Genomic DNA, 115,343 nt, shown 5'->3' on the forward strand with positions numbered 1-115,343 from the left:
GAGTCATGGGCTACGGTTGGTATTTACCCGAAATATCCGGATTATTTTTGGCCATGGGTATTTTATCCGGTTTCGCCGCAAAGGAGAATGCCGATAACATTGTAAAACTTTTTATTGCCGGAGTGAAAGATATTCTCTCCGCGGCGTTGGTTGTGGGACTTGCGGGGGGAATTATTATCATCTTACAGGAGGGGCATATCATTGATCCCATTCTTCATTCATTGGCAAATCTCATGAACGAAACGGGGAAGGTACTCTCGTTAGGAGTCATGTATCTCATCCAGACGATGATCAATATCATCATTCCGTCCGGTTCTGCAAAGGCAGCCCTAACCATGCCGATTATGGCACCGTTCTCCGATGTGATCGGGTTATCCCGACAAGCTACCGTTATGGCGTTCCAATTCGGTGACGGCTTTACCAACATGATCACCCCCACTTCCGGGGTTCTGATCGGGGCTTTGGGTATCGCACGTATACCTTATGACGTTTGGGTAAAATTCTTCTGGAAGTTTATCTTATTTTTGATCGTCATCGGGTTTATTTTGCTTATCCCGACCGCCACGATGCAATTGAACGGGTTTTAAAATATACAAAGACTCCACGCGTGACCACATGGCGGATTCTTCACGAATGAAGCCGGCAAGGTTACGAGTATTCCATTGCCTACCCGTTTGTAATTTAAATTACCCTTGTATCCCAACAACGAAACCTTTGTCCCTTTTTCCGGCTTTATACTGTAAAGCATAATCCGGGAAGGCGGATTCGGTTCATCCTCGTCATTCAAGTATATGGCATAAATCTTCCCGTTACTCTTGTGCCTCGTGTAACAAATCTTCGCTTCTTTGTACGGGGCTATCGGTCGGGTTTCGTAAATGGCTTCCCCGTTAATTTTCATCCAAGCCCCGAGCTCTTTCATGATCTTTATTCCTTCCGGCGGAATCTCACCATTACCATCTACTCCCACGTTCAACAGGAAGTTCCCCCCTTTGCTGACAATATCCACAAGGTTATGAACCAACTCACGGGTGGGTTTATATTTGTCTCCCGGTAGATACGACCATTGATTCGCCATGGTCATACAGGTTTCCCACGGGTAATCCCACGGCTTCTCGGGAATCTTCTGTTCCGGGGTACGATAATTCTCGTATTTTCCACCCACCCAACGATCTACCGCAATCAATCCGGGCTGGTACCCCCGAGCCATATCAATAATCTTGTCCAACCTGATATCTTGTCCCCGGTTCTCGGGTGCAACCCAACCACCGTCTAGCCAAAGAATATCCACGGGACCGTATCCGGTCATCAATTCCTTCACTTGATTAAAAGTAAAATTACAGAACTTTTCCCACATCCACGGGTGTTCCTTGATCTTGTAATTCACGTTCCGGTCGCCATGTTGCCATCGTTCCGACCAATAATAAGGACTATTCCAATCCGGTTTCGAGAAATACGCCCCGATCATGAAATCCCGCTCCCCGAAAGCCCGGTATATCTCTTTCAACACATCCGCTTTCTCCGCCGTGTGATAAGGACATTCTTTAGAAGTTATTTTATAATCCGTTTCCCTCGTGTCCCACATACAGAAACCGTCATGATGTTTCGTCGTGAACACGAAATACTTCATTCCCGCTTCCTTTGCCAATTCCGCCCATTTATCCGGATCGAACTTCACCGGGTTAAACGTCTTTTTCAGATCCACGTAATTCCGGTAATACTCGTCATAAGAAATCGTCGTGTCCCGTTGAATCCAATCCACATCTTCCGAACAAATCGTCCACGATTCGCAATATCCTTTCTGACTATACGGTCCCCAGTGCACGAAAAAACCGAACTTCAAATCCTGCCACCGTTCCAATTTTGCTTTCACTGCCGAATCCTGTTCCCAATAATACTCCATTCCCTCGTATTGTGCTTTCGATAAGGTACACCACAGAACGAGTACCACACATAACAATAATCTTCGCATTGTTTCTTTTTTAGCAATTAATATATTTTACACAAACACATACAAAGATAACAAAACAGGAATCATATAAAAACGGAATTGTTCAAAAAAGGATGAAAACTTAGAGTTCATCCTCTTCTGAACAATTTCTCTCAACAAGAACACCAATTTTATTCTAATCTCTCAGACACCAAAGCTCTTAACTTTTCCCCTCTAAGATTCTTGGCTATAATCCGGTTGTTCTCGTCCAGCACCAGAATGGTCGGTACGGCATCGATGTTATACATTTTTACCACATCACCTTGCCAACCTTTCAAATCCGAAAGGTGCAACCATGTCAGACCGTCTTTTTTAATCGCCTCTTCCCATTTGTCTTTTTTCTCGTCCAAAGAAACACTTACCACGACAAGCCCTTTCTCTTTAAAATCGTTGTATAACTTCACCATATTCGGATTCTCCATTCGGCAGGGGCCGCACCACGAAGCCCAAAAATCGATGATTTTCAATTTTCCCTTTACCTCATACAAGGCAATCTCCTTCCCTTCTGGAGTAGGCAACGTAAAATTCGGAGCCACGGCATCTACTTCCACGCCCTCTAACGCCCGAATACGCGCAGCCATCAATTTCCCCGGCCCCGTGTGTTTTGCCTTATCCGATAATCCGGCATAACACATTTTCAATCCGTTCAAAGCCATCCGTTCCATGCCCGCAGTCTGCACATAAGCCGCCAGTACATTGTCTTTATTTCTTTCCACGATAACACCCAAACGTTTTTGAGCGTCTGCCGTTACCTGTTCCAATTTTCCTTTCAACTCGTTCACTGTCCTGAAATGCTTGGCGGCAGAAGCCTCTTCCAATTCCATCTTTACTTTCCGAATCTTTTGATTTTCCTCAGTCACGGCTTCTTGATAGACGTTCAACTCTTTTTGCAACTTTCCTCCCCTAATCACACTCTTTCCAGATTGAAACAATTCCATCTCGTAAGGTGCATCCGTGTCCAAAATAAATACAAAACCACCACCGTAACCAGCCACATAAATCAAAGCTACACGAGGCTCATCCAACTCACCTTCAATCACGAATTTACCACTTACGATATCACCTTGCCCCAAGGTATCCACACGCCCTACCTCTTGTGAAACTACAATCATTTTTCCCTCGGGCATCTCCGGAATTGCTCCGTTAATCGTGAATTTTTTCTTTTCCCCGAAAACAATCCCGGGGAAAAATAAACAACCTAATACAAATAACTTCCACATAATTAATTCAATCTTCTGGTTATCGCCGTGTAAACAACATCTTTAATCACTCCAAACCCCGTAAACACGTGCGAGTCAACATAATCACCTCCCACACTCAATACAACTTCATGCAATTCACCCTGTCCTCCTGCATTTACCACGACACCCAACGTCCTGTAGGGTTCACTTTCATACTGAAAATCCCCCTCCGAATCAGACCTGAATTTCAACCGGGTAATCACATTTCCCGCATCATAAAGTTCCACTTTTTCTTTTGTTACGACATTAAACAAATAAACTTTACTTTCCTCCGTGTATAAAAATTGGTCCATGAATGCAACCGTTGTGGCAAAACATGTATTTCCGTTAAAACCTAACTTACCTAATTTTTCACGAACTACTTTTATCGGGGACTCATCCGCCTTTGCCGATTTACCTCCTTTACTACTAGCTTCTATTTTCAACAAATAACAAGTATCATTCATCACACCTATTGCCGTAGCACCTTCTTCACTGGAATTTACCGAAATTCCTTTACCCAACCACAATATCTCCATATTATGAGTAGCACCTTGTTTATCTACCTCTTGAAGTCCTTCAACAGGAAATGGAGTCAATTTTTCCAGATTATACTCGACAGCCTCTTGAGGATAGATATCTTCACTCACACCAAAATTATAACAACCATTCATTCCATTCAGACGATAGGACATAAATTTTCGATTCACCTTATCCCACACCGTCACGAAACCGGATTGTGACATATAAATCTTATCTATCACATAGTTCTGTACGTTATCCTCTGCCAAACCCGCAAAATAGAATCCACTAGCACCCGAATGATAAAATTTTCCGGCATCATCGACAACAATAGCATTCCTCCACAATACATGGGAAACTCCATACGCCAGATTAGTCGGGTTTAATCCCGGAGCGAATAAATTCCGTGAAGCCTTAGCATCTTCCAAGGCAAAAGGAAGCATAAATGATGCTGAATCAGACTGAACCACGTAAAGACGTTCCATATCTCGAGTATTAGAAACTGATCCCGCAAACATCAATGAATTCGCTTTCTGAAACCGCTCCACATCCCAAGTTTCCCGATAAGCATCCAAAGTAATAATCGCATGCGTGGAATCCGGATCCTCCACCGTGGACAATTTCCGATTGTTTTCCTCTCCATTCAACACGAACCACGCATGTACAAAAGGTAATCTTGTTCCCATCGTAAAATCCCGGTAAGTACTAATTCCGGTTTTTGTATCCGTCAATCGGAACTTAACATTATAACTGGATGATTTCCGAACCGGATAAGTAAGTGTTAATTCCTTCGTGAAGACACTATCCGTAACATTCTCATTACCTTCACGATAACTCACCACCCACAAATACTCCATATTCTCTTCCCCCTCGACCTCACTCTGAGAAAAAACAGGAGAATAAGTAACAGACAACTCCTCTTGAATCGGTTGCCGATAAGTATACCGGTACGAAGTCCCTTCCGTAACAACCTCTGGCACGGGATCGAAGGTAAGCCCTTCGATCGTGTTTATATCCTTGTAATCGTAGTTTCCTTTATCATCATAACATCCACAAAGAAGCCACGTGACAAAACTCAATATAACTATTATTCTCTTCATCATATTCCTATTTTACAAATTCATAGACATTCTTCTTTGCTTACAATACAGGGAACTGCTCGAACGGCAACGGATTATCAAGATGCTCTGTGTTATATTGATCATAAGCATTTCTCAACAACTGATTTAACCTAACCGCATCCCACTCCGCATACCAGTAGACAAAACTTTCATAGTCTGCTGCACTAAGCACCTCCTGCATAAAAGTATGTTTAGCCATAGAATACTCTCCCAATATAGCTAAATGAGGAGGATAATTCCACCACTGTGGAGCCGGCGGTTCCGGGAACGAAAAATCCACCTCTTCGTCCGGGTGTAAAGCCTTATATTCCGCCAATGCTTCATTCAAAGTCTTAAGGTCCTCACTCCAATTAGCATACTGGTTATACAAGGTCTTCAAAATAGTAACCATAAATGCATATTTATCTTCCGTATACTCTCCTACAACATCATCATCCCATTCTCTCGGTTGCGGGTATCGATTAATCAACCGTACACGATATTCATCCTTTTCCGCTACCCCCAGTTCCAAAGAAGGATCCGAATTCTCCACGTCGAACACGATGCTCACGGTAAATTCTTTCCGCACTTTTGGATTCAACACGTACACCTCTACCGTATCCTTTAACTGTCCGGCACGAAACACATATGAAGGTTCAAACTCCAAAAATGAAACTGCCGTTGGATCTTCTCCCTCTCCGACCTTAGCTTTCAATCGAAACTCCCGATCATAATCTGCGGCACGTCCCATCAAATACAAATTCAACTTCACACCTTTTTTTAACAAAGAATCTCCCGAATACTTGGACTCCAAATAATAATCGTTATCACCCGGTCCCCACCGCATCGTATCCGTTACGTACTCTTTCATGAAATCAACCGTAACCCTTAAAGCATTCGTGTCATAATTAAATTGCAGCCCATCTCGCTCCAACGAATAACTGATAATCTCTTTCTCCTGACACGATGCAAAAGAGAGCAACAAAAAACCTATATATAATATATACTTTCTCATAACCAATTCTTTACATTTTTAAATCACTCGGCTTCTCCATAAGTTTTCTCGTCATCCGGAACCGGCAGAACATAAGCAGAAAAGTTCTCCACGGGACAACGATAAAACGTACTCCTATTATGTCTTTTCAAGAAATAAAAATACTGTCCTTCCGCGAAAAACTCCTTCCGGTACTCCTTATCCAACACCTCCAACCGTTGTTCCTCCGTCACATCCGTTCCCAAATTATTACTTCTGGAAATACCCCGAGTAGTTCTCACCGTATTAATATATTGCCCACACTCGGACAAAGCCACAGATTCAGCCAAAATATAATACATCTCGGCTAATCGAATCAAAGGTATTTTTTCTCCATACAACCCCTCACCAAGATATTTGCGACACATCAAAAGATTACTAGCCGTATGATTAAAACCATACCCGGAACGATAACGCATATCATTCAAACCGATTCCCTCGTTAATCTCGAACAATCCGTTTGCATTATTTCCCGTAATATAATACTGCACATCATAAGAGGAACCATTCACCCAGTAATTTTTCAATTTCTCCTCCATATCATACATGGCAAGACCAAAAACGGTCTCTCCATATAAAGAAACATCCTGCTGATTATTCCGAACAAGTTCTAAGCCGGATTTTTCAATCACTTCCCGAGCATACTGTGCAGCCAACTCTTTATTTCCCCGATATAGATATACACGTGCCAACATCGCTTTCACCGCAAACTTATTCATACGATGCTTGCGTTGCCCGATAAAAGGCTCTTCAGCCACATGCTCGTAATTCATCGGATCATTTTTCAACAACTCTTCAGCCGCCTGAAGATCTGCAACAATGCGCTTAACAACTTCATTAGCAGCCATCATAGGAGCGCTCTCCGAATCGAACTTGTCCCGGAAAGGGATACATAACTTCGTGGAATCCAACGAATAAATCGGCCCCCACAAACGCAATATATCGAAATAATGGAAAGCCCGTAACCCAAGAGCCTCACCCTTCATCAAATCTCGATAACCTTCCGTCAAAATAACATCCCCGTTCGTTTCAAGATATTGCAGGAAATTATTGATATTCGCTATCTCGTTATACAATTTCAACCAAATATCGGCTATGGCATTTTTAGAACTTGTAGTCTCACCATACTTGTATATTGCCGCACGCTCCTCATCCGTAACAGCTCCCGGGGCATAATTATCATATCGTTGTACCAATTTCTCTACAAAATCGAATGTCATTTGTCTACCATACGATTTTTCAAGAGTCATCATACTATATAAACCCGTCAATGCACTTTTAAAACCATCCTCCGAAGTAAAGAATTTCTCTGCCTCGATATCCGTTTTGGGGTTCACATCTATCCAATCCTGACAGGACGATAAAAACAATGAAACGGTACAAATTGCAACTACTAATATATTTCTCATCTTGTACTCCTCCACATTTTAATTAAACAATACCGACAAGGACACGTTAAACATCCGGGCAAAAGGATAATCCAACCCCCGCTCCGTCTTGATCGAAGAAATTCGTCCTAAATCCTCCATCGTGGCATTCAATGACACACTTGCTATCCGGCAAGCCTGCAAGAACTTAAAATTCTTCGGGTCAAAACGATAACCAACAGACAAAGATGTAAAGGACAACTCATTACGCTTTTGAACGAAACGACTGCTCATCCCCGTTTGCTGGCTGACAATCGACATTGATTTATAACGGGCATTCCGGTTTTCAGGACTCCAACGACTGGATAACGCTCTACGATCCACATTATACGCCGCACTGGAATTTTCAATTTTATCCACCAACGTTTGATTATACCACCATGCTCCCAGTTCGTAAGTACAAGCTAAAGCAACACTCCAATTCTTATACGTGAACGCGGAAGAAATAGCACCTCTCAATTTCGGTTCCTGATCCCCGACAGCAATCTTATCGAGCGGATCCCAAATATAAGTCTTTTCCCCGTTACGAGTCAAAAACACTTCCTGCCCCGTTGCCGGATCTATTCCCAAGGAAGGAACAACAAACAACTGTGTCGTGGACTTCCCCTCTTCATAAATAGCTTCCGGAGAACCGTCTTTCTTCTCCAGATTCTTTTGATTCATCGCCTTCATCTCATTCGAAATCTTCTTGATCACGTTTCTGTTATGCGAGCCATTTGCGGAAACACTCCATTGAATCTGCCGCTCATAATCCTGAATAGGCATCACGCTGAACTGAATATCATACCCTTCATTCTCAACCGCACCCACGTTCATCGTCTTTGACGCAAAACCGGTTGAAGGCGCTATATTGTAATCCAACAACAACTCATCCGTGTAATTATTATAATACGAGAATGATGCATTCACCCGACTATTCCACAACCCGATCTCGAGAGCCAAACTCCGGTTCTTCGTCGTGGACCATCCCAAATCCGGATTACCTATTCCTTTCAATTGAGCACCTAAAATATCCGAAGAAGGATACGGGAACAACAAATCGTCGTAAGTATAAGTTTCTTTCGCCTGATACGGGGAATAACTTTGAGAACCTGTGACTCCATACGAACCTCGTACAACCAAATTAGATATTAATGTATTCTGAAACCATTTTTCCCGGTGTATATTCCAACGAGCACCGGCAGCCCAGAAAGGAGCCATACCCGTATTCGCTCCGAATTGGGAAGAAAGGTCACCCCGAACACTAAAATCAACAGCAAAGCGCATATCATACATATAACTCACTTGTCCTATCAAACCTACTGTACGGGAAGTTGATTCGGAACCTCTTACCCGATCATCCATCTCGTAAGCGAACAAAAAGTCAGTCATATTATCATTCGGGAAACCGAATGCTTGTAAATTGACACTGTTATTCTTTGATTCATCCACATTCCAACGCGCAAACAAACTCAACAAATGCTTATCCTTCGTGTAATTATAATTCACGGAAGCATTCACACTCCACGCCACATTATCTCCCGTATTCTTCTCGTACGAACCTTTTTTAGTTAGGTCCTCCTGCGGGATAAAATCAGTATGATTCATCGATTTAAACTTTTCCATACGGGAAATACCTTTTGTTATGGAAGCTCCCATCGACACACGGAAATTTTCCTGTATAGCACACTCTATCGTGAAATTATCCACCACATTAAAATTCTCTGTAAAATCCTTGTATTTAAACAAAGTATTATACAACGGATTTACCACTGTCACGGTTCCACCTCCCTCTCCCGGCAATATCTTTTGATCCAAGAAACTCGTGTATCTTCCGTTCTCATCCGTCTTCCGGTAATAAGGATTCAATCTTGTGTACAGACTAAACGAACCGTACGGAGAATTATCACCCCTCACGTTCGACAATGTTAATTGGTTTTGAATATTCCATTTTTTCCGACGGTATTGAAGTGACAATCCTAACCCCATAGTATTTCGGCCCGATTCCTTCATCACACCCGGCTCTCTCGAATAATTCAAGCTCAAATTATACCTCAATGCCTCGTCACCACCTTCCATGGATAGCGTATGGCGATGTGTTACAGCTGTACGCAAAGGTTCCGATAACCAATACGTGTCTACTCCTCTCTGAATTTCTGCCTTATAATAATTATAATAATTCAATTGACTCGTGGTCGTGAACACCCCGGCCTGTCGCTCGTATTCCAATTTCTCTTTCGCGTTCATCAAATTATAATCCGATAAATCAGGAACGGATATACCCATATTCATGCTATATGATATATTCAACGCACCCGGAAGCGGCTTCTTCGTTTCCACGACAACCACACCATTTGAAGCCTTGGAACCATAAATAGCGGTAGCTGCCGCATCCTTCAAAATTGTGATCGACTCCACCCGCTCCGGATCAAGATCCACTATACGCTGCAATGTAGTTTCAAAACCGTCCAACACGAAAAGCGGCATATTCGGGCGTTGTGAATAATCACCCATCATCATCTCCATACTATTCGCATCCACTCCCCCGTTACCCAATTGCACATCTCCCCGTAAACGGAACTCCGGCATTGCATTCGGGTTCGACCCTGCCCGATTATTTTCCAAAATACGGAAACTGGGATCAAACACTTGAAGCGCCTTTAACAAATTATTCGGACTAAGTTTCTTCAACTCGCTTCCCTTTACCGTCACGTAACCACCCGAGAAACTCTCCACCTTACGAGGAGCCATACCCGTCACCACAACATCCTCCAGTTCTGTCTGCTTCTCGGTCAACTTAATCACCACGTTCTCCATATTTCCCGTCACCGGAACAATTTCCTCCTCGTATCCCACGAAAGACACCAACAAAGCAGAAGTCCCCTCCGGCACCTCAATAAAAAACTTCCCGTCAATATCCGTCACAACACCCATTGCTTTGTTTTCCTTGAGAATAATACTCGCCCCGGGCAACGTCTCTTTCGTTGCCGCATCTATTACCGTCCCTCGAATCTTAAAAACGACCACCCCTTGTGCGGACTTCTTGTATTTCAAAACCACTACCCGGTTCATTTGGTATTCCACCTCAACCGACTGATCGCCTAACACAAGCAATAACACGTAGTCCAACGTCCTATCTTTCACATCGAAAGAAACACGCTTATCAACATCAATCTGTGAATGATTATAAAAGAATCTCACCTTCGCCGCCGAAGCCAACGTGTCCAACACCTGATTCAACTTCATATCCTTCACGTTCATAGTAATCTTCGTGTTTTTATACTCTTGTTCCTGTCCAAAAACATTCTGCATAGAGAACAATACACATAAAAAAACACAACAAACCAATTTAATAATTAAATCTCTACAGATCCACTTCTTTTTTTGCATAGTTTTGTATTGTTTTTAGTTTAGAGGCTTTAAATTAAAATCTATTCTAGAGGGGAATATAGTGCGAATATATTTCCCTCTATATTTTAAGCCTATTGCATCACTTGATTCAATATTTTCTTGTACTCTTTTTCCTTATTATACTTCTTCAAATAATCTTTCACCAACTTCTCGACCATATCAAAATCCTTATTTGCTGCCACCGCATCATATAAGAACACGAAAAGCGCCGTATCCCTCAACGCACCCTCGTAAAAAGCTGCCAAATCCTTGTATTGCTCCTCAATAGAAGTCGGTGCCTTATACTCTTTGCCTGCGGCACGGGCTTCCCGTTCTCTCACGTAATCTTTATAAGGCGACAACATACACATGTAAGCCCTATTTCTCAATGAAGCTTTATCATTACGCAACTTATACTCTTTCAATACACTCCAATAATCGGCAGTCATACAATCCTCCAATTTCTTCTTGTGCACTTCTGCACTAGCGTAAGGATAAGTAATCAGATTAGTCAACAGCGTACCCTCGATACTCGATAATACCATATTATACATCTCTGGCGTAATCTCACCCTTTACCTTATCCAAAATAGCTTTTTCATCCTTCAACTCCTGCACGGTAGCCTCGTGAAACTTCTTGGCATCAACTTGTGTCACCAGCATCGCCGGAATATTCGTCTTGTAACGCCGTTCACGCTGTAACATCTCTTTCTCGTATACCTTCGTGTTCACCGCCACTGCCGCTGGAGTTCCCGAGAATTCCACTTTATCATAACTCCGCCCTTTATAAGTAACCTTCAAATGAATAGAATCTCCCGGTTGCAAAAACACCTCGATAAAAGTATTCAGCTTCAATGTAGTAATATCATCCAAATCCACCGTGAATTCCATCAACTGTCCGTCCTTGTACGGAAACTCCATATTAATCCCATCCTTCTCAAGAAAATCAAAATGTAATTTATCTCCCTGATAACCGTATATTTCCGCACTCACTACCGTGGGACGCCCTTTCGCGTTACACGTCCAAGAGAACAACCCACATAAAAATACCGTCAACAACAAATACCTCATACCCTATTATTTATTTAAAACTTCCTTTACCTTCTTAATCAATTCTTCACCTCTAAGATCCAACGCAATAACTTTACCTTGCGGATCAATCAATACGGTATAAGGCACTGCCGTCACGTTACACAATTTCACGGGAGGCGTTCCCCACGATTTCAAATCACTCACTTGAATCCACTTCATTTTATTTTTCTCTACCGCATTTAGCCAAGCATCTCTCTTTTGATCCAAAGATACCCCCACGATTTCAAAATTCTTTCCCTTACACTCCTTGTAAAGTTTCACCACGTTAGGCATTTCCCTCATACATGGTCCACACCACGATGCCCAAAAATCAATCAACACGTATTTCCCTCTCAAGCTACTCAATTTAAATAAATTACCATCCTTATCAGGCAATTTGAAATCCGGCATATCACTTCCCACCTTAAACTCAGCCAATCGAATATATTCATCCAACTGTTTCGTGTAAGGATGCTCGTTCAAACTCGGATCGACCAAGGCTCTCAACTTCTTTAATTCATCCAAAGAAACATTCGCCCGCATCTCCCAAAAAATCATAAAAGGAGCTATTGCCTGATCGGAATAACGTTTTACCAATTCTTCCTGCAACTCCAAATTTCTTCTATTATGAAAATCCGTACGGGCCTTAAAATCTCTGGCCCTCGCCTCATCCGATTGGTTCCGGTTCAGCAACATATCAACACGGGCAGCCCGACTAACACTATCCATATGAAACTTTTGCGTTGCCCTATAAGCACTAAAAATCTCATTATTCGGCGTACCAACCACATCTGAATTCAAAAAAAACTGCGAATTAGCTTTCACGCGAACCGTTCCTCTTTCCACCCAAACAGGAGTAATCGGACTCAAACACTCCGGATCACCACTCTTAACGAAATACATCCTCGGAACGCCACAATCTTTAACGACAAACGTGTATTGATTATCAACGACATCACAACTATCCACAACCCACGACTCCCCATTAATCTCCTTCTCTTCCACCAAATACACCTTCTTACCCTTATAAACTCCATCCAATACACCGCGAATCACGCAATCCTCGCTTATCGTTTCACTCTGCCCGAAAAGCCCGACAAACGACATTATCAAACATCCTAATACTAAAATCCTTTTCATACAAATTGCTTTAACTTCAAATTAAACATGATAAAAATCACCTAACGTATAATTTATTACCCTCCATTCTACACGATAAAGAGGACGTCTCCCCCAATCGCTGAACAAAAGCATCAAAACTTTCTTCTTTATTCACCACGCCCGTGAATATCGACTCTCCCACACTCCCTTCCAGCACAATCTCCACCGCGTACCAACGCTCCAATATCCGGGCTACATCAGCCAATTTCTTTCCCCGGAACACGTACTGCCCGTCTTTCCAAGCAATGAAATCTCCCGCATCCACCACAGCCATCTCCACGTAATTCCTTTCGCGATCATAACGCAACTGGTCATCCGGTTTCAACTCGTAACACCGCTCCCCCGCGTAAGCTTCCACTTTCCCGCTAACCAAAGTCACTTCCACGAGCCTATCCCCTTTATACGCGTTGACATTAAAAGACGTACCAAGAACCTTAACACGTACCCCGTCCATTTCCACGAAGAAAGGATGACACTCGTCCCTAGCCACTTCAAAATACATCTCGCCCGAGGCATATACCACCCGTTCGTCGCCACCGAAAGCCACCGGGTAGCGCAACTTGGAACCGGCATTCAACCACACCTTTGTTCCATCCGCCAAAGTGAAACTATAATCACACAAAACCGGAGTTTCCAATGTATTATACACCGTTTCCCCTTTCACCGAATCGGGAACACAATACTCCAAACCACCCGCTTCGTTCTCCCGCACCTGTATCCCTTGCACCTCATCCAAAAGAATACCTTCCCCGTACAATACCATCTCCTGCCCGTTAGAAAGGGTCAACGTGGGAACTCTCCGCCCCGTTACCGCCACTTCTACCCGTTGGTTCTCCTTCGGCATCATCTCTCCCTCTTCCCGGTTAAAATAGAACAAAGCCACCCCTAAAGGCAACAGTAACATCGCCGCATATCGCACCATTCGTCTTACTCTCCGCCTCCGGTCGCCCAAAACTTTCCTCCTCCGCACGAAAAAATCAAAGGCCGTCTGCACGTCAGCTTCCCGGTATTGCCTAATCTTTTCCCGTGCCACCACGTCCGAATAAATTCGGTCAAACAGCATCTTGTTATGCCCCGACGCCCTCTTCCAAGAATCCAACTTCGCTTGCTCATCCCGCATGCTCTTCCCTGCCAAACTCTTGGATATCAATCTTGATATTTCAAATAATATCTCTTTCTTTGAATCCATAATCTATACTTTATCAATAGACACAAACAGCATTTTCCTGTCCATTCATATATAAAACGCACATCCTTTCCAAAAGGGGGGATGAAAAATAAAAAATAATATACGATTTTATTCGTAACGAACGTTACAACCAAATCAAACTAACCAGACAAATCAAATCAGCATCTTTCAAACGAGAAATCAATTTTCTCTTCCCGTTACTTTTATATTCTTTCACGGTATCCACCGAAATCTCCATCTTTTCAGCTATCTCCGCGATCTTCAACCCTTCAAGAGTCAACATCATTACCATTTTGCATTGAGGCGGTAATGTATCGACGGCAGCCATCAGACGGGCATACACATCCTCCTCCAACACCTTATCCCAAAAGTGTTCTACATCTGTTTGCGAAGACAAAACTTCCTTGTGATATTTATCCCGCACCTTTTGTTTCCTGAAATGGCTGATACATTTATTTTTCAGAGAACTGTACAGGAAATATTTAACCTCGCTCTCCGTTCTAAATTTGTACCCGCTTTCCAACAACGAAATAAACACATCTTGAACCAAGTCCTCCGCCACATCATTATCTTTCACGTAATAATTCGCCAGAGCTTTCAACGCCACGTAATAAATTCGATACAAGTGTTGATAAGCCCGGTTATCTTTCCGTGCCAGCAAATCCAATAATTCCTCTTGATTCAATGCATCATCTCCCATTGACAAAGATAAAAGAGGAAGCGTCCCAAAAACCTCATGGAACGCTTCCCGCTATAATAACTTGAAAATTAATTTTCTTCCGTGTAAGACTCAAGCGGGTCACAAGTACACATCAAGTTACGGTCACCGTAACCGTCGTCTACACGACCTACTTGCGGCCAGAACTTGTTCTCTGCCACCCAAGCCAGCGGGTAAGCCGCTTTGCTACGCAGGTAAGCGTGCGACCATTCATCGGCGGTCAACACCTTGTGCGTGTGAGGTGCGTTCTTCAAAACGTTATCCGTCTTGTCAGCCTTGCCCTCGCCCACTTCAATCATCTCTTCACGAATCGTGGTCAATGCCGCGATAAAGCGATCCAGTTCTTCTTTCGGCTCGCTCTCGGTAGGCTCAACCATCAACGTCCCGTGAACAGGGAATGACAAAGTAGGAGCGTGGAACCCGAAGTCCATCAAACGTTTCGCGATATCCAACTCGGAAATACCATACTCTTTGTTGAACATGTTGCAATCCCAAATCATCTCGTGCCCTACACGACCTTGCTTTCCTTTATACAAAATCTTGAAGCCCAACTTCTCGAAAGAAGAAGCTAGATAATTGGCGTTCAAGATAGCCATCTTCGTCACCATCTCCAACCCCTCGGCACCCAACATCAGCAAGTAACCGTAAGTCACGGGCAACATTCCCACCGAACCGTAAGGAGCGGCAGCAACAGCATGGATACCTTCCTCGCCTCCGGTCTTCACCATCGTGTGCGACGGCAAGAATTTCACCAGATGAGGAGCCACGCAAATAGGACCTACACCGGGACCGCCACCGCCGTGAGGCATAGCAAACGTCTTGTGTAAGTTCAAGTGACACACGTCAGCACCAATCGTACCGGGGTTCGTCAAACCGCATTGCCCGTTCATGTTAGCCCCGTCCATGTAGAACAAACCGCCATTCTCGTGAATAATATCCGCCAACTCTTTGATCGACTCCTCGAAAATACCGTGAGTCGACGGGTAAGTAATCATAGCACCCACCAAATTATCACGATGCTCGATAGCCTTCTTGCGGAAATCCTCCACGTCAATATTACCCTCCGGGTCTGTAGCCGTCACGATAATCTTGAAACCCGCCATCGTGCTTGACGCAGGATTAGTTCCGTGCGCGGAAGAGGGAATCAAAATCACGTTCCGATGCCCTTCCCCTCTGGCGATATGATATTGGCGAATCACCATCAACCCCGTGTACTCACCCGCTGCACCGGAATTAGGCTGCAAACTGCATCCTGCAAAACCGGTCACCTTACACAACATATCCTCCGTTTCACGTATCATCTGTTGATACCCCTCTGCTTGAGAAAGCGGAACAAACGGGTGTAAACCGCCAAACTCCGGCCAACTGATAGGCAACATCTCCACTGCCGCATTCAACTTCATCGTGCAAGAACCCAATGAGATCATGGAAGTAGCCAAAGAGATATCCCTTCTCTCCAGATTCTTCATGTAACGCATCATCGCGGTTTCCGAGTGATAAATATTAAACACGGATTGCGTCAAAATCTCATCCTCACGCAACATCGCCGGTTCCAACACCGTGCGGTCGTCAATAAACTCGACACGCTCGGCTGTCTTCCCTGCCGCCTTGGCAAAGATACCGATCAACGTGTTGATTTCCTCCTCGTTGATTTTCTCGTCAGTAGACAGACCGACCACTTTTCCGCACCCGCAATCACAATAGAACAAGTTTATTTCCTGCTCCAAAGCGGCATCGCGCACCGCCTCTTGAGTTACACCTTCCGGCAACTCGAAACGAAGCGTATCGAAGAATTTCTCCACTTTCAGCTTGTAACCCAACTTCTGGATTTCTTCTGCCAGAGTCACTGCCGCCGAGTGAATATGACGAGCGATACGCTCCAATCCTTCACGCCCGTGGTAAGCGGCATAGAATCCCGCCATCGTGGCGTTCAACGCCTTGGCAGTACAGATATTGGAAGAAGCCTTCTCCCGTTTGATATGTTGTTCGCGAGTCTGCAAAGCCAGACGCAAAGCATGATTTCCCTGTGCATCGATCGTCACGCCGATAATACGCCCCACGATATTACGCTTGTACTCCTCTTTCGTCGCCATGTAAGCGGCATGAGGGCCACCGTAAGACATCGGGATACCGAAACGCTGGGTAGTACCCACTGCCACGTCAGCACCCCATTCTCCCGGGGCGGTCAGCAACACGAGGCTCATCATGTCAGCGACAGCAGTCACCAACGCCCCGTTAGCGTGCGCACGATCGGCAAAAGCCTTATAATCCCGTACTTCCCCGTTAGCGGCAGGGTATTGCACGATAGCACCGAATACATCCGGTGTAAATTCAAAAGTATCATAGTCACCGTAAACCAACTCGATTCCTTGCGGCGCAGAACGAGTAACCAACACGTCCTTCGTCTGCGGGAACACTTGGTTATCCACGAACAATTTATTCGCCCCGGCTTTCTTCATCTCCTTGCTACGCAAACCATACATCATGGTCATAGCCTCGGCAGTAGCTGTAGCCTCGTCCAGCAACGAGCAGTTGGCAATCTCCATCCCGGTCAACTCGACCACCATCGTCTGGAAATTCAACAACGCCTCAAGACGTCCTTGGGAAACCTCCGCTTGATAGGGAGTGTATGACGTGTACCATGCCGGATTTTCCAAAATATTCCGTTGAATCACGGCAGGTGTAATCGTGTCGTAATACCCTTGCCCGATAAACGTCCTGTACAATTTATTTTTTGAAGCTACCGCTTTGATACGAGAGAAAAACTCGAACTCGGTAAGAGGAGCCGGTAAATCCAGCGGATTCTTCAACCGGATTGATTCGGGTACGGTTTGCTCTATCAACTCGTCAAGAGAACTGACACCCACCACCTTGAGCATATCCTCGATATCCTCTGGACGCGGCCCAATGTGTCTCCACAAAAATTTGTCTGTTGCCATCTATTTATTCCTAATTATTAATGATTTATACTCTAAACCATCGTTTCGTCAACGATTGTGTAAAAATAGACATAATTCCGCTTAATACCAAAAAACGAATAAAAAGTTACAGTTTATAATACAGCCTCACAATTCCGCCGTGGCGAAATTCGCGGCGGCGAAAATAATGACATTACAGAGAACCCTATGAAATTTTACAATCGAGAAAAAGAATTGGAATTACTTGCCCGAACAAGGGAAATTGCTTTCAACAATCATTCACAGATGACAGCAATAACCGGACGCAGACGAATCGGGAAAACAAAACTTATATTGAAAAGTTGCGAGGGCACCCCCACGGTTTATCTTTTCGTGAGCAGAAACAATGAAGCGGCACTGTGCCAACAATTCGCGCAAACCGCAAGTAAATCCTTAGACACATTCATCCCTGCTGAAATATCCTCTTTCGTGGGGTTGTTCGAGATGCTCATGAACTTGGGGAAAAATCTATCTTTCAACCTTGTAATAGACGAGTTTCAAGAGTTTTTTTACATCAACCCTGCCATCTACAGCGGAATGCAAGATGTTTGGGATAGGTACAAAGACACAACACGTGTAAACTTCATAGCAAGCGGTTCGGTTTATACTCTAATGCACCGTATATTCATGGAATACCACGAACCGTTATACGGTCGCTGCGACAACATTGTCAAATTAAAATCATTTACTCCCTCTATCATCAAAAAGATTCTGGCAGACTACAACCCGAAATACACTAACGACGACCTGCTAGCTTTATACACTTTTACCGGGGGAGTTCCCAAATATATTGAAATCCTACTTGACAAAGGATGCTACACGATAAACGATATGGTCGACTGTCTTCTTCAAGAAAACTCGATATTCCTTGAAGAGGGGAATATATTGCTAATCCAAGAGTTCGGCAAAAAATATGGAAATTATTACGCCATTCTTTCCGCCATCGCCTCAGGCAGAAACACTTCGGCGGAAATATCCGAATCCATCGGCAACACAAGCGCAGGTGGTTTATTACAACGTCTTGAAGAAGATTACGAGGTAATAGCAAAAAAACGCCCGATTCTATCCAAGGAAGGTTCGCAGACCGTTCGTTACGAGATTTCGGATAATTTCTTACGGTTTTGGTTTCGTTATATCGTAAAATATCAAAGCTATATACAATCCGGGCTTTTAAATGATCCCGCTGGGATCGTCAAAAATGATTACCCCACTTATTCCGGGATCATGCTGGAAAAATACTTCAGGGAGCAACTCATAGAGAAACAATTATATAGCAATATCGGTTCATGGTGGGAAGCATCCAAAGGAAAAGACAAAGAACAGCATAAAATTGATATCGTGGCAATTTACGCCTATGAAAAAAAAGTACTCGTTGCCGAGGTAAAACGTCAACGCAAGAATTTCAAACCCGAACTATTTCAAGAAAAAGTCGAAGCGATTCGTACAAAACTATTCTTCAATTACGAGACAGAAACAGCTTGCTTCACGTTAGATGATATGTAAAAAGCGGAGAACTTTCATTCTCCGCTTTTTCGCGGGTGGAAGACCGGGTTCGAACCGGCGACCTTCGGAACCACAATCCGACGCTCTAACCAACTGAGCTACATCCACCATTTTGCTTTTGCGCTGCAAAGATAGAACAACTTTCGTTTCTCGCAAAGAAAAAGCTACAAAAATTTTACCGTCGGAACTTAATTTTTCCCGTCTCGATCTCCCGGGCGGCGTAGCACAGCTGCTCGTACCACTCCTCCCCGTATTTCGTGATCAAGGCATCTTTCAGGAACACGTACACCGGAACTCCCTCTCGCTCACCTTTTAACCTTGCACATGCACATATCGACCATTGATCGTAATTCATCGCCTCGTAATTCTGGTACTGCTTCACCCGTATCGGGTACAAGTGACACGAGATTGGTTTCCGGAAACTGCTCTCGCCCCGACTCCACGACTTCTCGATAGCACACCAGCAACTTCCGCCCTCCTCTATCGCGTAGGCACATTCTCGTCCCCCGATAAGCGGAGTCACCAAATCGCCCTCGACATCAATCGTCGAGAAACCTTGCTCCTCCACGGCGGCAAGCCCTTCCGGCTTCATGTACGGGCGAATCTTCTCGTAATTCTCCCGAATCCGCTCCGCTTCCCTCTCTTCCAATGGAGCCCCGGAATCCCCTTCCACGCAACAAGCTCCTTTGCATACTGCCAAATCACAACAAAACTTCTTCTCGAAAATATCGAGGCTTATAATCGTATTCCCTATCTGTATCATGTGCTAATTGAAAATTGAAAATGCAAAATTGAAAATGTTTTTTCAAAGTTACAATAATCTCACCCTTATTTCTCTCGTGTTTAAGCAGAGTTTAGTTAAATAACATGTATTATTATTTTATATTCTTTATACTTACCTTATACCATCTCCTATTCAACTCCCATTCATCTCCTATTCAAAACCTATTTTAAAGGTATAAAAATAGTATTTTAATTGAAATTGAATAAAATTTAATAAGACGAAAATACATCGTATTATCTATTTCAAAAACAATAAAATAATGAAACACACCCGAAACTCTCCTCGAAAAAAGGAGAAAAAACACCCTATCGGTCAACGTACCGACTGAAAATAAACAAGGGAGGCAGTCAACACATACGCTAACTTACCTCCCCTTCCACTAGTTGCAAAAATGGAATTCGATATACTTAAACTAATAAGGATTTACCCGTCATTTCCTTAGGCTGGGGAAGTCCCATGATAGCCAGCACGGTGGGTGCAACATCTGCCAACACTCCATCCCGCAAATGGTCGCATTTCGAATCGGTCACCCAGATGCACGGCACGGGGTTCAGCGAGTGTGCCGTGTTGGGCGTCCCGTCCTCGTTCACGGCATTGTCGGCATTCCCGTGGTCGGCAATGATAAGCACGTCGTAGCCGTTGGCACGGGCGGCGGCGACTGTTTTTCCCACGCATTCATCCACCGTGGCAACAGCTTTTTGTATTGCCTCGTACACACCCGTGTGTCCCACCATGTCGCCGTTAGCGTAATTCAAACAAATGAAATCAACCTCTCCTTGGTTTAACACCTCCACGATCTTCTCCGTCACGGCAGGAGCGGACATCTCGGGTTGCAGGTCATAAGTCGCCACTTTTGGAGAAGGCACCAGAATACGGGATTCTCCCTCGAAAGGTTCCTCCCGCCCGCCATTGAGGAAGAAGGTCACGTGCGCGTATTTCTCCGTTTCGGCGATGCGCAATTGCTTCAACCCTTGGGCGGATATATATTCCCCGATCGTGTTCACCACGTTGTCTTTATCGAAAAGGATATGCAATCCCTTGAATTTAGCATCGTAAGGAGTCATCGTGCAATAATGCAACGGCAGGGTTTTCATACCGTATTCCGGCATATCTTCCTGAGTCAACACGATAGTCAACTCCTTTGCCCGGTCGTTGCGGAAGTTAAAGAAGATCACGGCATCCCCCTCTTGTATCGTGCCTAACGGTTTACCCGCCTCGTCAACGCACACGATCGGTTTCACGAACTCGTCGGTTACGCCCGCGTCATAGGATGCCTGCATGGCTGCCACGGGATCGGTTGCCGGGGTTCCCACGCCTTTCACGATCAAATCGTAAGCCTCTTTCACGCGTTCCCAACGTTTGTCCCTGTCCATGGCGTAATAGCGCCCGATGATAGAAGCGATTCGCCCGCCGGATTGTTTCGTGTGATTCTCCAATTCCTCGATAAAACCTTTCCCGCTCTTGGGATCGGTGTCGCGTCCGTCCATAAAACAATGAACGAAAGTCTTCTCCACCCCGAACTCTTTTGCCAAATCACAAAGGGCAAAAAGGTGATCTAAAGAGCTATGCACGCCCCCATTGGATACCAAACCCATGAAATGCATCTGCTTCCCGTGCTCGCGAGCGTAAGTGAACGCTTTCACGATCTCCGGATTTTGAGCTATCGAATGGTCACGGCAAGCCCGGTTGATTTTCACCAAGTCTTGATAGACAACCCGTCCCGCACCGATATTCAAATGCCCCACCTCGGAATTTCCCATTTGCCCGTCCGGCAAACCTACATTTTCTCCGCTCGTGTAAAGTAACGAACGAGGATTCCGGCTCGCCAATCCCGTGATATTCGGCGTGGGAGTACTCCCGATAGCGTCTGAATGGTCGTGCTTACCAATACCCCAACCATCCAATATCATCAATAATACTTTTTTCATATCTATTTTATTTATTCTTGTTTTCAACTTCTAAACGGAGAGCAAAGTTAAATGATAATATTCAGTTTATCGCCTTATTTTCAGGGAAAATCAACGAAAACGTTTGTCATGACAAAAAAAATAATCGATATTTTTATAGTACTATGTATTGCATAATACTATTTTTTATTTATATCTTTGCCATGCAAAACTAAACAAATCAAGATATGAATATCGAGAACACGCAGGCTCAAATGAGAAAAGGGATTCTGGAGTATTGTATCTTGCTGATAATCTCGCAAAGGGACGCTTACGTTCCGGACATCATCAGCAGGTTGAAATCCTCCCGGATGATCGTTGTCGAAGGCACGATCTATCCCTTGTTGACCCGTTTAAAAAACACGGGTTTGCTTTCATATCGCTGGGAAGAATCACAACAAGGTCCACCCCGCAAGTATTACAGCATCACGGAAAAAGGACGGGAATTTCTCAAAGAACTGGAAAACTCTTGGAATGAACTGACCTCCGCCGTGGACAGTATCAAGGAAAACCCTAACAACTAAATTTAAAATCATGAAAAAGACCTATACAATCAATCTAAGCGGAAAGATTTTCCACATTGATGATGATGCTCTGGATAAATTGCAAACATACATCAACACGCTCAAGACGCATTACTCCCGCGAAGAGGACGGCAACGAGATCATGGAAGATATCGAGAACCGCATCGGGGAATTGTTCGCGGAATACCTGAAAGGACAATACCGGGAAGTGGTTACCATCGACGACGTGGAACAAGTGATTGCCACCATGGGCGCCCCGAATGATATCATAGATGAAGACGAAGAACCACAAAAGCCCGCAACACCAAAGCAAACCAAAAAACTATACCGTGATCCGGACAATCGCGTGTTCGGGGGTGTTGCCGGGGGAATGGCAGCTTACTGGGGTATATCGCCCCTGCTGCTTCGGGTATGTTTTATCATCATGACGTTCTATTACGGGATATTCTTTATCGTGTACATTATCCTGTGGATTGCCGTGCCCAAGGCAAAAACATCCAAGCAAAAACTGGAAATGAAAGGAGAGGACATCAATGTTTCCAATATAGAGCGTTCTATCAAGGAAGAATATCAAGAAGTCAAACACGGCAAAGGTGCCAAATACGCTAACCGTGTCGGCGAAGGCTTCTCGGACGCGATGCTCATCGTGGGGAAGGTGCTCGCTATCATCATCGGGATAGGACTTTTTTGCGGGGGTATATTTTTCTTGTTTTGCCTGCTCTCCGCCTTGTTCTTACCTCATTGGTTCCCGTGGGGAGAAAGTTACATGGGAATAACTTACGCGCTCTCGCCCACCAGTCTTATACTGGGCAAAATCGGCATACTTTTCCTTTTTGGAATTCCTATAATCATGATCATTTTCACGGCGATCAAATTGTTGTTCTCCTTCAAGAGCAACAACAAGGCGATCGCCTTTTCTGCCCTAGGCTTATGGCTTGCCAGCCTGACATTGCTTATTATCGTCGCCATCAGCGAGGGGACGACATGGACTCCCCGCACGAATACTTACGAGGAAACTATCCAACCGGGCAAATGTGAAACGCTCACGATTCAAGTGGATAAACGACATATCGTACCTAAGGACTTCTACCGGAACAGAGGAGTGCTTCAACTGCACGAGGGTAATTTGTTCTCTCCCTACTTTGCCATCCGCCCCTCGCACGGCAACACGGCAAGTATTGTCATCCGGTACTCCACGCACGAGAACAACCCGCAAAAGGAAAACATTACTTTCGATTACAAGTACACCAACGACACGTTACGATTCGACAATTACGCCCAATTGAACAGTAAATGGAGAGCGCAGAACGTGGATATCACGGTTTATCTCCCCGAGGGTACAAAAATACGGTTCACCCCGGAAGCGGTGAATCATTTAAGCAAGCGTAGACACGCGGCTTACCCTTTATATTCTGAACTAAACGACCATAAATCATTATTCATCATGCAAGACGGAGAGATTAGACCTCTCCTGTAAAAAGAAGCGGCAGACCTTTATCCCTTTGGTCTGCCGCTCTATTTTTATTTCTTACTGTCAATATCTTTCAACAACTCTTCCACCGCTTTCTTCAACTGCTCGTCTTCACCCTTGATAATCTTTTCCGGTGAATTGGCAATCTTCACGTCCGGTTCCAATTGTTGGTTCTCGAGATAACTTCCGTCAGGGAGACGATAGCCCACGATAGGGATACCGAAATACAGCGTGGGGTCTTGCAGAAATTCCCATGACACGCTGGTCATCGTTCCGGGAACAGGCATTCCCACTACGCGTCCCAAGCCTTGATGCTTGTACACCCAAGGCGTGCCGTGCGCGTTCGAGTAATTCGCCTCGCAAGTCAGCATGATTGACGGTTTGTTCCAACGACGGCTCGGCATGTCACAAGCCTCCCGACCGCGAACCACTTGCGTGAAATATTTCTTACCGCTGAACAGGATTTCGATATCCTCGTGCAGGCGTCCGCCCCCGTTAAAGCGCGTATCTATGACAATACCTTCCCGGTCATTGTATTTACCGAGGATATCGGAATACACGGAACGGAAACTCGGGTCGTCCATGCTGGAAATATGCACGTACCCCAACCGTCCGCCGGAAAGGCGCTCCACGTCGGCAGCCCGCAGTTTCACCCAACGCCTATAAAGTAAAGCGTTGAGAGTGGATTTATTAATCGGGATAACAATCTCATCCCAACGGGTTTTCGTCACGGGGTCATAGACTGACACCAACGTACGCTTGCCCGACTTGTTATTCAGCAAAGGATAATAATCCTCGCCCGCTTTCACTTCCTCGCCGTCTATTTTCTCTATAATCATCCCGGCTTTCACCTTGGAACGGGCGTTGTCGAAAGGTCCTTTCTCTATCACCTCGTCAATCAGCAAGCCGTCTTTCCTGTAATCCGTGCTCAAGAACAATCCCAGTTCTGCCGTGGCATCACCCTCCAAACGGGCAAAATAACCGGAACCCGTGTGCGACACGTTCAACTCTCCCAACAATTCGCTCAACATTTCCGAGAAATCGTAGTTGTTATTAATATACGGTAAAAACTTCTCGTACTCCTTCGTCATTTTCGCCCAATCCACGCCGTGCATATCCTTCACGTAAAAACGCTTTGCCTCTTGAAGGCGTACCCGGTTGAACATATACGCCCGCTCTGCCGCCAAGTCCATTTTCATCTCGGCAACGTAAGAAACAGGCGTCCTCTTCTCGGAAGCCAGATTGATTTTTTGCATTCCCCGGCTACCCAACAAGAACAAGTCTTTGCCGTCCTTATCCGTTTCGAGGGAAGCCCAACCGCTGTTCAACTTGTGCATGACACGCGTACTTCTTGCCCGCAGGTCGCTCACCCACAAATCATATCCGCCCTCGAAAGACGACATATAATACAATTTGTCCCCCGCTTTGTTCAAAATAGCATCACCCAGAGAGGATGAATTCGGTGTCAACCGCATCACCCGGTCTTCAATGCCTTTCAGCTCCACGACAATATCTTTCTTCTCTTTTTTGTCTGCTTTGGCATCCTCCTTTTTATCCTCTTTCTTCTCTTTCGCCCCGGCTGCCGCCAACAACTTCTCCTCCTCTTTCATCAACTCGTAACTCTCTTTGTTCAAGCGGAATTTATCGTAAGCCTCCTGATTCATGAAGACAATCATCACATCCTGCAACGAACCCCATGAAGCGTGATTACGCATCCCGTAACGCTCGCTGGCAAAAAGGATGGCATTCCCGTCCAGCACCCATCGGGGATTACTGTCAAAATAACCGCTATTCGTCAAGTTAATCGTTTCGCCACTCCCGTCCGCTTTCACGATAGCGATATCACTATACGGGTCATGCCGGTTACCGATAATCTCCACGGCAAACCATTTGCCGTCGGGCGACCACGTGTAAGTGAAACCGTCACCCGTGCGGTACTGGTATTTATCGTCCGCAACTTGTCTGACCTTCTTGGTCTTCACGTCCATCACCATCAGTTTCGTACGGTCTTCGATAAACGCCAATTCTTTGCCGTCCGGGGAGAATTGCGGGGCAAAACGCTCTTTTGTAGAAGCGGGCAACAAGGCCTCTTCCTCTATCAACGTCGCGTTGGGGAAATTAGCTTCCCCGTCACGGGCTATCTTGGCAGTGTAGATATTCCAGACTCCATCCCGTTCGCTGGCATAAGCTATCGTCCGGTTGTCCGGGGCGAAACTCAACCATTTCTCCTGCTCCGGGGTATCCGTGACCTGCTTGGTGGTCGTGTAATCGGACGAAGTCACGAACACGTTGCCCCGGATAATCATCGCCACCTGTTTCCCGTCCGGGGATACCGCCGCGCTTGTCGCACCTGAGGTAAAGCGCAAAGAAGCAACATTATTCTTTCCCTCGTCACCGATAATATCGACTTTCACTTTCTTGGGATTTCCTTGAACATCCTTCACGTATATCTCGCCGTCGTACCCGAAACAAAGACGACCGTTGTCGGCAATACTCAGGAAACGAACCGGATGCGTTTTAAAAGATGTCACCGCTTTCACATCGGCAGGATTAGCCAGAGGGAAAGAATACACGTTGAAAGAACCACCCCTTTCGCTCAGGAAGTAGACGGTTTGCCGGTCGGGGGACAAGACGGGGGAACGGTCTTCACCCGCCCGTTCTATCAGCCGCATATGTTTACCGCTCTTTATATCATAACGATAAATATCCCGGGTAATCGAAGAGGTATGGTGTTTCCGCCATTCATTCTCTCCGCCTTTGCAATCGTGGTACAAGAACATATCACCGGATTTAGAGAAACAGACCGCTTCCGCCGGGGTTGCCAATACTTGACGGGGACGCCCCCCTTCAACCGGAATGGCATATAGCTCTGTCAACGAGCCACTGGGGAACAGGGCACTTTGTGCCGGGTCTTGAAGTTGCGCCCCGTAAACAATCTCTTTCCCGTCGGGGGTAAAAGTATAAGGTATCTCGCGCGAGGAATTAGTCGTAACCCGATGAGCCTCTCCACCGCGGGCAGGCATCACGAAAATATCGAAATTCCCGAAACGGTCGCTCGTGAAGGCTATCTGCTTCCCGTCAGGCGACCAAACGGGATGGGATTCATGTGCCGGATGAGTGGTCAACTGTCTAGCCTCCCCGCCATCCGAGGACACGACGTAAATATCCCCTTTGTAACTAAACACAATCTGCTTCCCGTCAGGCGAAATCTTCGGGTAACGCATCCAAAGCGGTCCCGCCTGTACAATGAAGCCTGCTAATAAAAAAGTAATGGTCAATACGAATTTATTCATCCTTCATCTATTTTGATTTAAACTTATCTTAATGGATTGATTCGGGTGTCTTTCAACCACGAGAAATGAGCGAAGTCCGCCCCTTGGATAATCGCCAAACCTTTGCCGCTCTCACGGGAATAACAATCCTTTATCTTTGCCAATATATCGTCGCCCTCCTGCCACTTGACTTCATCCCGGATAAAATCGGCTACAATCATTCCCCCGTAAAACTCAAGACACGGTATTTCTTTTATTTCTCCCCCGGTGTCCACGACATCCGTGACCTGCCCCTCTTCCAACACCACGTACCCGTTACGCGTTAATTCAAAACCGGGTAACAATATATAATTAGCTGCTATCTTTCTGAGATTCATCTTTTCATCTTCTTGCATTCGGTCTTTCCCGTTTGGGCAAATTGGCTTTGGAAGCCGCCTTCATCATCTCTTCTCTCTGCTTGTATTCCTCTTCCAATTGTTTCTTTTTGTTGTCCCCCACGTACACCCGGTTCAAGCGGGTTTTCGTCACCCAACCGTCAATTTCCTTGGTTTTTACTTTCGCGTTTTTAACATCCTTGGTATCTACAATCTTCACAACCAATTTATTGTACATGGAATCCTTCACGTAGTGTTCCCATTTATATTCCCGACTCCGGATAGTATCATACGTGGAAACAGGGACATCCATCACTTTCAGCGTATCGTTACCGGCAGAAAGAAAATAAGATTCTATCTTGGCACTTCTGCCCTGCACGCGCTTATTCCATTTTAATGTCGTGAAGAAATGATACATGCCGGGGACAATACTATCCACCTCAATCAATATGAATTGATTCCGTTTATCGAAATGCACCGTGTCCGCTTCCACTACCCGCTCCCCGTAAACGATTGAATCTTTCTTGGGCGCCCCGACACGGGTGGAGTCCAGTCGTAGAGTATCGGCAACAATCATCGTGTAGCCCGGGAATAAATTCACCGTGTCATTTTTGGTGAACTGGCTCAACAAGCGCATCTTCTGAGTCTGCCGCCGACTAAGTGTGTCTATGACTGCATCGTATATCCTGTTGAATTCCGTGGAATTTCTCGTGTAATAATTCAGACAGGAATCGAAATCCGCACGGGTAATCCCGTATTTCTTGAACAAATCGTTATAGTACAAATAATTATCTTTCTCATTACGACGTTCGAATTTGGCAACTTCCAGCGCCCCGTCTGCCATGTGCATATCTATCAACAGAGCCGTAAACTGATTTTTATTTAACGCTACCTCTTTCGAACAGGCGATTACAGAAACGGCAATCATGAATACCCATACAATATGCTTCATATCTCTCTTTATTTTTAGCATTTTCGTCTTAATTTTTCCCGTACCATTTTGTTTAGTTTCGAAGAGAAGAGAAATTCGTTCAGCGCCTTGTTATCAGAGTACATAATGTTCTCGTTTGTACCTTCCCATTCCTTATGTCCCTCGTGGATAAACAAGACTTTCTCCCCGATCTCGAATACCGAGTTCATATCATGTGTGTTGATTACAGTTGTCATATTATACTCGTGCGTGATTTCCGATAACAGGTTATCAATCACTATCGATGTCAATGGGTCTAACCCGGAATTAGGCTCGTCACAGAACAAGTACTTCGGCTGCAACACGATAGCTCTAGCTATGGCAACCCGTTTCTTCATACCACCGCTAATCTCTGCCGGGTACAAATTTTCCACGTTCTCCAAATTCACGCGCTTCAAACAAAATATAGCACGCTCGATTTTTTCCTTTTCCGACATCGCAGAGAACAGATTCAGCGGGAACTTCACGTTTTCCAACACGGTTAGCGAGTCAAACAATGCCCCTCCTTGAAACACAACTCCCAACTCTTTCCGGATTTCTTTCAACTGTTTGGAATTCATCACCGTGATATCCCGATTGTCATACAGAATCCTCCCGGCATCAATAGTATGCAGCCCAATCAGAGATTTCAACAAGACCGTCTTCCCCGAACCGCTCTTCCCGATGATCATATTCACCTTACCCGGCTCGAACACGGCACTGATATCCGACAATACCTCTTTTTTATCAAATGATTTACATACTCCTTCCGCCTGTATCATTACAACAATATTTTGGTTAATATCACGTTCACAAGCAAGATGGCGATACTACTATCTACTACCGCTTTCGTGCTTGCCTTACCGACTTCCAAGGCTCCGCCTTGCACGCTATACCCGTAAAATGCCGGTATAGAAGTAAATATCACGGCGAAGAACAACGTTTTAATAATGGAATAAGTCACGTAATAAGGATTAAACGAGAAATGCAGCCCGTGGATATAGTCATCGTAATTGACAACCCCGGTAGCGATACCCGAAGCGATACCCCCGATAATCCCGATAAAAACACTGAATATATAAAGTATCGGATTCACCACCAATGCCGCCGCGATTTTAGGTCCCACGAGATAAGACACGGTATTCACTCCCATCACTTCCAGTGCCTCTATCTGTTCCGTGATCTTCATACTCCCGATCTCGGAAGCGATATTACTCCCGATCTTTCCCGCTAGTATCAAACTCACGATCGTGGAGGAAAACTCCAGTAACAAAGTTTCCCGCGTCAAGTATCCAATCAAGTAACGGGGAAGCAAAGGACTGGACATATTGTAGGCCGTCTGCAATGTCAACACGACCCCGATAAAAAAAGAAATAATAGCGACCAACACGATTGAATTCAGTCCCAGTTTTTCCAACTCGTTGACTAATTCCTTCAGGTACACCCTCTTCTTTTCGGGCTTGGTAAAAATTCGCCCCATAAATAATATGTACTCCCCTATCCTATTTAAAGCTTTCATCGGCATTAACTCCTTATATAAGACCCTCCTGAACCTCCTTCTTCAAATTTTATCGTAAAAATAGAAATTATTCACGGATTTATTACTAATTTCGACAACAATAAGATGAAATTTAATTTTAAACTTATAACTAGAAATGAACAAGAACTCGTATTGCGTTATTATGGCCGGAGGATTGGGAAAACGCTTTTGGCCCGTGAGTACCAAGGCTTGCCCGAAACAATTTTGTGACATTCTGAACGTTGGGAAAAGCTTCCTTCGCCAAACATTCGAACGAGCAAACCAGATCTTTGATACCCAAAACATCTTCATCGTAACGGGTGTAGCCTATGAAGACCTGACCAAAGAACAGATCCCGGAGATTCCAACCGAAAATATCCTCAAAGAACCGTTTGGTAAAAATACTGCCCCGTGTATCGCTTACGCTGCCTACCGGATAGCCCGTATTAACCCGAACGCCAATATGGTTGTTGTCCCTTCCGACCATTTTATCAGTAATGACCTCGTGTATATTGATAATATCCAGAAAGGACTCTCCTTTATCGAGCAATTCGGGGGCTTACTTACAATCGGTATCAAACCCACCAGACCGGAAACCGGATACGGTTACATTCAGATCAAGAAAAACAAATTCTCCGAATTCATTTCCAAAGTAAAGACCTTCACCGAGAAACCGGATATCGAACTTGCAAAAGTCTTTTTGGAATCCGGGGACTTCCTGTGGAATGCCGGAATATTCGTGTGGAAAGTAAAAGATATTATCGGGGAATTTAAAACTTACTTGGAAGACATTTACCTGCTGTTCGAGCAAGAATACAAGAACGCAGAGAATCCGGATTCACAAGAGAACATATCACATATTTACAGCCAGTGCCGGAATATTTCCATCGACTTCGGCATCATGGAAAAATCTTCGAAAGTATATGTTATGAAAGGGGAATTCGGTTGGTCTGACGTGGGAACATGGCATTCGTTCCACGAAATCAGCCCGAAAGACGAAAACGATAACGTATCCAATAGTGAACACGTGCTATTCACGGATTCCAAAGGGTGTATCGTTAATGTCCCCCGCGACAAGAAAGTGATTATCGAAGGCATCGAGAATATTATCATTGCCGAAAACAAAGACGTACTCATGATTTGTCATCGGGAGCATGAAGACAATATCCGGCATTTTGATGATATGCTGAAACATACAAAAAAGGAGCTTTAGAAAAGCTCCTTTTTTATATCTGTACTTTATACGGTTACTTTCACTTCTTCAATCCGCGCACTCTTTACGCTCAATATCTCGTACACGGCATTTTCAATCTCTATTTGTTCTCCTTCTTCAGGAATATCCTCGTTATAATACAGGATCAATCCGGCTAACGTTTCGTATTCCTCGTCTTCCGGCAGTTCCAAATCATACTTTTCATTCAAGTAATCCACTTCCAAACGACCGGAAAAGATAAATTCATTCGGACTTAATTGCTCTTCTTTCAAATTCAAACGATCGTGTTCATCCTCTATCTCCCCGAAAATTTCTTCCATGATATCCTCTATCGTCACCATTCCGGCTGTAATCCCAAATTCATCCACGACCACGGCTACACTTTTCTGCTCCTTCGTGAAAAGATTCAACAATCTCAATGCCGACATGGTTTCGGGCACGATCAGGATCTTACTCACCGCTTTCTTCACGGTCTCCGGGTGATGAAACAGTGCCGAGGAATGCACGTAACCAATCACGTTATCAATAGAATCCCGATAAATCAATATCCGGGAAAGCCCTGTTTCCACGAATCGGTTCCGCAACTCGTCCAGACTGCAGTCTATGGGCAGAGCCACGATATCCGGACGCGGCACGATACATTCCCGTAACTTGATTTCCGAGAAATCCAAGGCGTTACGGAACAACTTGATATCATGTTCATCCTCGTTCTCCACGCCGGCAGTTTCCCCCTCCTCTATCAGGTTATTCAAGTCTATCTTGCCGAAAGCACGATTCTCCTCTTTCGCCAATTTACGCCCCGTGAATATCCGCAACAACAGTCCCCCGAACCATACCGAGAAATAAGAAATCGGGAAAAACAGGATATAAAAGATAAATACAGGTATTGCAAAAATACGAAGAAACAAATTCGGACGCAACCGGAACACCGCTTTAGGCAAAAACTCGCCCGATACCAACATAATTAAAGTAGAGATTAAGGTTACCAGTATCAATCTCAATCCCAATGAAATACCATAACTTTCCAAACGAGGATCAAGGTAATCGGACATAAAAATACCATACACGACCATTACCACGTTATTACCCACCAGTATCGTGGTAATATACATTCCTGAATTGGATATAAAAAGGTCTATCACCTTCTGCGTGATACCCTTATTCGATTTATCAATCTCTATAAGCAACTTATTGGATGCCATGAATGCAATCTCCATTCCAGAGAAGAAAGCAGACAACACCAGACAAATTAATATAGCTACTAATACTGACATTTAAGGCTGTTGTTTTTCTACAATTACCCCGGTCACTTTATTAAAGACCGGATTCCGTAACGATTGGTCGGACTTGAATCCGTTGTTTCCCTCGATAATATTCTCGTCCGCCGTTAAGCGGGAATAGCGATCGGAGTAAACGATCTCCTTCTTCATATCCCAATAAAGAAGCTCCGTTTCCAACTTCTCACCCTTATCATTAATCACGACAACATCATCACGCAATTCCCACAGCATCTCCTCTTCCAATTTCTTCGCGTATTTCGAAGTGATGGAACCGATCATCGTTCCGTCTTTCTCGTACAACTCGGCATGAATCCCTTTCGGGAATTCATCATATTTCTTGTTTTCCTCGTTATACTTGTTATAAAGCGGTGTCGTTACCCGATATTTCAGTCGTGCGGAATCGGAATAAAACAATTCCATGTTTTCCCCTGACATTTCGGGTAATCCCGCCCGTGTATTGATAGCGTTGACCTCCTTGATGTCCGTTTTGCACGAGAAAAGCATTACCGCCCCAAAAGCAAGGGCGGTAATGCTTCTTATCATTATTCCTAAAGCACGATATCGAAATATCATATATTATTCTTTAAATCTAGCTGTCGTTGTTTCATTAATCCAACCACCGACTTTAACAGTTGCACCTGACGTGATAGAACGGAAGAATGCATCTTCTTTCGACGGGAAGTAAACAGAATACTTGGAAATAAACTCATTCGCCTTTTCTGCAACTGAAGGATCAACTTGTTTTGCCTTAGTAAATTTATCTACGGCAGCCCAGAATACAGTACGTTTCTCAAATTCATCTCCCTCGTAACTGTTGCTGGCAGAAGCATAAGCCAAACCGATAGTCAGATAAGCCTGTCCCAAGTTCGGATTACTCTTCAAAGCTGCCAAAGCATATTTCTTTGCTTGCTGGTAATCTCTTTTGGTAGATAGATGCACCTGAGCCAGATTCAAATTATAATCGGCACGATCCGTTTCGTTATCTGTTTTGTCAATTGCTTCTTTCAAGTATTGTTCGAATTTGGGAATATCATTCTTACGATAAAACATAATAGCCAAACCGTAAGCAGCTTCAGCACTCGGCTCCTTGTGATAAATACTTTCCGCGATAGTAGCGTACAACGGTAAATCCGTACAATCTTGCTTTTTCAGCAATTTGTAAATATCTTTCAATACACTCAGACTATCTTTGTTTGCCTCGTACTTTTTAACCAACAAGTCGTTTAAAGTCATGCAGTCTGCCAATCCGGAATCAATAAACATGGCTTCCAGATTTGCCTTACATACCAGATAATCATCACAGCCTTTTTCTCCCGAACTGGCTTGCTTATCCACGAAATCGGCAAAATCAATATACAAGTTGATAAAATCATCCTTTGTCAGTTGATTTTCCTTGGCTAATGCACACGCTACTTGAAATGTCATGTGAACTTGCATAGGAGGAACATCCTTTTCCAACTCGTATGACTTCATCATATTATGGAAAGCATCTTTAATCATGTTTATGTCGCCATTAGCATACTTGAATTGGGCCATACCTTTTTTCCCCAATACAATTCCTTCCTTATTGTTGGGATTATTCTTCATGTATTGGTTACGGCGATCAAAAACCATCATCAAAGTATCCACGTATTCCTTCTTCTTGGTCTTTCTAATCATATACTCCATGATCACCTCACCGCGTACGTAAGTATTCAACTGAAATGCCGGAGCATTCAAAAACACGTATCTCCAAGGGGCTAAAGCCTCCTCGTAATTTTTCTGTTTAAAATATTCAGTGTAAAGAGAGGCATTCAAAATGGTATTCGCGCTATCCAGCCCAAATTTAGACTCCAACGTTTGCGCCTTCGTCCCGATAGTGAATAAGCACATTCCTAATGCCAGTACAGCAATTTTTTTCATGGTCATCCCTTTATTTTAAGTTATAGTTCGAATTAGTATTTTTCATCACAGCATGTGTTCCAACTTGAACACGTTTGCAAAATTACCACTATTTTTCAAATACGGAAATCTATCCTTAATTTTTCACTGCCTATTAACCGTTTTTGATATTCTAAAACTCTGTTTAAACCTAAGTTTACCAGTTTATCCTCAAAAAAGACGGATCTATTCAGTGTTTTTTTCAAATATTCACTTCCTCCCCCAGTAATAATCACCACAGCATCGGGATTATCACGGTAAATCTCATCTATATAACCTCTTATTTCAAAAAGTGTACCATTCATCACGCCGTTCAAGATGGCATCATGTGTATTTTTCCCTATATAGCCGTGATTCACATCACATTTCACCAACGGCAGACTCACCGTGAACTCGTTCAAGGCACGGAAACGAATCCCCAACCCCGGGGAAATATTCCCACCTCGAAATTCCCCATCTGCGCTCACGAAATCATACGTGATAGCCGTTCCCGAATCGATAATCAATAATTCCTTTCCCGGAAACAACACGACACCTCCCACGCACCCGGCTATCCGGTCCACTCCTAAAGTCTTCGGCGTATCGTATCCCAATCTGATCGGCAAATCCATTTCCGGCGACATCTCGCAGAAAAAAGTAGAAACGCTCTTCAAATGCTCCCGTACTTCTTCGGATATTGATCCCGTGCTCGACAAGATCATATTCACTTCCTGCCCCCGGTGCAAATAAGCGGACGCCAATTCGTATGCTTCCGGCACGCCCATGCCGCAAACAACCCAATCCCCGTCATCATAAACGGCGTATTTGGTACGCGTATTTCCTATATCAACGATCAGATTCACTAATTTTCCATTTTATAGTTTATCACTTTCAACTTTCATAAACGTACTCCCAAACCTCCCGGATAATCGCCGACACTTTATTAATATCCTTTATATCCGTGAAAATCAGACTCAATTTATCATTCTTTTCACTCATCTTGCAAGAAATAACCTGTTTCTGCACGAATTTAAGCAATTCACTGAAAACCGGCGAAGCATAGAACGGAGAATCTTGATCACTGATAAAATAAACGACCATTTTATTATTCTTCACCATCAGACGCTCTATACCCAAATCGACACATTTCTGACGAATCCGCACAACCTCGACTAACCCGCTAACCTTTGAAGGTATTTCCCCGAACCGATCCCGCATCTCGATCTCGAAACGCTGTAAGGCACTCTCGTCCGTGATATTATCCAACTCCCGGTATAAACGAATCCTCTCGCTCACGTTTTCCACGTAAGTATCCGGTATCAACAATGCGAAATCCGTGTCAATCACGCAATCCGTCGTGAAAGCCGTCGGCTCGTCAGCCTGCTCTTTCTGCAATTCCGGAAATTCCTCATCCCGCAACTCCAACAATGCCTCGTTCAGAATACGCTGGTACGCCTCGTAACCGATTTCCGCTATAAAACCCGATTGTTCGCCACCCAATATATTTCCCGCCCCGCGGATATCCAAATCCTGCATGGCAATATTGAAGCCGCTTCCCAACCCGCTATAATCCTCGATAGCTTTCAACCGCCTTCGGGCGTCCGCGTTCACCAACTCCAAAGGCGGGGCCAACAAGTAGCAAAAGGCCTTCCGGTTAGAACGCCCTACCCGTCCGCGTAATTGATGCAAGTCACTCAACCCATAGTTTTGTGCCTGATTAATAATAATCGTATTTGCATTCGGGATATCTAATCCCGACTCTATAATAGTCGTCGCTATCAGCACATCGTAATCCCCCCGGATAAAATCGTGCATCACGGTTTCCAACTCCTCACCACTCATCTGCCCGTGCCCCACGCAACTTTTAATACCCGGGATCAAACGATGAATCATATATTGTATATCCCGAATATTATCCACCCGGTTATGAATAAAAAAGACCTGTCCGCCACGGCTCACCTCGTACGTTATAGCATCTTTGATAATCTTCTCGTCAAACCGGTGCAATTCCGTCACGATCGGATAGCGGTTAGGCGGCGGAGTCCGTATAATCGACATATCCCGGGCACCCATCAACGAGAATTGCAACGTACGCGGGATTGGCGTTGCCGTCATGGTAATCGTATCCACGTTCAATTTCAAACGCTTCAACTTCTCTTTCACCGCTACCCCGAACTTCTGTTCCTCGTCCACGACCAACAGTCCAAGGTCTTTAAACTTCACGTCCAGACTTGTAAGACGATGAGTTCCTATAATAATATCCACTTTCCCCGCTTCCAGATCTTTCAAAATCCGTTTGATATCCGCACTCTTCTTCATCCGGCTGATATACTCCACCCGACAAGGCATTCCCTCCAAACGCTTTTTAAAAGTATTGTAATGTTGATAAGCCAACACGGTCGTCGGCACAAGTACCGCCACCTGTTTGCTGTCTGCGACCGCCTTAAATGCCGCCCGGATAGCAACTTCCGTCTTCCCGAAGCCGACATCCCCGCACACCAGACGATCCATAACGTGAGGTTTCTCCATATCCTCCTTCACTGCCTGAATCGCCTTCATCTGGTCGGGAGTCTCCTCGTACATGAAAGAAGCCTCCAGTTCATCCTGCAAAAAACTGTCTTTTGAAAAAGCATAAGCCTCCTCTCTACGACGTTTAGCGTACAAAGCGATCAATTCCCGGGCAATATCCTTCACCCTTGATTTCGTACGCTGTTTCAGCTTATTCCATGCCTCGCCGCCTAATTTACTCACGGCAGGCGGCTCGCCGTCCTTCCCCTTGTATTTGGAAATCTTATGCAAGGAGTGCAGGCTCACGTACAACTCGGCGTTATTCTTGTATACCAAGCGTATTGCCTCCTGCTCCCTACCGTCATTATTTATTTTTGTCAATCCCCCGAACCGTCCGATTCCATGATCTATATGAACCACGTAATCACCGGGATGCAGGTTTTGCAATTCACTGATCGTGATCGCTTCCCGTCCCTTGCGTATCTGGGTGGTCTTCAAACGATATTTCTGGTAACGATCGAAAATCTGGTGTTCCGTGTACACGCATATCTTGACATCGGCATCACTAAATCCCTCGTGTACCGTACCGTCCACCGGGACAAAATTAACCGCATACCCTTTATCCGAGAATATATCCCTCAATCGCTGCAACTGCATGTCATTCGTTGAACAAAGATAAATGGAATAACCATTCTGTTGCTTATCCGACAAATGTTCCGCCAGCAAATCAAACTGCTTGTTCACCGCGGGTTGCACCTCTGCCTCCAGACGAAGTACATCTCCCCGGAAATAGAGTTCCGGCCCCCATTCGATCACGCTGTTGCTTTCGATCGAGTGAAACAAATCTCCGGCATCAATCAACACATCCCCGGCATCTTCCTCTCTCAACGTGTTAATCCGATCATGAACCAACAACGAATTTTTCATCCACCACGTGGTATCCTTCCCCAAAAATTCCATCAAACCCACGCTCTCGTCCTTCCCCGTCGCCTCGCTCAAATCGGGAACAATCACCACCCGTTCGATCAATTGCTCCGACAACTGCGTTTCCACGTCAAAATAACGAATACTTTCAACCTCGTCCCCGAAAAAATCTATTCGCACGGGGCGTTCCTCCGCGAACGAGTAGACATCCACGATACTTCCCCGGATTGAAAACTGCCCGGGTTCATACACGAAATCACTCCGCTCAAACCCGTACTCGGAAAGCAAAGATTCAAGAAAAGAAATAGATAATTTCTCCCCCTTGGCAACCGGCATCGACATATCCGCAAGCACGGTCTTACTGACCACTTTTTCAGCCAACGCCTCCGTGTAAGTCACCACCATGCTCACCTGCTTTGCCGTTAAAGCATTCAATACTTCCGTGCGAACCAGAATAGAATCATTATCCTTATCCTCGAAATTACCGACCCGACGATAGGAAGAAGGCAAGAAACGCACGTTCTCCTCGTCAAAGAAAGTCAACAGGTCATTATAAAAATAGGCTGCCTCCTCCTTATCGTTCATCACGAACAATTGAAGACTCTTCATCTCCTGCTCGACACTAGCGGCAACAAACGAAACAATCGACCCGATCCCGTTTTCCAGTTTTATCTTTATTCCCGGGCGTTCGCTCAAACGTCGGGTAATCTTCCGGACAACAGGATGTGCCTGAAAAAGTTTCAATAACTCCTTTGCTTCCAAATTTTTTCCTCTTTATCAAAAAAACGGCATACCTTTCAGCACACCGTCTTTCTATTTGTCTATATATACCTTATCATATAATCAACATGGCATCTCCATACGTGCCGAATCTATACTTCTCCTTGACAGCAACATCGTAAGCCTCCATCACGTGTTCATATCCCCCGAAAGCGGCTACCATCATCAACAAAGTAGAATAAGGCAAATGGAAATTGGAAATAAACGCATCCGGCACGCTGAAATCATACGGCGGAAATATAAATTTATTCGTCCAGCCGTCAAACTCCGTCAACCGTCCTTTCGTCGTCACGCAACTCTCCAGAGTACGCACGACTGTTGTTCCCACGGCACATATTTTATGCTTCTCGTCTTTCGCATCATTCACAATCTTCACGGTTTCCGGTCCCACGATAATTTGCTCCGAGTCCATCTTATGCTTTGTCAAATCCTCGACATCCACTTCCCGGAAATTACCCAAACCTACATGCAACGTAATATAAGCGAAATCAATACCTCTGATCTCCATACGTTTCATCAACTCGCGGCTAAAATGCATCCCGGCAGTGGGAGCGGCAACAGCCCCCTCGTTCTTGGCAAAAATAGTCTGATAGTTCTCGGCATCCTCCGGCTCCACCTTCCGGTTGATAAACCGGGGAAGCGGAGTTTCGCCCAACGCATACAACTCCTTTTTGAACTCGTCATACTCCCCGTCATACAAGAAACGCAAAGTTCTCCCGCGGGAAGTTGTATTGTCAATCACCTCTGCCACCATACTATCGTCTTCCCCGAAGTACAGCTTATTACCGATACGAATCTTCCGCGCCGGATCAACCAGTACGTCCCAGATACGTAATTCCGGGTTCAACTCTCTCAACAGGAATACTTCAATCTCTGCGCCTGTCTTTTCCTTGTTTCCATATAGCCGAGCCGGGAATACCTTGGAATCGTTAAACACGAACACGTCTTTTTCATCGAAGTAATCAATCACATCCTTGAAAATCTTGTGTTCAATCTTTCCGGTTTTTCGATCCAATACCATTAAACGAGCCTCATCCCGATTCTTAGCCGGATGCAAAGCGATTAACTCCGGCGGCAACTTATATTTAAACTTTGATAGTTTCATGCTGAACAATTTTATACATTAACCAAATCCTGCTAAATTACAAATTTTCTCCTAAAATTCCAATAATTTCATCCATTTTAAATCCGTCTTCCACCCGGAAGTCCCCTACACGAGTCCTTCTTAAAGCGGAAAGATGCGAGCCGCTCCCGCAAGTTTTACCCAAATCGTGTGCCAAAGAACGGATATAAGTCCCCTTGCTGCAAACAATCCGAAGCTCCACTATTGGAAACTCCACTTTCAATATTTCAATCTCCCTCACGGTCACTTTCCGGCTTTTCATTTCAACCTCGTCCCCCCTGCGAGCCATCTCGTAAGCACGGACTCCGTCGACACGAACCGCCGAATAAGAAGGCGGGAATTGTTCTATCTCCCCGACAAACTGACGAACAGCTTGCTCCAGACATTCCCGATTGACATGTGTATACGGAAATTCCGCATCAAAAGATGTTTCCAAATCATAAGAAGGCGTCGTGTGCCCGAAAGTTATTTCCGCTACATACTCCTTCTCCTGCCCCATGTACTCCTCTATATTCTTTGTTTCTCTCCCCACGCAAACAATCACGACTCCCGTCGCCAATGGATCCAGCGTCCCCGCATGTCCCACCTTGATTTTCCCGTACCCTTTACGCAGGCAGATGCGAATCTTGTTCACCACATCGAAAGACGTCCAACGCAACGGCTTATCCACCACGAAGACAGCCCCCGCTCGAAAATCATCTCCCTCTCTAAAACGTATATTTCCCCACTCCTTCATTATCCCAATACAATCGTCAATATACCGGCAATCGCGCAATAAATCGCAAACCAGATCAATTTACCCTTCTTCACGATATTGATCATCCAACGGCATGCAATGCATCCCGACACGAAAGCGGCAACAAACCCTACCAGCAAAGAAACCGTGGAGATACCGCTTTGAGAAGCACTAAATCCGCCTTTCATCAAATCAAGAAATGCCTCTCCCAGAATAGGGATTAACACCATTAAAAAAGAGAATTTCGCCACCGCTTCTTTTTTATTTCCCAACAGGATACCCGTGGCAATCGTCGAACCGGAACGGGATAACCCCGGCAACACGGCACAAGCCTGAGCGATTCCGATCACGAAAGCATCCATAAATGATATTTTCTCCTTCACTCGCGGTTTGGCATAATAAGCAAATGCCAACAACAAAGCGGTCACTAACAACATGCAACCGACAACCAATAACCCGGAACCGAATAGCTCTTCCACGTAATCTTTAAAACAAAAACCCACGATAGCCACCGGAATCATGGAAAGAAAAATCTTCAACACGTAGGCCATCTCATCGTTATACTTGAAAGTAAAGAATCCTTTGAAAAGTATTGAAACCTCTTTCCACAAGACCACGATCGTACTGCAAACCGTTGCCGCATGCACCGCCACGGCAAACGTCAGATTTTCCTCTCCCTGTAAGCCAAATAAGGCACTAAATATCTGCAAATGTCCGGAACTGCTTACCGGTAAAAATTCTGTCAATCCTTGGATCACTCCAAGAACCAATGCCTGAAACCACTCCATTTATTAATTAAAAATTGAAAATTGAAAATTGAAAATGCACGCACACTCAATACTCAATTTATATTAATACTATTTCTCCTCTTTTTCCTTGGACTTCCGCATGATTGCCCAAAACACGAAACCGAAACCGAACAGCACAACGATCGGGGCTAACGTGATTCTTCTGAAACTAAAGATATCGTAATTAAACGTTTCGGGAGAATCCGCTCCCCCACCCATCATCAACAGGAATCCGACCACAACAATACCGAATCCGATAAGAATCATCTTGTAATTTTCTTTCGGGATAGGGAATCCGTCTTTTTTTTCGTTTAAAATTCTTGCCATATACTTTATTTTAATTTACGCGTACAACGTGTTCAAATCCTTGTTCAAATATCGCCGCACCGAGAACCATGCCGAGAAGAACGACAACAGCACCCCGGAAAGCAACACGAATCCGACCATAACGACAATGACATCCATGTGCATGATATTAATCACTTTACTCACTTTCTCCTGCACGACAAATATAGCTCCCAATAAAATCAGGTTAGCAATCAACGCACCAAAGAATCCCCGCCACATGCTGCCATACACGAAAGGCTTGCAAATAAAGAACGGCGTCGCCCCAACCAATTGCATTGTCTTGATCAACAATCGCTGGGAATACACCGCCAAATGAATCGTGTTACGAATCAACGTGAACGAGATCAACACCAACACGGCACCCACGATCAAAAACAGCAAAGTAATGCGATGAATATTCTCGTTTATACTCTCTATCATGGATTTCTGATAATATACCTCGTGGATAATATCAAACCGGGCTAACCCCTTCTCGATCACAGCCAACGAATCATTATTCGCGTATTCGGGATTCAACCTGATCTCTATTGACGGCAACAAGGGATTTCCTCCCAATATAGCCTCGAAATCTTCCCCCATCTCCTTTTTAAAAGATTTCGCAGCCTGTTCTTTCGTAATATAAGTGGAAGAATAAACAAAAGGACGGGTATCCAAAATCTTCTGCACCCGCTTGATCTCCGCCTCATTCGTGTTGTCTTTCACGATAACGGCAAAGCCGATATTCCGCCTCACGTGATCTGATATTAACCGGGCATTCAACAAAATAAACACAAGCATACCCACCACGAGCAGCACTAGAGAAATACTGATCGTGGAAACAAAATATGAACCTTTTCCTCTTTTGCTTCCTGTACCTGACATTGTTTTTGTCTTAAAAACTCGACAAATATAATCATTCTACTCCCGAGAACAATCAATTCAAGAAAAAAATCATCACAACTCTTCATCTCATCCCCGAATAACTCCATGAATAACAGATTTTAAGAAATCAATTAAAAAAATCTGCCGCATTTTCTCCTAAAACCTTTTGCACGTATTAAAAATTGCCCTATATTTGCAATCGCAAAAATGGAAAGCGTTCCTGTCAAATTTTGCAAGCAATTATGCGAAAATAGCTCAGTTGGTAGAGCATAACCTTGCCAAGGTTAGGGTCGCGGGTTCGAGTCCCGTTTTTCGCTCCAAGTTGCTCGAGTGGTGGAATCGGTAGACACGCGGGACTTAAAATCCCGTGGCCATTGCGGCTGTGCGGGTTCAAGTCCCGCCTCGAGTACACGGAATTTTAGAGAGTTAGCATTAATTGCTAACTCTTTTTTTTATACAATCTCTATCTGCCAACTTCAATGATTCACCACTAAATCATAAATAAAATTAGAAAGGTGTTCAACAACACTTGTCAAACACCTTCTATACACTTATTTTAGTATTCTCACTTATTCTCGAAGACAATCTTGTCATCCTTCACGTCTACCACGATACGGCTGTCCCGCGACACCTCCTCCGCCAATATTTGCTTGGACAACTCATTCAGCAATGTACGCTGTATCACCCGTTTCACGGGGCGGGCACCGAATTGCGGATCATATCCGGCTTCGGCAAGCCATTCCACGGCTTTATCCGAAATTTCGATAGCGATACCGTTATTCCCCAGCATCTTCTTGACTCCGTTAAACTGCAAACGCACGATATCCACGATCTCGGACTTCTTCAACGGGGCAAACATCACGATCTCGTCAATACGGTTCAGGAACTCGGGACGAATCGTCTGTTTCAGCATCTCGTAAACCTCGCGATTTGTCTTCTCTAACACCTCGTCCCGGTTATTCTCGTCAATACCTTTCAGTTTATCCTGAATAATATGCGCGCCGATATTTGAAGTCATGATGATAATCGTATTCTTGAAATCGACCACCCGACCTTTATTATCTGTCAAACGACCGTCATCCAACACTTGCAACAAGATATTGAACACGTCCGGGTGCGCCTTCTCGATCTCGTCGAGCAACACCACGGAATACGGTTTCCGCCGAACAGCTTCCGTCAACTGTCCGCCCTCGTCATATCCCACGTATCCGGGAGGCGCTCCGATCAACCGGGACACGGAATGACGTTCTTGGTACTCGGACATATCTATACGGGTCATCAATGACTCGTCGTCAAACAGGAACTCCGCCAATGCCTTCGCCAACTCGGTTTTTCCGACACCCGTCGTTCCCAAAAAGATAAATGAACCGATCGGTCGTTTAGCATCCTGCAACCCGGCACGATTCCGTCGTACCGCATCAGCTAATGCCGCGATCGCCATTTCCTGACCAACCACCCTCTTGTGTAATTCATCCTCCAGATGCAACAACTTCTGCCTTTCACTCTGCATCATGCGGCTCACCGGAATCCCCGTCCATTTAGAAACCACGGCGGCAATATCATCCTCCGTCACCTCTTCCCGGATCAGCGATTCCCCGTGCTTCATATCCGCCAGCTTGGCCTTTACCTCCTCGATTCTCGCCTCCGCCTGCTTGATTTTACCGTAACGCAACTCGGCAACTTTACCGTAATCGCCTTCGCGTTCAGCACGACTAGCCTCGAACTTGTACTGCTCTATCGCATCCTTATTCTTCTGTATCTCGTCAATCAAGGATCGCTCGGACTCCCATTGAGCACGCAATTTCGTGCGTTCTTGGTTCAAATCCGCCAATTCCTTCTGAATCTCGTCCAATTTCTTACTTTTGCCATCCCGCTTGATCGCCTCTTTCTCGATCTCCAACTGCTTGATCTTACGATCCAACTCGTCAATCTCTTCCGGCACGGAATTCATCTCCAACCGCAGACGGGCAGCCGCCTCGTCCACCAAGTCAATCGCCTTGTCGGGCAAAAAACGATCGGAAATATACCTGTGCGACAACTCCACGGAAGCAATAATCGCGTCATCCGTGATCCGCACTTTATGGTGATTCTCGTAACGCTCTTTCAAGCCACGCATAATACTGATCGCACTCATCACGTCCGGTTCGTCAATCATCACCTTCTGGAACCGGCGCTCCAACGCCTTGTCCTGCTCGAAATACTTCTGGTACTCGTTCAGCGTCGTCGCACCTATCGCCCGCAAATCACCCCTTGCCAATGCCGGTTTCAGTATATTCGCCGCATCCATGGCTCCGTCGGATTTTCCCGCACCGACCAAAGTATGTATCTCGTCGATAAACAGGATAATTTCTCCCTCGGAAGACAACACTTCGTTAACCACGGCTTTCAATCGCTCCTCGAACTCCCCTTTATATTTTGCCCCGGCAATCAAGGCACCCATATCCAAAGAATAAATATTCTTGGATGCCAGATTCGAGGGTACATCCCCGTTCACGATACGCTGCGCCAATCCCTCGGCAATAGCGGTCTTACCCACACCCGGTTCACCAATCAGAATCGGGTTATTCTTCGTTCTCCGCGACAATATCTGCAACACCCGGCGTATCTCGTCATCCCGCCCAATCACCGGGTCGAGTTTCCCGTTTCGGGCACGTTCATTCAAATTGATAGCGTACCTTCCCAAGGCATCGTAATTATCCTCCGCCGATTGGGAATTTACTTTCGACCCCTTCCGCAACTCGTTGATCGCTTCCCGGGTTTCTTTCTCGGTCATACCCGCATCCTTCAACATACCGGACACAGGATCTTTCACCGACAACAAGCCTAAAAGAATATGCTCCAATGAAGCATATTGGTCACCCATCTCTCCCGCCAGCTTCGCAGCTTTCTCCAACACCTTGTTCGCCTCGTCGGACAAATAGGGGGAACCTCCCGATACCTTCGGGTAAGCATCCACGATACGGTCTAACGCCGCGACAACATTCCGGCTATTAATACCCAATTTATTAAAAATAAAAGTGGTGATATTTTCGCCCTTCTCCATTATCCCCTTCAACAAGTGACCCGTCTCGATCGCCTGTTGACCTTTTTCCTGCGCCAGCTGCACTGCAGCCTGCACCGCCTCTTGCGACTTAATTGTATAATTATTCATGTTCATAGTCTCAATCACTCCTTTCTGCGTTAGAAATTACAAAGTATATACCGAAACTCACGCCCAAAAGTTTCACGATTGAAATATGAAATCAACAAACGCCACATCTCACTGATAATCAAGAAATAAAAGAAGCATCGGGAATTTTTCCATTTCGAGAAACACTTCCCCGTGCCCCCACGTCTGTCATTTTGTCTTTAAAAACACTAATTATTATGTCAAAATGTCTTTTCTTTCCACATCCTTAACGTCTCCCCGAAAGGCGGATAAGCAATCCCCCGCTCCGTGATAATCGCCGTGATCAAATCAGCGGAAGTCACGTCAAAAGCCGGGTTATACACCTTCACGCCTTCGGGCGCCATTCTCCGGGCATACCATTTCTCCGTCACCTCCTCGCGGGCACGCTCCTCGATCTCGATCTGTTCACCCGTGGGACATCCCATGTCTATCGTTGAAGTAGGTCCTAACACGTAAAACGGGATACCGTAATATTTCGCCAATACCGCTACCCCCGAAGTACCGATCTTGTTCGCCGTATCCCCGTTGGCTGCCACCCGGTCACACCCCACCAACACGGCCTGCACCCGTCCCTGCTTCATCACCGTTGAAGCCATATTATCACAAATCAAAGTGACATCCACCTCGGCCTTCTGCAACTCATAAGCCGTCAATCGGGCTCCCTGCAATAGAGGGCGAGTTTCATCGGCAAACACGGAAAAGGCATATCCCCGTTCTTGTCCCAAGTAAACCGGAGCCAAAGCCGTCCCGTACTCGGACACCGCCAAATGCCCCGCGTTACAATGCGTGAGCAACCCCATCCCCGGGCGCAGCAACGACAACCCCCACTCCCCGATTCGCTTGCAAGCCGCGGCGTCTTCTTCCCGGATTGCCTCAGCCTCCTCCCGCAATACCCGCTTCCAGTCCTTCACTCCTTCTCCCCGATGTCGCAATAACCGGGCTTCCATCCGGTCTAACGCCATAAACAAATTCACCGCCGTGGGACGAGAGGATGCCAGATACTTCTTTACCTTCACGAACTCCCGATAGAAACTCTCGAAATCCGTCACCTCTACTCCCTGCATCAACACGGCAACCCCGTAAGCCGCTGCCACCCCGATAGCCGGGGCTCCCCGTACCTTCAACGAATAAATCGCCTCCCAAATCTCCTCCGCCGTCTTCAACGCCAGATAAACCTCCCGGTTCGGCAAGCACGTCTGATCCAAAATCACCAAAGCGTTTTGCCCGTAATCCGCCCGAACGGTTAGCATCGTAAACAAATTTCCCATATCCCAATAGTTTTCCGGATTTCTTTACTTATCAACTTCTTTAAACTTGTCAACAAAGGTATCCAAATTCTGAATCAAATAATCATCTTTTGCCCGGTAAAGGAGATTTCGTTCAGGCTTGAAAAATTGCCGTACACCGATAATAACATTCCTCTCCCCGATTTCGACCAAATGAAACGGTTCATACACATCTTTCACCCCCGTCACCGTATGTCGTTTTGAAATAAAATAACGAGCATCTTCCTCCTTGGACATATTATCCCTCGTCAACACATAAAATGTCGAATCCGTATCAAAAATCACCCCACATCTACTGCTTAATACAAAAGCAGGATAGACAAGCTGCCCGAATTGGTATATATTATCCAATTCCAGCAACACACGCCCACACCCATCCCATTTCTTATAAAAAATATGATATTTATTATTTTGATAATAATACATGAATCTCTCTGATATCTTATCATGATTATCTTTCGGCCTGTATATCTTATTCGCTAACACCTTATTCACCAAAAAAGAAACTTTCCGGTTCAGGACCTTATCTATTTTCGCCCTGTCCAAAGAAGTTTCAGTATGAGGCCCCCAGTAACGAGTCTCAAATGTAGTATCTCGTTGTTCCCTAAAAACACTTTCCTTGTTCTTTATTCCATGCTCTATCAGCTGAAGCGTTTTCGTCGCATTATACGTTTTCGCCTCCAAGTTAAACAAAAGGGTATCACCCGTACTTCCTCGTCTGCACTGAAGTTTATACCGGGGAACAATATCGTCCACGTAACTATGTTTAAAACTTAAAACAATCGGCTGTCTATAATCCATTTCTCTTGAAAGTATCTCTACCAACTGACCGATAATTAAAGCCTTAAACCTTTCCTCGTGTCGATTAAAGCCAAATTGACACCACACCTCCACGTTCCCGTATTTATTTGTCATTATCACATCCGAATGTCCCCAAACCGGCTTCATTACACAAAATAACAAAATCAGCACAAAACAACCTTTCATTTTACCTCTTTTCATATTATCATTCATCTCACTATAAAAAATTTAACTGTAAAGTTATAAATTTTCCTTCACATCTTGATAATTTAAATCATAAAAGGAAAGAGGGAGCCTTTTGATGTAACCACGAAAAGTGATACAACAAACATCTCATCCCGCATGAATGATTTGCAAAAGCAATAGGGAAAGAATAGCAAATAATAATACCATATAGGTTACTCCTTTGTAAATGGCTACCCTACCACATTATCTCTTTACCATCAACACACAAACACATCAAAAACGACCGCAAGCGTTCATGCTACGTCCATGCTTCGAAGATGCTACGTTCTTGGTCGGGACAATCCATAAGCCTACTTCGAACAAACGATAGTGTATTACCCTGAAAAAGTTTACCGTAAACTTTAGTAAACCTACATCAGCACTATCCAGAATATCTTATTTCATTGAATCTTCTCCAAGTTCACTATTTTCACTCCAAAGAAACATCGCGAAATTTCAAGTGAAAACATTTACGATAGTACCACATCCCGACAATATCAGCCAAGAACCAGCCGACAGGCACCGCCCACCAGATACCCACCACTCCTATTGCCGGAAGCGCAGACAAGACATAAGCCAAGACGACACGGGTTCCCAGCGAAATGACCGTTAAGACTACGGACATTCCCGGCTTTCTTATCCCCCGATAGAAACCGTATAACAAGAACAGACAGCCGATGCCACAATAGAAAGCCCCCTCGACACGCAGGTATTGAACCCCGATCGCGATAATCTCGGACTCTGTCGCGGGGACAAAAATAAGCATCAGAGGACGGGCGAAAATGAACACGAGCAAGGAAATAAAAAGACAGAACAACATTGTCGAAATGACCGCCACACGGATTCCCTCCCGGATACGCTTCGCCTTCCCTGCTCCAAAGTTTTGAGCGATGAAAGTTGAAAAAGCGTTACCAAAATCCTGAACGGGCATATACGCGAACGAATCAATTTTCACCGCCGCGGCGAATGCCGCCATGACAGCGATCCCGAAACTATTGATTAAACCTTGCACCATCAGAATACCGAAATTCATCACGGATTGCTGCACGCAGGTCAACGAGGAATAAACGGCAATCTCCTTTACTGTCGCCCATTTCATCCGCATATCCTGACGGCGGATTCGAAATTCCGGGAATTTCTTTATCGCGTAAAGACAGAGCCCGACTCCCGACACGGCTTGAGCGATGACGGTAGCCCATGCCGCACCGCGAACACCCCAGCCAAACAAAAGAATAAACAACAAGTCAAGAACAATATTCAACACAACAGCGACAGCCAAGAACCATAACGGCACAACCGAGTTACCGATGGCACGCAACAGGCAAGCATAATAATTATAAATAAAAGTGAAACCTATCCCCCAAAAGATAATCCACAGATATTCCCGCATCAACGGGTACACGTCTTCCGGCACCTGCAACAATCTCATGATAGGATCAATCCAAACAAAAGCGATAATATTCAACAACAAAGTGACAGCCCCTATCAATACCAAGGCAACAAAAGCACTACGTTTCATCGCTTCCTTATTTCCCGAACCGTACTGAAGCGAAAAGACTACCCCGCTTCCCATGCACAACCCTAAAAGTACCGAAGTCAAGAAGATCATCAAGGCGTACGCGGAACCCACCGCCGCCAAAGCGTTTGCCCCGAGGAATTGCCCCACGATCAGGGTATCCGCGATATTATATAATTGTTGTAATAGATTGCCCAGTATCATGGGGACGGCAAACCATAATAATCCAAGAGATATATTGCCGGCTGTCAAATCACGAACCTCTTTTTTATACCAATTGCCATACTCCCTTCCGAATACCGTTAATACATTTTTTTCAAGTTTCCCACAAAAGAAAAACCCTCTCAATCATTCGATTCAGAGGGTTTTCTTTCGATTTTTTTGTACCCAGGGCGGGAATCGAACCCGCACGTCTTTAAGGGACACTGGATTTTGAGTCCAGCGCGTCTACCAATTCCGCCACCTGGGCTTGAAGACGGGGACAAAAGTAGTGCTTTTCTGTCAAACTCCAAATATTATGACGTTTTTTTTACGAAAAAATGTCATAATATTTTTCAGCCCGGTATACGGCAGGATTCGGTTTTTCGATGAAAACGGGGCAAGATATAGTATAAGTCGATGTATTTTAACTACATTCGCGATAACGATATTTAAACAGATGAAAGCAGTTATTCGATTTATTCTTGCCCTATTATTTCTTGTCCCCGTGATGGCGCACGCGCAGCAAAAGGGAATCGTGAAGGGGCGCATATTTGACAGTAAAAATAATGAACCGGTTCCTTTTGCCAACGTGGTGATCTGGAAAACGACCATAGGGACGGCGGCCGACGAGAACGGGTATTTCCGGATAGAGAATGTGCCGTTAGGATTCAATCGACTGGAAGTGAGCAGTGTCGGGTATAACACGAAGCTATCGGAAGAATTTATGGTTAACACGGCTTCCGAGCGCACGGTGAACGTGGAGCTGGAGGAGAGTTCGGTGAGCCTTGAACAAGTGACAGTGAAAGCCGATCCCTTCCGCAAAACGGCGGTGAGCCCGATGTCTTTGCAGCGCATCGGGATTGCCGAGATCGAGAAGAACCCCGGCGGGAACCGGGATATATCGAAAGTGCTGCAATCCATGCCCGGCGTGCTTTCATCCCCGGCTTTCCGCAATGACTTTATCGTGCGGGGCGGTGGTCCGAGCGAGAATCGTTTCTACTTGGACGACGTGGAATTACCGAACTTGAACCACTTCGCCACGCAAGGGGCTTCCGGTGGCGTGGTCAGTATCGTGAATATTGATTTCGTGAAAGAGGTGAACTTTTATTCCGGTGCTTTTCCGGCAGACCGGGGAAACTTGATGAGTTCGTTGCTCGACTTCAAACAAATATCCGGGAATCCGGATAAAATAAAAGTACGGGGAACTCTGGGGGCTACCGATTTCGGGGTATCGCTCGACGGTCCGCTCGCCCCGAAAACGACCTTTATCATGTCCGCGCGAAGGAGTTATCTCAAGTTCCTGTTCGACATGATCGGGTTGCCTTTTCTCCCGGTGTACAATGACGTACAGTTCAAGACGACAACGAATCTTTCCCCAAAAAGCGAATTGACGATTCTGGGTATCGGGGCTTACGACGTGAATAATTTGAATAAAAACATGAAAGATCCCGACGATGACCAGAAATACCTGCTCGATTATTTGCCGGAAAGCGTGCAATGGAGTTACACGCTGGGTGCCACGTACAAGTATTACGGGAAGCGTTGGAATCATCTTTTCGTGCTCAGCCGGAGCACGCTGCAAAACGAGATCGAGAAGTACAGCCGGAACGACAAGAGTCAACCGAAACTGGTGGACTATACCTCGGGAGAAACGGAAAATAAATTCCGCTTCGAGCACAATCGCCTGACGAAGCAAAACGTGAAACTGAATTTCGGGGCAGGCATCGAGTACGCCACCTACAAGAACAAGACACAAAGGGAACTCTACACGCGAGGAGAGTTACAAAACATCCGCTACGACCGGAATTTCGAGTTTTTCAAATGGTCGCTGTTCGGGCAAGCCAGTAAAAGTTTTTTCCTCGAACGCCTTTCCCTGTCGTTCGGGGCACGGGTAGACGGGAACAGTTACACGTCGGGCATGAGCAACCCGTTGAAACAGTTCTCCCCCCGCCTCTCCCTGTCCTACTCGCTCACGCCGGAATGGTTCGTCAACGCGAGTACGGGGCGTTACTATCAATTGCCTTCCTACACGACCATGGGGTACGCGGACGAAAACGGGGAGCTCGTCAATAAACGGAACGGGGTGAAATATATCGCCACGAACCAATACGCGGCGGGAATAGAGTACCGTCCCGGCACCCGGACACAGATCACGCTGGAAGGTTTCTACAAGACCTACGACAAGTATCCCGTGTCGCTCGCCGACAGCATCGTGCTTGCCAACAAGGGGACGGATTACGTTGCCGTGGGTGACGAACCCGTGAAGTCGCTCGGCGAGGGACGGGCATACGGGGTGGAGCTCATGATACGCACACAAGAATTTTTCGGCATCGTGGCTTCTGCCGCCTATACCTATTTTTACTCGGAATTCAAACAGATGGATCACAACTTGCGCCCGACATCCAAGTATATCCCCAGTAGCTGGGACAACCGTCATATCTTTTCGCTCACCGCCACCCGCAAACTGGGGCTTTGGGATGTCGGCATGAAATGGAGGTACACAAATGGGGCTCCCTTCACTCCCTACGACCGAGAAACGAGTTCACTGATCGTAGCGTGGGATGCCAAGAAGCAACCTTATCTCGATTACTCTCGTTTTAATAGCGAACGGGCATCCTCGTTCCATCAACTGGATATTCGGGTTGACCGGAGCTTCTATTTCAAGAAATGGTCGCTTATCTTGTATGCCGACATACAAAATATATACAACCACAAGACGAAAAGCCCCGATCTCCTTGTCCCGGAAGAGGATGCGAACGGAAGCTACCGGGTAGACCCCGATCGTCCGGGGCACTACCTGATGCGATATATAAAAAATGACACGGGGACATTACTTCCCTCTGTTGGCATAATTGTTGATTTCTAAAGTAAAATAAAATATAAGCCGATTATGAAAAACATTATTTTTGATTTAGGAGGAGTGGTAGTCGAATGGAACGGAGAACAAGTAATCGACTCATTTAAAGGGAATCCGACGTTGATCATGAACATCAAAAACAAGGGATTCTTCAAAGACTATTGGACTCAATTCGACAAAGGAATTCTCGGGCGAGAAGAACTCGTGAACAAAGTATCCGTGCTCACCGGAATATCCGCCAAAGAATGTGATGCTTTCGTGGAACACGTGAAACGCTCGCTGGTACCGATTCCCGAAACAGAAGAGTTAATCAGGCTATTGTCCGCGCAAGGCTACAAACTGTATTGTCTATCCAATATGTCGCTCGACTTTTACGAGTATCTCAAGACGCGGGAAGTGTTCAACTATTTCGACGGGCAGATTATCTCGGCGATAGAACACATGGTTAAACCGGACAGGGAGATTTACGAGTTGATATTGAAACGATATCACTTGAAACCGGAAGAATCACTATTCATAGATGATCTTGCCGCGAATGTCAAAGCCGCACAGGCTCTCGGCATTAACACGGTACATTTCTCGGATAAACAGAAAGGGTACAAGGAAATCAGGGAGAGGTTGGGGAAAAAGGTTTCAAATTTTTCTTCCTGATAAAGTAATAAAAACGACAACAGAGCATAATGCCGGTCAGGGTGAGCCCGAGAGGATAACCCGTCCAAACCCCTTCAATACCCCAATCCAGAACGAAGCCGCAAATGTAAGAAACGGGCAAAGCGACCACGAAGTAGCCGATAAAGGAAATGACAGCCATAGAAGTCACGTCCGAAACGCCTCGCAGGGCATTGGCAAAGATAATTTGCAGACTGTCGCCGAATTGGTAAAAAACGAGGATCACCATCAACACGGCAACCAAGTCTACCACCTCTCCCGATGAAGTATATACCAGTCCGATATGTCCCCGTACCGACAGGAAGAATATGGAAACGGTCAAAGCCAACAAAGCTAACAAGTGGATTCCCGCCATGGTTGCCCGTTTCACGCTCGCGATATCTCCCCTACCGTAAAAGTTACTTACCCGTATCGAAACCGCAGACCCGACACCATAATACACCATAAATCCAAGGGTGGATATAGAGGCTACCACCTGATGCGCCGCCAAAGCGACCGTGCCCAGCCAACCGATCATTACCCCGCTGATGCTGAATAACGCGGTTTCCATCCCCATTTGCAAACCGACCATGATTCCCATACGATTCAGCACCCGCAAGTCTCCCGAATTATACGCTGTCCGACGATACCCCACCAAATAACGACGATAGGACAAACGCCGGAAAAACAAGACGGCGAACGCGACAAACATGAATACCCGGGATGCCAGCGTGGATATTCCCGCTCCCGTTAAGCCGAGTGCCGGAAGCCCGAAAGTCCCGTAAATCAGAATCGTGTTCCCGATAATATTCAGCACGTTGGCGGAGAGCATGATCCACATGGAAGTCTTCGTGTCCGTGATGCCGTCGGCAAATTGCTTGAAGCTGTTGAACATCATCACGAAAACCAACGAGGCTAACTGTAACAGGAAATAAGGCCGAATGAGCGGCAGTAACTCTTCCGGCTGTCCCATGCGATGAACATTCAAGAAAACCACTCCCATGATCAACGAGAGCAACACCCCGATCATCAAATTAGCCAACAGACTGTTGCGCAAAAGACCGCCTACCCGGAACTTATTCCCCCGACCGAAAAATTGCCCGATCAAAGGAGTCAACCCGTATGAGAAACCCAAGCCGAAAAGAATCGGGATATTGAACACGCTATTCACGAACGAGGAAGCCGCCAGATCAGCCGTACTGAAATGTCCCACCATAATATTATCCACCAACCCGACCACGACAACCCCTAGCTGTCCCAACACGATAGGCACGCCTATCTTAACCGTTTCCGAGTAATGCCGCCCGTATTTCTGTAACCAATTGCTCATGCTGTCCGTTTGAAAACACAAAAATAGAGATATATCCCAAAATATTCTAACTTTGCCCCGAATGATTGTTTCAATTTATAAGGCAAGACTCTGACAGGCGATTTTGAAAAAAATATTTAACCGTTGTCACCCGCGGGTGAATATTATTTGTCTCAAATGTAGGGATGGTATGTGAACAATGAAGATTAAAAAGACAAAAAGAGATGGAGGAAGAGACTAACATGCATTTATTCTCGACAGATGAACGTAGCAAACAACTGTTTACCACGTTTTATCCCGCGTTATGTCTTTTTGCCAACCGTATCTTGAATAATTTTGACGAGGCCGAGGATATCGTTCAAAATGTTTTCATTACCTTGTTACATAAAAAGGTGAAAATAAACAAAATAAACTCACTCAAAGCCTACCTTTACAGTTCGGTACATAACGCTTGCATTAATCACTTGAAGCATCAAGCATATATCACTGAAAAAATGAAAGACTTCGAGCAAGAAGTCTATGAAGAAAACAGTTACCTGCTTCAGCGAATCGAAAGCGAGATTATGGAAGAAATATTCAGTACCATCGAGAAACTTCCGGAAGAATGCCGGAAGGTCTTCAAACTAAGCTACATCGACGGTATGGAGGTTTGTAAAGTTGCCGAAACCCTTCAGATCTCAGAAAACACGGTGAAAACCCAACGCCTGAGAGCACGCAAATTCTTGAAAGAAAATTTAAAAGACTTGTTCCCCTTATTAGTCATTATTTTTCCTTGTTTTTAAAAATCTTCGAAAAAATAATACCCTCTGTCACCCGCGGGTTCAATTCTTTTGTCTTAAGGATAAAAGACGCCATAAAATGAGAAAAGAATCCGACATACAGAAAATTTCCGAACTAATCTTGAAACAGATGAGGCAGGAAATCACGGAAGAAGAAAAACTCTTTCTCGCCAATTGGTTGAAACAATCGAATAAAAACCAAGAATTATACGTTCGTATACAAAACGAAAACTATATACTGGAACAATATCGATTGAAACAAACGATTGACACGGACAAGGCATGGAAACACGTGACTTCCTTTCCCCGAAGACGCGTATCCCGCTATTTCGGGTATGCGGCAACCATTCTCCTTCTTCTCGGTACCTATTTTATTTACCGGATAGAAAGCCGCACGGAAATAAAGCCAAAAGATGTAGTTGCCATGAAACCGATTCAACCGGGAGTGGGCAAAGCCACCCTCATCGTGTCGAACCGGGAAGAGATACAATTGCACAAGAACTGCCAACTTGAATTAACGGATAATTCCGGGACAAAATACCGGAATGATTCTGCCACGTTATATTACCAAACCGGAACACCCGAGAATACAACCGCCCAAACGGATAATATCCATACCTTGGTTATCGGCAGAGGGGGAGAATACAGCGTCATGCTGGCGGACGGGACGAAAGTACATCTAAATTCCGATTCCAAACTCCGGTATCCGGTTACTTTCACGCGATCCGAACGCCGGGTGTATCTCGAGGGAGAAGCCTATTTTGAAGTCAGTCGGGATGAGCGACACCCGTTTATCGTGGAAGGAAAAGATTTTGCCGTACAGGTACTCGGTACAAGTTTCAATATATCCAACTACAAGGATGATGACGTGTCGCGGGTCGTGTTGCTGGAAGGTAGTGTACAAGTTAAAAAAGCAAACAAAAACTATAAACTGAAACCCGACGAAGCCCTCGAAATAAGCGGGGACGACATCAGCATCAAAAAAACAAACGCCAGAAACGCCATATCGTGGAAAAATGATAAATTTTATTTCTCCAACGAACGGCTGGAGGTCGTCATGATGAAATTGGCAAGGTGGTATGATGTGAACCTGTTCTACACGAATCAAACCATTAAAGATTACCACTTCACGGGTTTCATTCCCAAATATGCCGATATCACAAAAGCATTCCGCGTGTTGGAACTGACCGCTGATGTAAAATTTGAGGTAAAAGATCGAACAGTGACTATTATGAGGATATAATAATACAAATTAAATAGCTTATTATTAATTATTTATTGATTCGAAACACGAATCAATTCGGGTGTTGTGTGCATAAATCACACGTATGTAAAAACTTAAAAAAATTACCATGAAGTACAAATTGTTATTATTGCTCTGTTTTTTCACAGTAGCGTTCTTAACTGAAACAGAGGCTTCTGCCAGAAAGAAAAAGAAAGAAACGGCAAAAACTCCTGTCAAAAAAGAAAGTGCTTACGACAAGCTCTTTAAAAAAGACCACACACAAGCAAAAGGACTCATCAATTTACATCGGGTCGATAATAAATTGTATTTTGAACTTCCCCTTCAACTTTTGGGAAAAGACATGTTACTGGGATCGACCGTAACGGAAATCAGTGATAACGGGGATGCCATCGTGGGACAAAAACCCAAAGAGCCGTTGCACATACAATTTACCATGATCGATTCCACGATTCAATTAAGGCAAATTTTCAATTATTCGATCACACGCCCTGAAGATAAAAACATTGCCAATGCCATCGAGAAAGCCAATATCGGGGCTATTATCGGGGTTTACAAGGTTGAAGCCTACAACCCGGACAGTACGGCGGTGGTCTTCGATATCACCAAATTGTTCGTGGGTGATAACAAAGACCTCGAACCGATCGATGATTACGGTGCCAATACTTACGGGGGATATCTGGTCAGAAGCAGCCGCTTCCAGCAAGACAAATCTTTCCTCGGGGAAATCAAGGCATTCGAGGATAATGTTCTCGTGAGGAGCCACCTCTCTTACGAGTGTGATATCCGCGGAGGACAGAACTATTACGAATACAAAAAACCGCTTACGGTAGTAGCAACCCGGAGTATCGTACTCTTGCCGGAAATCCCAGCGAGACCCCGTATCGCGGATCCGCGAGTAGGAATATTCCCGACCATTAAAATCCAATACACGAACACCGACAACAAGGCTGTTAATGTTTTTTACGCCAACCGTTGGAGACTGGAACCATCGGACGAGATCGCCTTCAAAAAAGGACAACTCGTGGAACCGAAAAAGCCGATTGTTTTCTACATCGACGATAATTTCCCGGATATGTGGAAAAAATACATCCACATGGCAGTAGAGGACTGGAATCTGGCATTTGAAAAAATCGGTTTTAAAAAAGCTATCATCGCCAAGGATTTCCCGAAAGACGATCCGGAATTTGACCCGGACAACTTGAAATATTCCTGCGTACGTTATGCCCCGACATGGATGGCTAACGCGATGGGACCGTCATGGACAGACCCCAGAACAGGAGAAATCATTAACGCATCGGTATATATCTATCACAACTTGATCAGCTTACTGTACAACTGGCGCTTTATCCATACCGCCGCGGCTGATCCGGATGTACGTTACAAGATTCTCCCCGAGCAAGTTATGGGTGAGGCCATTCGATACGCGAGCCGTCATGAAGTGGGGCACTGTCTTGGTTTCATGCACAACATGGCAGCCTCGGCTTCCATTCCGGTCGAAAAACTGAGAGATCCCGAATTTACACAAAGGTACGGTACCACGGCATCCATCATGGACTACGCCCGTTTCAATTATGTCGCACAACCCGGCGATAAAGAAAGAGGCGTGAAATTAACCCCGCCGATTCTGGGAGAATACGATTATTTCCTCATCAAATGGAGTTATTCTCCGCTTTTAGACGCCAACTCTCCCGAAGAGGAAACGACAACATTAAACCAATGGGTGCGCGAAAAAGCCGATGACCCGATGTACAGGTACGGCAAACAACAAATCTGGACACATTATGACCCTAGCTCTCTGTCCGAAGATTTAGGCGACGACGCCATGATCGCGTCCGAATACGGTATCAAGAATTTGAAATACATCCTGTCGAACTTGAATAACTGGTTTACCGACAGCGACAAAGACTACAAGCACAGATTCTCTTTGTACAACGAGATAGTACAACAATACGTGAGATACTTGAATCACGTGTATGCCAATATCGGCGGTATTTACCTGACGGAAAGATACGAGGGAGATCCTCGTCCGAGCTATGAAGCCGTGCCGAAAGAGAAACAAAAACGGGCATTACAATTCATGATGGCACAAGTGAGAGATATCGACTGGATCGAAAATAAAGATTTGTTGAAGAATTTCACGCTTATCGGTTCCCCGAGTTCGGACATCCAATCCGAAGTAGTTTCCCGCATCGTGGACGGAGTAAGCAAACTCCCCCTCTGCGTGGCAAAAACAGATAAAGATCCCTATACCCCGGAAGAATACCTGAACGAGATTTATAACTTCGTGTGGGCTACAACACTAAAAGGCGGAAAAACCCAAGTGGCAGATCGTAAGTTACAAGACGCTTTCGTTTCCGCATTAATCAGCAAAAGTAGCGGTTCCGGTTCCGGCGGCAGCATCATGATCGGGATTACAGACGCCTTCAAAGCGATCGAAGTTCCTGAATATATCAAACAAAAAAGCATCGAGGATTACGGACACGCCGCACTTGAATATGCCGCTCCTCAAGAAGCTAACGACAACGGAGAGGTCAGCGGATTCGGGTTCCTGCAAGCCGTTAATTACACGACTTCGCCTTCCGTGTCACACATCTATTACGGGATGTTGCTAAAAACCAAGAACCTGTTGGAAAAGAACATAAATCATCCCTCGCTGGAAACCAGAAATCATTACCAATTATTGTTGCGTCGGATTGACAAAGCGATGAAATAGCCTGTAACCTTTTTAGTAATGATAAAAAAAATTGATATGAACAAGATAATGACTCTTCTCATCATTTGCTTCTTGATACCGACACTCGGTACGCAAGCCGCAACGAGAAAGAAGAAAGAGAATAAAACAGAACAGAAGAAGCAAAGCGAATACGACAAACTGTTCAATACACCCGCGTGCAAGACGGTAAAGGGCTTGATCACGTTACACAAAATCGACGGCAAGGTCTATTTTGAATTTCCGTTCTCGTTATTCGGGAAGGAAATGTTACTCGGTTCGACTGTCGAGGAGATTAGCGACAACACGGAAGCACTGGTGGGACAGAAGCCGCACAGACCCCTGCATATCTACTTCACCAAAATAGACACGAACGTACAAATGCGCTATGTTTACAACGCTTCGGTCACCAACGCCAAGGACAAAAACATTCAAGAAGCCATCGACAAAGGAAATATCGGTGCTATCGCGAAAATGTTCCCGGTCAAATGCTGGAATAATGATAAATCGGCGGTCGTGTTCGACGTGACAGACTTCCTCGTAAGTGATTTATACGAGATCGATCCTTTCGACCCGTACAGCGCAAGTACCTACGGCGGTTGGATTCAGCGTATCACGAACTTCAAAAAAGACCGTTCGTTTATCGGCGATATCATGGCTTTTGAAGACAACGTATCAATCAGCAGTCACCTTTCCTTCGGGGTAACCATGAGAGCCCTCGGCATGTTCGAGTACCAAACGGACAAACCGTTCTCCGCCCTCGTGAAACGCTCCTTAATCCTATTGCCGGAGAAACCGATGCAACCCCGGATTCTAGACCCGCGCATCGGGGTTTTCTACACGGGGAAAATGAAATTCACGAATGACGACAATGGTTCGGACGTCGTTTACTACGCCCACCGCTGGAGAGTTGAACCCAAGGAGATGGAAGCCTACAAGAGAGGAGAGCTTGTAGATGTAAAACAACCGATTATCTTCTACATCGACCCGAATTTCCCGCAAATGTGGATGAAATACATCCGCATGGGAGTGGAAGACTGGAACCGTGCTTTCGAAGAAATCGGATTAAAGAATGTCGTACAGACCAAAATGTTCCCCGTTGACGATCCCGAATTTGACCCGAACAATATTAAATACACCTGTATCCGTTATGCTCCCATTCCCGTGGAAAACGCCATGGGTCCCTCTTGGGTAGACCCGAGAAGCGGGGAGATTCTGAACGCTTCCGTGTACATCTATCACAATCTCGTGAGTCTTCTTTACACGTGGAGAATGTTGCAAACGGCAGCCGTAGACCCGAGCGTAAGGCAGATCACCTTGCCGGAAGAGGTCATGGGTGACGCCATCCGCTACGTCGCACGTCATGAAGTGGGACACTGTTTCGGGTTGATGCACAATATGGCATCCTCTAATGCCTTCCCCACGGACTCTTTGCGTTCCGCCACCTTCACGCAGAAATACGGCACGACTCCTTCCATCATGGATTATGCCCGCTTCAATTACGTGGCACAACCGGGGGACTTGGAAAAAGGGGTAAAACTCACACCGCCTATCATTGGACAATATGATTACTACGCCATAAAATGGATTTACAAGCCTATCCCCGAGGCGAAAACCGCAGAAGAGGAAGTTCCGACGCTGGACAGATGGATCAGTGAAAAAGCCGGAGATCCTATTTACAGGTACGGGAAACAGCAAATCATGTCCCGGTATGATCCGAGTGCCTTGGAAGAAGACTTGGGTGACGATGCCATCAAGTCCGCCACCTACGGTTTGAAGAATTTAAGATACGTCATGGAAAACTTGAACGAATGGGTTGCAGCATCGGACACTGACCTCTCTTTCAGAAATCAGATGTATTATGCCATTCTGAATCAATTCAGAACCTACATGGGACACGTCACTCCTATCATCGGTGGTATCTACCTGAACGAGAAATACGAGGGCGATCCGCGACCGACTTACCAGTCCGTACCGAAAGCAGAACAAAAGCGGGCTTTACAATTTCTGTTGCAATTACAGGAAGATATGTCGTGGCTGGATAACAAAGAAATGCTCAAAAATATCCCGATTATCGGTAATCCCGGAGTGCTTTTCCAGCAAACACTGATCAGCAATCTTATCAGCAACGCTTCCGGCTTAGGGCTATGCATCTCGAAATCAGAAGATCCATACACGGAAGAGGAGTACTTGCAGGATATATACGATTACATTTGGAAACCCACACAAAAAGGTGTCACGCTGAAAAGCCGGGAACGGGAAGCACAATTGACTTTCGTGAAGAGCCTAATCAAAGAATCCAAACTGGATGCCGGAAAAGGCAAGGCAAGAGGCAGTATGAACATCACGGATAACTTGACGCTGGATCAATGGCTGGATCAAAAGATGTTCCAACTCTACGGTTATGTCCCGGAACAAGCAAAATTATCTGCCGACAGCCCGGAACCGGTGCAAGGCGTTGGATTCCAAAGACGGGTAAAAGCCGAATTTCCAAGTATCGCACACGTGTATTACAATGTTTTGATGAAGACCAAACAACAATTGGAAAAAGCCAAAAACACGGGTAATACCGAAACCCGTAATCATTACGCTTTACTACTGCATCAAATCAACCAAGCTCTCAAAAAGGATTGACAAATAACAGGACGAGGGACTCGAAAAACAGTCTCTCGTCCCTATCTAATTTAATTACAAACATAACAATAGCAAACATGGAAAAAGAGTGTCATCTAAAACAGTTGCTATGCAAGGGGCTGCTAATTCTTTGCCTGCAACTTTTCGTTACCTTGTCCATCTCCGGGGAAAACCTGTACGGACAACAGCACAAAGTAGTGACGGTCAACTTGAAAAACGTAACGTTACTCCACGCGCTGGAATATCTGACAAACGTGGTCGGATGCGAGATTCTCTACAATCACGAACAAGTCAGGTCGGATAAAAAGTTTGACTTGGAAATGACAGACAAAACACTGGAAGAGGTTTTGAATAAATGTCTGGAAGGTACAAGCCTGACATACAAGATCGTGGATAACGTGTTCGTGTTGACCAACCGCACCAAAGAAGAGGAGAAAGCGAAAGAGATAAAAGGTGTCGTTGTAGACGTCAAGGGCGACTCCATCCCGGGTGTTACCGTCATGATCAAAGGAACTACTATCGGAACGAGTACCGATGCAAAAGGTCTGTTCAAAATGACCATTCCCGCCAACTTGAAAGATCTTACGCTCGTTTTCTCTTTTATCGGTATGGAAACCCAAGAAATACAGATTGGTAGCAAAACCACTTTCAAGGTTACTTTGAAAGAGAAAGAAGAAAATCTGGACGAAGTTATTGTTACCGGATATTCCAATATCAAGAAATCGAGTTTTACGGGTAAAGCCGTACAAATTAATAAAGACGAACTGCTAAAAGTATCCAAACGCAATGTCATTGCAGCCCTACAAACGTTTGACCCGTCACTGCGTATTGTAGAAAACAATGAATGGGGCTCAAACCCAAACAGGGTTCCCGAATTTTACATCCGGGGACGTTCAGGAATCGGGACAAAAGCCCTCGACAAGCAAACTTTAGAAAACAACCCGAACACGCCGACTTTTATCATGGACGGCTTTGAAGTTTCCTCACAAAAGGTATATGACATGGATCCGGAAAGGATCGAAACGATCACAATCCTGAAAGATGCCGCCGCTACCGCAATGTACGGTTCCCGGGCCGCAAACGGCGTTATCGTCATCACGACAGTAGCCCCCAAACCGGGAGAAGTTCGTGTAGACTATTCCCTGGTAGGAAGCATCTCATTCCCTGACCTTAGCGATTATAACTTAATGAATGCCGCCGAAAAACTAGAAGCCGAAAAACGTGCCGGATTTTACGACGGCGTCTTGAACGAACCCGCCTATTACGAGAAATACGAATATATCGCCCGAGGGGTAGACACATATTGGATCGGGCAACCTTTACGCAACGCATTCGGACACAAACACAGTATCTATATTCAAGGCGGAGTGGAGAGCATCCGTTATTCTCTAGACCTGTCATACAACAACAATGCCGGGGTTATGAAAGATTCTTACCGCAAAAACCTGGGAGCGGGATTGACTATTGACTACCGCTACAAAGGTCTGCAAGTAAAGAACTACTTTGCATATAAAACAAACGAAGCTCAAGAATCTCCTTACGGGAACTTTGCGGAATACACGAAACAACTTCCCTATAACGAGATGAAAGACAAGTACGGGAATTACAAGAAAACACTCACCTACGGGGACTTCGATAAAGCCAACCCCTTGTATGAAGCGACCCTTAGCAATTTTGACCAATCTTCCTACCGGGAAATTGAAGACAATATCGGTATCAACTGGATTATCACTGACGGTCTTCAAATCAAAGGAACTTTTGGAGTCACGCAACAATGGAACAAATCCGAAAAATTCATTGATCCCTTGTCTCGGCATTCCCCAAATAGCTCCAGCACGGGCGCGGAAGGCGACTTCAACCTCCTACGCGGCGAATTAACACGAGGTTCCGGCGAACTAACTACCTGGGACTTAAACGTAATGCTCATGTTCAACCAAAGCCTCAACAAGCATCATATCAATGCGACATTAGCTTACAACGCAAGAGGGACAAAACAAAATAGAGAAACATACATTTACAGGGGCTTCCCGTCCGGCGATTTATGTTCTCCGGCTTACGCAGAAAGCGTTTACAACAAGCCCAGCTTCGGGGATAACCTCACCCGCATGGTCGGCGTGATCGCATCAGCCAACTACGATTACAACAACATCTACCTGGCAGACTTATCTTTCCGCCTGGATGCTTCTTCCGAGTTCGGTGACAAAAAGCGAAGTGCACCCTTCTGGGCTGGCGGAATCGGTATCAACATACACAACTACAATTTCCTGAAAGACAATCCTGTCCTGACATTATTAAAACTCCGCACGAATTACGGGGAAACCGGTAAAGTCAATTTCCCCGCTTACGCGGCATCAACCACCTATCAAGCCCAACTGGACAACTGGTACAGTTCCGGGTACGGAGTATTCCTTATGGCTTTGGGAAACAAAAACCTGACTTGGGAAAAAACGAAATCTCTTGACTTCGGTGTCGAGTTCGAGCTATTCAACGGTATCCTTTTCGTGGATGCTTCATGGTATAAAAAAACCACCCAAGACCTGATCTCCGACGTGACGATCCCTCTGTCATCCGGTTTTTCTTCTTACAAAGAGAATTTGGGAGAAGTGGAAAATAAAGGTATCGAAATCAACTTGAGAAGCGACATATACAGGGATAAGGATATTGCAGCTTCCGTCTTTGCCAATTTATCCCGGAATAAAGGCAAAATCAAAAAAATATCCAACTCGCTAAAAGACTACAACAACAAAGTAAACGATTACTACAACTCCACCTCTACCGCTGACGAGGATTTAATGAAACCTCTACTAAAATATGAAGAAGGTCAGACATTAACCGCCATCTGGGGCGTACAATCCCTGGGAATCGATCCCGCCACGGGACAAGATATGTTACAAAAGAGAGACGGAAGCATCACTTACAATTACTCTCCCGAAGACCAAATTGTCCTGGGGGACGAAGAACCCGATGCCCGCGGCTCCTTCGGACTGAATCTGTCCTACAAAGGATTTTCCTTATTCACCTCGTTCATGTATGAATTCGGCGGACAATCATACAACCAGACTCTCGTATCCAAAGTCGAAAACGTGGATCTCGCCATATACAACGCGGACAAACGGGTGCTCTCCGACAGATGGTACAAAGCGGGCGACCACGCCAAATTCAAGAGCATAAAAGACCACTCGAAGACAACAAAACCGGTATCCCGTTTCGTGCAGGATAACAACTGGCTGAAACTAAGTTCTCTTACATTAGGCTATGATTTCCAAAGACATTCATGGATGAAGAAGATTCATTTGAATACCTTACGCGTAGAATTCAACATGAACGACATCATGCACATTTCCTCCATCAAAAAAGAGAGAGGTCTTTCATACCCGTTTGCAAACACGATGGGTTTTACAGTCAGAGTCGGATTTTAATTGAAAAGTTATGAAAAAAATATATTTATACATTACCCTTATCTTATTAAGCCTTTCCTCATGTTCTGATTGGTTGGACGTCGCTGCTTCCGATCAAATGAAAGAATCCCAATTATTTGAAAAAGGTCAAGGGTACAGAAACGCTTTACTTGGTATTTACCAAGAGTTATCCACGGAGAAACTGTATGGACAGCAAATGACCTGGGGAATGTTGGATGCCATGGGACAACTATACGATCCTTCATCCATTGTCACGAGTAGTGAATTTATAATAACAAACGCTGCCAAATACGACTACAAAAATTCTTACGTGAAAGAAGCCACGGAAAAAATATGGACTTCCATGTATCTATGTATCGCCAACTGCAATAACCTCATCGCGAACATAGAATCCGCATCGCCCTCCATTTTTGAATATAAAGAAGAAGAAAAAAACATGATCACGGGGGAAGCATACGCCCTGCGCGGATTCCTCCACTTTGACCTGCTACGGTTATTTGCCCCTTCCCTGGCAGCCGGCGGCGACGGGAACTACATTCCTTATTGTGACACCTATCCTGCCATATACAACAAAAGGCTGAGTGTGAAAGAAGTATTGAACAAAATTATTGCAGACCTTGAAAAAGCACAAGATTTAACCGCCCAGGATACGATGCCGGATAATATCGAAGCTCTGCAAAGAGTGCGTTGCCGTGTTGAAAACGAAAATTATTTTAAGGAAAGAGGAATATTCTGGGGATACCGCTGTACCCGCATGAACTATCTAAACATCACGGGTATCCTTGCCCGCGTTTATCTATATGCCGGCGAACTCGAAAAAGCCAACAACGAAGCTCAATATGTCCTCAATTTCGAGGGGATTGATTTCCCTAGTAAATACGGCGGATATTCCGGTAATAGTAAAAGTAGAAATGACATATTACTGGCATTCTTCAACAAAAGGATTTCTGAAACTTTTGAAGCATACACGGGCGGAGATTGCGGATATTTGAAACTTAAAAATTTGGATGAATTGTACTCCAACGAAACCGCAGACAAACGCTATTCCGAGATGATCAAGGAGGTGACAAAATCCACCAGGATGTCGGCAAAGTACATAAAATACACTAATAATTCCGACGAAAGAGTCAACGGACCGTTAATCCCAGTATTGCGCAAAGCGGAAATGTACCATATCGTGTGCGAATACCTGGTAAGCAAAGATCGGCTGGCAGATGCCGTCAAACTTCTGAACGACCTGAGATACGCCAGAGGCTTACCATTCAGCAACATGGGAACCAACTTATCCAAAGATGAATTTCTCGGGAAACTTCGCTTGGACGCACACAAGGAATTTGTATCCGAAGGACAAGTCTTTTTCATGTACAAACGCCTGAACCAAGGCATTTGGGACGGCAAAAACGGAACTGTTTCGCCGGACTATGTCCTGCCCATCCCGGACGGGGAAAATATTTAACCTCTTAAAAACTATATGTTATGAATAAAATATATTTAATCATCGCAACACTGACAACGTGTTTTGCAGCTTGCACGGAAAAAGATACCCCGGTATATAACGGAAAGAGCTACATCTACTTCTCGAACAATTACGAATCGGACAGCACGACTCTCTCGTTCTTTTTCCACCCCGGACAGGATAAATACCCGGTAGACCTTGAACTCACTCTCGGAGGAGAATTAGCCTCTGAAGATATTCCTTTAAAACTGGGTATCGACACGAAATTATCCACCGCAACTCCCGAAGATTACTCATTGCCTGAAAATCCGGTTTTCCGAGCCAATCACGAGAAAGACACCATCAGAGTCTGGATAAATAAAAGCGCAAAGCTAGATAACCAGTTTATCCACTTGTATGTTTCCATCGAAAGTTCGGACACGTACACCGCCGGTCCTCGCCCCCAACGTCTTGCGAAAATTGTCTTTACCTCGCAAAAAAGCCAACCGGCATGGTGGAATGACAATATCAGGAAAGTATACCTGGGGAAATATTCTCACGCCAAGTACGAAGAATTCATGAAAGCAACCGGAGTTTCAGACCTGACAGGAATGGAACGGGATGAAATTTATGAACTAAGCCTAAAATTCAAATACTACCTCATTGAACGAGCCAATAGCCCGGAAGGTCCCGTCATGGACGGCGATCAAGTAATGACAGTACCTGTTATCGGTTAATTTAAAAAACAAGACATTATGAAAAAGAAATATATTTGGTTATTATTGCTAGTTTTCACAGCATGGGGATGTTTTGACGACAAAGGGAATTATGACTATAAAGAACTAAACAAAATCACCTTTGAAAACATTCCGTATAACAATAGTATTTATTTCGGCGACCCCCTAGATATTGTTCCCAAATTAAAATTTGCCATTGACAGCGTAAACGTTAATCTAAAACATGAATGGCGGCACTTGGAAGAGGTCATAGCCACCACTCCAGAACTGCACATTGAACATTTTGAATACTATGCCGGGAAAACCAGCACCTTGTACTACCGGGTGGAGGACGTCGACAACCAAATGTTATACATCTACAAATTCTTGGTCACCGTTGCCGGCACATACCAAAATGGATGGCTTATCTTGGCGGAGAAGGACAACAAATCTTCTTTGTCCATGATAAAAATCAACAAACAAGAAGACGAAGAAGGTAATGTCACTCGCACTTACTCGCTCGACACGGACATCTACAACAAGGTCAATGACGGAGAGTTAGGCTCAAAACCTATCAAATTACACGAGCATTTCAACGCAGATGTATTCCGGACGAAAGGGCAAATCATGGTAGCCCAACAATCCGGCTCCGTGGAACTGGAAGGCAGTTCCCTTGCGAAGGTAATCGACACGGAAAAAGAATTTGTCGGGGACAAATACCCTCAAAATTTCTCGCTCAAAGATATGGCATACACTTACGCCGCCGGGTACCTTCTCTCTAATGACGGAAAAGTATATTACAGGAACAACGCCAGCACGGAAGAATACCAGTCCGGAAGATTCTTCAGTATGCCCAAGAAAGACTTGGAAACGGGAAAAGACCTTAACTGCTCTCGCATCCTGTTGCCCAATTTCAACGACTCCAGAAGCCTCATCCTGTTAGACAAAATAAATGACCAACGAAGCAGAATGGTATTTTTATCCGACAATCCCTACTACGGGGACCGCAGCGGCATTCAACTAACGGATTTCGTACTCGCTTCCGGGGCAACTATGCCGGAAGGCTTTACCCCGTTGGACAACATCGACAAAGCGGTTAGATTCTGGGGATGGCACACCAGTTCTAACGGTACAACAGATGTTATCTCGATATTAAAAGATCGAAATAACAATCAGTACTATTTCCATAAATTTGACTATGAGATCAACTGGGACGATGCCGTCGAGTACACGCCCAGATTCGAGAAAGTGTTTGTCGGCAACGACCTTGTAACAGACAAAACTATTTTCAGGTTATCGAGAGGAACTCCATTCCTATACTTTACCAGTGGAGCAAATAATAATGAATTATATTATTGTACGATCGATGAACTCACCACGGGTTACGAGAAAGTGAAAATTCCTTTCAAGGATGCTATCACGAGCGTAGAGATAAACTTGGAAGGAGATGTCCTCGGTATAGGGTTGAACAACGGGGAATTTTATCTCATTGATGCCGATAATCTACGGGAAGAAGGAATATTATTCCATGCCGAAGCCAACCAGAATATCGGAAAGATTGTTGATTGCATTTACAAAGTAGGAAATGCCTATAACGCACAATCGGGTTCCGAAATTTATTAATTTTATATTTTAAAAGGACGAGTCAAAAGTTCGAAATATTAACGGACTTTTGACTCGCCTTAATATATTGCTCTCCCAGTGTAAGCACTTCTATCTGATGCGGGCGGGGAATATTCCCATATTACATAACAATTCCTATTAAAAATAACAAATACTACCTTATCATCAAATCACAATCAGCTTCCTTTTCGAATCTTATATTTCCCTTTTTCAATAGGAAATGAGTGGGAATTGAGCTCATACATTCAAACTATAGAACATCCCCTCGGACAAAACACGGGATCAATCAAATCTAAAATTTAAAATCGTAAATCACATATACCCTTTCTCCTTCAACATCCCCTGTATCTTCATCGCGATCTGCATTCCCCATTGTTGCCCTACTTTCATACTTTCGGACATGATTCCCGGTTGTGCGGCAGCCATTTTCTTACCCACGGGTGTTTCATAGAATTTGATAATACCTTCCAAATCAGCCTGTGTCAGGTGTTTCGAATAAACCGGAGCCAACATACCGACAACATCGTCCATGATGGTTTTCATAATTTCCGCCTCGGCTGTTTTCCAAAATTCCTCGGGTACATTCGGCAATTGTTGCTTCATCATGGCAAACATTTGCGGAACGACCATTTTGAAAGTAGCATCACCGCCGGAAACAGTGATCATCTTTTTCAACGTCTCTACATATTCTTTTGAAGGTTGGGTCTGAGGAGCTTTTGCCTCCGCGACACTCCACAAACACAAGGATAACGCGATTAATAACAAAATTCTTTTCATATTCTTTTAATTTTTAAATAGTGTAACAAAGGTATCTTTTTCATATAAAATTCATACCTTGCAGACTGAAAAATAAAGAGCTGACCTATGAAATATGTATTTACACTTGTTGTATCCCTATTATTAGCATGCGGAACGTTATTCGCGAACGGGCCGTTATTACAGAAATTACAGCAAATCAAAGAGATATCCGATATACGGGAATTAAAAGTTCCTCCCTATAGCGAATATTACGAGTTTTGGTACGAACAACCGCTCGACCATAACAATCCCGCGAAAGGCACATTCAAACAACGGGTGTTGCTCGGGCATCGGGACTTCAAAGCGCCCATGGTGGCAATCTTGGAAGGATACGGGATATATTCTCCCACCGAAAGCGAGTTATCGCAATTATTCAAGACAAACCAACTCACGATAGAACACCGTTTCTTCAACAACAGCAAGCCCGCCGGGGAAACTCCTTGGTCGGACTTGACGCTGAAACAAGCGGCTACCGACCAACACGAGATCATCCAAAGTTTGCGCCAAAAGGTATACCCCGACACGAGATGGATATCAACCGGTATCAGCAAAGGCGGACAGACCACCGTCTACCACCGTTACTTCTACCCGGAGGACGTGGAAGTCAGCGTACCTTATGTTGCCCCGATTAACCTAGAGAAAGTGGACCCCCGTTTAGAGAAATTCCTTTCTAAACTCGGCGATACCCCGGAAAACAGACATTTGCTCGAAGGTGGCGGTAAAGAAACCAAATGGCAAATCTTCGATTTCCAGAAAAAATGTTTCGAGAACCTCAACAAATTATTACCCATGCTGGAAGAAACGGCACGTTCAAGAGGCTATACATTCGAAAAAGCAGGCGGCACGGAGCGGGCATTGAAATTAATCATCATGGAATTCCCGTTTGCATTCTGGCAATGGGGCAATAACATCAACGATATGCCACAACCGGAAGTGGAAGACTTCGAACAGATATACAATTATCTTGTCCGCATCTCGTCACCGGATTTCTTCAGTGACCAATCCATCAGAGACATCGAGGCCTTCTATTACGCCGCACTGACCGAAACGGGCATGTACGCGTACAACATCAAGCCCTTCAAAAAATATTTCAAAGAAGAAAAGGACAACATAATCACCTTTGACTTCGCTATGCCCAAGGGATACGAGAATACGCCTTTCAACACGAAACAATTACATGACATAAATAACTGGCTACAAACAAAAGCGGAAAATATGCTCTTTATCTACGGGGGAATAGACCCGTGGAGTGCTACCGCCGTTGACTTGAAAAAGAATACCAAGTGTGCCAAATACATAAAAGCGGATATGGATCACAAATGCCGTATCAAAGACTTCGAAAACCTTACCCGCGACGCCATCCTAAAGACCTTGAAAGCATGGATCAAGGGTGTCGAAGTGGAAAATGAAGCGGAAGAAGAAGTCCTATTCTACTAACTGGCGAATAATCGCATCCGTAGCGCCCAATTGTTTATTGACAAACTTTAAAGCACTTTGCCCGGCTGCCTCAGCGATAGCCGGGCTATTTATTAACGAGTCGAGCAAGGACGTGAATTGTTCCTTATCCTTGATCGAGAACGCTCCCCCGCAATCAATCAAGTCTACCGCTTCTTTGAATTTATGATACTTGGGACCGAAAATCACCGGGATTCCGTATATCGCAGCTTCCAACGTGTTGTGGATACCCTTGCCGAAACCGCCGCCGATATAGGAAATGGAACCATACCGGTATATAGACGACAGCACCCCGATAGTATCGACCACAAGTACTTGACATTTCGTCACATCGGCATTTTCATCCGTGTAACGTGCCACGGGTTTATGACACTTGTTCAGAATATCACGGATATGCCCCTCCCCGATCTCGTGAGGCACGATAATCCATTTAAAATCCCCTTCCTGCTTATTGATATAGTCCATGATAATCTCCTCGTCCCCCGGCCATGTACTTCCGCAAACCACGGCACGGCGGTCATTACAGAACGCTTCCACTTTCTCGATTCGTTTTGCCGCATCCGCGATCTGTTTCACGCGATCAAAACGGGTATCTCCCGTCTGTTGCACGTGGGTAATCCCGATAGAGGCGAGCAACTTAACGGATTCCTCGTCCTGCACGTAAAGGCGGGTAAAGAAACGTAACATCCGGCGGTACAGTCCGCCCCACTTTTTGAAAAAAGGCTGCTCCCGGCGGAAGATAGCAGATATCAAATAAGTCGGCACTTCACGTTCGTGCAACTCCCGGAGATAATTATACCAGTACTCGTATTTCACGAACACGGCAGCATCGGGATGCCATATCTTCATAAAGCGACGGGCATTTGCCGGGGTATCCGTCGGCAAATAGAATATATAATCCGCCCCGGGATAATTCTTCCGAATCTCGTAACCCGAGGGGGAGAAAAAAGTCAACAATATCTTCGTGTAAGGCTCTCTCTCTTTCAACTTCTCGATCACCGGACGTCCTTGCTCAAACTCCCCGAGCGAGGAGGCATGAAACCACACCAATCGTCCTTTTTCCCGTCCTGCCGCTTCCATCCGTTTCCATATTCCCTTTCTTCCCTTCACCCACAAAGCCGCTTTCTCGTTAAACAGAGAAGCAATACCAATAGCGCCGCGATAAGCGATAATCCCGAAATTATACCCCAACATAGTAATTTATGATTTATGATCTATGATTTACGATTTCTTTCCATTCAATCATAAATCATGAAATCGCAAATCATAAATTATTTTCGGCTTCAAAGGTATAAAATTTCTCGCCCAATGGTATAACTTTTGTAAATAACGTTAAGCCGGGAATAATGAACGGGTTATTCCATTAAATTTACTGTCGGTTAAAAAAGAATGTGCCAGTATAACAATAAAATTATCAGGTTATGAAGATCAGATGTTTATTAACGTGTATAGTAAGCCTTGTCATCGTTTTTCCCCTGCAAGCGCAGGTAGGCAAAGAGATGAAAGCGTTCCGTAACAAGGAAGGCATAACCGTGACGATGCTAACCCCATCGCTTTATAAACTGTATAAACAAAGCGATATGTCTATCGCCGCGGAAGAAGCCTTGAATAACATGAAAGAAATCAACGTGATGTACGTTGACAAAAAACGGGCAACCCCTAAAGTAGTCGAAGAAATCAACCAAAGACTAATCCCGATCATGGAAAACGAGTCCAAGTACACTCTCGTACGCAGCCATCAAGGCGTATACGGTCAGGAGCGTCTGTACGTGACACAGAACAACGAGCAGATCACGGCATTAGTATTATGGAACGAAGAAAGAGAACAGCTCTCCGTGATTGAATTAAAGGGAAATATCGACTTGGATAATGTGGATGAGATCGCTGCGGCTCTCAATGTGAAAGGACTTGACAGACTGGCATACATCAACACTCCCGCCGAAGGCAGTTCTTTCGCCGAGAGGATGGGCAACCCGATGGACCTGCTCAAACGGATGGAAGAGAGATTCGGGGTTAAGAGAGATTCGCTCTTCGGCGAAGATCCTTTCGGAACCCTACGGGAACGATTCGGGAATATGGGCAGCATGGAAGATATGATGAAACGTGCAGAAGAGGCATTCCGCAACATGGGCAGTATGTTCAACGGGATGGACGGCATGTCCGAATCTATTTCCAACGGTCTGGAAGTCATCCGCGAGAACGGTAAAACCCGTATCAAAGTAAACGTTACCAATTCGGAACTCGCGTACTTGATCGACGGGGTAGAATATGCCGCCGACAGCTTGAAAAACGGGATACCGGAGGAAATCGCCAACGTGATTATGGTCACCGAACCGGGTAACGCGAAGAAGTCCCACGTGATTATCAACACCCTGAAAAAATCAGGACAATTCATCAGCTATTCCAACGGCGTCTTGAAATACAAATACAAAAATCAGGAATTTACGGTCAATCCGGAGAAACTGTCCGAACCGTCATTACTCGTCAACAATCGGCTCACGAGAACATTCAACGTCGACCCGATGCAAATTATTCAAATACGCCCGGCAACGGAAAGCGAGCGAAAAATACTTAACGCTCCGTCCGCCCAAGTAGTTATTGTTACAGACGAAATGAATTTCGGGTTCTAACATTTTTTCCTTATTCTCGTATAGCAGTTAGTAGAAAATAGACTAACACAATTTATACACTATGAGACTGGCTGCTATGACGAGGACAGGATGTATCCTGTCATTTATTATTTTCACACTTATAACTTTGGCGGGGAAAGCTGCCCCGCCACAAGTCAACAAACCTTACAAAAGGACTAGCAATGCCCCGAACCTGCAACAGACACTTCCCTCGAACGACGAATGGTGGAAACTGTTCAGAGATCCCATACTCGACACGCTGATTGACAAAGCGGTAATCAAAAACTACGACGTCCGTAACGCGATCCGCAAAATAGAACTGGCTAAAGCCAAATTACGGGTAGACCGGAGTCCTTATTACCCGACCATCTACTTCTCGGGTAGTTACGCACCGGAAAAGAGCAGTCTTAGCGCCGACAAGAAAAACATCATCGAACGGGTGGGAAGCGCCACGGTCAATTTGAACTGGGAACTCGACGTTTTCGGACGAATCCGTAAAGAAAGTTCCTCACAGAAAGAGTTCTATCTCGCCGCCCAAGAAGACTACCGGGGAGTTATGGTATCACTTGCCGCCCAGTTGTCCACGGCATACGTCAATCTGCGTTGCGCCCAGAAGCAACTCGAAGTGACTCAAAGGAATATCGAATCCCAAAAACAGGTCATGGAACTCACGGAATCCAAACTAAACGTGGGACTCGCATCCCGGCTCGACGTGGCTCAGGCAAAAAGTCTTTACCTGCAAACAAAAGCATCCCTTCCGGGTATCGAATCAACTATCGCGCAACAAATAAACCTGATCGGGGTATTGATCGGGGAACATTCCGTTCAGATTCGGGATTCCCTGTTCAGAACACACCCGCTCCCGGAAAACCCGAGAGCGGCAGCCGTCGGGATTCCCGCGAACCTGATCCGCCAACGACCGGATGTACGTTCGGCAGAGAGAACTATCGACGGACTGGCCGAGGCTGTCGGGGCAAGCCGTGCCGACTGGTGGCCGAAATTTCTCGTGACAGGTTACATCGGTTACGCTTCCGAGAACTTCGAACACTTCACGGACAAGGAAAACATGATATGGCAAATTGCTCCCTCTATCAAGTGGACGATATTCAGCGGTCGTAACCTCGTGGAATCCAAGAAATCAGCACAAATCCAATTGGATGAAGAGATCAACTCGTACAACCAGACCTTGCTCACCGCCTTACAGGAAGTGGACAACGCGCTGGTAACTTACAACAAATCCCTCTCGCAAATCTCCGCCCTGAACGATGCTTACCAGCAATCACAATTAACACAGGATCTGGCGATAGAACAATATAAAAACGGTCTGACAAGCTACCAGAATGTGCTCACGTCACAATTGAGCCTGCTGAATTACGAAAATTCCCTCGTGGAAGCGCGGGCAGCGTCACTCCGTTACTTGATAGAACTCTATCAGGCTCTTGGCGGAGGATGGCCTGTGGAATAATTTTAGATTTCATTTACACGAACTAACATACATATTTATTATGAAAGTATCCAGTTTTATCTTCTTTATTCCGATCATCTTTTTAACGGGATGTGGGGATTCCAAGCAAAAAAAAGAAACACCTCAGGCTCCCTCGGTGGAGGTCGCTCATCCGGGATTCCGTACCGTGGTTTACACGTTTGAATACCCGGGGTATATGGAAGCGGAACAGACCGTCAATCTAGTTGCCCGCGTATCTGGGTATCTCGATTCGTACAACTTCACCCCCGGTCAGCGGGTACGGGAAGGACAAACTCTTTTCGTGATAGAACCTCAACCTTACAAAGACAAGGTTGCCCAAGCCGAAGCGAATGTAGAAAGTTGCAAATCCAAACTGGCATACGCCAAGGCATCCTACGAACGCATGAAAGAAGCCGTGAAAAATAAGGCTATCAGCGAAATAGACTACCTGCAATCCCAATCGGATTACGGGGAAGCGGTTGCCGCCTACGAGGATGCGCGGGCGCAATTGAGTTCCGCCAATATAGACCTATCCTATTGCACGGTAAAAGCTCCTTTCACGGGACGGATATCCCGTAACATGGTCGATCCCGGTAATATGGTAGGAACCGACGCCAACAATTCGGCACTGGCAACCATATACAAGGACAACCAGATGTACCTTTATTTCAATATGGCATACGCCGATTTCATGCAATTACCCCAAAACAGTCCGTCGGCACTACCCGTCACGATACAAGACGTGAACAATCCCGAAAAAACATGGATTGCCTCTCTCGATTACCGGTCGCCCAACGTCGACCTCTCCACGGGAACCATCACCGTACGGGCAATAGCCAGAAACCCGAACGGGGATTTGTTGAGCGGAATGTACGTGAAAGTTGTCGTACCTTACAAGAGTGTACCGAAAGCCATCGTCATTCCCGAGGCTTCCATCAGTACCAACCAAGGAGGACGTTACATCTACCTCGTCACCCCCGACGATACCGTGGAATTTCGTCAAGTAAAAGTCGGAACCCTAACCCCTGACGGCATGCGGGAAATCATCAGCGGCATCACCACCGAAGACCGCTACGTGACCAAAGCCCTCATCAACATCCGTCCGGGAATGAAAATTAAACCCATTTTAAAATTTTAGATTTTAGATTTACGATTTTAGATTCCAGCCACACGAAACCCAACGTTGCCGACTCCTTAAATCGTAAATCATAAATCCAAAATCATAAATCTAAAATTCAATCTTTATGATGTCCAAGTTTTTCATCAACCGCCCTATATTCGCCACTGTCCTTTCCATCCTTATCGTGGTGGCAGGAGTGATCTCCTTGAGCTCATTACCCGTGGAACAATACCCCACGATCACGCCGCCGACGGTAGTCGTGGAGGCACAATACCCGGGAGCCAACGCCACGACCATAGCGCAGATGGTGGCAACCCCGATCGAACAACAAGTGAACGGGGTGGAAGGGATGTTATACATGTCGTCCACCTCGTCCAGCGCGGGAATATACAAACTCACGGTCACGTTTGAAGTCGGTACCGACCTCGACATGGCAACCGTCCTCGTGCAAAACCGGGTAAACATAGCCCAAAGCGCACTCCCGCAGGAAGTCACCAAACTGGGTATCACGACCACGAAAGAATCTACCAACGTGGTCATGTTCCTCACCCTGACCTCGGACAACCCGAGCTATGATGCCCTATACCTCTCCAACTACGCGGAGTTAAACCTCGTCAACGAATTAAGCCGAATCAAAGGGGTGGGAAGTGTCGGTTCCTTCGGTGCCGGCAATTACAGTATGCGCGTATGGCTGGACCCGAATTTACTCGCTATCCGGGATGTCAGTCCGGAAGAAATCATTTCCGCTATCGAAAGCCAGAACATACAGGTAGCCCCCGGCTCAGTAGGTGCACCCCCTTTGGCAAGCCCGGTAGCTTTCCAATATACTCTCGAAACACAAGGATTACTTGTCAATGAAGAAGAATTCGGCAATATCATAATCAAAGCTCTCCCCGGCGGGAAATACCTCCGGGTAAAAGATGTCGCCACGGTGGAACTTGGCAGCCAGTCATACAGTGCCAGTGCCACGTTGAAAGGTGGTGCTGTCGCCGCCATCGCCATTTATCAGCTTCCGGGTGCCAACGCCATCGACGTTTCCCAACGAATCAAAGCACGGGTAAACACCCTCTCGTCCTACCTCCCCGACGGAGTAAACCTCAACATCACACTCGACACCACGGAATTTATTCACGCCTCCATCAAAGAGATATACAAAACTTTAGGTACCGCATTCCTGCTCGTGCTCATCGTTATACTACTGTTCTTGCAAAACTGGCGGGCGATGCTGATCCCGTTGATAGCAATCCCCGTCTCGCTTGTCGGAACCTTTGCCTTCATGAACATACTCGGTTTCTCGATCAACACGCTGACTCTTTTCGGACTGGTACTCGCCATCGGACTGGTAGTCGACGACGCCATTATCATCGTCGAGAATAGCTACCGACTGATAGAAACCGGGAAATACACCGATATGCGGGCAGCCGTCACCCAAGCCATGAAAGAGGTTTCAGGCGCCATTGTCGGCATTATACTCGTTTTGCTCGCCGTGTTCATTCCCACGGCATTTATCGGGGGAATCACCGGTTCGCTCTACAAACAGTTTGCCCTCACGATTGCCGCCGCTACCGTGATCAGCGGATTCAACGCCCTGACTCTTAGCCCCGCCCTTTGTGCGCTATTCTTGAAACCGGCAAAACCATCCCGTTTCTTCCTTTTCAAGGGATTCAATAAATTCTTCGAAAAGACCAGTAACGGGTACATGTGGGTAGTACGGGGCTTTATCCGCAAATCGGCTCTGGCGATGTTTATCTTTATCGTTTTGTCCGTACTTGCCTTCTTGGGCTTCATGTACAGACCGACCACTTTCGTTCCGAACGAAGATCAGGGATATTTCCTCGTCTCCATGCAACTCCCCGACGGGGCTTCCCTCTCCCGCACGGAAGAGGCATCTGCCAAAGCCGGAGCCATATTAAAAGACATCGACGGGGTGCGAACCTATATCACTATCAATGGCTTCTCCATGATGGACAACGCTCAAAGTTCCAACGCGGCATCCATTTTCGTGATGCTCGAAAACTGGGACAAACGTAAAGCAAAAGCCCTCGGAGTCGATGCCATCACTACCCGTTTCAACGAACTCGCTTACGTGGAAATCCCCGAGGCACAGAGTTATGCCGTATCCCCGCCACCCATACCCGGGTTAGGAGAAAGCAGCGGCTTCCAACTCATGCTGGAAGACATCAATAATTACGGTTCAGCAGCCCTGCAACAAGCCACGGATCATCTTGTCGATGCCGGCAACCGATACCCCGGACTTGCCATGCTCCGCTCCACGTTCAGAGCCAGTGTTCCGCAATATTACCTGAACATAGACCGGGACAAAGTGGAATTAATGCAAATCCCCATCGGCGACGTGTTCAGCGCGTTGTCGGCATATATCGGTTCTATCTACGTCAACAACTTCGTGAAATACGGACGTACTTTTCAAGTAAACCTCCAAGGCCTGCCTTCCACCCGTGAAGTCATCGATGATGTGTTGTTCCTCAACGTGAAAAACACACAAGGCAACATGGTTCCATTCTCCGCCTTTACCACCGTGGAACAACGTCTAGGCACAGAATTACTACCCAAGTACAACACCTACGCGGCAGCTTCCATATCCGGCTCGGCAGCAGCAGGATACAGTTCCGGTCAAGCCCTTACCGCCATGGAGCAAGTCGTCAAAGAAGAATTAGGCAACACGTTCGGGTACGAGTGGACAGGCCTGTCCTATCAGGAAGAAAATGCCAGTTCAACCACCACCGCGATATTCATTCTCGCCATCCTCGTGGCATTCCTTATTCTTGCCGCTCAATACGAGAGCTGGACGTCACCTTTCGCCGTTGTCATGGGATTGCCTATTGCCCTTTTGGGCGTTGTCATCGGATGCCTTGTAATGAATTTGCCGATCAGCGTCTACACCCAGATCGGTATCATCCTGCTGATTGCCCTCACGGCAAAAAATGCCATCCTAATCGTGGAATTCGCCCGGGACTATCGTGCCGCGGGAAAGCCGATCAGCGAAGCGGCTCTGGAGGCCGGACGGGTACGTTTACGCCCGATTTTGATGACCTCATTCGCCTTCATCCTCGGTGTATTCCCCTTGATCATTTCCACCGGAGCAGGTGCGGCCAGCCGAATCTCTCTCGGCACCGCAGTATTCTACGGTATGTTAATGACATCCCTCGTCGGCACACTCTTTATGCCCAACTTCTACTACATCATGGAATCCCTGCAAGAATGGTTCAAAAAGAAAAGTTCATGAAGTATTATAGTTTATAAAGTTTATAAAGTTCATAAGGTTTATAAAGTATTGGACCCCTGCGGGGCGCTTTGTCTACGGCAACTTGAGTTGCCGATAAGCATAGTCCGAAGGACACCCGTTACTTTATAAACCTTATGAACTTTATAAACTTTCAAACTCAATTAGTACACAATCGTCATTTCATTGATCAAGTTCTGGGCATTAGCCATCTTGTCTACAATAAACAACATATATCGCGTATCCAGATTGATACATCTTTGCAAATTTTCCTCGAAATCGATATCACCAGACATAGCTTCAGAGTTCCCGTCGAAAGCGGTACCGATCAACTCACCGTAAGCGTTGATCACCGGAGAACCGGAGTTACCACCCGTGATATCGTTATTCGTGATAAAGTTCACAGAAATATTGTCAGCACCGTAGCGACCGAAATTCTTTGCATAATACAAATCTTTCAACTTCTGCGGAACCTCGAACTCTCCGCCTTTCGGGCCTTCTTTTTCCATCACACCGGTTAAAGTGGTATAATAATCATAGAATACGGCATCCTTCGGTTTGTAGCTCTTCACGTTACCGTAAGTCAAACGAATCGTGGAATTAGCGTTCGGCGCCCATACTTTGTCGGGTTGCATCTCCATCAATCCTTTCACGAACAGACGGTCACCTTTAGCGATATTCGTCCGCATCTCTTGTGTCAAACCACCCAATTTCTGGTAAGTCTCAAACAAAGAGTTACCCATAACATATCCCGGGTCCTTCTCCAACTTCTTCATATCGGGTTTTGCCAAAAAGGCGTCAAAACGAGCCTGATCGGTAAATATTGATTTCTCTGATACCTCCTTGGCAAACTTATCGTAATTACCCTTGTATTTCTTATTGATCATTTTGATCACTTCCGGGTGCCATTCTTCAGCCACGTTATCGCTGTACATCTTCAGCATTGTAGCGATCAAATTCTTCTCAACATCCTTGTTATAATCCTTGAAAAACTCAGTCGCATTATCCTTAATCGCGTCCATCATGCGTCCTTTGATCATCTCCGGAGTTTTCTCGTCGAAATACGCTTTCAGCGTGTTCGTCACGCGAACGGCAAACAACGGACTCTCCGCTCCCTGAAGACCGGCTTCCTGCATATAAGACATAGCCTCGTTGTAAGGATGCATAGCTTCATAGCCTTCCTTAATCAAAGTCAAAGCATTACCATATTTAGCTTTACGAGCAGACTCGGCATTCATCCAAGTTGTAAATTCACGCTCGATCTTCTCCTTCTCACCCATGGTGTTCAAGTTCTTCAAAGCGATATTCTGCTCGTGAGAATATTTCCAGTAATTCGCGCACGATGCATATTTAGAAGCGTATTGGATACGGGTTTTCGGATCTGCATCCATTCCTTCTTTCATCACGCGCAATTTCTCTGTACGCACTTTATAACGGATATCGTTCGTTACATCCATCGTTTCTTTCAGACCGAAAGAAGTCAGGAAACGATCCGTCGTTCCGGGGAATCCCATGATCATGGCGAAATCACCGTCCTGTACGCCTTTAGCGGAAACAGGTAAATGATGTTTCGGTTTCAAGGGAATATTATTCTGAGAATAAGGAGCAGGTTCTCCGTCCGGTCCGGTATAAACACGCATCATACAGAAATCGGCAGTATGACGGGGCCATACCCAGTTGTCCGTGTCACCACCGAATTTACCCATGCTCTGTGGCGGAGCTCCCACCAAACGAACATCCTGATAAATCTTGTACACCAACAAAAAGAATTGATTTCCCTCGAACATATCGATAACTTGCGCCTGCAGGTTAGTACCTTTCACGGCTTCCGCCGCAATCTGTTTTGAAACCGCACCAATAACCTCAGCACGTTGTGCCTCTGTCATATCGTCTTTCAAAACGGCATTCACCTTGTCAGTAACATCTTCCATGCGTTGCAAGATAGAAGCCGTGATCCCGGGATTCGGCAACTCATCTTTCATATCATATGCCCAGAAACCGTTAGACAAGTAATCATGCTCCACCGTGGAGTGCTTTTGAATCACACCAAAACCACAATGGTGGTTCGTCAAGACCAATCCCTTGTCGGAAATAATCTCACCCGAACAGAAATGCCAAAACGGGCGTCCGGCGTTACCCAAACCCACGATAGCATCTTTCAACGACGCCTTGTTCACGGAATAAATATCTTCCGCCGTCAATTTACACCCTTGTGCCTGCATCTGCTCAATATTTTTCCCGAGCAGGGACAACAGCCACATACCTTCATCCGCCCGCACGATTGACGTTGAAAGTAAAGCAACTAAAACAATTAAAACTCTCTTCATCTGTTTAAATTTCACGTTTATATATAATCGAATTTAATTCATTCCTCCACCACGAACTCGTGTCCCACCGCCTACTATCCAGCGGTAAACGTTCGCGAATATACAATTTAATTCTCTGATACTTCACGTAACTCCCCGTGATTTAATATTATTATAACATTCAAACACTTCTCTCGACAACATCTCCAACCTTCAATAACCTTGGATTTAATGCAACACTCTCGAAATAAAATCCGAGACGAAAGGCAGTATGCACAGCCTTCATTTATTCATGGAAGAAAAACACCTTCCATGTACCCGGAAGAATTCCATGTCAATCTTATTTAAACATACTATTATTTCCTTGTAAAATTTAGTAGACCGGGTATTTGGAACTTGTCAAGACCTTGTTTTTCCCGAGTAGATTTTAGTATCCAAGTAGCATTATTGCTATCTTTTCTTGTTAGATATGCAAGACCATTGTTGTTAGATTGTTCTCCTTCCCAATACGTGAATATCAGTTCATCAGGTCTATATGCTCCACCCACTAACGGAATGCCGGATTCTTCTACAATATTGTTCTCTTTAATTTCTCTATAAAAAACAATATGACCATTTTTTATCCGTTTAACAGATCCCACGATAGCCTCGAAATATTGGTTCATCTTTTTCGCGTACATCACTTTCTTCACAAGTGTAATCTCCACGGTATCATTTGTAGCTACTTTTGAAACCCAAGTTCCAATAAAGTCAATACTGTTATATTTCAGTTTCAGAGTATCACTAGAAACAGAATATTCATGTTGTATATTTTTAGCAATACCTTGTACACTAAATATACCCAAAATCAAAATTAGAATTGAATTTTTCATATTACTCCCCATTATATATGGTTGAATTTTATCGTAGCGTATTTTGCAAATATATTAATATTTTTTACATTTATATCCTAAAGCTCAGTCAAATTTTATTCACATTTACTCCTACCAATTCATAAAGTCCATTTCATAACAATGGACTTTTCTTTCCATTGCATTTTTTCATTTAAAAACATACCTTTGTTTCGCAATCTTAAAATCACGAAATTACATGAAGGTATTCAAGTTCGGGGGAGCATCCGTGAAAGATGCCGAAGGAGTTAAAAATCTATCCTCTATTGTCCGCGGGCAACACGGGCAACTCATCGTGGTCGTTTCCGCGATGGGCAAAACGACCAATTTGCTGGAAACACTATGCAATGCTTATTTCCACCGGGATAGTAAAACAGTGGCAATCATGGAAGAATTGAAAAACTTTCACCTCGACATCGTCAACTCGTTATTTCCCCTAAATGCTTCGGTCTACAAAAATCTGGACGAATTATTCACCTCCCTCGAAAACATCTTGAATACCGAATCTTCCCTGTGCTACGACTACGAGTACGACCGTATCATCAGCTTCGGGGAACTCATCTCGACCACGATTATTTCCCATTATTTAAGGCTGAAAGGAATCGACAACCTGTTCATCGACATACGCAAATACTTGAAAACCGACCAGAACTACCGGAACGGCAACATCGACCTTGAACTCTCCGGGCAGCTCTGCGAAGAGGCTTTCGATTTTAAAAATACCACCATCTACGTCACCCAAGGCTTCATCGCCGGAACCCGTACCAACCAAACCACCACGCTGGGACGCGAGGGCTCCGATTACACGGCGGCATTACTTGCCAACCTGCTGAACGCCGAGGATGTCACCATCTGGAAAGACGTACCGGGAGTAATGAATGCCGACCCCAAAGAATACGACAAGGCACAAGTCATCAGCAAAATGTCGTACAAAGAAGCCATCGAGCTATCCCACTTCGGGGCAAAAGTCATTCACCCGAAAACCATAAAACCGATACAGAACAAACAAATTCCCCTGTATGTAAAATCATTCCTGCACCCGGAATCAAGCGGAACAATCATCGAGGAAATAGACGAGCACCTGAAACTCCCCCCCATATACATCAACAAGGGGAATCAATGCCTGCTAACCCTCACGCCAAGAGATTTTTCCTTCATCGCCGAAGAAAAACTCAGTCACATCTTTGCCATACTTGCACGATACAAACTCAAGCTGAACCTGATGCAAAACTCCGCCATCAGCTTCTCGTTCTGCATAGATTGCAACACGGTCATCTTCAATGAATTTCTGCAACAATTGCAAGAAGAATTTGAGGTACGTTACAACCAGGATGTCAAACTGATAACCATACGCCACTACACGGAAGAAGCCATCCGGGAAATAATAGGCGACTGCCCGTCACTCGTGGAACAACGAAGCCGGACAACCGCCCAATTCGTGTTGAGAAACCATATGTCGGAACCAATTCACTCTCGTTCATGAAACAACAGACCTTGTCCATCATCATACCCGCGTACAACGAAGCGAGTACCATATTCCGGTTACTGGAAAAAGTACATCATACCCGCCTCGTCCATGATATTCGTAAAGAAATTATTGTTGTAAACGATTGTTCCAAAGATAACACGGAAGAAGAAATCCTGCGTTTTACAGAAACTTACTTGGACTGCACTCTCGTTTATCACAAACAGCCGCACAATCAAGGAAAAGGAGCTGCAATTCGAGCGGGAATCCAAAAAATCACGGGCAATTGGACAATCATTCAGGACGCTGACCTTGAATACAACCCCGAAGATTACAACCCGCTACTGGAATGGATGATAGAGAACGACGGAAAAGTCATTTACGGTTCCCGTTTCCTGAACAAAACGAACAAACACTCCTACCAGAGCTTCTACCTTGGCGGACGGCTCCTCTCCATAGTGACGAACCTGCTGTACGGGCAACACCTCACGGACGAGCCGACCTGCTACAAGATGTTCGACTCGGGACTATTGCGTTCCATCCCCTTAAAATCCACGGGCTTCGAGTTCTGTCCCGAGGTCACGGCAATCGTCTGCCGCCGGGGATACAAAATACCGGAACTCCCTATCCGTTACTATCCCCGTAGCATCGAGGAAGGCAAAAAAATCAACTGGAAAGACGGATTGATAGCCATCTGGGTGCTGGTAAAAATACGATTCGCGAACAAACATTCACTCGAATAAATACCACGATCATGAATATATTCAAAAACATACAACCCCGAACGTTAATATATTACTGTTTAGGTATCATCACCTGTGTATTCGTCTTCAACTACATACAAATATTTGACTTCAAACCGGACTTAAACGGTGACAACGTGTACTACTACGCCCTCGGCAAAGCCCTCGCCTCCGGGCAGGGATACACCAACATCATGTTCCTCGAGGAAAGCCCCCACTCGCACTTTCCCCCGGGTTACCCGTTATTCACGGCACTCATCTTGCTGTTTTTCAAATCCTACACGGCACTGAAAATAGCGAACGGCGTTCTTTTCGGCTTATCCATCCTGCTTCTTTTCTTCCTGACGAAAAGAATTTCAGGCAATTTGCTTCTGGCATTACTGACCTGCCTGCTATGCTGCATGCAGCAAGCCATGTTGCGCTACTCGACCATCGTGATGAGCGAAATGTTGTTCACCTTCCTGACAATGGGAGTACTCTACCTCTTCAGCCTTCTCGACACGGACCGCCTTTTCAGCAAAGACCGTCCCCGCCGGCAAATACTCTATTTCGCTGGAATCATCATCGGGCTGAATTACATCTACTTCGTCCGCACCATGGGAACCTCCATCATTATCGCCGCCATACTCTACATGCTGCTCATTTGCGGACAAAAAGCCCTCGAATGGCTAAAAAGCAAGCGGGAGAACAGCGACGCGCGAATCATTCATCTCAACAAACGAGCCCTAACAAACAACCTGCTCACCCTATGCATCATTATTACCACTTTCGCCGGGGCTAAAACCGCGTGGGATTTCAGAAACAAAAGCATCGGGGTAACTCAAAGCGATTACCTCAAAGACTTCAAGAAAAAGCCCAAGGGACAAACCATGGAAACATTCTCCGACTGGACGGAACGCGTGCAAAACAATCTCGTCAGCTACATCGGGAAATGGATACCCACTGCCGTCATCTCCGACGAACCCGCATTTGACCAAAAAGTAACCCGAACAGACCTCATCAAAGGCACATGCATCGTTATTCTCATGATTTTGGGATTAATAGCCTTACCCCACATGAAACTCCTGCTCTTCCTGTACATCGGCATCACCATGGCAGTACTCATGGTCTGGCCGGAACAATACGCCGGACACCGTTACTTCATCGGCATCATTCCGTTATTCATCTTCCTGTTCCTGAACGGCTGCGTGGAAGGATTGCGCTTGCTTGTAAAGAAAATGCCGGAAACAAAATTCACACGTCTAATCCCCACCGGGGGAATGGTCATCGTGTCCCTTTTCCTCTTTCCGCATTACGCCAAAGCCCTAAAACCACAGCAAAATTTCGCCACGTATAAAGTTTGGAACGAAAAAATTGCCGACGCCGCTTTCGTAGAATACATATACGCCATCAACTGGTGCAAAAAGAACTTACCGGAAGACGCCCGCATCGCTTGTCGCAAACCGGAATTATTCTACCTCTTCTCGGGAGGTCGGAAATCAACCAGTTTCCCGCAATACGCCACCCCGGAAGACCTGCTCAACACGTTCAAAGAGAAAAACCTCTCGCACGTCATCATCGACCGTTGGTTCCGCCACGGGTATGTCACCGTCTACCCGATGGTACAAAAATACCCCACCCATTTCAAACCCTTGATTCAAATCGGGCAGAACACGAAAAAACAGCTCCCGACACTTATTTTCCAATTCTTCCCGCAAGCGGAATTGTAATATTCTTCAATAAACCAGAATACTGATTATGGATACATTAAGTCTCAAGAAAGCAACATCATTGTTCATCCTAACTTTAATACAAAGAGACGATGGACAAAAGAAACAAATTATGGAGACACCGGCAAATGACACGCGTGTTCAAAGCTCGCATGATTCTTTATGCCGCTTATAGACATTGCATTATTCACGAGGATGGCAGTATTGATAGTCATCCGCATTGGTTCGAGTTGGCAAAAGAAAAATGGGCAAGAGTTTACAAAACCTCAGGAACTCCATGTAACTGTTCGATGTGCAGAGGAGAAAAGTATAACCGCAAGGAATACAAGAAAGAAACTCTGCGCATTATCAAAGAATCATTGGATTAGCCAATAGATTGAAACGTCATGAGGGGGACAAAAGTCCTTGTCTAAACTCAACTCTCCCTCTGTTTCCAGAAAAACTCACCAGCACTTCCTCTGTTCATAGAGAAGGTAGCGGCGTAGCCGACGGAGGAGTTTTAGAGGAAAATGATTTTTGACACCCTCATAACGTTTGTTAAATCAAACAAAGCACTCAAAACAACAGCTATTACAAATAGTTTCATCCCAACATTTGATTAACGCCAGAAACTACAAAATACGCCATTTTGATACCATAAAAAACTTTTCACGCACCTTTTATCCTTATAGAAAATAAAAACAATGAATTATGACATTTTATCTTCCATGGAAGATAAAATGACACACTAGGGCTATAGATACTGAATTAACAGGGGAAACCTCTCCAATACAGTTATAAATGCAGTATCAATTCCGTATCACTTCCGGATGAATAGTACTTATAAAACTTTAGTAGTCCTTTTAATTCCCTATAAGAACGCTATTATAGTATAGGGTTTTAATAGCGTTTTAATAGGGAACTAATAGCGTTTTACACGGAAGTGAACCGGAAGTGATACACCATTGATACGGGATTCATTACTGTATTCCAGACGACTAGAGAATAACCTCTCGTAAATCACCGGGGAAAAGAAAATTGCACGTGTCGATATCGCGATCGAGTAAAAAAAGACATCAATTCCTATCAGTATTTCTACTTTCTAAATAAAATGGTATATTTGCAACTTGATTTTTTAAACGTGCAATAATAATATCTAAAAAGTTAGGAGTCACGATGGACAAAAAATTCCAAAAGTACAAAGGATTGGATCTCTCTCAGGTAAACAAAGACGTCCTGAAAGAGTGGAAAGCTCAACACACGTTCGAGGAGAGCTTGAAGATTAGAGAGGGGCATCCCTCGTTTGTCTTTTTTGAAGGTCCCCCTTCGGCAAACGGTATGCCGGGTATTCACCACGTAATGGCACGGACGATTAAAGATATTATTTGCAGGTACAAAACTTTACAAGGATTTCTCGTTGAACGGAAAGCGGGATGGGATACCCACGGACTTCCGGTTGAATTGGGCGTGGAAAAGAAACTCGGTATCACGAAAGAGAATATCGGGAAAACCATATCGGTGGCAGACTACAACAAAGAATGTCGTGCGGACGTGATGAAATTCACCCGTGAGTGGGAAGACTTAACCGACAAGATGGGATACTGGGTAAACATGGAAGACCCGTACATCACCTACGACAACCGGTATATCGAAACCTTGTGGTACCTGTTGAAACAACTGTACGAAAAAGGATTCCTTTACAAGGGATACACCATACAACCCTACTCCCCGGCGGCAGGAACCGGGTTGAGCACGCACGAACTGAACCAACCGGGATGCTATCGGGACGTGAAGGACACCACGTGCGTAGCACAATTCAAAGTGGTACGGGACGAGAAATCGGAAAAGCTGTTCGCGCATAGCGACGAAGTGTACTTCACCGCGTGGACAACTACCCCGTGGACATTACCATCCAACACGGCATTGGCTGTAGGCCCCGCTATCACGTACGTGGAAGTGAAAACTTACAACCCGTATACATTCCGCCCTGTAACCCTTATTTTGGCGAAAGACCGCTTCAGCGCTTACTTTAACAAGAAAGCGGAGGATATTGCCCTAGGTGATTACAAGGAGGGAGATAAACTTATTCCTTACGAGGTGGTTGCCGAATATCAAGGCACGGAACTCGAGGGCATCCGTTACGAGCAATTGTTACCGTGGATGACACCCATGGGCGACGCATTCCGCGTGATCTTGGGTGATTACGTGAGCACGGAGGACGGTACTGGTATCGTGCATATCGCCCCGACTTTCGGTGCGGACGACGACCGGGTTGCCAAGATGGCAGGCATAGCTCCCATGTTGTTGATAGACAAAGATGGCAATAGACAACCGATGGTTGACAAGCGGGGACGTTTGTTCCTGCCGAGTGAAATCGACCCCGATTTCTTGAAAAACAACGTGAATATCGACTTGTACGGGGAGTTTGCCGGACGCTTCGTGAAAAACGCATACGACCCAGAATTAACGGACAACGATCCCACGCTGGATATAGACCTGAGTATCCTGTTGAAACGGGAGAACAAAGCGTTCAAGGTAGAAAAACACGAGCATAACTACCCGCATTGCTGGCGCACGGATAAACCGGTGCTTTACTACCCGCTGGATTCTTGGTTTATCAAGACCACGGCGGTACGCGACCGGATGATCGAACTGAACAAAACGATCAACTGGAAACCCGCGAGCACGGGTGAAGGGCGTTTCGGCAAATGGTTGGAAAACCTCGTGGACTGGAATCTTTCCCGTTCCCGTTACTGGGGTACCCCGCTCCCGATATGGGTAAGCGAGGACGGAACCGAGAAAATATGCATCGGTTCGGTACAGGAATTAATGGAAGAGATGGAGAAAGCCGTACAAGCGGGCGTGATGAAGGAAAACCCGTTCAAGGATTTCAAAGCAGGAGATTACTCGAAAGAGAATTACGATAAAATAGATTTGCATCGCCCGTACGTGGATGACATTATACTGGTATCGCCCACGGGACAACCGATGTACCGCGAGAAAGACCTGATCGACGTTTGGTTCGACTCGGGAGCCATGCCCTACGCGCAGGTGCACTACCCGTTCGAGAACAAAGAGTTGATAGACAATCATATCAAATTCCCTGCCGACTTTATCGCCGAGGGAGTGGATCAAACCCGCGGGTGGTTCTTCACGCTTCACGCTATCGCCACCATGGTGTTCGATTCCGTGGCGTTCAAGAATATCATCTCCAACGGGCTGGTACTGGATGCCAAAGGGAACAAGATGTCGAAACGGTTGGGCAACGCCATCGACCCCTTCGACACGATCGAGAAACAGGGTTCCGATCCCTTGCGCTGGTACATGATTACTAACGCGCAACCGTGGGATAACTTGAAATTCGACATCGCCGGGGTGGAGGAAGTGAAGCGCAAATTTTTCGGAACGCTGTACAACACGTACAGTTTCTTTGCCTTGTACGCCAATATCGACAACTTCACGTATGCCGAGCCGGAAGTTCCGTTCAACGAAAGACCGGAGATCGACCGCTGGATACTTTCTTTACTCAATAGCTTGATCAAGGAAGTTACCGAGGCTTACGAGAGTTACGAACCGACCAGAGCCGGACGTGCTATACAGAATTTCGTGATCGAGAACCTGTCGAACTGGTACGTGCGTCTTTCCCGGAAACGTTACTGGGGAGGGGAACAAACCACGGACAAGTTGTCGGCTTACCAGACACTGTACACCTGCTTGGAAACCGTGGCTATCCTGTCGTCACCCATCGCACCGTTCTACATGGATCGCCTGTTCAAGGATTTGAACAGTGTCACCGGACGTTACACGACAAGCGTTCACCTCACGAATTTCCCCGTCGCTAACGACACGATGATAGACAAGCAACTGGAAGAACGGATGGATATGGCTCAACAGATATCCTCCATGGTACTCGGGTTGAGAAGGAAAGTTCAAATCCGCGTCCGCCAACCGCTTTGCAAGTTGTTGATCCCGATTTTGGACGAGGGGATGACCGCGCAATTGGATGCCGTGAAAAATATCATCCTGTCGGAAGTGAACGTGAAAGAGATCGAGTACATAACCGATACCGCCGGGATATTAATCAAGAAGATCAAACCGAACTTCAAGACTTTAGGCCCGAAATACGGCAAGTACATGAAGCAGATTTCCGCTCTCGTGGCAGAAATGGACCAGAACGACATCTATAATTTTGAAAAACAGGGTACTTACTCTTTGCAAGTAGGCACGGAGAATCTGGAATTGACACTGAACGACGTGGAAATCATGTCGGAAGATATCCCGGGCTGGCTGGTTGCCAACGAGGGACGATTGACGGTGGCTCTGGATATCAACATCACGAAAGAATTGCGCGAGGAAGGTATCGCCAGAGAGTTGATCAACCGGATTCAGAATTTGAGAAAGGAAAAAGATTTCAACGTGACGGACAAAATAGATCTTCAAATCGGCAAGCATAAAGACATTAACGATGCCGTGGAGAATTTCAAGGAGTATATCGCCAGTCAGGTTCTGGCAGAGAACGTTACGCTGGCAGACAAAGCCGATGAAGATGTGCAGATCATCGAAATCGACGATATACATACTTTCATAAAGATTCAAAAAATGTAACCTCCGCGGGCTATAACGAGTAAAAACGGATATTTTAGCAGCAGGAAGGTTGCAGAACGAATTTTTTTATTAACTTAGACAAAAACTTTACAACTATGTCAGAGAAGACCAGATATTCGGACGAAGAGTTGCAGGAATTCAAAGAATTGATTCTTGAGAAACTCGAAAAGGCGAAAAGAGATTACGAGGTTTTGAAAGCCTCGATCTCCGGAAGCGACGGGAATGACATTGCCGACACATCCCCCACTTTCAAGGTATTGGAAGAGGGTGCATCCGTGCTCTCGAAAGAGGAAGCCGGACGTTTAGCCCAAAGGCAGGCGAAATTTATCGCGCATTTGGAAGCTGCATTGGTTAGAATTGAGAACAAGACATACGGAATTTGCCGGGTAACCGGGAAGTTGATCTCGAAAGAAAGATTACGCGCCGTGCCCCACGCCACGTTGAGCATGGACGCCAAAATGGGACAAGACTCTTGATCGTTACAAGCGATCGAGAGTCGCTTTTTTTAATACTTTACAAGAATGAGCACGGGGAAAAAGCTAATTATTTTTATTATCGCCCTTTTGATCATCGATCAAGTCGTGAAGATTTGGATTAAAACGCACATGATGATCGGGGATGAATTCAGTGTCTTCGGGGACTGGTTCAAAATCCACTTTATAGAGAATAACGGGATGGCTTTCGGGATGGAACTCGGGGGTGGCAAATGGGGCAAAACCGTTTTAAGCGTATTCCGCTTAGTTGCCGTTGTCGGCATCGCATGGTACTTGAGACACCTGATCAAACAAAAAGCCCCGACCGGAGTGATTCTGTCTTTCGGGCTTATTTTCTGCGGTGCCGTGGGAAACATCATCGACAGTATGTTCTACGGGATGATATTCAATGACAGCTATTCCCAAGTGGCTACTTTATTCCCGAAGGGCGGAGGTTATTCCTCGTTCCTGCACGGGAAAGTGGTCGATATGCTTTATTTCCCGCTTTACGAGGGCTTCCTGCCCGAGTGGGTTCCGTTCTGGGGCAACAAGTTTTTCGTGTTCTTCCGTCCGGTATTCAACTTGGCAGACTCTTATATCACGATAGGCGTGCTGATGCTACTGCTTTTCCATCGCAAGTTTTTTGCAACGAAGAAGTAATTTAAACCTTTAAATCATTTTTCCATGCACGATGATGAATCCGGATTCATATCGAATATAAACGCGAAGAAGGAAATTGCGTGGAAGAAATTATACCGAAGTTACTACCCGGCTCTGTGCAATTACGCTTCCCGGATGATTCAAGATGAAGTGCTCGTGGAAGATATCGTGCAGGAATGTTTTATCAAATTATGGGATTCCCCCGTGACGTTTTCGAGTATCAGGGGGCTCACGGGATGGCTTTACCAAGCGGTCTATACCCGCTCGTTGAACACGATACGGGATAAAGCCCGCACGAATAAGTTGCGACAGGATTTATGGGACTCCGCACAAGGGGAACCGACCGAGGAAGATGCTGTCGATTCGGCTATCGAAGAAGAGATATTACATAAATTCAGAACCATCATTACCCAACTTTCTCCCCAGCAACAGGAAATCATGAAAATGAGCATGGACGGGATGAAAGTAAAAGAAATCGCCGAAACCCTGAACGTGTCGGAGAACGCTATCAAAATGCAAAAAAAGAGGGCTTATTCGGCCATACGGGAAGAACTCGGGGAATGCTGGAGCATCCTGCTCGTGACGTCGTTCCCGAATTTATTCTAAAGATTTGTAATCTGTTATTACAAAAAATGTAATAACAGAAAATGTAATATACATTCTCTTTATATTTTTCTTGAAATTTTTGTTACCCGTTTTTGTACCTCAGGTGTTTTATTGATAAATTAAAAACACATTTATGGCTCATTGGGACGAAATAGATGGTATATCCGGGAAATTGCTCAAGAAGATTCTGCTTGGGGAGGGCAGGGATTCACAAGAGGATTCCGGGCGGCTGACGGACAAATACAAGGATTGGGACACGCTTGCCAAACAATCCAAGAAGGTATTGAAGTATGACGCGAATAAGGCTTTCCGGGAATTGCAGCACCGGAAATATCGTCGCCGCCACTTGATGACACGATGGAGTGTCGCAGCGAGTATTATGCTGTTGTTCTCTCTCTCTATTTTCTTGATTCAGGAATCTCCCGAAGTGAAGCCCGTCAAGAAGATTGAGCCGGGGTACAAGAAAGCCACCCTAACCCTGTCCGACGGAACAAGCTGGGATATCCGGGAAACGGCGAAAGTGTTCCAAGTGAAGGATAGCGAGTTTAAAGTGGATTCGTGCGGGTTGAGTATATTCAATAATGCCATTGCTCCATCCCAAACAGAAACACAATACCACACGTTGAGCGTACCGAGAGGGGGCGAGTACAATTTAACCCTGTCGGACGGGACGCAAGTCTGGTTAAACTCGGAATCGGAATTACGTTTCCCCACGCGGTTCAACGCGAACAACCGGACGGTATATTGCAAGGGAGAGGTTTATTTCGATGTTACCCGGAACCCGGACTCTCCTTTTATCGTGAGATTGGATAAAGGTGAGGTCACGGTGTTAGGCACGGAGTTCTGCACGTCCGATTACGAGAATTCGGTCGTGGAAGTCACCCTCGTGACGGGTGCAGTCCGGTTCAAGGCAGAAAACGGGGATTCCGTGTCGCTGACTCCTTCCCAACGTCTGGTTTACAACACGGCAACCGACAGTATTTCCGTTACCACGGTGGACACCCGTGCATACACGGCGTGGAAGGACAATTTATTCTGCTTCGAGGATGAAACACTGGAAGACATCATGCAGACGCTATCACGATGGTACAATATAGATATACATTTTGAGTCGGAGGATTTAAAAGGGCGACATTTCTCGGGAATCATAGAAAAATACACGGAGATCAAATCTTTCCTAGAACTTTTCGAAACAGGAACAGGTATAAAATTCGACATTTATGGACACGAGATAACAGTAAGGAAATCAAGATAAAAAACGAAAAAGCCCCGTTCCGGTTGGCGCCTATCACGGGGACTTTATACGTTCAGTCAATATCATAAATCAACTAACATTCAAAATTATGCAAAAAAATCCACAAAACACTCGGGAATACCCGTGTGAAGTGAAAAAAATTTTAAGAAAAATGAGGATTACATTGTTATTGGTACTCTTGTTTGGCTTTTACGCGGAAGCTTCTTCACAAAAAGTTACCCTAAAAGTGAAGAATATGGACCTCTACACGGTTTTGTTGCAATTGAAAAATCAGAGCGGAGTTCGTATGCTATACGATGCGGATTACACGAAACAAATCAAGTGTAACGATGCTACTTTTCAAGAAGAAGATATCGCCGTCGTTCTGAAAAAATTATTGAAAGATACACCTCTTACATTCAACGTTGTAAATGGGGTTTTCGTAATCAATAAGGCGCAAGAAAAAGAGGAGAAAAAGAAATCCGTCACACTCAAGGGAAGGGTACAAGATGAAAAGAGGGAACCCATGCCCGGCGTAACAATACAATTAGTTGGAACTTCCATCGGTACGGTTACTGACACCAAGGGGCGATTTGCAATTACTTTACCACTGGAAAAAGGAATCATCGAATTTTCTTTCATCGGATACGTGAAACAAAAAGTTGTATTCTCGAAAGATATGGCGAACGACTCATTACAAATCACTTTACAAGAAGAACTTGTAACCTTAAATGAAGTGGTCGTGACAGGATACCAAACGTTGAAAAAACAGTCTATGGCAGGCTCGACAAGCCACGTGAAAGCCGGGGATTTGACGATGCTCCCGGGACACACGCTAGAACAAATGTTACAAGGAGCCATACCGGGAATGATGGTAATGAATCAAAGCGGTTTGACTGGAAGCCGGCAAAAAATCAGAGTACGAGGAACTTCAACATTATTGGGAGATGCAGAACCACTTTGGGTCGTGGATGGTATTATTCAAGAAGATCCTCTTCCTTTCAAAGCATCGGAATTAACCAATATCGGGAATACCGATATGATAAACGACTTTGTTGGAGGGGCTATTTCTTGGTTAAACCCCAATGATATTCAAGATGTAACCGTTTTGAAAGACGCTTCTGCCACTGCTATATATGGAGTAAAAGCAGCAAATGGAGTGATTGTCATCACCACGAAGAAGGGGGAAAAAGGAAGAATGTCCATTACTTATTCCGGAAGTTTTTCCACAAGTACAAAATTTTCCTATGATAAGATGAATTTAATGAACTCGAAAGAAAGGGTTGATTTTTCTAGAGAAATTTATGAAACCGGAGGATTATTTGAAGAACAAGCACTCGGGTATTTACACTACGCAATGAAGTACAAATTAAGGGAGATTTCCCTAGAAGAGTTTTCAAAAGAAGTGAGAAAAATGGAAACAGCAAACACGAATTGGTTTGATTTACTTTTCAGGAATCCTTTTAGCCATTCTCATTCCATCAGTATATCAGGAGGAAACAATCAGGCGTCTTTCCGTGCATCCTTCGGATACTCTGATGCAAACAATACAGCCATAGGCAACGGAAGAACCAGCTACACGGGAAACTTGAGTACTTCCGCCACATTTTGGGAACGATTGGTAACAAGTTTCACTTTATCGGGAAGTATGAATAAAACCACGGCTTTCGGGATAACGGATCCTTACAGTTACGCAAGCAAAACAAGCCGAGCGATATTTTGTTATGACGAGAACGGGGATTATGTTTTTTATCCTATCAAGGGGTATAAATACAATTACTTGTTCGAGCAAAGAAACAGCGGCAATGCAAATACCGTGTACAGTATAAATAGCTCTCTGAATATCCGTTTCAGTATCTGGAAAGATTTTGTTTTCCAAACATTATTCGGGTTCAATCTTTCTTCTACTCACGGAGAGATTTATTTTACCGAACACACGAACCGGATCTCTCAAATTCGCGGTTACGAATATCACGCCATAGATGCCGCAACAAATGCTTTACGCCAAGACGGAGTGTTACCGCACGGAGGAGAATTAACCCAAAAAGAAAACAGAAATCAAAATTACACATGGAGAAATATGTTAGAATGGAACAAAAATATAAACAAACATAACTTCTCTTTGATGGTCGGACAGGAGGTTCGAGGTACTCGAGAGGAAGGTTCCTCGTGGACTCATTACGGATATTTACCAGATCACGGGAAGAGTTTCGCTATAGTGCCTCCAACCTCATACGTGGGAGGAAGTACTCCAAATTCATACGCGGTAGTTTACCCGACAATATCGGACAAAAAGGTAAATTATTTATCCTTTTTCGCATCGGGAAGTTATATGTTTGATGAACGCTACGCTTTAAACGCCAGCATTCGTATGGATGCCTCCAGTAGATTCGGGAACGATCGGGATGCACGTTATCAACCGGTTTGGTCTGTTGGGTTACGATGGAATATTACACGAGAACATTGGCTTGAAAATCAAGACATCCTGAATGACGTTAGTTTAAGATTTTCATACGGGTTCCAAGGAAACGTAGCTGAAAATGTCGGTCCCGACTTAATCATGACAATACCGAGCTCCGGCAGTATAGACAATAAAATCGGGAAATATGTTTACAACATAAAAAGTTTACCGGCACCCGGTTTGACTTGGGAGAAAAATAAAACAATCAATCTGGGTATCGATTTCAGTATTCTGCATAATAAAGTCAATTGCACTTTTGACTACTACCGTAAACGCACGGAGGATATGATCGTGAATCGTATCGTTCCGTACGAGAACGGAGTGACAAATATGATCATAAACGGAGGAAATATGGTCAATTCCGGATGGGATATGGCTGTCAGTCTAGTACCGATTAGAACTCAAGACTTCGTTTGGTCGTTAAGCACGACATTCTCAAGCAACAATAACAAAATTGACACGAAATTGGAGAATAAACCGGACTGGAAAACAGCAGCATCGGGGAAACTAAACAAAAAAGGTTATGCCGTTTCATCCTTCTGGGCATTTAAATACGCGGGATTAAATCCGGGAAACGGAGCTCCCCAATTTGATTTCCTGACGGAGAAGGATAATGCACTGGTAGAGAACGACGCAACGCAATACATGGTATATGCCGGTAAACTTGACCCAGATTTCTCAACGGGAATCAACATGAATTTCCGTTACAAGAAATTATCACTTTCAACAGCGTTTTATTTAAGTTTTGGCAACAAGCGTTTCCTGAATCCGCTTTACGAAAATACAACGAAAGCTCCTAACGAGAATGATAACCTCACAAAAGAGATGGTGAAACGCTGGAAGAAACAAGGAGATGAAGTTTTCACGGATGTTCCGGCAATCCCGAATAACTCGAGGAATGCATCAATATCTCCGTTCGGGCGATTAACCGGGCAAATGTATCCTTACGAGTTGTATAATTATTCCACGGCTCGTGTCGTGAATGCTTCCTTCTTACGTTGTAGTAATATAACATTAGCTTACACTATGCCGGAAAAATTGATTTCCAAGTTTGCTCAAAGCATGAATTTCTCTTTTACCGTAACAAATCCTTTTCGAATTGTCAGCAAAGACTTCAAAGGCATAGATCCGGAAGTCGCAACCGGGAACCAACCACTCACGAGCGATTTTACATTGAATTTAAATATCAGTTTTTAAAAGTCTGAAGTTATGAAATCACAAATAATAATAATTACGGTACTTTCCTTGCTAATGACAGGATGTAATGATTTCCTAAGTGTATCCGTACAAGATGAAGTACATCCCCAAACCGTGGATGATTTGGAATCGTTGTTATTAGGAGAAGCCTATCCTCATAATAAATACCAAAAAGTAGATCTATTAACCGACGATATGCAGTGCAACCCGATGTCGCCCAACCGGGAAGGAGGACAAATTGAAGAATTAAACCAATGGGAACCCTATTATTGCTGGTCGTGGAATCTTGTCGATATGTCAAGTTTTGGCTTTTGGGAATTTTACTACAAGAAAATCATCGGATGTAATGTTGTTCTAGATCACTTATCCGAAGTCAGCGGAGAAGATAAACAAAAAACTTTCCTAAAAGGACAAAGTTTAACCTTAAGGGCTTATTACTATTTATTACTAGTGAATTATTTCGGTTTACCTTACAATCACGGGAAACCGGAAGAGAATTTAGGCGTTCCGCTGAAATTAAATTCCGGTGTAAGGGACGAGTACTTCACTCGCAATACAGTGAAAGAAGTATACGAACGTATCGAACAAGACTTGTTAGAGGGAAATCGTCTGATGACTGAAAACAAAATACCGGTAAGCGTGTACGAGGTAAATGATTTAATGGCAAAAGCGTTATTGTCTCGAATGTACCTTTACATGGAAAAATATAGTGATGCTATTCATTGGGCTGATGAGGTGCTCTCCCAAAAACCAGAATTGCTTTCACTTAAAGATTTATCCTGGACACTAGGAACGATAAATTATGACAAAAAGATCGAAGGAGTGTATTCCACAAACATTAGTCCCGAAATTATATGGGTACACGAAGGAAATTCAGACCAGTATATTACTTGGTCGGGATTATATCCCGTGTACACGGTTTCTAATTCTCTTTTAAACATCTATGAAGAAAAAGACGGAAAAGCGATAGACTTACGAAAAAATACTTTTCGAAGACACTCGACCAAAGAAGGTGGCAAATTATGTTATATATGCAGATCCACGGATAATTATCAATTAGGCATACGCACGGCAGAAATCTACTTGAACCGGGCTGAAGCTTATATTCACCAATACGAAAAAACAGGCAATGAGGAATTCAGAACAAACGCCTTGAAAGATTTGAATTACCTCCGTCGTTCCCGTTACGATACACGTTCCTTCTCTTACCAAGAAATCTCCCACGAGAAGATAGAAGATTTAAAGGAGTTTTGTAAACAAGAACGACGCAGGGAACTTTGTTTTGAAGAGTTTCATCGTTGGTTTGATCTGCGCCGTTACGGGATGCCCCAAATTGAGCATACGTTTATCGGTAGTAGTAACGTGGAACAAAGTGTTGTCTTGAAAGAACAATCTCCCCGTTACGTTTTACCTATACCGGAAATTGTTTTAGACGCAAATCCTCGCTTACAACAAAATCAACAATAACGCAATAAATAGAATATTACTATGAAAATTCAGATACTATTTATTTCTATAATTCTCATTTTAGCCGGAGGATGTTCCGACAAAGACGAATTAACTCCCTCGGAAGGGCTGGAATTCAGCTATTCCTTGCCTCAAGGTGAGCACGATTATGATGCCAAAATTATGGATTGGTTTGAACGATACGGTTTTTATGCCCTTTATCGTTTTGCTCCGGAAAAAGACCTCTATTGGAATGGCTCTTTTTCAAATAAAATGACAAATGACAAATTTTCAGGTATCCATGGAGAAATGGCAAATGAAATCTACGTCGGAGAACAGTTGCAATTACTTGAGGAAAGTTTCTTGAATTTTTACCAAGACAGTACATTATACCGTTGTATGCCTATGAAGTTACTGCTTTGCTCGACATTACAAAAAGCAACATGCGGAGTGGTAGCTGATATTGACGTGTACACCGAAGGGTTAGATGTTATTGCCGTGAATCATGGGAATGAAAACATAAAAGAATTCAGTGCAGACAAACGTAATTCTTTTAAAGATGCTATAAACGTGGCTTTTTTACAGCGGATGATTTCAACTGGGAAAATAGGAGTATGGGAAGAATTCTCGTCCATCTCGGAATACAGAGCCACCTCTTCCGAAAGTTATTTCGCAAGAGGATTTATCGGGGGATATTATAGTAGCCGGGAGCCTGATACTGATTTGGCATCTTACTTGGAAGCAATTTTAACCATCCCGGATGAGATTCTCTACGCGGAATCAACAGCCGGTGATAATTCTTACAAAGGAATCCTGCACTCTTCAAAAGACACACACGGATTAATAAAAATAAAATACAATTTGGTTGTCAAATATTATAAAGAACGTTATCAAATAGATCTGTTGAAAATTAGAGATTTCAAATTCAAATAAACAGGAAAAAATTATTATTACCATACACTCCCGTTTATTCGAACCCCAAAAAATCAATAAAATGATAGAAGTTACTAATAAATTATTAAAAAAAAGAATCATGAAACACATCGTATTAATCATTAGCCTCTTAATGTTTAGTCCCATTATATTTGGACAAGGAGTAAATTTTGAACAACTCACATTCGACGAAGCCCTAACTAAAGCCAAAATAGAAAACAAACTCATATTCATGGACTGCTACACGTCTTGGTGTGGACCATGTAAACGCATGGTTAAAGATGTTTTCTCTCAAGAAAAAGCCGGAACATATTTCAACTCAAAATTCATTTGCGTGAAATGTGATATAGAAAAAGGAGAAGGTCCCGAACTGGCAAAAAAATTCAATATTACAGTTGTCCCGACTTTTTTCATTATTCGTCCTAATGGAAGCATACAGCACATGATCGTTGGCGGAGGAAATATCAATGATTTTATCGCCAAAATTGAGAAAGGATCGAAAGAAAAAACCTCTCTCGACTACTTGAATAAATTACACGAAAAAGGAAAAATGAACAAACAGCAACTTCTCTCCTATCGAATCGCCCTGCTTGACGCTAACGAGAGAGACAAAAGTGAAAAAATAGGCGAAGAACTAAACCCTCTATTAAAAGACAAGGACAAAATGAAAAAAGAATTTTGGCCACTCATGAAGAGAGAAGTCTTTGGTTCAGATAATTTTCAACTTGTTGTAAACAACATTGGTACTTTTAGAAAAAACATCGGTAAAGAACAAATTGATTCATACCTGTATAACAACTACAAGGATGCCATTGAAAACACGGTCAAAAGCAATGCAAAAGAACCTGTTACCCAACTGGAACAAATTCGTCGAGAATTAACCAACAGCGATTTGGAAAAATGTGACCTATTAATGACAAGACTTGACTTATACGAAGCGGCAGTGAAAGGAGATACGGAGAAAGTTATCTCGTTAGTCTCACAAAAGGATCCCGAAAATGATCTATGGCCCATCACTTGCGCCCTTAACACAATTAACCCAAAAGCCACAAAAGAACAACGAGACCGCATAGTAGCTTTAGGAGAAAGATTCATCGCACACGTTAATGACGAAAAAACAAAAGCATATTTAAAAAAATATTTTCAACAATTTCAAAACCCCACTCACAAATAAATATATCCTCAAAGAGTAGTAAAAGTTTATCTATTAAAAAGAGTATTCTTCAGCCATAAACGTACAATTTAAATAATAAGCAAAATTAAAATGATACGATAATGAAGAATCTCTTTTTAAATCTGTTTTTATGATTTCTTTTTACCTCAAAGGGATATTTCCACAACTTCTTCCGTTTAATTCAAATTGATTTATGAAAAAATTCATCGTTATTATAATATTGTTACTCCTCTGTCTTACTATTTTCGGGCAAGGAGTGAATTTTGAACAACTCTCGTTTGATAAAGCTCTAACTAAAGCTAAAACAGAAAACAAACTTGTATTCATGGATTGCTATACGTCCTGGTGTATACCTTGCAAATTAATGACCGAGAAAATTTTTCCTCAAAAAAAAGCAGGAGACTTTTTCAACTCAAAATTTGTTTGCGTAAAGTTTGACATGGAAAAAGGGGAAGGTATTGAATTGAAAAAAAGATTCAATGTCAAATCTTTCCCCACTTTTTTCATTATTCGCCCTGATGGAACAATGCAACACACAGTCGTTGGCAGAAGCGGAATTGATCATTTCATATCTCAAATTGAAAAAGGTTTAAATGAAAAAACCTCTCTTGATTACTTGAATAAGCTATACGAAAAAGGAAAAATGAACAAGAAACAACTTATAGCCTATCAAATAGCTTTACTTGACGCCTATGATAAAGCTAAAAGTGCCGAGATAAACGAAAAATTAAAAACGACTTTGAAAAATAAAGACAAACTAAAAAAAGAATATTGGCCGCTCATCGAGAATGAAAGCTATGGCTCAGATAACTTCAAATTAGTCATAAATCATATCGCAACCTTGAAAAAAAGGGTCGGTGAAGAAAAAGTTTATTCATATCTATACAATACCTACAATAAAGCAATTGACAACACAATGCGGCATAATGCCAAAGAATCCATCATTTTACTAAATCAAATAAACCAAGAATTAGTTTACCTCGATTTTAAAAAGAAAAATCAATTAATGGAAAAACTTATTCTAACGAAGGCACTTCTAAATGAAGATGTAGAAAAAGTCATTTCAATAGCTTCACAAGTCACCTCTACCAACGATGTATGGACTATCGTTTCAGCCATGAAAAGACTTAAAACTAAAGCAACAAAAGAACAATTAATCCGAATGGCTATGCTAGAAAACAAATTCATTACAAATGATATTTTTAAAGAAGAAGAAAAAGCGTATTTAAAAACTATTTTCGAAGCATTCAGAGTTGCTGCTTACAAGTGAATATGCTTGTTTAGATAATAGAAAAAATTCATGGAAGTACAAAAAAACTAAATAACATCAATCATACCTGCCATTTTTTTCTTGTTAAAGATAAGTTAATACTGTCCAAAACAATAACAGCATTTAGCATTCTTTCCTACCTTGCAAATTCATTTACCAATAATTTAAATTGATTTTATGAAAAGCCTTATCTCGATTATTACCTTATTGATATTCAGCTTTACTGTTTTCGGACAGGGGGTGAACTTCGAGCATCTTACATTCGACGAAGCCTTGGCGAAAGCTAAAGCGGAGAATAAGCTCATCTTCATGGATTGCTACATCATCGGATGCGGACCTTGTAAATACATGAGCGAAAAAGTTTTCACACAAGAAAAAGCCGGCGTATATTTTAACCCGAAATTTATATGTGTGAAATTTGACATGGGAAAAGGCGAAGGACCAACATTGGCAAAAAGATTCGAAGTCAAAGCCTACCCGACTTTCCTCATCATTCACCCAGACGGAAACATTCAACACAAGATTGTCGGAGGCGGGGAGTTGGAAGATTTTATTCCCCGTGTCGAAAAGGGGCTACACGAAAAAACTTCTTTGAGTTACTTAACGAAGTTACACGAAAAAAAGAAAATGAACAAAAAACAATTGATAGATTACCAAATTGCCCTACTTACTGCCGACGAAAAAGAGAAAAGTGCAAACGTAGCTGAAGAATTGGCGACTGTTTTAAAAGACAAGGACAAATTGCAAAAAAAATATTGGACAATTATCGAAAATGACGGCTATGGTTCCTCTAACTTCAAATTTGTCGTAGCTAACGTTGACCGTTTCAAAAAAAATGTAGGTAAAGATAAAGTAGACGCATACCTATATAATAATTATAACAAAGCCATTGATAATTGTACACGTTGGGGAGCAAAAGAACCCCAAGTTCAATTGACCAAAATCCGTCAAGAATTACTAAACCTCGGGCTAGAAAAGCAAGATAGATTAATAAATAAAGTAGATTTAATCGAAGCAACTTTGAACAAAGACGTGGAAAAAGTCATTTCGGTGATTTCCCGAAAAAAAACAAACGCTGACATTTTTTCTGTCATGTCAGCCCTCTATGCAATCAAATCCAAAGCGACAAAAGAACAATTGGAACGTATAGCTATTTTAGGAAATAAATTCATAGAAAATGCCGCTCCCGGAAGAGAAAAAGCAGATTTGGAAACAATTTTCGAGGATTTCAGAATTGCCGCTCACACAGGAATATACTTCCAAGAATTGACTTATGAGCAAGCCTTGGCGAAAGCGAAACAACAACGGAAGAGGCTCTTTATCGACTGCTACACCAGCTGGTGCGGTCCCTGCCAATACATGGCAAACAAGGTATTCACACAAAAGAACGTGGGTGATTTCTTCAACAAGAATTTCATTTGCGTGAAATATGACATGGAAAAAGGTGAAGGTCCGGAATTAGGCAAGAAATTCGGTGTCAGAGCCTACCCGACTTTTGTCATCGTGAACCCGGACGGAAGTATCCGCCACAAACTTGTAGGCGGCGGTGAAGGTGAAGAATTTATCAAGCGGGTAGAAGAATCTTTCGATGACGAAAAAGCTCTCGGAACTTCCATCACCAAATACAATGAAGGAAACCGGGACAAAGCATTTCTGGCTTCTTACGCCCAAACATTACTCGACCTGTATGATCCGGCAGCGAAAGACGTGGCAAATGAATTGTTTGTAACCTTGAGTGACGAAGAGAAAGTATCTCCCGACTATTGGTTTATCTTTGACAGAAAAGAACTTAGCCCCAAAGGTTCCGACGCGGAGAAATTCCTGTTGGCCAACCGGGCAAAATTCAACGCTACAATAGGAAAAGAAGTTGTTGATACAAGACTGAGCAAAGATTTACAACAAGAACTCATGGAAATCCTTGCCACGAAAGGACAGGCAATCAAAGCAACCCGATTTGACGAGATCACGAAAGAAGTGAAAAGTTTGAAACTAAGCAACGAGAAATCATTGCTCGGGCTTGTGGCTATCGGTAGAGCGGTAAAGGATGGCAATGTCGATCGTTTTCTGGCTACTTGCGAGAAAGAGATGCCAAAAGTAAAAGCAGACAAACGGTTATTAAATTACTATTTGTCGCAACTTACCACCCGAGGCACTGACGCACAAAAAGCCCGCTGGAAAAAAATCGCGGATAAATATCTATAAGAGTTCATAAGGTTTATAAGGTTCATAAAGTTTATAAAGTAATGGATGTCTTTCGGGCAAAACTTAACGGCAGTTCATACTGCCGCGGACAAAGCACCCGCAGGGACCATAAACCTTATGAACCTTACAAACTTTATGAACTTTATACCTCCTCTTTTTCATTTATAATTGTCAACCGTTTTTCATTTTCAATTGTTTTACGTAAGTTTGCACCCTAATTTTAGGACGAACTGCTTGAAAAAGCGATAACTCTGCTTCCGAGGGAAGCGAAAAGTAAAAGAGAATCGTGTATGATTGAAAATTTAGTAATTGTCGAGTCTCCGGCGAAAGCCAAGACGATTGAACGTTTTTTAGGAAAAGATTATGTTGTAAAGTCCAGCTTCGGACATATCCGGGATCTTGAAAAAAAAGATTTAGGGATAGATATAGAACATAATTTCCAACCCCAATACGAAATATCTCCCGATAAAAAAGCGATTGTAAAAGAGTTGAAGCAACTCGCGAAAGAGGCCAAGACCGTATGGCTGGCTTCCGATGAGGACCGCGAGGGAGAAGCCATCGCTTGGCACCTGTTTGAAGTGCTCGGCTTAAAAAAGGAAAACACGAAACGGATCGTTTTTCACGAGATCACGAAAGATGCCATACTGCATGCCATCAATAACCCGCGGGATATTGACGGTAACTTGGTAAACGCCCAACAAGCCCGTCGGGTACTCGACCGACTGGTGGGATTTGAAGTTTCTCCGGTTCTCTGGAAAAAGGTAAAACCATCGCTTTCTGCCGGACGGGTTCAGTCCGTGGCGGTAAAACTCATCGTGGAGAGAGAGCGGGAAATCAATCATTTCGAGGAACAAAAGTACTATAAAGTAATCGGTACATTCGAAACGAAAGATGCTAACGGGAATATCACACCCCTGAAAGCGGAATTATCCGAGCGTTTCTCCACGCAGGAAGAAACACTCAAGTTCTTGGAAGCCTGTAAAGAAGCATCCTTCTCGGTCAGCGATGTGGTAACAAGACCGACCAGTCGTAAACCGGCTCCGCCTTTCACGACTTCCACGTTACAACAGGAAGCCTCCCGGAAACTCGGTTTCTCCGTTTCCCAAACCATGTCCGTGGCACAAAAGCTTTACGAGCAGGGATCGATCACTTACATGAGAACGGACTCCGTGAACCTGTCCCAACTGGCTATCGGTGCAGCCAAAGCAGTGATCACGAATGCCCTTGGAGAAAAATATTCCAAGCCACGGAATTACGCAACCAAAACCAAAGGGGCACAGGAAGCCCACGAGGCTATCCGCCCGACTTACATGGACAAAGAATCCATTAGCGGGGATCGTAACGAGCAGCAACTTTACGCCTTGATCCGTAAACGGACACTGGCATCCCAAATGGCAGACGCGGAACTGGAAAAAACTACCGTAACCATTGCCATTTCAGGACAAAAATATAAATTCGAGGCAGAGGGAGAAGTCATCATCTTCGACGGTTTCTTGAAAGTTTACATGGAATCGTTCGATGACGAGAAAGAAGATGACGAGGCAGCATTACTACCCGCCATTCGCAAGGGCGACCAACTGGAACGCTCGCTTGTGCAGGCACAGGAACAATACACACTGCACCCGCCCCGTTACACGGAAGCAAGCCTCGTGAAAAAAATGGAGGCCTTGGGTATCGGGCGTCCCTCTACCTACGCGCCGACAATTACCACGATTCAAAACAGAGGCTATATTCTCCGGGAAAGCCGGGACGGGGTTGACCGGGAACTGGACCAAATCGATTTAAAAGGACAAAATATCAAAATAAACAAGATCAAGAAGACTTTCGGGGCAGAAAAGAAGAAACTTTTCCCCTCGGATATCGGGATGGTCGTTACTGATTTCCTGTCCCAGTATTTTACCAACATCATGGATTACAATTTCACTGCCAAAGCAGAAACCGCACTCGATCATATCGCTGAAGGAGAAATCGAATGGCAATCCATGATCGGCTCTTTCTACCGTCCTTTCCACGCAAACGTGGAGAAAACGCTGAAAGAGTCGGAGCGTAACAGAGGAGAACGCGTACTGGGAACGGAACCTCAAACAGGTGAAACGGTGAGCGTTCGTATCGGGCGTTTCGGACCTATGGCTCAAATCGGCGAGGGTGAAAATGTACGGTATGCCGGGCTACTAAAAGGGCAATTAATGGAAACCATCACGCTGGAAGAAGCTCTTGATTTGTTTAAATTTCCTCGCCAGTTAGGCGAATATGAAGACAAACCCGTCAGCGTGGGAATCGGTCGTTTCGGACCGTACATCAAACATAATCAGCTCTTCGTTTCTTTGAAAAAAGGAGTTGACGAGCCGGGTACAATCACGCTGGAAACCGCTATCGAGCGTATCGAGGAAAAGCGGGAAATCGAGAGAAACCGGAAGATCAAAGAATTTGATAATGGTGTTCAAATCCTTAACGGACGTTTCGGACCTTATATTACTTTCAATAAAGAGAACTATAAAATCCCGAAAGGACAAGAGGCCGATAAATTGACGTTCGAGGAAACCATGGCTATCATAGCGAAAGGTAACGACACCAAAAAGAAAACGACGAAAAAAACAACAAAGAAGACAGCAGAAAAAACAACAGAAAAAACGAAAAAAACAACCACAAAAAAGAAGAGTAAAAAGAGTGAGTAAGTGAATATATAGAAGGGAATAAAATTTATTTGCATAAAACCAATCCATTTTATATATTCGTACCCTCGAAAATAGATTATTTCGTGTGGAAAACATAAAATTTTAATATAAATGGCAACATTACAAAAAATTAGAAATCGCGGCGGACTACTTGTTAGTATCGTGATTGGTTTGGCCCTTGTGGCTTTCATTGTTGGAGATGCGCTTAGTTCTGGAGCCAGCCTTCTTAACCGCTCTAAAAATCAAGTCGGAGAGATCGCCGGAGAAGCTATCAGCATTCAGGATTATCAGCAAAAGGTAGCGGAGAACGAGGAAACGATCAAATCAATGAACAATTTACCTTCTCTAAACGAAGAGCAACAACGAATGATTCGCGAAAACACGTGGAATCAGATCGTGTCCGAAAACATCATGCAAAAAGAATATGAAAGTCTTGGGCTAGGTGTCAGCGGAGATGAGTTGTTCGATTTCACTTTAGGGGAAAATATGCATCCCAGTATCAAACAATTGTTCACCGATCCGCAAACCGGTGCTTTCGATAAAAATCTTGCCAGAGAAAGAATACAAATGATCTTGAACGCTCCCGCCAATAATATGCAAGCTCAAGCAAGCAAACAATATTGGTTGAACATGGAAGATCAGGTAGAAGCAGCCCGCAAGCAAGAGAAATACAATTCATTGTTAATGAAAGGTATGTTTATCCCGAACGAGATTGCAAAAGAATACGCCGAGAATGCTTTAACGACTGTTGACATCAGCTTCATCTCGAAGAGTTATAACACGGTAAGCGATTCAGCCGTAAGCGTGACGAACAACGAAATAAAAGATTATTACAATTCACACAAATATCTGTTCGAACAACAGGAAATGCGGCAAATCGTTTACGTGAACTTTGACGTTTCCGCTTCAGCCGAAGATATTCAAGAAACAGAAGAATGGGTAAAAGAGTCCATTCCGGAATTTACCAATGCAAGTAACGTGATTGAATTCGCTAATCTTTCATCCGAAAAAAGATTCCAACCCAAATACTACAAAAAAGGAGAAATCGGGAATGAAGAATTGGATGAATTTCTTTTCACTGAAAAAGGTAACGGCGTGTACGGACCTTACTTGCAAGACAACGCGTACAATATTGCACGCGTAGCCGACCGTAAAGTAATGCCCGACTCTGTAAAAGCCCGCCATATCTTGATTTCAACCCAAACGATGGAGGCTTCCCGCGCTGAGAAATTAGCGGACAGTCTGGCTGGATTAATCCGTAAAGGAGGCGACTTCGACGACCTTGCCAGAAAATATTCCGCGGATCAAAATTCAGCTATCAACGGGGGTGACTTGGGATGGTTTACACAGGAAATGATGATACCTTCATTCAGTGACACTGCATTTATTGCCAAGAAAAATGAAGTTAAAATCACGAAAACTCCTTACGGTTACCACGTTCTTCAAGTAATGGACATGACAAAACCGGTAGAGAAAGTATTACTCGGAATCATTGCCAAAGAGATTACCCCGTCACAACAGACGGTCAACAAAATCTACAATGATGCCCGTACTTTCGCAAACAATATCAACACGCTTGCCGATTTCGATGCGGCTGTTACTGCCAACAACCAAACCAAGCGTATCGCGAATTTAGGTAAAAACGACGCTACTATCCCGGGTATCGAAAGTGCCAGAGAGATTATCCGTCAGGCTTACTTAACGGATAAACCGGGATTCATCCTTATGGACAAGGAGAAATCTCCGATTTTCGAAACAGGGGATAAATTCACGGTTGCCGTGTTAACCAACATTCAAGAAGAAGGTATCGCACCGTTAAACAGTGTAGCCCCCATGATTCGTACCGAACTTATCAGAAAGAAAAAAGGTGAAATCATCGCAAAAGAATTGACCGGTGCTATCTCCGGTAGCGAAAGTTTGCTTTCTGTCGCTCAAAAGGCAAACGCACAAGTTATGGATGCGACGGATGTCAGCTTCAGTTCCTTCCAAATCCCCGGAGCCGGAATCGAACCCAAGTTAATCTCTGAAGTGATGACCTTGCAGGAAAATCAAATCTCCAAACCGATTATCGGTAACCAAGGAGTATATGTAGTAGTAGTTAATTCCAAAACCGTTGAAACGGCTACCCCCGAACAAATCGAGGCTGCAAAGAATTCAGCACTACAAATGAACATGACCAAAATTTATTATCAGACTCTTCCCGCCTTGATTAAGAAAGCAGGAGTTACCGATGCCAGATATAAATTTTACTAGTAGCTAAAACCACAAACCTAAGAAAACCGTCCGACACACCGGGCGGTTTTCTTTTGTCAAAAAAAACGCTATTTTTGTTTTGAAAAACAAACACGACATGGAAGAATATTTCGCACACGAAACAGCCGTCATTGACGAAGGCGCAATCATAGGAAAAGGAACTAAAATATGGCATTTCTCACATATCATGAGCAATTGCCGCATCGGGGAAAACTGTAATATCGGACAGAATGTAGTAATCTCTCCCGACGTCATTCTGGGAAATCAAGTGAAAGTACAAAACAACGTATCGGTCTACACGGGCGTGACCTGCGATGACGACGTATTTTTGGGTCCTTCCTGCGTGTTCACGAATGTAACGAACCCGCGGAGTGCCGTGAACCGCAAAAGCCAGTACGCACGGACGCACGTGGGTAAAGGTGCGACAATCGGGGCAAACGCAACCATCGTCTGCGGGCATGACATCGGGGCTTACGCCTTTATCGGCGCCGGGGCTGTCGTGACCAAAACCGTCCCCGCTTACGCCTTGCTGGTCGGGAATCCGGCACGCCAACTGGGATGGATGAGCGAATACGGGCATAGGCTGCATTTCGACAAAGACGGCATCGCCGAATGTCCCGAAAGCAAACAACGGTATCGCTTGCAAAACGGTATTGTAGAAAAGATTACAGAATAATAATATAAAATATTCCATCATGAATATAGCCATGGTAGACCTTCACGGGCAATACGAACGTATTCGGGAAGAGATAAACCACGCCATACAGGAAGTCCTCGACTCTGCGGCATTTATCAACGGACCGCAAGTAAAACAATTTGAACAACACCTCGCGGAATACAATCAAGTGGAGCACGCGATAACTTGCGCGAACGGAACCGATGCCCTGCAAATTGCCTTGATGACCTTAGGCTTACAACCGGGTGACGAAGTGATTGTGCCCGTGCATACCTACGTGGCAACGGCGGAAGTGATTGCCTTACTGCATTTAGTACCCGTGTTTGCGGATTGTGTGGCAGACCGCTTTACGATAGACGTTACCCGGATTGAAGAAAAAATCACCCCCCGCACGAAAGCCATCGTACCTGTTCACCTGTACGGTCAATGTGCCGACATGGAGCCTTTGATGGAAATTGCCAAACGCCACAACCTCTTCGTGGTGGAGGATGCCGCGCAATCCATCGGGGCGGAGTACACTTTCAGCGACGGACAGAAACTGAAATCCGGGTGTATCGGCGATATCGGCACCACTTCATTTTTCCCGTCCAAGAACTTGGGATGCTACGGGGACGGCGGAGCCTTATTTATCCGGGACGCCCGACTGGCAGAACGTGCCCGCATGATTGCCAATCACGGGCAAAAGATTAAATACCACCACGATATCGTGGGTTGCAATTCCCGGCTGGACACGTTACAAGCCGCCATTCTCGACGTGAAATTACGTTATCTCCGCGAATACACTGCCGCCCGTAACCGGGTTGCCGACAAATACGACGAGGGACTGGCTTCCGTCAAAGGCATTCTACTTCCCGCCCGAGCAGCCAATAGCACGCACGCGTTCCACCAGTACACGATACGAGTGGCGGACAAACGCCGGGATGAACTGAAAACTTTCCTGCAATCCCAAGGCATCCCGAGCATGATATATTACCCGGTTCCTTTACACCTGCAACAAGCCTACCTCCGCGAAGGACAAGGGAAAGGCTCGTACCCCGTGTCGGAGCAACTGAGCGAAGAGGTACTATCCCTGCCCATCCACACGGAAATGAAACCAGAGGTTCAAGAATATATCATACAACAAATACACGCGTTTTTTAATCAATAATACCCGTTCCATGAACATTATCACCATCGTAGGGGCAAGACCTCAATTCGTGAAAGCGGCAGTAGTCAGCCGGGAAATCAGCACTCGCGACGATATTCACGAAACCATCATACACACGGGGCAACACTTCGACCCCAATATGAGTGATTTGTTTTTCGAGGAAATGCGGATTCCCGCTCCCGGTTACAACCTCAATATCAACAGCCTGAGTCACGGTGCCATGACCGGTAAGATGCTTGAAGAAATCGAAAAGGTACTTATAGACAAGAAACCGGACTGGGTGCTTGTATACGGGGACACGAACTCCACCCTCGCCGGGGCTCTTGCTGCGAAGAAATTACATATCCGGGTAGCACACGTGGAAGCCGGGTTGCGTTCATTCAACATGACCATGCCGGAAGAAATCAACCGGATTCTGACAGACCGCGTTTCCGATATCCTTTTCTGCCCGACGGAAACGGCTATCCGCAACCTGCAAAACGAAGGCTTCGACCATTTCGACTCCCGTGTCGTGCTATCGGGAGATGTCATGCTGGACGCCGCCCTCTTCTATCGGCAATACAGCCGTCCGCCACAAATCGAACTGAAGCGGGATTTCGTACTCGCCACCCTGCACCGGGCTGAAAACACGGATACTCCCGAATACTTGTCGGAAATTATCCGGGCACTGGAAACGATTTCACGGGAGCAAGACGTCCTTCTCCCCCTTCATCCCCGTACCCGGGCAAAACTGGAGGCTTCCGGCTATAATACCCGACTCTCCCCCATTCGTTTCATCGACCCCGTGGGATACCTTGAAATGATTCACTTGCTGGACAAATGCTCGCTCGTCATGACGGATAGCGGGGGCTTACAAAAAGAGGCTTTCTTCTTCCGGAAATATTGTATCACGCTCCGGAACGAAACGGAATGGACTGAACTCGTTGACCACGGTTACAATGCCTTGGCGGGAAATTCATACGACAGAATTATCCAAGCCTACCGGGAGCAACCGCATCCTGACTTTTCTACCCCCCTGTACGGTGACGGACATGCCGCGAAAGTGATTGTCGATACTTTAATCGAGGCGTAAGATGAAAAAGAAAGTTTTGATTATTACCTACTATTGGCCGCCAAGCGGGGGACCGGGAGTGCAACGGGTGCTAAACTTCGCGAAATACCTGCCCAAGTACGGGTGGGAACCCGTGATACTGACCGTCAGAAAAGGCGAGTATCCCGCTAAAGACCCCTCGTTGGAAAAAGAAATCCCGTCGCACCTAAAGGTGTACAAAACAAAAACTTTCGAACCGTTCTCCATTTTCAAACTGGTTTCCGGCAAAAAGAAGGACGACGCAATCGGGACCTATATTCTCTCCGAGAAAAGCCCGAACCTCGTCACCCGCCTCTCCAAATGGATTCGGCTCAACCTCTTCATCCCCGATGCCCGTGTCGGCTGGAAACGTTACGCCGTGAGGGAAGGAAAGAAAATCATCCGGTCGGAAAACATTGATTTGATTCTCACCTCCTCTCCTCCCCATTCGTTGCAACTAATCGGTCAAGCCCTTGCCCGAAAAACGGGGAAACCGTGGATTGCCGACTATCGCGACCCGTGGAAAGAGGTCGTTTACAACCAAAACTTGAAAAGGAGTGCCCGTGCCGAGCGTAAAGACCGTCGTCTGGAACACGACGCCTTGAATGCCGCCGATGGCATCGTGTCCATCAGCAAGGACATCCTGCAATTGCTCGAAAGCAAACGCGAAAAACCGCGAAACGGTTGTCTGGTCTTCAACGGTTACGACAACCGTCCGGCTCCCCTCCCGCGTAACGACTGCCCCGTGATTACTTACACGGGAGTACTTTCAGTCACCCGTATCCCGACACCCTTACTCCCCGCCCTTCGGGAATTGCGGGAAGAAAATATACGGTTCCGGCTGAAATTCATCGGGAACACCTGCCCCGAACTGCGACAACTCGTGGAGGAAAACGGGCTGACAGCCGACACGGAATACATATCCTATCTCCCTCACGACGAATCGATACGCCATATCAACTCGTCCGACGCCCTGTTACTTGTTATTGATAACGTACCGAACAACAAGGGCATCCTTACCGGAAAATTGTTCGAGTACATCGGGGCTCAACGTTCCATCCTCGCCATCGGCAATACCGAGGGTGAAGCCCGCCATATTATCGACGAATGTCAATGCGGGGAAATGGTCGACTACAATGACACGGAAGGTGCCAAAAGAATATTACGCAAGCTCCACGAGGCATGGCAACGTCAAACACCCGCCTACTCGTTCTCGAACAGTTCCCGTTATTCCCGCGAGGCAACCACCGGGGAGCTGGCTCATTTCATGAATCACGTGCTTTCCCGGCACACGAAATAAACAAGCCTATGAAACTGAAAAATGCCTTATTCTTCGGAAAAAGATTGTTGACCGATTTCAACGAGAACAAGCATCTGGCTACTTGCACGGACAACAAAAGCACTGAACTGACTTATTATTATTTTCTTTTTGAAGAGGACAAAATCAACACGCGGGGCGGCAACCACCCGTTCCAATTTGATGAAGCGGGTATTCCCCTCGTGCACTCCTACATCGACGTGGTTGACGGAAAAGGATATTACTATTACCCAATCACCATCGGGCAATACGCTTTAGCCGTGTTTCATAGCTGGCTCAAAACACATGATAGCGAAAAGAAAGCCTATTTCCTCCGTTTTGCCGATTGGTTCATGCAGCAACGGGAGGAATCGCCCGAATTGGGTTGTTACTGGCTGACCGAAACCGCCAAACCGGAATACCGTGTCACCACCCCGTGGAAATCGGCATTCACCCAAAGCCGAGCTATCTCTATCCTCTTGCGGGCATGGCAAATGACACAAAACACGGAATACCTGCACGCGGCAACACTTGCCCTTATCCCTTTCACGAAAGATATATCCGAAGGCGGTGTTTCCGTTGACCGGGCAATCGGCGAAACATTCTATGAAGAGTACACGGCCGCCTACCCTACCCGCGTGTTGGACGGACATATATTCTCGCTCTTCGGTCTACACGATTACATTCGTGCCGTCCCGGAAGAAGTGAATCCCGACGGGCACGCCCTCGCCCTCCATCTATTCAAGGAAGGTGTGGAAGGGCTTATCCGCCAACTACCTAAATTCGACATGGGCTACTGGTCCCGCTTCAACCGCTGCGACCTGCCCGGTTACCCGCAAAACGACCCCTGCACTATCGGCTATCTCCGGCTGGTACGCCATCAATTGCTGGTACTCCACCAAATCACGGGTAAAGACGAATTACGCGCGTACAGTGAAAAATTCCGCCGATACGACAATATCCGGAATATCCTGAAAATGTATCGCCATAAATTCAAAGCTCTGAAAAAACTGAACAGGTTATAGCCCCATCCCT

General features: G+C 44.9%; 79 protein-coding genes and 4 tRNA genes (1 of these 83 cut by a window edge). 44 read left to right on the top strand and 39 right to left on the bottom strand.

Translation table 11 applies throughout. From position 1 onward, the window contains the following. Positions 1-587, top strand: partial view of a YfcC family protein gene (locus CS948_RS07560; protein ID WP_099291098.1) — the 3' portion only. It extends 1,012 nt beyond the left edge of the window; only the last 587 of its 1,599 coding nucleotides appear in the window; the start codon falls outside the window, past its left edge; the stop codon is at positions 585-587. Here CS948_RS07560 and CS948_RS07565 read toward each other — a convergent pair. From CS948_RS07565 to gcvP, 11 genes are all read right to left on the bottom strand, one after another. Then, on the bottom strand, positions 584-1,969 hold the full coding sequence (locus CS948_RS07565) for an alpha-L-fucosidase (RefSeq protein WP_099291099.1): 1,386 nt from the start codon (positions 1,967-1,969) through the stop codon (positions 584-586). The genes CS948_RS07560 and CS948_RS07565 overlap by 4 nt on opposite strands. Before the next feature lie 149 nt (positions 1,970-2,118). Continuing rightward, entirely contained in the window at positions 2,119-3,207 is a 1,089-nt protein-coding gene (locus tag CS948_RS07570; protein ID WP_099291100.1) for a TlpA disulfide reductase family protein, read from the bottom strand. Between the two features lie 2 nt (positions 3,208-3,209). Further along, on the bottom strand, positions 3,210-4,829 hold the full coding sequence (locus CS948_RS07575) for a PKD-like family lipoprotein (RefSeq protein WP_176554969.1): 1,620 nt from the start codon (positions 4,827-4,829) through the stop codon (positions 3,210-3,212). A 40-nt stretch (positions 4,830-4,869) separates the two neighbouring features. Further along, positions 4,870-5,844 carry a DUF4843 domain-containing protein gene (locus CS948_RS07580; RefSeq protein WP_099291102.1) on the bottom strand — a complete coding sequence of 325 codons (975 nt, stop codon included), beginning with the start codon at positions 5,842-5,844 and terminating at the stop codon, positions 4,870-4,872. 23 nt (positions 5,845-5,867) lie between these two features. Further along, the gene (locus CS948_RS07585; protein ID WP_099291103.1) at positions 5,868-7,271 is read right to left on the bottom strand and encodes a RagB/SusD family nutrient uptake outer membrane protein; all 1,404 of its coding nucleotides are present in this window, start codon (positions 7,269-7,271) and stop codon (positions 5,868-5,870) included. Positions 7,272-7,289: 18 nt separating this feature from the next. Beyond that, positions 7,290-10,580: a SusC/RagA family TonB-linked outer membrane protein gene (locus CS948_RS07590; RefSeq protein ID WP_099291838.1), complete on the bottom strand. Its 3,291-nt coding sequence runs from the start codon at positions 10,578-10,580 to the stop codon at positions 7,290-7,292. A gap of 170 nt (positions 10,581-10,750) precedes the next feature. Next, positions 10,751-11,728, bottom strand: coding sequence for a hypothetical protein (locus CS948_RS07595; RefSeq protein ID WP_099291104.1), 978 nt, complete (start codon positions 11,726-11,728; stop codon positions 10,751-10,753). Between the two features lie 6 nt (positions 11,729-11,734). After that, a complete protein-coding gene (locus CS948_RS07600; protein WP_255301903.1) occupies positions 11,735-12,868 on the bottom strand; it encodes a TlpA disulfide reductase family protein in 1,134 nt (377 codons plus the stop codon). Positions 12,869-12,905: 37 nt separating this feature from the next. Further along, positions 12,906-14,078, bottom strand: a complete 1,173-nt coding sequence (locus CS948_RS07605; RefSeq protein WP_099291106.1) for a FecR family protein — start codon at positions 14,076-14,078, stop codon at positions 12,906-12,908. Positions 14,079-14,202: 124 nt separating this feature from the next. Beyond that, positions 14,203-14,778: an RNA polymerase sigma factor gene (locus CS948_RS07610; protein ID WP_099291107.1), complete on the bottom strand. Its 576-nt coding sequence runs from the start codon at positions 14,776-14,778 to the stop codon at positions 14,203-14,205. Between the two features lie 68 nt (positions 14,779-14,846). Continuing rightward, on the bottom strand, positions 14,847-17,735 hold the full coding sequence (gene gcvP / locus CS948_RS07615) for an aminomethyl-transferring glycine dehydrogenase (RefSeq protein WP_099291108.1): 2,889 nt from the start codon (positions 17,733-17,735) through the stop codon (positions 14,847-14,849). A 186-nt stretch (positions 17,736-17,921) separates the two neighbouring features. On the opposite strand from gcvP, the gene CS948_RS07620 reads away from it, so the two are divergent. Then, on the top strand, positions 17,922-19,256 hold the full coding sequence (locus CS948_RS07620) for an ATP-binding protein (protein ID WP_099291109.1): 1,335 nt from the start codon (positions 17,922-17,924) through the stop codon (positions 19,254-19,256). A 33-nt stretch (positions 19,257-19,289) separates the two neighbouring features. On the opposite strand, the gene CS948_RS07625 is transcribed toward CS948_RS07620, so the two are convergent. From CS948_RS07625 to gpmI, 3 genes are all read right to left on the bottom strand, one after another. Next, positions 19,290-19,365, bottom strand: a tRNA-His gene (locus CS948_RS07625). Positions 19,366-19,431: 66 nt separating this feature from the next. Continuing rightward, positions 19,432-20,019 (bottom strand): DUF3109 family protein, encoded by a 588-nt coding sequence (locus tag CS948_RS07630; RefSeq protein WP_099291110.1) that lies wholly within the window; start codon positions 20,017-20,019, stop codon positions 19,432-19,434. A 428-nt stretch (positions 20,020-20,447) separates the two neighbouring features. Next, complete coding sequence (gene gpmI, locus CS948_RS07635; RefSeq protein WP_176554970.1) at positions 20,448-21,968, bottom strand: 2,3-bisphosphoglycerate-independent phosphoglycerate mutase; 1,521 nt, start codon at positions 21,966-21,968, stop codon at positions 20,448-20,450. 206 nt (positions 21,969-22,174) lie between these two features. On the opposite strand from gpmI, the gene CS948_RS07640 reads away from it, so the two are divergent. After that, positions 22,175-22,510 carry a PadR family transcriptional regulator gene (locus tag CS948_RS07640; RefSeq protein WP_099291111.1) on the top strand — a complete coding sequence of 112 codons (336 nt, stop codon included), beginning with the start codon at positions 22,175-22,177 and terminating at the stop codon, positions 22,508-22,510. Positions 22,511-22,520: 10 nt separating this feature from the next. Further along, positions 22,521-23,987 carry a PspC domain-containing protein gene (locus CS948_RS07645; RefSeq protein ID WP_099291112.1) on the top strand — a complete coding sequence of 489 codons (1,467 nt, stop codon included), beginning with the start codon at positions 22,521-22,523 and terminating at the stop codon, positions 23,985-23,987. Positions 23,988-24,031: 44 nt separating this feature from the next. On the opposite strand, the gene CS948_RS07650 is transcribed toward CS948_RS07645, so the two are convergent. From CS948_RS07650 to CS948_RS07670, 5 genes are read right to left on the bottom strand one after another with little or no spacing between them, the layout of a single operon-like run. Further along, positions 24,032-27,274 carry a S41 family peptidase gene (locus CS948_RS07650; protein ID WP_099291113.1) on the bottom strand — a complete coding sequence of 1,081 codons (3,243 nt, stop codon included), beginning with the start codon at positions 27,272-27,274 and terminating at the stop codon, positions 24,032-24,034. A 23-nt stretch (positions 27,275-27,297) separates the two neighbouring features. Then, positions 27,298-27,630: a hypothetical protein gene (locus tag CS948_RS07655; protein WP_099291840.1), complete on the bottom strand. Its 333-nt coding sequence runs from the start codon at positions 27,628-27,630 to the stop codon at positions 27,298-27,300. Between the two features lie 4 nt (positions 27,631-27,634). After that, a complete protein-coding gene (locus tag CS948_RS07660) occupies positions 27,635-28,579 on the bottom strand; it encodes a DUF4296 domain-containing protein (protein ID WP_176554971.1) in 945 nt (314 codons plus the stop codon). 14 nt (positions 28,580-28,593) lie between these two features. Next, positions 28,594-29,358 carry an ABC transporter ATP-binding protein gene (locus CS948_RS07665; protein WP_099291115.1) on the bottom strand — a complete coding sequence of 255 codons (765 nt, stop codon included), beginning with the start codon at positions 29,356-29,358 and terminating at the stop codon, positions 28,594-28,596. Next, entirely contained in the window at positions 29,358-30,095 is a 738-nt protein-coding gene (locus CS948_RS07670) for an ABC transporter permease (RefSeq protein ID WP_099291841.1), read from the bottom strand. The genes CS948_RS07665 and CS948_RS07670 overlap by 1 nt, the downstream gene beginning before the upstream one ends. 136 nt (positions 30,096-30,231) lie before the next feature. Here CS948_RS07670 and CS948_RS07675 point away from each other — a divergent pair, with 136 nt between their 5' ends. Further along, entirely contained in the window at positions 30,232-31,308 is a 1,077-nt protein-coding gene (locus tag CS948_RS07675) for a mannose-1-phosphate guanylyltransferase (protein ID WP_099291116.1), read from the top strand. Positions 31,309-31,334: 26 nt separating this feature from the next. Here the strand turns inward: CS948_RS07675 and CS948_RS07680 are convergent, their stop codons facing one another. The 10 genes from CS948_RS07680 to CS948_RS07725 all read right to left on the bottom strand — a co-directional run bounded on the left by CS948_RS07680 (position 31,335) and on the right by CS948_RS07725 (position 42,555). Next, entirely contained in the window at positions 31,335-32,582 is a 1,248-nt protein-coding gene (locus CS948_RS07680; RefSeq protein ID WP_099291117.1) for a hemolysin family protein, read from the bottom strand. Next, positions 32,583-33,161 (bottom strand): LPS export ABC transporter periplasmic protein LptC, encoded by a 579-nt coding sequence (gene lptC / locus CS948_RS07685; protein WP_099291118.1) that lies wholly within the window; start codon positions 33,159-33,161, stop codon positions 32,583-32,585. 3 nt (positions 33,162-33,164) lie between these two features. Next, on the bottom strand, positions 33,165-34,490 hold the full coding sequence (locus CS948_RS07690; RefSeq protein ID WP_255301905.1) for a lipopolysaccharide assembly protein LapB: 1,326 nt from the start codon (positions 34,488-34,490) through the stop codon (positions 33,165-33,167). Between the two features lie 95 nt (positions 34,491-34,585). Next, positions 34,586-35,350 (bottom strand): type III pantothenate kinase, encoded by a 765-nt coding sequence (locus CS948_RS07695; RefSeq protein ID WP_099291120.1) that lies wholly within the window; start codon positions 35,348-35,350, stop codon positions 34,586-34,588. A gap of 28 nt (positions 35,351-35,378) precedes the next feature. Then, positions 35,379-38,681, bottom strand: a complete 3,303-nt coding sequence (gene mfd / locus CS948_RS07700) for a transcription-repair coupling factor (RefSeq protein ID WP_099291121.1) — start codon at positions 38,679-38,681, stop codon at positions 35,379-35,381. 73 nt (positions 38,682-38,754) lie between these two features. After that, positions 38,755-39,804: a tRNA preQ1(34) S-adenosylmethionine ribosyltransferase-isomerase QueA gene (gene queA, locus CS948_RS07705; RefSeq protein ID WP_099291122.1), complete on the bottom strand. Its 1,050-nt coding sequence runs from the start codon at positions 39,802-39,804 to the stop codon at positions 38,755-38,757. 37 nt (positions 39,805-39,841) lie between these two features. Further along, positions 39,842-40,558, bottom strand: coding sequence for a tRNA pseudouridine(55) synthase TruB (gene truB / locus CS948_RS07710; RefSeq protein WP_099291123.1), 717 nt, complete (start codon positions 40,556-40,558; stop codon positions 39,842-39,844). Further along, positions 40,558-41,346 (bottom strand): undecaprenyl-diphosphate phosphatase, encoded by a 789-nt coding sequence (locus CS948_RS07715; protein ID WP_099291124.1) that lies wholly within the window; start codon positions 41,344-41,346, stop codon positions 40,558-40,560. Before CS948_RS07715 ends, truB begins: the two co-directional genes overlap by 1 nt. 69 nt (positions 41,347-41,415) lie before the next feature. After that, positions 41,416-41,673, bottom strand: coding sequence for a DUF3098 domain-containing protein (locus CS948_RS07720; RefSeq protein WP_099291125.1), 258 nt, complete (start codon positions 41,671-41,673; stop codon positions 41,416-41,418). A gap of 15 nt (positions 41,674-41,688) precedes the next feature. After that, the gene (locus tag CS948_RS07725) at positions 41,689-42,555 is read right to left on the bottom strand and encodes an ABC transporter permease (RefSeq protein ID WP_099291126.1); all 867 of its coding nucleotides are present in this window, start codon (positions 42,553-42,555) and stop codon (positions 41,689-41,691) included. A 244-nt stretch (positions 42,556-42,799) separates the two neighbouring features. On the opposite strand from CS948_RS07725, the gene CS948_RS07730 reads away from it, so the two are divergent. Together CS948_RS07730 and CS948_RS07735 are read left to right on the top strand one after the other, a co-directional pair. Continuing rightward, positions 42,800-42,875: transfer RNA gene (locus tag CS948_RS07730), tRNA-Gly, on the top strand. Between the two features lie 4 nt (positions 42,876-42,879). Further along, positions 42,880-42,964: transfer RNA gene (locus CS948_RS07735), tRNA-Leu, on the top strand. A 156-nt stretch (positions 42,965-43,120) separates the two neighbouring features. On the opposite strand, the gene clpB is transcribed toward CS948_RS07735, so the two are convergent. From clpB to CS948_RS07760, 5 genes are all read right to left on the bottom strand, one after another. Then, entirely contained in the window at positions 43,121-45,712 is a 2,592-nt protein-coding gene (clpB, locus tag CS948_RS07740; protein WP_099291127.1) for an ATP-dependent chaperone ClpB, read from the bottom strand. Positions 45,713-45,924: 212 nt separating this feature from the next. Beyond that, the gene (gene mtnA / locus CS948_RS07745; RefSeq protein WP_099291128.1) at positions 45,925-46,992 is read right to left on the bottom strand and encodes an S-methyl-5-thioribose-1-phosphate isomerase; all 1,068 of its coding nucleotides are present in this window, start codon (positions 46,990-46,992) and stop codon (positions 45,925-45,927) included. Positions 46,993-47,016: 24 nt separating this feature from the next. After that, positions 47,017-47,997, bottom strand: coding sequence for a hypothetical protein (locus CS948_RS07750; protein ID WP_099291129.1), 981 nt, complete (start codon positions 47,995-47,997; stop codon positions 47,017-47,019). A 469-nt stretch (positions 47,998-48,466) separates the two neighbouring features. Continuing rightward, positions 48,467-49,756 carry an MATE family efflux transporter gene (locus CS948_RS07755; protein ID WP_099291842.1) on the bottom strand — a complete coding sequence of 430 codons (1,290 nt, stop codon included), beginning with the start codon at positions 49,754-49,756 and terminating at the stop codon, positions 48,467-48,469. 180 nt (positions 49,757-49,936) lie between these two features. After that, positions 49,937-50,021: transfer RNA gene (locus tag CS948_RS07760), tRNA-Leu, on the bottom strand. A 189-nt stretch (positions 50,022-50,210) separates the two neighbouring features. Here CS948_RS07760 and CS948_RS07765 point away from each other — a divergent pair. Both CS948_RS07765 and CS948_RS07770 read left to right on the top strand, forming a co-directional pair. After that, the gene (locus tag CS948_RS07765) at positions 50,211-52,619 is read left to right on the top strand and encodes a TonB-dependent receptor (protein ID WP_099291843.1); all 2,409 of its coding nucleotides are present in this window, start codon (positions 50,211-50,213) and stop codon (positions 52,617-52,619) included. A gap of 24 nt (positions 52,620-52,643) precedes the next feature. After that, positions 52,644-53,261: an HAD family phosphatase gene (locus tag CS948_RS07770; RefSeq protein WP_099291130.1), complete on the top strand. Its 618-nt coding sequence runs from the start codon at positions 52,644-52,646 to the stop codon at positions 53,259-53,261. Here the strand turns inward: CS948_RS07770 and CS948_RS07775 are convergent. After that, a complete protein-coding gene (locus CS948_RS07775) occupies positions 53,218-54,588 on the bottom strand; it encodes an MATE family efflux transporter (RefSeq protein WP_099291131.1) in 1,371 nt (456 codons plus the stop codon). The two genes, CS948_RS07770 and CS948_RS07775, sit on opposite strands and share 44 nt — an antisense overlap. A gap of 203 nt (positions 54,589-54,791) precedes the next feature. Between CS948_RS07775 and CS948_RS07780 the strand changes: the two genes are divergently transcribed. The 8 genes from CS948_RS07780 to CS948_RS07815 all read left to right on the top strand — a co-directional run bounded on the left by CS948_RS07780 (position 54,792) and on the right by CS948_RS07815 (position 69,129). Then, positions 54,792-55,349: an RNA polymerase sigma factor gene (locus CS948_RS07780; protein WP_099291132.1), complete on the top strand. Its 558-nt coding sequence runs from the start codon at positions 54,792-54,794 to the stop codon at positions 55,347-55,349. Between the two features lie 76 nt (positions 55,350-55,425). Then, on the top strand, positions 55,426-56,589 hold the full coding sequence (locus CS948_RS07785) for a FecR family protein (protein ID WP_099291133.1): 1,164 nt from the start codon (positions 55,426-55,428) through the stop codon (positions 56,587-56,589). 109 nt (positions 56,590-56,698) lie between these two features. Continuing rightward, entirely contained in the window at positions 56,699-59,305 is a 2,607-nt protein-coding gene (locus tag CS948_RS07790) for a zinc-dependent metalloprotease (protein ID WP_099291134.1), read from the top strand. Between the two features lie 36 nt (positions 59,306-59,341). Beyond that, on the top strand, positions 59,342-61,936 hold the full coding sequence (locus CS948_RS07795; protein WP_255301906.1) for a zinc-dependent metalloprotease: 2,595 nt from the start codon (positions 59,342-59,344) through the stop codon (positions 61,934-61,936). A gap of 77 nt (positions 61,937-62,013) precedes the next feature. Further along, complete coding sequence (locus CS948_RS07800; protein ID WP_099291136.1) at positions 62,014-65,355, top strand: SusC/RagA family TonB-linked outer membrane protein; 3,342 nt, start codon at positions 62,014-62,016, stop codon at positions 65,353-65,355. A 10-nt stretch (positions 65,356-65,365) separates the two neighbouring features. Beyond that, positions 65,366-66,811 carry a RagB/SusD family nutrient uptake outer membrane protein gene (locus tag CS948_RS07805; RefSeq protein ID WP_099291137.1) on the top strand — a complete coding sequence of 482 codons (1,446 nt, stop codon included), beginning with the start codon at positions 65,366-65,368 and terminating at the stop codon, positions 66,809-66,811. A gap of 20 nt (positions 66,812-66,831) precedes the next feature. Next, positions 66,832-67,527 (top strand): DUF4843 domain-containing protein, encoded by a 696-nt coding sequence (locus CS948_RS07810; RefSeq protein ID WP_099291138.1) that lies wholly within the window; start codon positions 66,832-66,834, stop codon positions 67,525-67,527. A gap of 18 nt (positions 67,528-67,545) precedes the next feature. After that, positions 67,546-69,129 (top strand): PKD-like family lipoprotein, encoded by a 1,584-nt coding sequence (locus CS948_RS07815; protein WP_099291139.1) that lies wholly within the window; start codon positions 67,546-67,548, stop codon positions 69,127-69,129. A 312-nt stretch (positions 69,130-69,441) separates the two neighbouring features. Here the strand turns inward: CS948_RS07815 and CS948_RS07820 are convergent, their stop codons facing one another. Continuing rightward, positions 69,442-69,906 carry a DUF2059 domain-containing protein gene (locus CS948_RS07820; protein ID WP_099291140.1) on the bottom strand — a complete coding sequence of 155 codons (465 nt, stop codon included), beginning with the start codon at positions 69,904-69,906 and terminating at the stop codon, positions 69,442-69,444. Positions 69,907-69,993: 87 nt separating this feature from the next. Here CS948_RS07820 and CS948_RS07825 point away from each other — a divergent pair, with 87 nt between their 5' ends. After that, positions 69,994-71,364, top strand: a complete 1,371-nt coding sequence (locus CS948_RS07825; protein WP_099291141.1) for a S28 family serine protease — start codon at positions 69,994-69,996, stop codon at positions 71,362-71,364. On the opposite strand, the gene CS948_RS07830 is transcribed toward CS948_RS07825, so the two are convergent. After that, positions 71,353-72,576 carry a 3-deoxy-D-manno-octulosonic acid transferase gene (locus tag CS948_RS07830; RefSeq protein ID WP_255301908.1) on the bottom strand — a complete coding sequence of 408 codons (1,224 nt, stop codon included), beginning with the start codon at positions 72,574-72,576 and terminating at the stop codon, positions 71,353-71,355. The genes CS948_RS07825 and CS948_RS07830 overlap by 12 nt on opposite strands. Before the next feature lie 227 nt (positions 72,577-72,803). Between CS948_RS07830 and CS948_RS07835 the strand changes: the two genes are divergently transcribed. From CS948_RS07835 to CS948_RS07850, 4 genes are all read left to right on the top strand, one after another. Further along, on the top strand, positions 72,804-74,012 hold the full coding sequence (locus CS948_RS07835; protein WP_099291142.1) for a DUF4252 domain-containing protein: 1,209 nt from the start codon (positions 72,804-72,806) through the stop codon (positions 74,010-74,012). A 61-nt stretch (positions 74,013-74,073) separates the two neighbouring features. Then, a complete protein-coding gene (locus CS948_RS07840) occupies positions 74,074-75,477 on the top strand; it encodes an efflux transporter outer membrane subunit (RefSeq protein WP_099291143.1) in 1,404 nt (467 codons plus the stop codon). 40 nt (positions 75,478-75,517) lie between these two features. Next, positions 75,518-76,615, top strand: a complete 1,098-nt coding sequence (locus CS948_RS07845) for an efflux RND transporter periplasmic adaptor subunit (protein WP_099291144.1) — start codon at positions 75,518-75,520, stop codon at positions 76,613-76,615. A 106-nt stretch (positions 76,616-76,721) separates the two neighbouring features. Continuing rightward, positions 76,722-79,841, top strand: a complete 3,120-nt coding sequence (locus CS948_RS07850) for an efflux RND transporter permease subunit (RefSeq protein WP_176554972.1) — start codon at positions 76,722-76,724, stop codon at positions 79,839-79,841. A gap of 161 nt (positions 79,842-80,002) precedes the next feature. Here CS948_RS07850 and CS948_RS07855 read toward each other — a convergent pair whose 3' ends face one another. Both CS948_RS07855 and CS948_RS07860 read right to left on the bottom strand, forming a co-directional pair. Next, the gene (locus CS948_RS07855) at positions 80,003-82,165 is read right to left on the bottom strand and encodes a S46 family peptidase (RefSeq protein WP_099291145.1); all 2,163 of its coding nucleotides are present in this window, start codon (positions 82,163-82,165) and stop codon (positions 80,003-80,005) included. Positions 82,166-82,500: 335 nt separating this feature from the next. Beyond that, positions 82,501-83,016: a DUF6705 family protein gene (locus tag CS948_RS07860; protein ID WP_141560907.1), complete on the bottom strand. Its 516-nt coding sequence runs from the start codon at positions 83,014-83,016 to the stop codon at positions 82,501-82,503. 217 nt (positions 83,017-83,233) lie between these two features. On the opposite strand from CS948_RS07860, the gene CS948_RS07865 reads away from it, so the two are divergent. The 22 genes from CS948_RS07865 to CS948_RS07970 all read left to right on the top strand — a co-directional run bounded on the left by CS948_RS07865 (position 83,234) and on the right by CS948_RS07970 (position 115,333). Next, positions 83,234-84,517 (top strand): aspartate kinase, encoded by a 1,284-nt coding sequence (locus tag CS948_RS07865; RefSeq protein WP_099291147.1) that lies wholly within the window; start codon positions 83,234-83,236, stop codon positions 84,515-84,517. Continuing rightward, entirely contained in the window at positions 84,514-85,242 is a 729-nt protein-coding gene (locus CS948_RS07870; RefSeq protein ID WP_099291148.1) for a glycosyltransferase family 2 protein, read from the top strand. The genes CS948_RS07865 and CS948_RS07870 overlap by 4 nt, the downstream gene beginning before the upstream one ends. Positions 85,243-85,253: 11 nt before the next feature. After that, positions 85,254-86,951, top strand: a complete 1,698-nt coding sequence (locus tag CS948_RS07875; protein ID WP_099291149.1) for a hypothetical protein — start codon at positions 85,254-85,256, stop codon at positions 86,949-86,951. A gap of 92 nt (positions 86,952-87,043) precedes the next feature. Beyond that, positions 87,044-87,319, top strand: coding sequence for a hypothetical protein (locus CS948_RS07880; RefSeq protein WP_099291150.1), 276 nt, complete (start codon positions 87,044-87,046; stop codon positions 87,317-87,319). 787 nt (positions 87,320-88,106) lie between these two features. Then, the gene (gene ileS, locus CS948_RS07885; protein WP_099291151.1) at positions 88,107-91,535 is read left to right on the top strand and encodes an isoleucine--tRNA ligase; all 3,429 of its coding nucleotides are present in this window, start codon (positions 88,107-88,109) and stop codon (positions 91,533-91,535) included. Between the two features lie 95 nt (positions 91,536-91,630). Further along, on the top strand, positions 91,631-92,011 hold the full coding sequence (locus tag CS948_RS07890; RefSeq protein WP_018338122.1) for a TraR/DksA C4-type zinc finger protein: 381 nt from the start codon (positions 91,631-91,633) through the stop codon (positions 92,009-92,011). Between the two features lie 45 nt (positions 92,012-92,056). Next, positions 92,057-92,668 (top strand): lipoprotein signal peptidase, encoded by a 612-nt coding sequence (locus CS948_RS07895; RefSeq protein WP_099291152.1) that lies wholly within the window; start codon positions 92,057-92,059, stop codon positions 92,666-92,668. 24 nt (positions 92,669-92,692) lie between these two features. Continuing rightward, positions 92,693-93,274: an RNA polymerase sigma factor gene (locus tag CS948_RS07900; RefSeq protein ID WP_099291153.1), complete on the top strand. Its 582-nt coding sequence runs from the start codon at positions 92,693-92,695 to the stop codon at positions 93,272-93,274. Between the two features lie 133 nt (positions 93,275-93,407). Continuing rightward, complete coding sequence (locus tag CS948_RS07905; protein WP_099291154.1) at positions 93,408-94,529, top strand: FecR family protein; 1,122 nt, start codon at positions 93,408-93,410, stop codon at positions 94,527-94,529. A 151-nt stretch (positions 94,530-94,680) separates the two neighbouring features. Next, a complete protein-coding gene (locus CS948_RS07910) occupies positions 94,681-98,166 on the top strand; it encodes a SusC/RagA family TonB-linked outer membrane protein (protein WP_099291846.1) in 3,486 nt (1,161 codons plus the stop codon). A gap of 12 nt (positions 98,167-98,178) precedes the next feature. Beyond that, the gene (locus tag CS948_RS07915; RefSeq protein ID WP_099291155.1) at positions 98,179-99,633 is read left to right on the top strand and encodes a RagB/SusD family nutrient uptake outer membrane protein; all 1,455 of its coding nucleotides are present in this window, start codon (positions 98,179-98,181) and stop codon (positions 99,631-99,633) included. 21 nt (positions 99,634-99,654) lie between these two features. Then, a complete protein-coding gene (locus CS948_RS07920; protein ID WP_099291156.1) occupies positions 99,655-100,545 on the top strand; it encodes a putative zinc-binding metallopeptidase in 891 nt (296 codons plus the stop codon). A 61-nt stretch (positions 100,546-100,606) separates the two neighbouring features. Then, positions 100,607-101,719, top strand: a complete 1,113-nt coding sequence (locus tag CS948_RS07925) for a thioredoxin family protein (protein ID WP_255301911.1) — start codon at positions 100,607-100,609, stop codon at positions 101,717-101,719. Between the two features lie 193 nt (positions 101,720-101,912). Next, positions 101,913-102,989 (top strand): thioredoxin family protein, encoded by a 1,077-nt coding sequence (locus CS948_RS07930; protein WP_099291157.1) that lies wholly within the window; start codon positions 101,913-101,915, stop codon positions 102,987-102,989. A gap of 177 nt (positions 102,990-103,166) precedes the next feature. Further along, a complete protein-coding gene (locus CS948_RS07935; protein ID WP_099291158.1) occupies positions 103,167-105,191 on the top strand; it encodes a thioredoxin family protein in 2,025 nt (674 codons plus the stop codon). A gap of 290 nt (positions 105,192-105,481) precedes the next feature. Further along, positions 105,482-107,866 carry a type I DNA topoisomerase gene (topA, locus tag CS948_RS07940; protein ID WP_099291159.1) on the top strand — a complete coding sequence of 795 codons (2,385 nt, stop codon included), beginning with the start codon at positions 105,482-105,484 and terminating at the stop codon, positions 107,864-107,866. Between the two features lie 111 nt (positions 107,867-107,977). Then, the gene (locus tag CS948_RS07945) at positions 107,978-110,119 is read left to right on the top strand and encodes a peptidylprolyl isomerase (protein ID WP_099291160.1); all 2,142 of its coding nucleotides are present in this window, start codon (positions 107,978-107,980) and stop codon (positions 110,117-110,119) included. Positions 110,120-110,216: 97 nt separating this feature from the next. After that, a complete protein-coding gene (locus CS948_RS07950; RefSeq protein WP_099291161.1) occupies positions 110,217-110,795 on the top strand; it encodes an acyltransferase in 579 nt (192 codons plus the stop codon). Positions 110,796-110,814: 19 nt separating this feature from the next. Then, the gene (locus CS948_RS07955; protein ID WP_099291162.1) at positions 110,815-111,942 is read left to right on the top strand and encodes a DegT/DnrJ/EryC1/StrS aminotransferase family protein; all 1,128 of its coding nucleotides are present in this window, start codon (positions 110,815-110,817) and stop codon (positions 111,940-111,942) included. Positions 111,943-111,952: 10 nt separating this feature from the next. After that, the gene (gene wecB, locus CS948_RS07960) at positions 111,953-113,014 is read left to right on the top strand and encodes a non-hydrolyzing UDP-N-acetylglucosamine 2-epimerase (RefSeq protein ID WP_099291163.1); all 1,062 of its coding nucleotides are present in this window, start codon (positions 111,953-111,955) and stop codon (positions 113,012-113,014) included. 1 nt (position 113,015) lies between these two features. Next, positions 113,016-114,311 (top strand): glycosyltransferase family 4 protein, encoded by a 1,296-nt coding sequence (locus CS948_RS07965; RefSeq protein WP_099291164.1) that lies wholly within the window; start codon positions 113,016-113,018, stop codon positions 114,309-114,311. 8 nt (positions 114,312-114,319) lie between these two features. Continuing rightward, positions 114,320-115,333, top strand: a complete 1,014-nt coding sequence (locus tag CS948_RS07970; RefSeq protein WP_176554973.1) for a D-glucuronyl C5-epimerase family protein — start codon at positions 114,320-114,322, stop codon at positions 115,331-115,333. Positions 115,334-115,343 lie beyond the last annotated feature (10 nt).

Source organism: Butyricimonas sp. Marseille-P3923, from assembly GCF_900184685.1.
In the GTDB taxonomy this organism is placed as follows: domain Bacteria; phylum Bacteroidota; class Bacteroidia; order Bacteroidales; family Marinifilaceae; genus Butyricimonas; species Butyricimonas muris.

What these genes read in the sequence shown, in the direction of transcription:
- CS948_RS07640 (WP_099291111.1), top strand. Translation starts at nt 22,175, where the DNA reads ATGAATATCGAGAACACGCAGGCTCAAATGAGAAAAGGGATTCTGGAG.
- CS948_RS07765 (WP_099291843.1), top strand. Translation starts at nt 50,211, where the DNA reads ATGAAAGCAGTTATTCGATTTATTCTTGCCCTATTATTTCTTGTCCCC.
- CS948_RS07755 (WP_099291842.1), bottom strand. Translation starts at nt 49,756, where the DNA reads ATGATACTGGGCAATCTATTACAACAATTATATAATATCGCGGATACC.
- CS948_RS07565 (WP_099291099.1), bottom strand. Translation starts at nt 1,969, where the DNA reads ATGCGAAGATTATTGTTATGTGTGGTACTCGTTCTGTGGTGTACCTTA.
- CS948_RS07800 (WP_099291136.1), top strand. Translation starts at nt 62,014, where the DNA reads ATGGAAAAAGAGTGTCATCTAAAACAGTTGCTATGCAAGGGGCTGCTA.
- CS948_RS07575 (WP_176554969.1), bottom strand. Translation starts at nt 4,829, where the DNA reads ATGAAGAGAATAATAGTTATATTGAGTTTTGTCACGTGGCTTCTTTGT.
- CS948_RS07830 (WP_255301908.1), bottom strand. Translation starts at nt 72,576, where the DNA reads ATGTTGGGGTATAATTTCGGGATTATCGCTTATCGCGGCGCTATTGGT.
- CS948_RS07795 (WP_255301906.1), top strand. Translation starts at nt 59,342, where the DNA reads ATGAACAAGATAATGACTCTTCTCATCATTTGCTTCTTGATACCGACA.
- CS948_RS07820 (WP_099291140.1), bottom strand. Translation starts at nt 69,906, where the DNA reads ATGAAAAGAATTTTGTTATTAATCGCGTTATCCTTGTGTTTGTGGAGT.
- CS948_RS07780 (WP_099291132.1), top strand. Translation starts at nt 54,792, where the DNA reads ATGGAGGAAGAGACTAACATGCATTTATTCTCGACAGATGAACGTAGC.
- CS948_RS07720 (WP_099291125.1), bottom strand. Translation starts at nt 41,673, where the DNA reads ATGGCAAGAATTTTAAACGAAAAAAAAGACGGATTCCCTATCCCGAAA.
- CS948_RS07585 (WP_099291103.1), bottom strand. Translation starts at nt 7,271, where the DNA reads ATGAGAAATATATTAGTAGTTGCAATTTGTACCGTTTCATTGTTTTTA.
- gpmI (WP_176554970.1), bottom strand. Translation starts at nt 21,968, where the DNA reads ATGAAAAAAGTATTATTGATGATATTGGATGGTTGGGGTATTGGTAAG.
- CS948_RS07935 (WP_099291158.1), top strand. Translation starts at nt 103,167, where the DNA reads ATGAAAAGCCTTATCTCGATTATTACCTTATTGATATTCAGCTTTACT.
- clpB (WP_099291127.1), bottom strand. Translation starts at nt 45,712, where the DNA reads ATGAACATGAATAATTATACAATTAAGTCGCAAGAGGCGGTGCAGGCT.
- CS948_RS07925 (WP_255301911.1), top strand. Translation starts at nt 100,607, where the DNA reads ATGATAGAAGTTACTAATAAATTATTAAAAAAAAGAATCATGAAACAC.
- CS948_RS07725 (WP_099291126.1), bottom strand. Translation starts at nt 42,555, where the DNA reads ATGTCAGGTACAGGAAGCAAAAGAGGAAAAGGTTCATATTTTGTTTCC.
- CS948_RS07590 (WP_099291838.1), bottom strand. Translation starts at nt 10,580, where the DNA reads ATGCAGAATGTTTTTGGACAGGAACAAGAGTATAAAAACACGAAGATT.
- CS948_RS07620 (WP_099291109.1), top strand. Translation starts at nt 17,922, where the DNA reads ATGAAATTTTACAATCGAGAAAAAGAATTGGAATTACTTGCCCGAACA.
- CS948_RS07965 (WP_099291164.1), top strand. Translation starts at nt 113,016, where the DNA reads ATGAAAAAGAAAGTTTTGATTATTACCTACTATTGGCCGCCAAGCGGG.
- CS948_RS07680 (WP_099291117.1), bottom strand. Translation starts at nt 32,582, where the DNA reads ATGTCAGTATTAGTAGCTATATTAATTTGTCTGGTGTTGTCTGCTTTC.
- CS948_RS07920 (WP_099291156.1), top strand. Translation starts at nt 99,655, where the DNA reads ATGAAAATTCAGATACTATTTATTTCTATAATTCTCATTTTAGCCGGA.
- CS948_RS07650 (WP_099291113.1), bottom strand. Translation starts at nt 27,274, where the DNA reads ATGAATAAATTCGTATTGACCATTACTTTTTTATTAGCAGGCTTCATT.
- CS948_RS07835 (WP_099291142.1), top strand. Translation starts at nt 72,804, where the DNA reads ATGAAGATCAGATGTTTATTAACGTGTATAGTAAGCCTTGTCATCGTT.
- CS948_RS07715 (WP_099291124.1), bottom strand. Translation starts at nt 41,346, where the DNA reads ATGGAGTGGTTTCAGGCATTGGTTCTTGGAGTGATCCAAGGATTGACA.
- CS948_RS07850 (WP_176554972.1), top strand. Translation starts at nt 76,722, where the DNA reads ATGATGTCCAAGTTTTTCATCAACCGCCCTATATTCGCCACTGTCCTT.
- CS948_RS07930 (WP_099291157.1), top strand. Translation starts at nt 101,913, where the DNA reads ATGAAAAAATTCATCGTTATTATAATATTGTTACTCCTCTGTCTTACT.
- CS948_RS07630 (WP_099291110.1), bottom strand. Translation starts at nt 20,019, where the DNA reads ATGATACAGATAGGGAATACGATTATAAGCCTCGATATTTTCGAGAAG.
- CS948_RS07865 (WP_099291147.1), top strand. Translation starts at nt 83,234, where the DNA reads ATGAAGGTATTCAAGTTCGGGGGAGCATCCGTGAAAGATGCCGAAGGA.
- CS948_RS07645 (WP_099291112.1), top strand. Translation starts at nt 22,521, where the DNA reads ATGAAAAAGACCTATACAATCAATCTAAGCGGAAAGATTTTCCACATT.
- CS948_RS07860 (WP_141560907.1), bottom strand. Translation starts at nt 83,016, where the DNA reads ATGAAAAATTCAATTCTAATTTTGATTTTGGGTATATTTAGTGTACAA.
- CS948_RS07910 (WP_099291846.1), top strand. Translation starts at nt 94,681, where the DNA reads ATGAGGATTACATTGTTATTGGTACTCTTGTTTGGCTTTTACGCGGAA.
- CS948_RS07890 (WP_018338122.1), top strand. Translation starts at nt 91,631, where the DNA reads ATGTCAGAGAAGACCAGATATTCGGACGAAGAGTTGCAGGAATTCAAA.
- CS948_RS07675 (WP_099291116.1), top strand. Translation starts at nt 30,232, where the DNA reads ATGAACAAGAACTCGTATTGCGTTATTATGGCCGGAGGATTGGGAAAA.
- CS948_RS07900 (WP_099291153.1), top strand. Translation starts at nt 92,693, where the DNA reads ATGCACGATGATGAATCCGGATTCATATCGAATATAAACGCGAAGAAG.
- CS948_RS07655 (WP_099291840.1), bottom strand. Translation starts at nt 27,630, where the DNA reads ATGAATCTCAGAAAGATAGCAGCTAATTATATATTGTTACCCGGTTTT.
- mtnA (WP_099291128.1), bottom strand. Translation starts at nt 46,992, where the DNA reads ATGGGAAATTTGTTTACGATGCTAACCGTTCGGGCGGATTACGGGCAA.
- CS948_RS07840 (WP_099291143.1), top strand. Translation starts at nt 74,074, where the DNA reads ATGAGACTGGCTGCTATGACGAGGACAGGATGTATCCTGTCATTTATT.
- CS948_RS07785 (WP_099291133.1), top strand. Translation starts at nt 55,426, where the DNA reads ATGAGAAAAGAATCCGACATACAGAAAATTTCCGAACTAATCTTGAAA.
- CS948_RS07905 (WP_099291154.1), top strand. Translation starts at nt 93,408, where the DNA reads ATGGCTCATTGGGACGAAATAGATGGTATATCCGGGAAATTGCTCAAG.
- CS948_RS07875 (WP_099291149.1), top strand. Translation starts at nt 85,254, where the DNA reads ATGAATATATTCAAAAACATACAACCCCGAACGTTAATATATTACTGT.
- truB (WP_099291123.1), bottom strand. Translation starts at nt 40,558, where the DNA reads ATGAAGGAGTGGGGAAATATACGTTTTAGAGAGGGAGATGATTTTCGA.
- CS948_RS07600 (WP_255301903.1), bottom strand. Translation starts at nt 12,868, where the DNA reads ATGAAAAGGATTTTAGTATTAGGATGTTTGATAATGTCGTTTGTCGGG.
- CS948_RS07660 (WP_176554971.1), bottom strand. Translation starts at nt 28,579, where the DNA reads ATGAAGCATATTGTATGGGTATTCATGATTGCCGTTTCTGTAATCGCC.
- CS948_RS07895 (WP_099291152.1), top strand. Translation starts at nt 92,057, where the DNA reads ATGAGCACGGGGAAAAAGCTAATTATTTTTATTATCGCCCTTTTGATC.
- CS948_RS07825 (WP_099291141.1), top strand. Translation starts at nt 69,994, where the DNA reads ATGAAATATGTATTTACACTTGTTGTATCCCTATTATTAGCATGCGGA.
- queA (WP_099291122.1), bottom strand. Translation starts at nt 39,804, where the DNA reads ATGAAACTATCAAAGTTTAAATATAAGTTGCCGCCGGAGTTAATCGCT.
- topA (WP_099291159.1), top strand. Translation starts at nt 105,482, where the DNA reads ATGATTGAAAATTTAGTAATTGTCGAGTCTCCGGCGAAAGCCAAGACG.
- CS948_RS07845 (WP_099291144.1), top strand. Translation starts at nt 75,518, where the DNA reads ATGAAAGTATCCAGTTTTATCTTCTTTATTCCGATCATCTTTTTAACG.
- CS948_RS07810 (WP_099291138.1), top strand. Translation starts at nt 66,832, where the DNA reads ATGAATAAAATATATTTAATCATCGCAACACTGACAACGTGTTTTGCA.
- CS948_RS07970 (WP_176554973.1), top strand. Translation starts at nt 114,320, where the DNA reads ATGAAACTGAAAAATGCCTTATTCTTCGGAAAAAGATTGTTGACCGAT.
- CS948_RS07855 (WP_099291145.1), bottom strand. Translation starts at nt 82,165, where the DNA reads ATGAAGAGAGTTTTAATTGTTTTAGTTGCTTTACTTTCAACGTCAATC.
- CS948_RS07580 (WP_099291102.1), bottom strand. Translation starts at nt 5,844, where the DNA reads ATGAGAAAGTATATATTATATATAGGTTTTTTGTTGCTCTCTTTTGCA.
- CS948_RS07595 (WP_099291104.1), bottom strand. Translation starts at nt 11,728, where the DNA reads ATGAGGTATTTGTTGTTGACGGTATTTTTATGTGGGTTGTTCTCTTGG.
- CS948_RS07610 (WP_099291107.1), bottom strand. Translation starts at nt 14,778, where the DNA reads ATGGGAGATGATGCATTGAATCAAGAGGAATTATTGGATTTGCTGGCA.
- CS948_RS07775 (WP_099291131.1), bottom strand. Translation starts at nt 54,588, where the DNA reads ATGAGCAATTGGTTACAGAAATACGGGCGGCATTACTCGGAAACGGTT.
- CS948_RS07750 (WP_099291129.1), bottom strand. Translation starts at nt 47,997, where the DNA reads ATGAAAGGTTGTTTTGTGCTGATTTTGTTATTTTGTGTAATGAAGCCG.
- CS948_RS07815 (WP_099291139.1), top strand. Translation starts at nt 67,546, where the DNA reads ATGAAAAAGAAATATATTTGGTTATTATTGCTAGTTTTCACAGCATGG.
- CS948_RS07670 (WP_099291841.1), bottom strand. Translation starts at nt 30,095, where the DNA reads ATGAAAGCTTTAAATAGGATAGGGGAGTACATATTATTTATGGGGCGA.
- CS948_RS07880 (WP_099291150.1), top strand. Translation starts at nt 87,044, where the DNA reads ATGGACAAAAGAAACAAATTATGGAGACACCGGCAAATGACACGCGTG.
- CS948_RS07790 (WP_099291134.1), top strand. Translation starts at nt 56,699, where the DNA reads ATGAAGTACAAATTGTTATTATTGCTCTGTTTTTTCACAGTAGCGTTC.
- lptC (WP_099291118.1), bottom strand. Translation starts at nt 33,161, where the DNA reads ATGATATTTCGATATCGTGCTTTAGGAATAATGATAAGAAGCATTACC.
- CS948_RS07955 (WP_099291162.1), top strand. Translation starts at nt 110,815, where the DNA reads ATGAATATAGCCATGGTAGACCTTCACGGGCAATACGAACGTATTCGG.
- CS948_RS07945 (WP_099291160.1), top strand. Translation starts at nt 107,978, where the DNA reads ATGGCAACATTACAAAAAATTAGAAATCGCGGCGGACTACTTGTTAGT.
- CS948_RS07770 (WP_099291130.1), top strand. Translation starts at nt 52,644, where the DNA reads ATGAAAAACATTATTTTTGATTTAGGAGGAGTGGTAGTCGAATGGAAC.
- CS948_RS07570 (WP_099291100.1), bottom strand. Translation starts at nt 3,207, where the DNA reads ATGTGGAAGTTATTTGTATTAGGTTGTTTATTTTTCCCCGGGATTGTT.
- gcvP (WP_099291108.1), bottom strand. Translation starts at nt 17,735, where the DNA reads ATGGCAACAGACAAATTTTTGTGGAGACACATTGGGCCGCGTCCAGAG.
- CS948_RS07690 (WP_255301905.1), bottom strand. Translation starts at nt 34,490, where the DNA reads ATGAAAAAAATTGCTGTACTGGCATTAGGAATGTGCTTATTCACTATC.
- CS948_RS07805 (WP_099291137.1), top strand. Translation starts at nt 65,366, where the DNA reads ATGAAAAAAATATATTTATACATTACCCTTATCTTATTAAGCCTTTCC.
- ileS (WP_099291151.1), top strand. Translation starts at nt 88,107, where the DNA reads ATGGACAAAAAATTCCAAAAGTACAAAGGATTGGATCTCTCTCAGGTA.
- CS948_RS07605 (WP_099291106.1), bottom strand. Translation starts at nt 14,078, where the DNA reads ATGGATTCAAAGAAAGAGATATTATTTGAAATATCAAGATTGATATCC.
- CS948_RS07870 (WP_099291148.1), top strand. Translation starts at nt 84,514, where the DNA reads ATGAAACAACAGACCTTGTCCATCATCATACCCGCGTACAACGAAGCG.
- wecB (WP_099291163.1), top strand. Translation starts at nt 111,953, where the DNA reads ATGAACATTATCACCATCGTAGGGGCAAGACCTCAATTCGTGAAAGCG.
- CS948_RS07665 (WP_099291115.1), bottom strand. Translation starts at nt 29,358, where the DNA reads ATGATACAGGCGGAAGGAGTATGTAAATCATTTGATAAAAAAGAGGTA.
- CS948_RS07950 (WP_099291161.1), top strand. Translation starts at nt 110,217, where the DNA reads ATGGAAGAATATTTCGCACACGAAACAGCCGTCATTGACGAAGGCGCA.
- CS948_RS07915 (WP_099291155.1), top strand. Translation starts at nt 98,179, where the DNA reads ATGAAATCACAAATAATAATAATTACGGTACTTTCCTTGCTAATGACA.